The 113,579-nt window shown below is 58.1% G+C and carries 109 protein-coding genes, 17 tRNA genes, 1 rRNA gene and 1 pseudogene (2 of these 128 cut by a window edge); 25 read left to right on the top strand and 103 right to left on the bottom strand.

Annotated elements, in window-relative coordinates; genetic code table 11:
- The 16 genes and pseudogenes from A6764_RS07480 to A6764_RS07405 form a co-directional block, all read right to left on the bottom strand.
- Positions 1–634, bottom strand: partial view of a DEAD/DEAH box helicase family protein gene (locus A6764_RS07480; RefSeq protein ID WP_065066922.1) — the 5' end (the start) only. Its footprint begins 1,820 nt before the window's first position; only the first 634 of its 2,454 coding nucleotides appear in the window; its start codon is at positions 632–634; its stop codon lies off the left edge, out of view.
- The gene (locus A6764_RS07475) at positions 634–957 is read right to left on the bottom strand and encodes a nucleoside triphosphate pyrophosphohydrolase (RefSeq protein ID WP_065066923.1); all 324 of its coding nucleotides are present in this window, start codon (positions 955–957) and stop codon (positions 634–636) included. The genes A6764_RS07480 and A6764_RS07475 overlap by 1 nt, the downstream gene beginning before the upstream one ends.
- 14 nt (positions 958–971) lie before the next feature.
- A complete protein-coding gene (locus tag A6764_RS07470; protein ID WP_255309650.1) occupies positions 972–1,355 on the bottom strand; it encodes an HIT family protein in 384 nt (127 codons plus the stop codon).
- 214 nt (positions 1,356–1,569) lie between these two features.
- A complete protein-coding gene (locus A6764_RS07465; protein ID WP_065066924.1) occupies positions 1,570–2,259 on the bottom strand; it encodes a glycosyltransferase family 2 protein in 690 nt (229 codons plus the stop codon).
- Positions 2,225–3,700 carry an alkaline phosphatase family protein gene (locus A6764_RS07460; RefSeq protein WP_065066925.1) on the bottom strand — a complete coding sequence of 492 codons (1,476 nt, stop codon included), beginning with the start codon at positions 3,698–3,700 and terminating at the stop codon, positions 2,225–2,227. The genes A6764_RS07465 and A6764_RS07460 overlap by 35 nt, the downstream gene beginning before the upstream one ends.
- A complete protein-coding gene (locus A6764_RS07455; protein ID WP_065066926.1) occupies positions 3,697–4,647 on the bottom strand; it encodes an NAD-dependent epimerase/dehydratase family protein in 951 nt (316 codons plus the stop codon). The genes A6764_RS07460 and A6764_RS07455 overlap by 4 nt, the downstream gene beginning before the upstream one ends.
- A complete protein-coding gene (locus A6764_RS07450; protein WP_065066927.1) occupies positions 4,644–5,570 on the bottom strand; it encodes an FTR1 family iron permease in 927 nt (308 codons plus the stop codon). Before A6764_RS07450 ends, A6764_RS07455 begins: the two co-directional genes overlap by 4 nt.
- A 21-nt stretch (positions 5,571–5,591) precedes the next feature.
- Entirely contained in the window at positions 5,592–7,079 is a 1,488-nt protein-coding gene (locus A6764_RS07445) for a glycosyltransferase family 39 protein (RefSeq protein WP_255309651.1), read from the bottom strand.
- Positions 7,080–7,124: 45 nt separating this feature from the next.
- A complete protein-coding gene (locus tag A6764_RS07440) occupies positions 7,125–7,889 on the bottom strand; it encodes a hypothetical protein (RefSeq protein WP_083989779.1) in 765 nt (254 codons plus the stop codon).
- A gap of 41 nt (positions 7,890–7,930) precedes the next feature.
- The gene (locus tag A6764_RS07435) at positions 7,931–9,106 is read right to left on the bottom strand and encodes a hypothetical protein (RefSeq protein ID WP_065066929.1); all 1,176 of its coding nucleotides are present in this window, start codon (positions 9,104–9,106) and stop codon (positions 7,931–7,933) included.
- Positions 9,107–9,210: 104 nt separating this feature from the next.
- Positions 9,211–10,515, bottom strand: coding sequence for a UDP-glucose dehydrogenase family protein (locus tag A6764_RS07430; protein ID WP_065066930.1), 1,305 nt, complete (start codon positions 10,513–10,515; stop codon positions 9,211–9,213).
- Positions 10,508–11,446, bottom strand: a complete 939-nt coding sequence (locus tag A6764_RS07425) for a lysylphosphatidylglycerol synthase transmembrane domain-containing protein (RefSeq protein ID WP_176703253.1) — start codon at positions 11,444–11,446, stop codon at positions 10,508–10,510. Before A6764_RS07425 ends, A6764_RS07430 begins: the two co-directional genes overlap by 8 nt.
- 550 nt (positions 11,447–11,996) lie before the next feature.
- Positions 11,997–13,199 (bottom strand): annotated as a pseudogene (locus A6764_RS07420) (IS256 family transposase); the annotation flags it as partial.
- A 90-nt stretch (positions 13,200–13,289) separates the two neighbouring features.
- Positions 13,290–14,012 carry a M48 family metallopeptidase gene (locus A6764_RS07415; RefSeq protein WP_065066935.1) on the bottom strand — a complete coding sequence of 241 codons (723 nt, stop codon included), beginning with the start codon at positions 14,010–14,012 and terminating at the stop codon, positions 13,290–13,292.
- Positions 14,013–14,026: 14 nt separating this feature from the next.
- Complete coding sequence (locus A6764_RS07410) at positions 14,027–17,131, bottom strand: type I restriction endonuclease subunit R (protein WP_065066936.1); 3,105 nt, start codon at positions 17,129–17,131, stop codon at positions 14,027–14,029.
- 31 nt (positions 17,132–17,162) lie between these two features.
- A complete protein-coding gene (locus A6764_RS07405) occupies positions 17,163–17,726 on the bottom strand; it encodes a restriction endonuclease subunit S (protein ID WP_264622470.1) in 564 nt (187 codons plus the stop codon).
- A 59-nt stretch (positions 17,727–17,785) separates the two neighbouring features.
- Between A6764_RS07405 and A6764_RS07400 the strand changes: the two genes are divergently transcribed.
- Positions 17,786–19,012 carry an IS256 family transposase gene (locus tag A6764_RS07400; RefSeq protein WP_065068428.1) on the top strand — a complete coding sequence of 409 codons (1,227 nt, stop codon included), beginning with the start codon at positions 17,786–17,788 and terminating at the stop codon, positions 19,010–19,012.
- Between the two features lies 1 nt (position 19,013).
- Here the strand turns inward: A6764_RS07400 and A6764_RS07395 are convergent, their stop codons facing one another.
- From A6764_RS07395 to A6764_RS07375, 5 genes are all read right to left on the bottom strand, one after another.
- Positions 19,014–19,907, bottom strand: coding sequence for a restriction endonuclease subunit S (locus A6764_RS07395; RefSeq protein WP_264622469.1), 894 nt, complete (start codon positions 19,905–19,907; stop codon positions 19,014–19,016).
- Positions 19,908–19,912: 5 nt separating this feature from the next.
- Positions 19,913–21,448 (bottom strand): type I restriction-modification system subunit M, encoded by a 1,536-nt coding sequence (locus tag A6764_RS07390; RefSeq protein ID WP_065066937.1) that lies wholly within the window; start codon positions 21,446–21,448, stop codon positions 19,913–19,915.
- Between the two features lie 784 nt (positions 21,449–22,232).
- Positions 22,233–22,308, bottom strand: a tRNA-Val gene (locus A6764_RS07385).
- 32 nt (positions 22,309–22,340) lie between these two features.
- Positions 22,341–22,417: transfer RNA gene (locus tag A6764_RS07380), tRNA-Ile, on the bottom strand.
- Positions 22,418–22,659: 242 nt separating this feature from the next.
- On the bottom strand, positions 22,660–23,220 hold the full coding sequence (locus A6764_RS07375; RefSeq protein WP_029099835.1) for a phosphatidylglycerophosphatase A family protein: 561 nt from the start codon (positions 23,218–23,220) through the stop codon (positions 22,660–22,662).
- 349 nt (positions 23,221–23,569) lie between these two features.
- Between A6764_RS07375 and A6764_RS07370 the strand changes: the two genes are divergently transcribed.
- A complete protein-coding gene (locus tag A6764_RS07370) occupies positions 23,570–24,274 on the top strand; it encodes an alpha/beta hydrolase (RefSeq protein WP_264622468.1) in 705 nt (234 codons plus the stop codon).
- A gap of 2 nt (positions 24,275–24,276) precedes the next feature.
- Here A6764_RS07370 and A6764_RS07365 read toward each other — a convergent pair whose 3' ends face one another.
- On the bottom strand, positions 24,277–24,435 hold the full coding sequence (locus A6764_RS07365) for a hypothetical protein (protein WP_162836718.1): 159 nt from the start codon (positions 24,433–24,435) through the stop codon (positions 24,277–24,279).
- A 150-nt stretch (positions 24,436–24,585) separates the two neighbouring features.
- On the opposite strand from A6764_RS07365, the gene A6764_RS07360 reads away from it, so the two are divergent.
- Both A6764_RS07360 and A6764_RS07355 read left to right on the top strand, forming a co-directional pair.
- Positions 24,586–25,095 (top strand): 2'-5' RNA ligase family protein, encoded by a 510-nt coding sequence (locus A6764_RS07360; RefSeq protein WP_035295422.1) that lies wholly within the window; start codon positions 24,586–24,588, stop codon positions 25,093–25,095.
- Positions 25,096–25,200: 105 nt separating this feature from the next.
- Positions 25,201–25,656: a GNAT family N-acetyltransferase gene (locus A6764_RS07355; protein WP_065066940.1), complete on the top strand. Its 456-nt coding sequence runs from the start codon at positions 25,201–25,203 to the stop codon at positions 25,654–25,656.
- 76 nt (positions 25,657–25,732) lie between these two features.
- Here the strand turns inward: A6764_RS07355 and ltrA are convergent, their stop codons facing one another.
- Together ltrA and A6764_RS07345 are read right to left on the bottom strand one after the other, a co-directional pair.
- Complete coding sequence (ltrA, locus tag A6764_RS07350; protein ID WP_065068426.1) at positions 25,733–26,995, bottom strand: group II intron reverse transcriptase/maturase; 1,263 nt, start codon at positions 26,993–26,995, stop codon at positions 25,733–25,735.
- 932 nt (positions 26,996–27,927) lie between these two features.
- A complete protein-coding gene (locus tag A6764_RS07345; protein WP_065066943.1) occupies positions 27,928–28,770 on the bottom strand; it encodes a PHP domain-containing protein in 843 nt (280 codons plus the stop codon).
- Between the two features lie 108 nt (positions 28,771–28,878).
- Between A6764_RS07345 and A6764_RS07340 the strand changes: the two genes are divergently transcribed.
- Entirely contained in the window at positions 28,879–29,241 is a 363-nt protein-coding gene (locus tag A6764_RS07340) for a YugN family protein (RefSeq protein WP_035295428.1), read from the top strand.
- On the opposite strand, the gene A6764_RS07335 is transcribed toward A6764_RS07340, so the two are convergent.
- Both A6764_RS07335 and A6764_RS07330 read right to left on the bottom strand, forming a co-directional pair.
- The gene (locus A6764_RS07335) at positions 29,232–30,128 is read right to left on the bottom strand and encodes an MBL fold metallo-hydrolase (protein WP_176703256.1); all 897 of its coding nucleotides are present in this window, start codon (positions 30,126–30,128) and stop codon (positions 29,232–29,234) included. The two genes, A6764_RS07340 and A6764_RS07335, sit on opposite strands and share 10 nt — an antisense overlap.
- Before the next feature lie 49 nt (positions 30,129–30,177).
- Positions 30,178–30,813: a YitT family protein gene (locus A6764_RS07330; RefSeq protein WP_065066941.1), complete on the bottom strand. Its 636-nt coding sequence runs from the start codon at positions 30,811–30,813 to the stop codon at positions 30,178–30,180.
- Positions 30,814–31,073: 260 nt separating this feature from the next.
- Here A6764_RS07330 and A6764_RS07325 point away from each other — a divergent pair, with 260 nt between their 5' ends.
- Together A6764_RS07325 and A6764_RS07320 are read left to right on the top strand one after the other, a co-directional pair.
- The gene (locus A6764_RS07325) at positions 31,074–32,441 is read left to right on the top strand and encodes a hemolysin family protein (RefSeq protein WP_065066942.1); all 1,368 of its coding nucleotides are present in this window, start codon (positions 31,074–31,076) and stop codon (positions 32,439–32,441) included.
- A 182-nt stretch (positions 32,442–32,623) separates the two neighbouring features.
- The gene (locus A6764_RS07320; RefSeq protein ID WP_264622467.1) at positions 32,624–34,996 is read left to right on the top strand and encodes a UvrD-helicase domain-containing protein; all 2,373 of its coding nucleotides are present in this window, start codon (positions 32,624–32,626) and stop codon (positions 34,994–34,996) included.
- Positions 34,997–35,212: 216 nt separating this feature from the next.
- Here A6764_RS07320 and A6764_RS07315 read toward each other — a convergent pair whose 3' ends face one another.
- The 4 genes from A6764_RS07315 to A6764_RS07300 form a co-directional block, all read right to left on the bottom strand.
- Complete coding sequence (locus A6764_RS07315) at positions 35,213–36,448, bottom strand: MFS transporter (RefSeq protein ID WP_065066946.1); 1,236 nt, start codon at positions 36,446–36,448, stop codon at positions 35,213–35,215.
- A 136-nt stretch (positions 36,449–36,584) separates the two neighbouring features.
- Positions 36,585–37,358, bottom strand: a complete 774-nt coding sequence (gene fabI / locus A6764_RS07310) for an enoyl-ACP reductase FabI (protein WP_065066947.1) — start codon at positions 37,356–37,358, stop codon at positions 36,585–36,587.
- Between the two features lie 106 nt (positions 37,359–37,464).
- Positions 37,465–37,632 carry a hypothetical protein gene (locus tag A6764_RS07305; RefSeq protein ID WP_156110356.1) on the bottom strand — a complete coding sequence of 56 codons (168 nt, stop codon included), beginning with the start codon at positions 37,630–37,632 and terminating at the stop codon, positions 37,465–37,467.
- A gap of 72 nt (positions 37,633–37,704) precedes the next feature.
- A complete protein-coding gene (locus tag A6764_RS07300; RefSeq protein WP_065066948.1) occupies positions 37,705–38,427 on the bottom strand; it encodes a ZIP family metal transporter in 723 nt (240 codons plus the stop codon).
- A gap of 315 nt (positions 38,428–38,742) precedes the next feature.
- Here A6764_RS07300 and A6764_RS07295 point away from each other — a divergent pair, with 315 nt between their 5' ends.
- Entirely contained in the window at positions 38,743–39,360 is a 618-nt protein-coding gene (locus A6764_RS07295) for a MerR family transcriptional regulator (protein ID WP_029099823.1), read from the top strand.
- Between the two features lie 167 nt (positions 39,361–39,527).
- On the opposite strand, the gene A6764_RS07290 is transcribed toward A6764_RS07295, so the two are convergent.
- Complete coding sequence (locus tag A6764_RS07290) at positions 39,528–40,211, bottom strand: TerC family protein (RefSeq protein ID WP_065066949.1); 684 nt, start codon at positions 40,209–40,211, stop codon at positions 39,528–39,530.
- Between the two features lie 129 nt (positions 40,212–40,340).
- Here A6764_RS07290 and A6764_RS07285 point away from each other — a divergent pair, with 129 nt between their 5' ends.
- From A6764_RS07285 to A6764_RS07265, 5 genes are all read left to right on the top strand, one after another.
- On the top strand, positions 40,341–40,862 hold the full coding sequence (locus tag A6764_RS07285) for an ADP-heptose synthase (RefSeq protein ID WP_065066950.1): 522 nt from the start codon (positions 40,341–40,343) through the stop codon (positions 40,860–40,862).
- Between the two features lie 153 nt (positions 40,863–41,015).
- Entirely contained in the window at positions 41,016–42,443 is a 1,428-nt protein-coding gene (locus A6764_RS07280) for a MocR-like pyridoxine biosynthesis transcription factor PdxR (protein ID WP_065066951.1), read from the top strand.
- Entirely contained in the window at positions 42,440–43,174 is a 735-nt protein-coding gene (locus A6764_RS07275; RefSeq protein WP_065066952.1) for an AzlC family ABC transporter permease, read from the top strand. The genes A6764_RS07280 and A6764_RS07275 overlap by 4 nt, the downstream gene beginning before the upstream one ends.
- Positions 43,171–43,491, top strand: a complete 321-nt coding sequence (locus tag A6764_RS07270) for an AzlD domain-containing protein (protein ID WP_081904137.1) — start codon at positions 43,171–43,173, stop codon at positions 43,489–43,491. The genes A6764_RS07275 and A6764_RS07270 overlap by 4 nt, the downstream gene beginning before the upstream one ends.
- A 90-nt stretch (positions 43,492–43,581) precedes the next feature.
- On the top strand, positions 43,582–44,061 hold the full coding sequence (locus tag A6764_RS07265) for a chemotaxis protein CheW (protein WP_029099817.1): 480 nt from the start codon (positions 43,582–43,584) through the stop codon (positions 44,059–44,061).
- A 173-nt stretch (positions 44,062–44,234) separates the two neighbouring features.
- Here the strand turns inward: A6764_RS07265 and A6764_RS07260 are convergent, their stop codons facing one another.
- The 7 genes from A6764_RS07260 to A6764_RS07230 all read right to left on the bottom strand — a co-directional run bounded on the left by A6764_RS07260 (position 44,235) and on the right by A6764_RS07230 (position 50,816).
- Positions 44,235–44,903: a hypothetical protein gene (locus A6764_RS07260; RefSeq protein WP_065066953.1), complete on the bottom strand. Its 669-nt coding sequence runs from the start codon at positions 44,901–44,903 to the stop codon at positions 44,235–44,237.
- Positions 44,904–44,976: 73 nt separating this feature from the next.
- Positions 44,977–45,573, bottom strand: coding sequence for an RNA 2',3'-cyclic phosphodiesterase (gene thpR, locus A6764_RS07255; RefSeq protein ID WP_065066954.1), 597 nt, complete (start codon positions 45,571–45,573; stop codon positions 44,977–44,979).
- 113 nt (positions 45,574–45,686) lie between these two features.
- Complete coding sequence (locus A6764_RS07250; protein ID WP_255309653.1) at positions 45,687–46,097, bottom strand: hypothetical protein; 411 nt, start codon at positions 46,095–46,097, stop codon at positions 45,687–45,689.
- A gap of 266 nt (positions 46,098–46,363) precedes the next feature.
- Positions 46,364–47,413 carry a hypothetical protein gene (locus A6764_RS07245; protein WP_065066956.1) on the bottom strand — a complete coding sequence of 350 codons (1,050 nt, stop codon included), beginning with the start codon at positions 47,411–47,413 and terminating at the stop codon, positions 46,364–46,366.
- Positions 47,410–48,210 carry a 5'/3'-nucleotidase SurE gene (surE, locus tag A6764_RS07240; protein ID WP_065066957.1) on the bottom strand — a complete coding sequence of 267 codons (801 nt, stop codon included), beginning with the start codon at positions 48,208–48,210 and terminating at the stop codon, positions 47,410–47,412. The genes A6764_RS07245 and surE overlap by 4 nt, the downstream gene beginning before the upstream one ends.
- Positions 48,211–48,473: 263 nt before the next feature.
- Positions 48,474–48,899, bottom strand: a complete 426-nt coding sequence (locus A6764_RS07235; protein ID WP_029099811.1) for a tellurite resistance TerB family protein — start codon at positions 48,897–48,899, stop codon at positions 48,474–48,476.
- Between the two features lie 105 nt (positions 48,900–49,004).
- Positions 49,005–50,816, bottom strand: coding sequence for an SgrR family transcriptional regulator (locus tag A6764_RS07230; protein ID WP_264622466.1), 1,812 nt, complete (start codon positions 50,814–50,816; stop codon positions 49,005–49,007).
- Between the two features lie 125 nt (positions 50,817–50,941).
- Between A6764_RS07230 and A6764_RS07225 the strand changes: the two genes are divergently transcribed.
- On the top strand, positions 50,942–52,177 hold the full coding sequence (locus A6764_RS07225) for an MDR family MFS transporter (protein ID WP_255309654.1): 1,236 nt from the start codon (positions 50,942–50,944) through the stop codon (positions 52,175–52,177).
- 12 nt (positions 52,178–52,189) lie between these two features.
- Here the strand turns inward: A6764_RS07225 and A6764_RS07220 are convergent, their stop codons facing one another.
- From A6764_RS07220 to A6764_RS07200, 5 genes are all read right to left on the bottom strand, one after another.
- On the bottom strand, positions 52,190–52,984 hold the full coding sequence (locus A6764_RS07220; protein ID WP_029099808.1) for an ABC transporter ATP-binding protein: 795 nt from the start codon (positions 52,982–52,984) through the stop codon (positions 52,190–52,192).
- Positions 52,977–53,909 carry an ABC transporter permease gene (locus tag A6764_RS07215; RefSeq protein WP_035295473.1) on the bottom strand — a complete coding sequence of 311 codons (933 nt, stop codon included), beginning with the start codon at positions 53,907–53,909 and terminating at the stop codon, positions 52,977–52,979. The genes A6764_RS07220 and A6764_RS07215 overlap by 8 nt, the downstream gene beginning before the upstream one ends.
- A 21-nt stretch (positions 53,910–53,930) precedes the next feature.
- Entirely contained in the window at positions 53,931–54,968 is a 1,038-nt protein-coding gene (locus tag A6764_RS07210; protein WP_065066960.1) for an ABC transporter substrate-binding protein, read from the bottom strand.
- Between the two features lie 89 nt (positions 54,969–55,057).
- Entirely contained in the window at positions 55,058–56,065 is a 1,008-nt protein-coding gene (locus tag A6764_RS07205) for an ABC transporter substrate-binding protein (RefSeq protein WP_029099805.1), read from the bottom strand.
- Between the two features lie 86 nt (positions 56,066–56,151).
- The gene (locus A6764_RS07200; protein WP_029099804.1) at positions 56,152–57,465 is read right to left on the bottom strand and encodes a hemolysin family protein; all 1,314 of its coding nucleotides are present in this window, start codon (positions 57,463–57,465) and stop codon (positions 56,152–56,154) included.
- 177 nt (positions 57,466–57,642) lie between these two features.
- Here A6764_RS07200 and A6764_RS07195 point away from each other — a divergent pair, with 177 nt between their 5' ends.
- The 3 genes from A6764_RS07195 to A6764_RS07185 are packed head-to-tail and all read left to right on the top strand — an operon-like array spanning position 57,643 to position 61,361.
- Positions 57,643–59,322 carry a DNA repair helicase XPB gene (locus tag A6764_RS07195; protein WP_264622465.1) on the top strand — a complete coding sequence of 560 codons (1,680 nt, stop codon included), beginning with the start codon at positions 57,643–57,645 and terminating at the stop codon, positions 59,320–59,322.
- A gap of 52 nt (positions 59,323–59,374) precedes the next feature.
- Entirely contained in the window at positions 59,375–59,944 is a 570-nt protein-coding gene (locus A6764_RS07190) for an RNA polymerase sigma factor (RefSeq protein ID WP_029099802.1), read from the top strand.
- The gene (locus A6764_RS07185) at positions 59,925–61,361 is read left to right on the top strand and encodes a hypothetical protein (RefSeq protein ID WP_264622464.1); all 1,437 of its coding nucleotides are present in this window, start codon (positions 59,925–59,927) and stop codon (positions 61,359–61,361) included. Before A6764_RS07190 ends, A6764_RS07185 begins: the two co-directional genes overlap by 20 nt.
- A 112-nt stretch (positions 61,362–61,473) precedes the next feature.
- On the opposite strand, the gene A6764_RS07180 is transcribed toward A6764_RS07185, so the two are convergent.
- Both A6764_RS07180 and A6764_RS07175 read right to left on the bottom strand, forming a co-directional pair.
- Positions 61,474–62,469: an ABC transporter permease gene (locus tag A6764_RS07180; protein ID WP_035289901.1), complete on the bottom strand. Its 996-nt coding sequence runs from the start codon at positions 62,467–62,469 to the stop codon at positions 61,474–61,476.
- Positions 62,435–63,409, bottom strand: coding sequence for an ABC transporter ATP-binding protein (locus A6764_RS07175; RefSeq protein WP_176703258.1), 975 nt, complete (start codon positions 63,407–63,409; stop codon positions 62,435–62,437). Before A6764_RS07175 ends, A6764_RS07180 begins: the two co-directional genes overlap by 35 nt.
- A gap of 103 nt (positions 63,410–63,512) precedes the next feature.
- Here A6764_RS07175 and A6764_RS07170 point away from each other — a divergent pair, with 103 nt between their 5' ends.
- Positions 63,513–64,301: a GDSL-type esterase/lipase family protein gene (locus A6764_RS07170; RefSeq protein ID WP_065066962.1), complete on the top strand. Its 789-nt coding sequence runs from the start codon at positions 63,513–63,515 to the stop codon at positions 64,299–64,301.
- Here the strand turns inward: A6764_RS07170 and A6764_RS07165 are convergent.
- The 9 genes from A6764_RS07165 to A6764_RS07125 form a co-directional block, all read right to left on the bottom strand.
- A complete protein-coding gene (locus A6764_RS07165; protein ID WP_065066963.1) occupies positions 64,293–65,528 on the bottom strand; it encodes an MDR family MFS transporter in 1,236 nt (411 codons plus the stop codon). The two genes, A6764_RS07170 and A6764_RS07165, sit on opposite strands and share 9 nt — an antisense overlap.
- A 284-nt stretch (positions 65,529–65,812) precedes the next feature.
- The gene (locus A6764_RS07160) at positions 65,813–66,658 is read right to left on the bottom strand and encodes a YtnP family quorum-quenching lactonase (protein WP_065066964.1); all 846 of its coding nucleotides are present in this window, start codon (positions 66,656–66,658) and stop codon (positions 65,813–65,815) included.
- A 67-nt stretch (positions 66,659–66,725) separates the two neighbouring features.
- Positions 66,726–67,022, bottom strand: a complete 297-nt coding sequence (locus A6764_RS07155; RefSeq protein ID WP_029099795.1) for a hypothetical protein — start codon at positions 67,020–67,022, stop codon at positions 66,726–66,728.
- Positions 67,023–67,162: 140 nt separating this feature from the next.
- Positions 67,163–69,166, bottom strand: a complete 2,004-nt coding sequence (locus tag A6764_RS07150; RefSeq protein ID WP_264622463.1) for an oxidoreductase — start codon at positions 69,164–69,166, stop codon at positions 67,163–67,165.
- Positions 69,167–69,263: 97 nt separating this feature from the next.
- Positions 69,264–69,731 (bottom strand): hypothetical protein, encoded by a 468-nt coding sequence (locus tag A6764_RS07145; RefSeq protein WP_065066967.1) that lies wholly within the window; start codon positions 69,729–69,731, stop codon positions 69,264–69,266.
- 76 nt (positions 69,732–69,807) lie between these two features.
- Positions 69,808–70,122 (bottom strand): hypothetical protein, encoded by a 315-nt coding sequence (locus A6764_RS07140; protein WP_029099792.1) that lies wholly within the window; start codon positions 70,120–70,122, stop codon positions 69,808–69,810.
- 210 nt (positions 70,123–70,332) lie between these two features.
- Positions 70,333–71,760 (bottom strand): LCP family protein, encoded by a 1,428-nt coding sequence (locus tag A6764_RS07135; RefSeq protein WP_065066966.1) that lies wholly within the window; start codon positions 71,758–71,760, stop codon positions 70,333–70,335.
- 229 nt (positions 71,761–71,989) lie between these two features.
- Positions 71,990–72,127, bottom strand: coding sequence for a hypothetical protein (locus tag A6764_RS07130; RefSeq protein ID WP_176703259.1), 138 nt, complete (start codon positions 72,125–72,127; stop codon positions 71,990–71,992).
- A gap of 53 nt (positions 72,128–72,180) precedes the next feature.
- Positions 72,181–73,131 (bottom strand): carbohydrate kinase family protein, encoded by a 951-nt coding sequence (locus A6764_RS07125; RefSeq protein ID WP_029099790.1) that lies wholly within the window; start codon positions 73,129–73,131, stop codon positions 72,181–72,183.
- 203 nt (positions 73,132–73,334) lie between these two features.
- Between A6764_RS07125 and A6764_RS07120 the strand changes: the two genes are divergently transcribed.
- Entirely contained in the window at positions 73,335–74,561 is a 1,227-nt protein-coding gene (locus A6764_RS07120) for an MFS transporter (protein WP_029099789.1), read from the top strand.
- 84 nt (positions 74,562–74,645) lie between these two features.
- Here A6764_RS07120 and A6764_RS07115 read toward each other — a convergent pair whose 3' ends face one another.
- The 6 genes from A6764_RS07115 to A6764_RS07090 all read right to left on the bottom strand — a co-directional run bounded on the left by A6764_RS07115 (position 74,646) and on the right by A6764_RS07090 (position 80,605).
- On the bottom strand, positions 74,646–76,751 hold the full coding sequence (locus A6764_RS07115; protein WP_413541984.1) for an SEC-C metal-binding domain-containing protein: 2,106 nt from the start codon (positions 76,749–76,751) through the stop codon (positions 74,646–74,648).
- 43 nt (positions 76,752–76,794) lie between these two features.
- The gene (locus A6764_RS07110; protein ID WP_044897784.1) at positions 76,795–77,058 is read right to left on the bottom strand and encodes a hypothetical protein; all 264 of its coding nucleotides are present in this window, start codon (positions 77,056–77,058) and stop codon (positions 76,795–76,797) included.
- Entirely contained in the window at positions 77,055–78,131 is a 1,077-nt protein-coding gene (locus tag A6764_RS07105) for a hypothetical protein (protein ID WP_065066969.1), read from the bottom strand. Before A6764_RS07105 ends, A6764_RS07110 begins: the two co-directional genes overlap by 4 nt.
- 351 nt (positions 78,132–78,482) lie before the next feature.
- On the bottom strand, positions 78,483–79,427 hold the full coding sequence (locus A6764_RS07100) for a 3'-5' exoribonuclease YhaM family protein (protein ID WP_143863924.1): 945 nt from the start codon (positions 79,425–79,427) through the stop codon (positions 78,483–78,485).
- A gap of 18 nt (positions 79,428–79,445) precedes the next feature.
- A complete protein-coding gene (locus tag A6764_RS07095) occupies positions 79,446–79,982 on the bottom strand; it encodes a YkvA family protein (protein ID WP_029099785.1) in 537 nt (178 codons plus the stop codon).
- Positions 79,979–80,605: a DedA family protein gene (locus tag A6764_RS07090; protein ID WP_035295510.1), complete on the bottom strand. Its 627-nt coding sequence runs from the start codon at positions 80,603–80,605 to the stop codon at positions 79,979–79,981. Before A6764_RS07090 ends, A6764_RS07095 begins: the two co-directional genes overlap by 4 nt.
- Before the next feature lie 338 nt (positions 80,606–80,943).
- Here A6764_RS07090 and A6764_RS07085 point away from each other — a divergent pair, with 338 nt between their 5' ends.
- Positions 80,944–81,429 carry a DUF2062 domain-containing protein gene (locus A6764_RS07085; RefSeq protein ID WP_029099783.1) on the top strand — a complete coding sequence of 162 codons (486 nt, stop codon included), beginning with the start codon at positions 80,944–80,946 and terminating at the stop codon, positions 81,427–81,429.
- Positions 81,430–81,581: 152 nt separating this feature from the next.
- Here the strand turns inward: A6764_RS07085 and A6764_RS07080 are convergent, their stop codons facing one another.
- Positions 81,582–81,803, bottom strand: a complete 222-nt coding sequence (locus A6764_RS07080) for a hypothetical protein (protein ID WP_029099782.1) — start codon at positions 81,801–81,803, stop codon at positions 81,582–81,584.
- 175 nt (positions 81,804–81,978) lie between these two features.
- Positions 81,979–82,731 carry an NAD(+) synthase gene (gene nadE / locus A6764_RS07075; protein ID WP_029099781.1) on the bottom strand — a complete coding sequence of 251 codons (753 nt, stop codon included), beginning with the start codon at positions 82,729–82,731 and terminating at the stop codon, positions 81,979–81,981.
- 120 nt (positions 82,732–82,851) lie between these two features.
- Between nadE and map the strand changes: the two genes are divergently transcribed.
- The gene (gene map, locus A6764_RS07070) at positions 82,852–83,598 is read left to right on the top strand and encodes a type I methionyl aminopeptidase (protein ID WP_065066970.1); all 747 of its coding nucleotides are present in this window, start codon (positions 82,852–82,854) and stop codon (positions 83,596–83,598) included.
- 85 nt (positions 83,599–83,683) lie between these two features.
- On the opposite strand, the gene A6764_RS07065 is transcribed toward map, so the two are convergent.
- The 7 genes from A6764_RS07065 to A6764_RS07035 form a co-directional block, all read right to left on the bottom strand.
- Positions 83,684–83,854 (bottom strand): hypothetical protein, encoded by a 171-nt coding sequence (locus A6764_RS07065; RefSeq protein WP_162836732.1) that lies wholly within the window; start codon positions 83,852–83,854, stop codon positions 83,684–83,686.
- A gap of 75 nt (positions 83,855–83,929) precedes the next feature.
- A complete protein-coding gene (locus tag A6764_RS07060) occupies positions 83,930–84,280 on the bottom strand; it encodes a PspC domain-containing protein (RefSeq protein ID WP_044898699.1) in 351 nt (116 codons plus the stop codon).
- Positions 84,281–84,616: 336 nt separating this feature from the next.
- Entirely contained in the window at positions 84,617–85,048 is a 432-nt protein-coding gene (locus A6764_RS07055; protein ID WP_044898698.1) for a DUF2935 domain-containing protein, read from the bottom strand.
- A 387-nt stretch (positions 85,049–85,435) separates the two neighbouring features.
- A complete protein-coding gene (locus tag A6764_RS07050) occupies positions 85,436–86,056 on the bottom strand; it encodes a flavin reductase family protein (RefSeq protein ID WP_029099777.1) in 621 nt (206 codons plus the stop codon).
- 18 nt (positions 86,057–86,074) lie between these two features.
- Positions 86,075–87,235 carry a homogentisate 1,2-dioxygenase gene (locus tag A6764_RS07045; RefSeq protein WP_065066971.1) on the bottom strand — a complete coding sequence of 387 codons (1,161 nt, stop codon included), beginning with the start codon at positions 87,233–87,235 and terminating at the stop codon, positions 86,075–86,077.
- Between the two features lie 34 nt (positions 87,236–87,269).
- Positions 87,270–88,199: a fumarylacetoacetate hydrolase family protein gene (locus tag A6764_RS07040; RefSeq protein WP_065066972.1), complete on the bottom strand. Its 930-nt coding sequence runs from the start codon at positions 88,197–88,199 to the stop codon at positions 87,270–87,272.
- Positions 88,200–88,619: 420 nt separating this feature from the next.
- A complete protein-coding gene (locus A6764_RS07035; protein WP_264622462.1) occupies positions 88,620–89,525 on the bottom strand; it encodes an RluA family pseudouridine synthase in 906 nt (301 codons plus the stop codon).
- Between the two features lie 149 nt (positions 89,526–89,674).
- Between A6764_RS07035 and A6764_RS07030 the strand changes: the two genes are divergently transcribed.
- Positions 89,675–91,375: a pyruvate oxidase gene (locus A6764_RS07030; RefSeq protein WP_065066975.1), complete on the top strand. Its 1,701-nt coding sequence runs from the start codon at positions 89,675–89,677 to the stop codon at positions 91,373–91,375.
- 131 nt (positions 91,376–91,506) lie between these two features.
- On the opposite strand, the gene A6764_RS07025 is transcribed toward A6764_RS07030, so the two are convergent.
- From A6764_RS07025 to A6764_RS07010, 4 genes are all read right to left on the bottom strand, one after another.
- Positions 91,507–92,871 (bottom strand): polysaccharide deacetylase family protein, encoded by a 1,365-nt coding sequence (locus A6764_RS07025; RefSeq protein ID WP_065066976.1) that lies wholly within the window; start codon positions 92,869–92,871, stop codon positions 91,507–91,509.
- Between the two features lie 124 nt (positions 92,872–92,995).
- Positions 92,996–93,517: a thiol peroxidase gene (tpx, locus tag A6764_RS07020; RefSeq protein ID WP_029099773.1), complete on the bottom strand. Its 522-nt coding sequence runs from the start codon at positions 93,515–93,517 to the stop codon at positions 92,996–92,998.
- An 88-nt stretch (positions 93,518–93,605) separates the two neighbouring features.
- Positions 93,606–94,139, bottom strand: coding sequence for a hypothetical protein (locus A6764_RS07015; protein WP_029099772.1), 534 nt, complete (start codon positions 94,137–94,139; stop codon positions 93,606–93,608).
- A 49-nt stretch (positions 94,140–94,188) separates the two neighbouring features.
- Positions 94,189–94,623: a gamma-glutamylcyclotransferase family protein gene (locus A6764_RS07010; protein ID WP_065066977.1), complete on the bottom strand. Its 435-nt coding sequence runs from the start codon at positions 94,621–94,623 to the stop codon at positions 94,189–94,191.
- Between the two features lie 175 nt (positions 94,624–94,798).
- On the opposite strand from A6764_RS07010, the gene A6764_RS07005 reads away from it, so the two are divergent.
- Positions 94,799–98,245: a pyruvate carboxylase gene (locus tag A6764_RS07005; RefSeq protein WP_065066978.1), complete on the top strand. Its 3,447-nt coding sequence runs from the start codon at positions 94,799–94,801 to the stop codon at positions 98,243–98,245.
- A 61-nt stretch (positions 98,246–98,306) separates the two neighbouring features.
- Complete coding sequence (locus tag A6764_RS07000; RefSeq protein WP_264622461.1) at positions 98,307–99,014, top strand: hypothetical protein; 708 nt, start codon at positions 98,307–98,309, stop codon at positions 99,012–99,014.
- A 115-nt stretch (positions 99,015–99,129) separates the two neighbouring features.
- On the opposite strand, the gene ytfJ is transcribed toward A6764_RS07000, so the two are convergent.
- From ytfJ to A6764_RS06930, 14 genes are all read right to left on the bottom strand, one after another.
- Positions 99,130–99,588 carry a GerW family sporulation protein gene (ytfJ, locus tag A6764_RS06995; protein ID WP_029099768.1) on the bottom strand — a complete coding sequence of 153 codons (459 nt, stop codon included), beginning with the start codon at positions 99,586–99,588 and terminating at the stop codon, positions 99,130–99,132.
- A 171-nt stretch (positions 99,589–99,759) separates the two neighbouring features.
- Entirely contained in the window at positions 99,760–100,422 is a 663-nt protein-coding gene (locus A6764_RS06990; protein ID WP_065066980.1) for a DUF2953 domain-containing protein, read from the bottom strand.
- Between the two features lie 70 nt (positions 100,423–100,492).
- A complete protein-coding gene (locus A6764_RS06985) occupies positions 100,493–101,464 on the bottom strand; it encodes an S-layer homology domain-containing protein (RefSeq protein WP_029099766.1) in 972 nt (323 codons plus the stop codon).
- Positions 101,465–101,607: 143 nt separating this feature from the next.
- A complete protein-coding gene (locus A6764_RS06980; RefSeq protein WP_065066981.1) occupies positions 101,608–102,273 on the bottom strand; it encodes a L,D-transpeptidase family protein in 666 nt (221 codons plus the stop codon).
- Positions 102,274–102,300: 27 nt separating this feature from the next.
- Positions 102,301–102,906, bottom strand: coding sequence for a spore cortex-lytic enzyme (sleB, locus tag A6764_RS06975; RefSeq protein WP_413541983.1), 606 nt, complete (start codon positions 102,904–102,906; stop codon positions 102,301–102,303).
- 131 nt (positions 102,907–103,037) lie between these two features.
- Positions 103,038–103,388 carry a stage V sporulation protein AE gene (spoVAE, locus tag A6764_RS06970; RefSeq protein ID WP_029099763.1) on the bottom strand — a complete coding sequence of 117 codons (351 nt, stop codon included), beginning with the start codon at positions 103,386–103,388 and terminating at the stop codon, positions 103,038–103,040.
- A gap of 1 nt (position 103,389) precedes the next feature.
- Complete coding sequence (spoVAD, locus tag A6764_RS06965; protein WP_029099762.1) at positions 103,390–104,409, bottom strand: stage V sporulation protein AD; 1,020 nt, start codon at positions 104,407–104,409, stop codon at positions 103,390–103,392.
- 3 nt (positions 104,410–104,412) lie between these two features.
- Positions 104,413–104,886: a stage V sporulation protein AC gene (gene spoVAC, locus A6764_RS06960; protein WP_029099761.1), complete on the bottom strand. Its 474-nt coding sequence runs from the start codon at positions 104,884–104,886 to the stop codon at positions 104,413–104,415.
- 18 nt (positions 104,887–104,904) lie between these two features.
- Positions 104,905–105,765, bottom strand: coding sequence for a DUF421 domain-containing protein (locus A6764_RS06955; protein ID WP_065066983.1), 861 nt, complete (start codon positions 105,763–105,765; stop codon positions 104,905–104,907).
- A 71-nt stretch (positions 105,766–105,836) separates the two neighbouring features.
- Positions 105,837–106,043, bottom strand: coding sequence for a DUF1657 domain-containing protein (locus A6764_RS06950; protein ID WP_029099759.1), 207 nt, complete (start codon positions 106,041–106,043; stop codon positions 105,837–105,839).
- 149 nt (positions 106,044–106,192) lie between these two features.
- Positions 106,193–106,396 carry an alpha/beta-type small acid-soluble spore protein gene (locus A6764_RS06945; protein ID WP_029099758.1) on the bottom strand — a complete coding sequence of 68 codons (204 nt, stop codon included), beginning with the start codon at positions 106,394–106,396 and terminating at the stop codon, positions 106,193–106,195.
- A gap of 96 nt (positions 106,397–106,492) precedes the next feature.
- Positions 106,493–107,623: an MGDG synthase family glycosyltransferase gene (locus tag A6764_RS06940; protein WP_029099757.1), complete on the bottom strand. Its 1,131-nt coding sequence runs from the start codon at positions 107,621–107,623 to the stop codon at positions 106,493–106,495.
- Positions 107,620–108,207: a YkoP family protein gene (locus A6764_RS06935; protein WP_029099756.1), complete on the bottom strand. Its 588-nt coding sequence runs from the start codon at positions 108,205–108,207 to the stop codon at positions 107,620–107,622. The genes A6764_RS06940 and A6764_RS06935 overlap by 4 nt, the downstream gene beginning before the upstream one ends.
- A gap of 103 nt (positions 108,208–108,310) precedes the next feature.
- On the bottom strand, positions 108,311–108,961 hold the full coding sequence (locus A6764_RS06930) for a TerC family protein (RefSeq protein WP_029099755.1): 651 nt from the start codon (positions 108,959–108,961) through the stop codon (positions 108,311–108,313).
- Positions 108,962–109,176: 215 nt separating this feature from the next.
- Here A6764_RS06930 and A6764_RS06925 point away from each other — a divergent pair, with 215 nt between their 5' ends.
- The gene (locus tag A6764_RS06925; RefSeq protein WP_065066985.1) at positions 109,177–110,307 is read left to right on the top strand and encodes a sensor histidine kinase; all 1,131 of its coding nucleotides are present in this window, start codon (positions 109,177–109,179) and stop codon (positions 110,305–110,307) included.
- A gap of 304 nt (positions 110,308–110,611) precedes the next feature.
- Here the strand turns inward: A6764_RS06925 and A6764_RS06920 are convergent.
- The 16 genes from A6764_RS06920 to A6764_RS06845 form a co-directional block, all read right to left on the bottom strand.
- Positions 110,612–110,685 (bottom strand) — tRNA-Gly (locus A6764_RS06920).
- Between the two features lie 11 nt (positions 110,686–110,696).
- A tRNA-Leu gene (locus tag A6764_RS06915) sits at positions 110,697–110,784 on the bottom strand.
- 71 nt (positions 110,785–110,855) lie between these two features.
- A tRNA-Pro gene (locus A6764_RS06910) sits at positions 110,856–110,932 on the bottom strand.
- Positions 110,933–111,019: 87 nt separating this feature from the next.
- Positions 111,020–111,096 (bottom strand) — tRNA-Arg (locus tag A6764_RS06905).
- 21 nt (positions 111,097–111,117) lie between these two features.
- Positions 111,118–111,193: transfer RNA gene (locus A6764_RS06900), tRNA-Gly, on the bottom strand.
- 65 nt (positions 111,194–111,258) lie between these two features.
- Positions 111,259–111,345 (bottom strand) — tRNA-Leu (locus A6764_RS06895).
- 68 nt (positions 111,346–111,413) lie between these two features.
- Positions 111,414–111,489, bottom strand: a tRNA-Lys gene (locus A6764_RS06890).
- Between the two features lie 19 nt (positions 111,490–111,508).
- A tRNA-Tyr gene (locus A6764_RS06885) sits at positions 111,509–111,593 on the bottom strand.
- 13 nt (positions 111,594–111,606) lie between these two features.
- Positions 111,607–111,682: transfer RNA gene (locus A6764_RS06880), tRNA-Thr, on the bottom strand.
- Positions 111,683–111,763: 81 nt separating this feature from the next.
- Positions 111,764–111,840, bottom strand: a tRNA-Asp gene (locus A6764_RS06875).
- 5 nt (positions 111,841–111,845) lie between these two features.
- A tRNA-Met gene (locus tag A6764_RS06870) sits at positions 111,846–111,922 on the bottom strand.
- A gap of 24 nt (positions 111,923–111,946) precedes the next feature.
- Positions 111,947–112,022: transfer RNA gene (locus tag A6764_RS06865), tRNA-Val, on the bottom strand.
- Positions 112,023–112,111: 89 nt separating this feature from the next.
- Positions 112,112–112,188, bottom strand: a tRNA-Glu gene (locus tag A6764_RS06860).
- Between the two features lie 8 nt (positions 112,189–112,196).
- A tRNA-Thr gene (locus A6764_RS06855) sits at positions 112,197–112,272 on the bottom strand.
- A gap of 7 nt (positions 112,273–112,279) precedes the next feature.
- Positions 112,280–112,355 (bottom strand) — tRNA-Asn (locus A6764_RS06850).
- Between the two features lie 58 nt (positions 112,356–112,413).
- Positions 112,414–113,579, bottom strand: a 23S ribosomal RNA gene (locus tag A6764_RS06845); it runs 1,808 nt beyond the window's last position.

Raw genomic sequence — 113,579 nt, 5'->3', positions numbered from 1 at the left:
TAGCTTCTTTCAGCACAAAAGGGTTCTGCTCTTCGGCATACTCGGCCACCGGAATGGTCAGTTCGATTTCATCCGTTTCTGTCCAAGTTTTCACAAGTGAGGGATGCAGACGGTGATACTCATCATACTCCTTTGCATAAGACAAGCAGGTCTCTCTGTTTAGGGAAACAGTCTGCTCATGGTAAAACAGGTGCATGAATTTGGTTTGCGCTTCTTCAAATGTCATGGGTGCCGCCTTGGCCTGCATAGCCAAATTCCACTCGACGCCATAGGTTAATGCGGAACGCGACAGATTGGATGAGCCAACAAATAAAACCCCATCGTTGTCTTCGTATTGAAGGAGATACGCTTTGGGATGAAATGATGTTCCACAGCTTCGCCACAGGCGTACCTCTATACGCGGGTCAATCTCAAGCAGTGCCTGCAGCGCATGTGGCTGCGTCACAAACAGGTAATCTCCTGCAAGCACCTTTACTTCTGCTCCACGCTCGATTGCCTCTTTCACATGCGGCTCCAGCAGACGAACACCGGAGTACATGACAAAAGAGGTGAGTATGTAGATGGAGGAAGCTTTCTTCATCTCCCGCGCCATTTCTGTGAATAGATTTTCCGTAATAAGTCTGACGTTTGCCATTAATCTTCTACCTCATGAAGAAACAGCTTTCGCTCAAAACCTCCCCGCTTCTCCGCTTTGGATCTGCGAATCTCTTCCAGATCCTTCGGGGAAGCTCCGTGAACACGGGCAAGCGCATATACGACTTCCAATAAATCCGCCAGTTCTTCCAGACTCTCCTGATCGGATTGGGCAGTGTTGTACTCGTTCAGCTCTTCCTGGCACTTTTCGCGGAGCTTGACCAGGTATTCATCATCCGATAATATGCTGGTCGTATATCGTTTGCCAGTTGCTGCAATGATTTCCGGTATCCGGTCTCGGATCAATTTGTTGTAGATCGGCATAATACATTCTCCTTTTAAGGATAAGGTACGAGATTGGGGATTGCTTTGCGAATGCCCCCACGCGGGTCGTCAATGTCTCCCTTGTAACGGGGAATCAAGTGTACGTGCAGATGCATCACTGTCTGTCCGCCGTACTCCCCAACATTGACGCCGATGTTGTAGCCGTCGGGGATGTATTCTCGATCAATCAGTTCTTTTCCTTTCTTCATCAGCTCGTGAATAGCCATGATCTCTTCATCAGTAGCGTCGAAGTAAGTGGCCACATGACGTTTGGGTACGATCAGCAAATGGCCTCGTTGAACCGGGTATTTATCATAAAAGGCAATGGCTTTGTCGTTTTCCAGGAGAATTTTTAGAGAACGTGTATCGCAGAAAGGGCATTTCGTCATCGTTGCCATACATCCTCCTCACTCTTTAGATGCTCTGATAACAAGTTTACCTTATCCGGCAGGTGTTTGCTGTCGTGATCATGTTTTTTATGCTTATACCTACTTTTTAGACAGATTGGACGTGATTCGAATGTTTCCCGTTGTGGTTCCCCCTGTTCAGAAAAATTATCGACAAAAGCAAAAAACCCTTGATTTCTCAAGGGTTTGACGAGCGACAAGTTTGCTACTGCCTTCTCCATTCGCGCCAGATCGCAGGGAATACGTTGGTCACATACCCTCTGAAGGTGATAAATGACTCCCCGGTCTGACGGACTTTATAGGGGATATCCACTTCACGCAAGCGGTATCCCTGACGCAAAATATTCATCGTCATCACTTGGGCGTAATTGTAATCGTGAATGATCTCCAGATCCCTAAGGACTGATCGGGAGAAGGCGCGAAAGCCTGTCTGTCCGTCCGTGATCCATTGACGCAAAAGGATGACCTGCAATGCGGTGAAAAAATAGTTTCCCAGCCTCCTGTGCAACTTCATGCCTTTGACCCGTCGCATGAAGCGGGAGGCCAATACATAGTCTGCCTGGCCGTCAAGAATCGGGGCAACCACACGCGGGATATGGTCCGCCGGGTACTCGTCGTCCGCATCGATCATCACAGCCAAATCCGCGCCCAATTCATAGGCTTTCTTCAGACCTGCTCGTACCGCTGCGCCCAATCCCCGATTGGTGGAAAAGCGAAGGATGTGCTCTACTCCTGCTGCCTTGGCCACTTCCTCTGTCCGATCCGTCGAGCCATCGTTTACCACCAACACTTCCACCTGGACATCATGCTGAAAATGTCTGGGTACCTTGCCGATCACACGGGCAATCGATTCTTCCTCGTTAAACGCGGGGATGACGATGATCAGTTTTTTCATGTTGTGTTCCACCATCCTGTACAAACGCTTCGTGTAATACTGGTCCTCTCGCATGGTCTGGAACCGGGACACCCAAGAGCGCGCTGATCGTGGCAGCCACAGATACGATGCTGCGGAACTCGTTCACTCGTTGTCCCTGCTTGATCATGGGGCCATGCATCATGAAAGGAACGAATCGCTCTCCTTCATCGAGATGCCCATGTCCGCCAATCCCGTTTCCTTGTCCGTGGTCAGCCATGACAATAAACGCCGTATCATCCAAAAGCCCGCGCTCTCCCAGCCGGGAGTGGAAGTCTGCGATTAACTTGTCCGCTTCATGAATCTTTTGCAGATATTCGGGGTAATGCACCCCCCGGCTGTGCCCCGTTTGATCGACGGCAATCATCTGGACGATAAACAGATCCGGTTGTTCTCGTTCATAGATCACTTTTGCCTGATTCATAATCTTGTAGTCGACAATATCGTTGTGCGAAACAGCCGTGAAACTCTCCACGTGATCGCCGAACGCGTCAATCAGATGGGCGCAGCCGAACAGAATGCCTTTTTTCCCCTGCTTCTTCAACACGTCGAAAATACTTTCCACCTTCACCCCAAGGCTCCACACCATGTTGGATCGGATGCCGTGCTCCCGTGGATACGTCCCTGTGAACATGGAGGAGAAGCATGTCACGGTCCGGGCAGGATAGATCGTCTCCATCGTCTCATAAACTGTACCTTCCCGCATGAGTTGATGAAGGAATGGCGCATCCGCCTGATACAGCTTGTCTTTTCGGCAACCGTCAATCACCACGATCACCACTCGCTTGGCCAGCGGTTTTCGCGGAAGCTCATTTGGCGTGACGTAATGCGGATACTCCTTGGGCTTCCAGTTAAACAGGAAACGATGAACCAGGTACGCGTAAACGGCCAAGATGATCGTGAAAACGAGTACCTTTCCTCCCGTTCCTCCCCCCGGCTCCGCCTGATAAAGCGCCGTAAACAGGATCAATTGGAGGGGGAATTTCGGTACCTGCTCCAATACATTGCCGCTCGTAGAATCACTGTTGATCAAAAAGAGCTTCCATATCCGCAAAAAGTTCCACCAGGTGGTCCCGATCCGCAGGTGATAATAAAGCGTTCCCCAGAAAAAGACCGTAAAAAACACGTACATACCAAGCGCAAACCAGATGAGATTCCCATCCATTACACCAAACAGGATGCCGCCCGCAAGCAGGGGAACCAGCAAAAACCAGCGCAGATGAAGCGGGAAATCAAACAAATAATACACCACAAAAACAGGCAGCATGTATACAAAGGCATGGAAAAAGGACGCTGCCTGGAGCTGCGTCGCGTGGTACATCAAAAAAACGCCAAGCACAAACACGGGTGTGAATGTCTTGCCTTCATTCAAGACATTCCAGCATCGTGCCATGACAACCTCAATTGCGGAAGCTTTCTTCATCTCTTCACTCCTTCCTCCCAAAACCAGTCAGCAAACAACCGGATTCCCTCTGAAAGCGATACCTGTGCTCGAAATTCCAGCTCTTGCTCGGCACGGGTCGTGTCAGCCCACGTGAGCGGCACATCGCCTGCAGGAAGGTCTCTCCACTCAATCACGGCACGTTTGCCTATTGCCTTCTCCAGTTCTGCCACCAGTTTCTCCAACGGAACCACGCACCCATTCCCCAGGTTATAGGTTCGATTCACAGCTTGGGGACGAAAGCAGGCGCGGACAATGCCGTCGGCAATATCTGACACATAGGTGTAGTCTCGTCCCATTGCGCCCCGGTACAAGGTAATCGGTTCCCCTTTCATCATCTTCATGACAAATTTCCAAAGAGCCATGTCCGGTCGTTGCTCGGGACCGTACACCGTAAACGGACGAACGATCGTCACAGGCAGATGATGCAGCCTCTGATAGGTGTGGCAGTACATCTCGGCGGCTGCCTTCGCCGCGGCATAAGGCGAGACAGGTCGCAGCTCATCATCCTCCCGGCAAGGACGATTGACAGCCGGACCGTAGACGGAGGAAGAGGAAGCGAAGACAAACCGGGATACTCCGAACTGAGCAGCCAAGGAAAGCACATGAACCGTCCCCTTCACATCCACGTCCACGTACTTGGCAGGATGGACAAGCGACGGTTGAACCCCCGGCATGGCAGCGAGGTGAATGACGCGATCAGGCTGAAAACAATGAAATACCTTTTCCAACTCCGAAAAGGTAAGGATATCGACAGGGCGCCATTGTACATGCGGCAACTTCAACAGCTTGTTCAGGCGCTCCTTTTTCCACTTGGGATCATAGTACGGGTCAAGTGAGTCCACGATGAGGACCTGATGATCCGGTTGCAGCTTCTCTACAACATGGGAGCCGATAAAACCGGCTCCCCCTGTAATTAATATCTTCATGCTTCTACTTCCTTTGTCTGTGCAGTCTGTTCAGGTGTCTTCCCTTCTGGCTGTACACGATTTTGCTCTCCGCGACTGCGCAGCAACAAATACAATACCAGGAAATATCCCCAATACAGCAAGAACTCTTCAAGGGAAGGGGTCGATGAGTACCCGAACAACGCCTTCAAGAAAATGCCGATCTGTGCGGAAATGATCGGTTGCTGACCGTGATCCCGGATGTAATGTTCTTCATCGACGGGATGCTCCGGCATAAACCACGTCAGATCATACAATTGCGGCGCCACAGAGCCAATGACATGCATATCCTGAAGGATGGAAAACCCCTGGACGAATAATCCGGCGGCGATCAAAACGATAAATACACCCGTAATCTTGAAGAACGTCTTGAGCTGAATCCGCATCGAACCTTTGAAAAAGAAGTAAGTCACGACAGCGGCCAGAAGGATACCGGCAAATGAGCCCCATGTCTGCATGGCTTTGCCGATGTCTCCGCCCGTAATCGCGGCGAAGAAAAAGACGGTCTCCACACCTTCGCGAAGAACGACGAGAAAAGCGTGAACCACCATGCCGACGATATTGCCAGTCGTAATAAACTGGCTGTATTTTCCCTGCAACTTGCCGGAGACTTCCTTGGATTGCTCCGCCATCCAGAACACCATTTGGGTCAGCAAAACTCCGGAAACGAGCATGATCCCTGCTTTCATATAGTTTTGGGAACCCATTGTGGCGAACCCGTCCAGCACGACCTGGAAGACCAGAGCCATCCCCAATGACGCAACAATCGCGAGAGATGCGCCTAACCAGACGTGTTTGACGTACTCCGGATGATGTACCCGCTTCAGATACGAGGTAATAATTCCGACGATTAACAATGCCTCCAGCGCTTCTCGAAAGGTAATCAAAAATGCTTGCAATTCCACCCCGTTCACCTCCGCATGCTGTCATGAACCTGCTGGCTGCTGCCCGGTCTTGATCAGTCTGATCCACTCTTGTCTTTTATCCTGACGAACTTCGTATAATACGATGTCATGGTACGTGGGATAGAGCCACTCACTTCCCCGAAATCGGGCTACTTCGTCCACGTATTTCTTCAGTTGTTGATTGTGAAATCCGTCCAATACACGATCTGTCAAATAAACATGATCGGGCAGCACGGAATACGCAAGGATGGAAACCTGAAAATCGGACCACTTCCTGAGCCGGACAGTTGTAACAGAAGGATAAAGGTAACGTATGACGCGTTCTTCTTCATACGTATAAATGATACTCGATTCACCACGATCAGCTTGTGCCACATAATGGGCGAGTTGCGCCATTGGTGAATCCGTCACCGGCTGCTCACGGACCTGGATGACACCCACGGCAGCCGTACTTGCGGCCAGCGCTGTCAACAAGATGGGGGAGAACCGTCTCCACTGCTGCAAGCCCCATACAATGCCCCAGATCAATGGAATCATCAATGGCAGAATATGACGGGGCTTCTCGACATTCTGGGCAAAAAAGGCCCAGAGGAGATAGGGAACGATCCACAGGAAAAGCAACACGATGTGTTCTTTGTTCCCTGTTTGTAACCAGCGCGTCTTTCCTGCCGCTATTCCACCCCCCGTGATTCCCGCACAAACAAGAATCAGGATGAGATAGCTGAACCATGAGTTCTGCTCGTTCCACGGCGCACCCAGCCCGGCGGCAAACCACTGTCGCCCAATCCAATAGAGAAGTCGCTCTCCCGCATGGCTTCCTGTGTACGCTCCTCCCCAATCGGAAAAATGACCTTCTGTGAATACTGCTGCCAACTTCCAAAAACCTGTGAGGCTTCCCACATTCTGCACCAATCCGTACAGCCACAACAGATTGACTAATAATGAAGAAACGATCGCACTGCCAACATCGCCGTATCGCCGGGTATCCCTGCCGTACACGTACAATGCCCAGGCAAACACGGCTCCCAATGGCAAGTACGAGATCCTCACGCCGTACAATAAGCCCAGCAGGATTCCCGAGAACACCAGTACCAGTGCCCGCTTTTTCTCCGCCAAACCAGGGTCAACCACAACCAATGAGGCAGCCACGAGCCAGACAGCCAGCAAATTACCGAAGCTGTCCGAAAGCGGTTGGGTTCCCATGACCATGCCAAGCGGGTTTATTGCCCAAAGAACCGCCACCCAAACAGCTGTCCGCTGATGGCTGCACCGTTTGACAATCGAATACAGCGGGAACACTGTGCAGGCGTTCGCAAGAGCAGACAGAAGGGACAGCGCCAAAAACGGATTCGCGATCAAACGCGCGAAGCCAATGGCAACCAACATGTATACCGGATAGCCGGGAAAATGCGGCTGCATCAGCGACAGATCGTAATTGTCCACGCCAAGGGCAAAGTCAACATCATCCCAGCCAGCCGGTCCATGTGCCAGAAATGGCACTCGGATCACAAAGGCCAAGCACGCGATTCCAAACGGAAGCAGGACATTCATCTCTCATGCGCGCCGTTTTTGCATCGTGCGAACAACGATGAACAAGATCACGAGCACGATCAGGACAAGCGGCAGCCAATTCTTTAGATTGTCTGTTATGGTGGAGGTATCATTCCCCACTTCATTTCCCGGACCTTGCCCAGGTGTGAAATGCCCCACTTTCAATTCAGGCATGTTGAAAAATGTCTGAAGGCTTTGCAGGATTTCATCCTTGTGGGTGATGAACGCCTGCTGATCCGGTTCCTTTACGCCAACCCCGAACAACCCGGGATTCCCCAACGCCTGTAGTGTCAGATCAAAACTTTCCCGTACTTTCTGATCCAATGCCGCATCCTTCCCCTTGACGACAGGGGAAAGGGCATCATAGGTTGCCAGCGCTTTGGCAAGCAGCAGTTTGCTCTGCTGATAGTTGGCAAATTCCTTCTCCGCGCTTTCCAGGCGCCTTGCAATGTTTAACACAAGCGTTTTCTGGTACGCACTGATTGCAGCCTGTTTATCCTGCGCCTGCAACGCTTGCGTGATTACCTGACTCGGCTCCGGCCCCATGTGCATGTCCAGTTCCTGTTTGATGCTCTCAAATGCCTGAGAAGCTCCTGCGTAGTCAGCCGGCGTTTGATTCAGTTTTGCCACGACTTGTTTGTAGTTTTCCGCCACAGCCTCTTCGTTTGGATTGCCGTATGAATACGCGAACGCCGCATGCGGCACAAGCGTAAACACCGCCAATAACAAAGCAAAGAGGGAGGACATGAACTTATGTGCATAAGACATTACCCAGCCCCCCTGCAAATCCACTTTCTTATTCTGTTACATTATTTCCCGTATGTTTCAAGCAAGTCGAGCACAGGCTTGATCTGTTTGAAACTCTCATCTGCTTTTGCCTTGTCCTGAGCTTTTACGGCGTCAAGGTACTGTTGCGCAAGTTTCTGGAGGGCATCCGCTTTTTCCGCACTGCCGAGAACCTTCGGCAGATCCGTCTTGATCATATCGATGAACAGAGCTCCTTCGAGCGCGGTGATTGCTGCCTTGTCCTTGCCCCAGTTTTCAACAGACGCTTCATATTCACTCTTGGCTGTCTTCGCAATCGCGCGCACATACGCTTGATTGATTGTGTCGCCCTTGATGTTTTTCACGTCGTTGGAGAGATCGAACTGGCTGTTAATGAAATCGGCATCTTTTTTGTCGTGTTTCTCCAGGTAGGATTGCAGGGATTGGAAGAACGCCCAGCCTTCTGCCTGACCTACTTTCGCGTCATCCGCCTTGCCTTCTTTCACCAGTTTCTCAATCTTGTAGGCGTATCCCTTTTCAGCGCCCGATGCCAGGTAGAATGCTTTCATGATGGATTTGTCGACGAGTTGCTTGCCAAGGTTAAACGCGAGATTGTCGCCTTTTTCAATGGCGCCTTCCATCTCGGCAAAACCGGCGTCAATTGCGCTGACCAGTTGTGTTTCATACGCATTGTCGCGCTTCTCGATCATCGCTTTCAGCACGCCGTCATAATATTCTTTTGCTTCAGCCAATTCCTTTTTCGCTTCGTCTTTGTTGGCGAATTGATCATTTGCTCCCTTGAACTCGTTGCGAATGGAAAGGAACGCCACTTTTTGCAGCAATTTATCGCCGATCTGGGCAACAACTTTTGCCGGCAGCTGACCGTCCTTGCCTGCATTCAAAGCAGCAGTGATTTGTTCGTTCACTTGTGCACTGTTCGCTTCATCCATGGATCGAACATGAGATTTTAATTTTTCGTCGTACAGTTTGATCGCTTTGTCCCAATCCACTTGTTCTGCTTTCAAGACGCCTACCAGTTCTTTGGTTGCGCCGACAAGATCAGCAACCTCAGATTTCTTGGCCTCCTCTTGCGCAGCCGGTTGTTGTGTCGTTTGGGTCTGCGCATTGTCTTGAGGCTGCGCCGCAGGCTTGTCACCGCATCCAGCAAGCAGCAAGCTCATGACCAAAGCAGTCGTGGAAAGAACTTTTACCGGTTTCATGTTACGAGGTCCCCCTAAGGTGCGTTTTATTGATAATCATTATCACTCTCAACAAAACTCATTGTAAAGATAATGAGACTCGTTGTCAATTAGCAAAGAAAAAATTATCGGCCAATCGCTATATAATCGAACCCCATCTGCTCCAGTTTCGCTCGTTGATAAAGAGAGCGAAAATCAAACATAACCTTGCGTGACAAGGCCTGAGCTACTCTTTCCAAATCAAGGTGGCGAAACGATGGCCAATCTGTGACGATTACGATTCCGTCCTGGCCGGCCGCTGCTTCGTACTCGTCTTCGGCGTAGAGACACACATCTCCCCACAACTGCCTGGCCTCATTTAACGCTTGCGGATCATACAGTGTCAGTTCTGCCCCCAACTGCAACAGTTGGTTGATGATGGGAATTGCCGGGGATTGGCGCATGTCGCTGGTTCCCCCTTTGAAGGCTGTTCCCAGCACGCCAAGTTTGATGCCGTCCAGGGTGTTGTAATAATCGCTGATCTTTTGGACAGCGTAGCGATGCTGCATGCGGTTGCTCTCCATCACTGCTTCGATGATCGGCAGGGGCATCCCCCTCTCGCGGAAAAAGTGCGCAAAGGCTGCCGTGTCCTTTGGCAGGCAGGAGCCCCCGTAACCAGGACCCGGTTGAAGGTAAGCCGGACCAATACGAGGGTCCTGGCCAATCGCCCGAGCGATTGTCGAGACATCTGCACCGACCAGATCACACACTCTGGAAATCTCGTTGATAAACGCTACCTTCATCGCCAGAAAGCTGTTTGCGCTGTATTTGATCATCTCTGCTGTCTGAAAGTTGGTATAGATAAACGGTACCTCGCGTTCGATCAACGGCTGATAGATTCGCTGCAACCGTTCGATTGGAAAAGAACGATCCGTCCCGATCACAACGCGATCAGGCCGCATAAAGTCGGCGATGGCCGATCCCTCCCGCAAAAATTCAGGGTTGGTCGCCACCTCAAAAGAACAAATGCCCGCCAGCCGTTCCCCGAGAAATTCCTTCACTCGCTGGGTCGTGCCCGGCGGGACTGTGCTCTTGATCACGATCAGTTTGTCTTCCGTCATGTGTTCGCTGATGGTGGACACGGCTGCGAACAGGTCGGACAGTTCGACGCTGCCATCAGGGAGACTGGGGGTTCCCACCGCGACAAAAATGACATCAGCGGATCGAATCGCCATGGAAGCATCGGGGGTAAACGTCAACAGTCCCTTCTGCATACTCTGGGCCATCCATTCTTCCAGTCCCGGTTCGAAGAAAGGAACCTGCCCTTTGTTCAGCGATTCGATCTTCTCCTTGTCCACATCGGTACAAACGACAGGCCATCCAAAAGCAGAAAGGCCGACCGCTGTTGTCAATCCGACATAACCCGCTCCCAACACGGCAACCTTATCCATTGCTCTCACCTCTGTTCCGATTCTTGCTGATCCAACTTCTCAATTCGCTCCATGGTATGGGGAGAGCGATCCACGCCCACAGCCCTGCCAGATAGGAAAAGGCAAACTTCCATCCGTGAGTCAGCAATGCCACCTCGTATGCTTGCTGCCAGCCCACACCAGCAGTCACCAGCGAAAACGTCATGACACTCTCATACGTGCCCAACCCGCCAGGCGTAAAATGAAACAGCTGCCCTGCGATCGTCATGCTGTTTACCCAGAGACCTTTCAGTACGGAAAGATCGATGGACAAGGCATTCGTCACTCCCAGCACAACAAACGCTTCCAGCCCCCAGCTGGCAGCAATCGCCGCACAGATGAACCATCCTTTGGTGCCTGTAAAGGCTGTTTTGACGATCTGCACATGTTTTTTCAGCAAGGGCTTTTTCATCCCCCAGCGGAGCAAAACAACCAGACCTGCTGCCCCGATACCAGCGACCAGAAACAGAGTCGTCCACGTGTATGCAAGCCCCATCCAGAAGACGCCGATCCCCGCATATGCCGCCAGTACCAACAGATCAAGCGATCGCATCACCACGACAGAATGCAGGGATTCATCCCACTGCACATCCTTTTCTTTCGCCAGCAATCCAATTCGCACGGCGTCCCCTGCCTTGACGGGCAAAACGTGATTGATGAACAAACTGTAGAATTGCGCATACAAAAAGACAGAAAACGCGACATCCTTATTCACATACCATTTCCAGGCAAACGCTCTGAGACAAAAGGCCATCCCATAGAAGAGCGCCATCCCAGCAAGCGTAAACGGATGGTGAAGCAATGTGAGGAGCTGTCTGTTTATCGCCTTCAGATCCAAAAAGAACACGCACAATCCCACAAATGCGGCAAACAACATCAGTTTACACACAAAAAAAAGCAGACGCTTCCCCATACTCATCATGTCCCTCTTCCCGCCTGGAGGTTTACGCACGTCCTTACTTCCATCAGAAAGATTATAAAGATCATAAAGGCAGTTCGCAATGATTCTCAGCTTCTCCCTGATTTTTCCGCCGGACCATAAAAAAACCCCTGCATTCGCAGAGGTTCCCGTCTGTAGACAAAGTCCGCGGTGCCATGTGTGATGGTTCCCGCTCGCTCTCTTGATGACCAGCGAAGGAGTGGGTAGCGTCCGCTCCAAAACGCGGAACGGGCAGGAGGGCCAACATCTGGGTATTTCGAAGAAGTCAGACTTGTGCCCCCTGTTTTCCTCACGTCCTGCGCTTCTCCGCTGAGGAAGTCGTTAGAGGAGCTCGTCTCGGCCCCCATCACTCCATGCCTAGTATTTTTTCTCCGACTTCGCGTAGCACGATAAGGGGAAGGACAGTGCCTTTCCTGATGTCCTATCGATGTAATACACACCATCATCCAATTTGAGTGAGAGGGTCTGTCAATGATTTTGTGTAAACTCCAATAGCCGTTAGGCTCAGCGGAGATATGGTTGAAACTCGCTTCGGAAACTGAACGGACAGTTGTAACAGAATTTGGCCCCAGTTCTGAACTCTCCCCGTCCACTTTCGTAACACATCCATGGTTGCCAGGTAGAGCACTTTGAGCAGGGCTTCGTCTGTAGGGAAAATGGCTTTTCCTTTGGTGACCTTTCTGAGTTGGCGATGGTAGCTCTCAATGACATTGGTTGTGTAGATCAGTTTGCGAATTTCGGGTGAGTACTTGAAGAAGGTGGAGATTTCCGCCCAGTTCGTACGCCAGGAACGGACAATAAGGGGGTACTTTTGTCCCCACGTCTGCTCGAATTGATTCAGTTCTTCCAAGGCGGCCTCTTCCGTGGCCGCTTTATAAATCGGCTGCAGGGCCGACGTGATCTTCTTGATGTCTTTGTAGGAAACGTATTTGATCGAGTTGCGAATCTGGTGGATGATGCACTTCTGGATTTCCGTGATGGGATAGCAAGCGGAAATGGCCTCGGAGAAGCCGCGAAGATTGTCCACACAGGTAATGAGGATGTCTTGCACACCCCGGTTTTTCAACTCGTTTACGACATGAAGCCAGAACTTTGCCGATTCATTTTCCCCGATCCAGATGCCAAGTACATCTTTGTGGCCTTCCAAGTCAATGCCAATGGCCATGTAGGCGGCTTTGTTGACGATGGCACCGTCTTGTTTCACCTTGAAGTGAATGGCATCCAGGAACACGACCGCATATACCGCCTGCAAGGGACGGTTTTGCCATTCTTTGATCAGCGGGACGATCTTGTTGGTCACGTTGGAGATGAGGGTAGGAGAAACCTCGATGCCGTAGAGCTGCTGCAGGTGATCCTGAATGTCGCGGGTAGAAACACCCTTGGCATACATGGCAATGATTTGGTCTTCGATACCCGTCACGTTCGTTTGGTTCTTTTTGACGATGGTCGGCTCAAACTCACCGGCCCGGTCACGCGGAATCTGAATGTCCACATCGCCGTACTCGGAACGCACCTTTTTCTTGCTGTAGCCGTTCCGGCTGTTGGTGGTTTTCTTATTTTTCGTGTCGTGCTTGGCGTAGCCAAGTGACGTCTCCAGTTCGGCTTCCAGCATTTCCTGAAGGGTCTCGGCAAACAACTCCTTCAAGGCCGACTGGACGTCTTCCACCGATTGCATGTTCTTTTCCTTGATCCACTGCTTCAGTTGCTCTTTGGACATCAGGCTCATGGGCTCTCCCAACCTTTCTTAGAATTCATTGTACCCTATTTTGAAGGTTAGGAGTTTACACAAAATAGTTTATAGACTCAAGTTTTCGGACTACAACTCCCGAACAATCTCTTCATCTAATATTGCTTTCCGTTGTTTCCAATCAGGCATCAATGCGGAAAGAAAGCTGTAAAATTGATAATCATGGTTTTTATATAAAAAATGGATGAGCTCATGTAAGACCACATAATCGATACAGTATTTGGGAGCCTTAATCAGCTCGAAATTAAGTAGTATGGCATGAGCATCACTCAAACACGATCCCCATCGTGCCTTCATCGTGCGGATGATCAACTTGGGCTTCCTAACATTATACTTTTGTACCAAAGCATACATCTTATCCAGGGACTCATTGAATACAGTTTCGGCCCTGTTTCGTAACCACTCTCCAAAAAGTTTCTCTTTTCTCTTGAAGTCTAGCTCGTCTTTCACATAAAGGTATATAAATCCTCGATAATACTTAACTCCCTCTGATTCACTTTCTTCAACCCTCAAACGATACTGCTTACCTAAATATTTAAATGACTCTCCGCTAACATATTCCTTTTCGCTTTGTACCTCTGGTTGAACATCTTCAAAAAACTGTATGTTCTTCAAGATCCATGCCGCTTTCTGTTTTACAAAACCGAGAATAAAATCCAGCGGCACTTTCTCGTTTGCCGAAACCATGACTGTCATATCGGGTTTGATGTGAAGATTGACGTGTTTTACTGGTTTCCGTACTAATACAAACGGAATCACCTTTCCTCCGAACTCGACCTGTTGAATCTGCATGTCACCACACCCGTTTAATATCGTCTCAAAGCAACCGTCTTTACACCTTCAATGATTTTGTCAATCTGGTCAAAATCCAGCTTCAAGCCGTGTTTCTTAGCAAAATCGTAAAGTAAATCATCTAGCTCCTGGGCAATGCGATTATGCACTTCCGTATTGTCGTGCCAGTCTACTTTGCTATTGTCCTCAATGATTTTCGTGATTTTAAGTGCTAGGTTACCCATGATGTTTTCGTTAACGACGTACGATGCATTCGCTTCCCTAATTACTTCATTAGCTACTCCGTAAAACGCCTGAGCATTGGGACACTTTCGGATGTTATTGGGATAGGTGACGCCTGACGAACCTGAGCGAAAATCCCGCAAAATCTCCTTCATCCGTTGCAGATATTCCGCCTCGCTGATACGCTTGTCCTTATACGCCTGGAGGGCTTCTTCGATACGTTCGGAGAACTTTTTGTAGTATGCAGGGTTTTCATCCCATTTGGTTTCGATTCGCTTGGACAATCGGGTACGAATCGCGTCTGCCTTAGCCCGTGGGGACTGCAACCGTTGTAACTCTTCCTCAAATCCTTTCTCGTCCATGATATCCACGGGATTCGTGATCCGTATGACCTCTTCCGCTGAAATGTAGTTGTCCATCAGCATCTGCATTTTGGCTTCATATTCTTTGTGGTCAATCGTATCGCTGTACCTCAGCTTCACGCTTTTGCGGAGTTCCTGATAAAACTTCAAATCCTTCTTGTATCGATTGAGTTCCTCCGCTCCCAATGCCCTGTACACATTTTCCGACTCCAGGGCGATCCCCAAATGGCGTCCAAACTGGCTGAGCACGTTGTAAAAATGTTCCCTGAGCTCCTCGTTTTCCAGGAGAACCTCGTATTCTTCGATGTCGCTTTTGTTTTTCACAGGGATGAAAATGTTCATGAGTTCCGTATGATAATGCCTGAGCGTTCCGATAACACTGATCACATCGTACAATGTGCCTTTTAAGTCCTTCGGGTCGAAATTCTCCAGACCCGCCCCCGAATACATCTCCATCGCTTCATCCAGCTTGTCGAGCAATCCTCGATAGTCAATGATGAGACCGTAATCCTTGCCTTCGTACAGGCGGTTCACCCTAGCAATGGCTTGCAAGAGTGTATGTTCTTTCATCGGTTTATCGACATACAAAACCGTCGCTCTTGGGGCGTCAAAACCCGTCAGCAATTTATCGACAACAATGAGAAGGTCGATGTCGTCGCCGTTGATAAATTCATCCTTGATCGCTTCTTCGTAGGCTTCCTCGTTCCCGTATTTGTCCATCATCCGTTTCCAAAACTGCTGAACTTTATCGTCGGTGCTTTCGTCCACCTCATGATGCCCTTCCCGCTGATCAGGGTGAGAAATGACCACGGCACAGTACAAATCGCCCAGTTCTTCGAACGCCTCCAGATAACGGATGGCTTCTTTCTTGCTGTTCGTCGCCAACATGGCCTTGAAATGAGATCCTTGGGTCTTGTAATTGTGCAGAAAATGTTCGTTGATATCGAAAGCGATCATTTTAATCCGCTGATCAGACGAGGCAATGCGTTCAAACTGGCTCCACTTTCGCATCACTTCTTCTTTTTGCTTTTCATTCAGGTGGCGGGTGATCATCTCCAAACGGTGGTCGATGGCTTTGCGGTTTACCGTTTGCTCGACCATCTTGCCTTCGTAGAGAAGTGGGACAATCGCCTTGTCACGAACCCCGTCGGCAATCGTATAGGCATGGATCAGCTTACCGAATTTGACCATCGTATTTTTTTCTTTTTTCATCAGCGGTGTCCCCGTAAAACCAAGGTAGCAGGCATTGGGGAATACCTGTTTCATTTTGTTATGCAGTTCCCCGTACTGCGTCCGATGGGATTCGTCCACAAGGATAAAAATATCTCTGGAGAGAATCGGCTTTTGTTTTACCGCCGCTGTATCAAACTTGTGGACGAGGGTCATCACAATGTCGGCATTGTTGTCGTTGATCAAATCCACCAAATGTTTGCCCGATGTGGCTCGGCTTGCCTTGAGCCTGGTATGATGAAACGTTCGGTGAATTTGCTTATCCAGCTCTTTTCTGTCTGTCACTACAATGACCTTCGGGTTGATGTATTGCATCTCTGTAAGCAGATACTTGGCCAGCATCACCATCGTGAGCGATTTCCCCGAACCTTGGGTATGCCAGATGACCCCGCCTTGGCGATTGCCGTTTTGGTCGGTCTCCTCGACGGTTTTGAGGATTTCTTTGATGGCAAAATATTGCTGGTAACGGGTGATCTTCTTCTCATTTTTGTCAAACAGCACAAAATAGCGTGTCAACTCCAGCAAACGCTTGGGATGGAACAGGGAAATGATGTTTTTATCCTGATTCGTCGGCAGACGGTGACGCACCGTCTTGCTGATTTGTTCCTGCAACCAATCTTCGTCTTCTTCTTTCCATACCGACCAAAACTTCTTGGGTGTGTTGCATGTCGCATACTGAGTTTCGTTCTTGTTGGTTGACATCAAGATCTGAACAAACTTGAATAGTTGAGGGATGTAATCCTTGCCCTGGTTGCGGATCATCTGGCTGATGCCCTGCCCTATGGAAATCGAGGCTTTTTTACATTCGATGACCGCAAAGGGTATCCCGTTAACGTAAAGCACGATGTCAGGACGGGCTGTGTCTTGCCCGTCCATCTTCTCGACCACTACTTCTTCCACCACATGAAAGACATTGTTTTCAATGTTGTCCCAATCGATGTACTGAATCGTGAACGATTTCTTGGAGCCATCGGGCAGATTTTCAGTGTAGCTTCTCCCCAGCATCAACGATTCGTAAATCTTCTCGTTACTTTTCACCAATCCGTCCGTCAGCGGCTCATCTAAATCCCGAATCGCCTGCTGGATATTCCGTTCGCTGAAGCGATGTGTAACCCCTTTGTATTCATAAGTATTCAGCTCCCGAAGCTTTTCCTCTAGCACATTTTTCAAAATCACGTAAAATTGATTACCCCGCATCGCTTCCGCTTCTTTGTGAGTCAGGTAACGATAGCCTAACGCCTTTAACACCTCAATGGCTGGCTGCTGGCTGATATTCCGTTCATCATAATCCTTTGCTTTGGGCATATTTTCACCTCCCCATTTGCAAGGTGAAGCGTTAGCACTTCACTCGAACTTTTCCTGTAAGCAACAATTGCATGAGGCCTTTTTTCTGTTGTTTTAGAGCTTTGAGTTCTTCCTCCAAAACTTTGATTTCTTTTTCAGATGTTAATATAATCTCTGCAATTTTTTGTTGTTCATATAACGGCGGCAATGGTATTTGTATCGTAGAAAAGTCTTTCCATCTTAGACTTCCTCTTCTATCTACTGAAGCAGACATCATTGTTTCAAATATTCGCCTATAGGTTTCTGTTTTTAATAAGAAATACAAGTAATTGTTGTCAACCTCTTTTTTTGCTTTAAATACTGTATACATAGGACTTACTAATCCGTAATCATACAATTTCTGTAATCCAATCGACCCTTCCTCAATATGATTTGTAGCATAGACAAAATGATTCCTTTTAACTACCTTATATTTAGTCAAATTTTCACTGAAAACTTTTTTGCCAAAATATTTTAATGAATCAACTAATCCATCATATTTGGTACACGATAAAACAGTTGAGTCCATATAATTGTGTAAAAACGGAGTCTCTTTAAAATAAGAGAGCCATTTCAAAAAACCCTCGGTTAGAATGAAGTTGTCCAGACAACATTCCAGGAGAGGGGATTTTGAAAATGGCTCATTACCAGATTACTGTAGATTCGCAGCTTTTGCAGCAACTATTTCTCGGAAATTCGCAGGATTCGGGGGTGGCCAAGCTGCTGGAATCGGTATTGAATCAGGTATTGCAGGCCCAGGCTACGGAACAGCTTTCTGCGGAACCGTACGAACGTACAGATGAACGTCAAGGTTATCGAAACGGTACATATCCTCATCAATTGACCACGCGTGTGGGAACGGTCACCCTTCGGGTGCCACGAATTCGAAACGGAAAGTTCTCGACAGAAATGTTTGCCCGCTATCAGCGAAGTGAACAAGCCTTGGTTTTAGCTCTCATGGAAATGGTGGTGAATGGGGTATCAACTCGAAAAGTTGCCCAAATCACGGAGGAACTGTGTGGAACCGAATTCTCTAAGTCTACTGTTTCCGACCTGTGTAAACGCCTGGATCCGATTGTAACGGCTTGGAACAACCGAAATCTACGAGAGAGCTTCTATCCATTTCTCATTGTAGATGCCCTCGTTTTAAAGGTGCGTGAAGAGGGGCGTGTACGCTCTCGTGGCGTGATGTTGGCCTACGGGGTGAATAAGGAAGGCTACCGAGAAGTCCTTGGACTGATGCTTGGAGATAGTGAATCAGAGGCCAGTTGGAGTGAGTTTTTTAGCTGGCTGAAAGATCGAGGCTTGCGAGGCGTAGAACTGATTGTGTCCGATCAACATGGTGGGCTCGTACGAGCCATTCGTACTCATTTTCAAGGGGTGACGTGGCAACGGTGTCAGACTCATTTTATGCGAAATATTCTTGACGCCACCCCCAAGCAGCTGCAGGAGGAGTTGTATCCCCGTGTTCGTGCGATTTTGGATGCCCCTGATCTTGAAACGGCACGGTTGTTGTTGCAACAAACGGTGGAAATATACGAGGCCAAAGCTACAAAGGCGATTTCGGTTTTGGAGAATGGTTTTGATGATGCCACAGCCATTCTTCTGCTGCCCGAAAAGTACCGTAAACGACTTCGGACAACAAATGGCATGGAGCGACTCAACGAAGAAATTCGACGACGAGAACGTGTCATTCGCATTTTTCCTAACCGTGAATCGGTTATTCGCCTAATCGGAGCTTTGCTTATGGAGATAGACGAAAAATGGGCAAGTGGCAAAAAGTATCTCGATATGGCAGAGTATTTGGAATGGCGAGAAACTCAGGCAACAAAAGCGGTGTCTAAAGTGACTCGCATTGGCTAATTTATTTCTCTACCGAGGGGAATTTACACACAAATACGGACTTGATCGATAAAACCGTGTACTCCTTATTGTCTTTATTAGTTATTGATACTTCTTCTGCAATATTTCCTATTTTTTCAAATGACCACTCCCATGGAATACTGAACCACTTTACTTTTTTGTAGCCATCTGGAACTTTACCTTCATTTAACATTTCCAAGCGTTTGTTAATTTCTTTTGAACCTAAGTTACTACCATCATTCCATCGAATTTTCCCTGTCAATAGATTCTGCATCAAGCCTTTTTTCTGCTCTTTTTTCTGCTCAATCAGTTTCTCTTTTAGCTCGATGGCTTTGTCCCAGGTGGAAAGAATATCGGCTATTTTATTTTGTTCAGCAAAATCAGGGACTGGAACTTTTAATTTATTCATGTCACTAGCTAAAATATGTTCAACTGTATTACCCGTTTTTATTTTATAAAAGAGCTTTTTTCCATAATCCGAATTGAATAGATAAGAATAGTAGTAGGAATTCACTTTATCTTTAGGTGTCATTATAATTAATGCATGACAATTGCTATTTATATATTCATCATTTATTACTGCACATTCCCCAACGTGACCAGATTGAACCATTACTATATCGCCTAAACTTAGCCTTGACTTTTGTTGTTTTTCATGGAACTCTTGGCTAACATAAACAATATCTTCTGAAATAATTTTTCCGTTTTTTATATTTTTTCCTTGCAGATACTTCACCCCTTGTTCAACATAAAAAGGGGTGGCTGTTCCGACAAAACCATTTCTGATTTTAGGAAATAGGGAACTTAACTTTTCAATTTTCCATTCAGAGGGGATAACACCTACCGCTGTTCTTTTATATCCTGCGGGGATTTCATCTATATTTGACATGGCCATTAGTTTCATACCCCCTTCAATCCCAACTCTTCCAAATACTTTTCCATCTGCCGCTCTACTTCCTGAAGCTCTCGCTTGATGTTGGCAATGTTCTCCTTCACCGCATCCATATCAACCAGTTCTTCTTCCTCAAACGTATCGACATATCGCGGAATGTTCAGGTTGTAATCGTTCTCTTTAATCTCATCGATGCTTGCGACATAGGAATACTTGTCAACGGTTTCGTACTTCTCATACGTCTCAACAATTTTTTGAATATCCTGCTCCCTAAGCCTGTTCTGGTTTTTTCCTTTTTCGTAGTTTCCTTCTCCCGAGGCATCAATGAACAGAACGTCTTTTCTCGTGCGGTTCTTCTTAAACAACATCACACATGCGGGAATACCTGTACCAAAGAACAAGTTTTCTGGCAATCCGATAACGGCATCGAGCAAATTATGCTTGATGATTTCTTTCCGTATTTTCGCCTCGCTCGCGCCTCTGAACAGCACGCCATGGGGTAGGATCACCGCCGCTCGCCCGTTTTCCGCAAGCGAATAGAGCATATGCAGGACAAAAGCATAGTCTCCTTTGGATGCAGGCGGCACTCCCCATTCAAATCGCCCATGTGGATCCAGGCTTGCTTCCATCTTGAACTTTGCGTCGTTAATGCCTTCCCTCGCGAAGCCCATCGCCCATTTGTCGAGCGAAAATGGAGGATTGGCGACGATTACCTGGAATTTCATCAATTTGCAGTCTTTCAAATGAAGCGGATTGGCCAAGGTGTCTCCCCATTCAATCCTTGCATCGTCAATGCCATGCAGATACATGTTCATCAACGCCAGGGAATGGGTTTGACCGTTCCGTTCCTGTCCATAAACTGCCACTTTTCGGCTTGGCACTTGTCTGACCACCCGAATCAGAAGGGAACCCGAACCGCAAGTGGGGTCGTAAATCCGATCGTTTTCCTGCGGTTTGACCAGTCTCGCCAATAGTTCTGATACTTCTGGCGGCGTAAAAAATTCTCCGCCTTTTTTGCCGGCATCGCTAGCAAACAAACTGATCATGTATTGATAGGCGTTACCGATAATATCCTCGTCCTCAAGCACTGATGGACGCAAATCCAGCTTGGCGAAATCCTCCAATAGCGTTTTTAGCATCGCGTTTCGTTCTTTCGTTTTTCCCAGAATCGCTTCGGAGTTGAAGTCGATATTACGGAACACGCCCCGCAATTTTCCCGTATTTTCATTTTCCATATGTTCCAAAGCTTTGTTGATGATCTCACCAATTTCAGGATCGTTCCGTTTGCTGTAAATGTAATCGAACGTGGAGGATTCATCGAGGATAAACCGCTCCCTGGACATCGCCCGCTTAATCCGTTCCTGATCACCGTTATATCGTTTAACGTACTCTTCAAGCCGTTCTTTGTATGTATCGCTCAAATATTTGACGAACAGCATGACCAAAACATAATCCTTGTAAATGCTGGAATCAATTTTCCCTCTGAATGTGTCACATGCCTGCCAAAGAACCGCATTTATATAGGCTTGCGTTGTTTTTTCCATGTTAGCTCCTCACATTTCGATCATTTTATACGGGATGTGTAACCACCTTTAGAACTTGTGCTTTTCAGCCATTAGTTGCTGATACAGCCGTTATTCTTTAAGATATAATTGCTGTATCTCTGTAATCAACTGTTGTTTCGATAAATCCAGTTCAGGAAACTCAATATTCTCCACTATTTGCTTGTTGGTGCTTGGAATGTTGGTTCCTGTTTGTGATCCTCAACAACAATTCTCCCTTTACTTTGTCCGTGTTCAAATACCATGCAACATAGCCTGGTAGTACATTTCGGTTTCCAGCTCCTATTTAATCAACACCGCTGAGCATTTTTAGTAAACAAATGCACTGGATTCTTGGATGAACTGGCTAACCGAAATAGTGATCCTTGGCAAATTGAATTCCAAAATAGTTGTGGAGCATTTTTAGACGGTGATGCTTGGTTTTGTCTTCAGTGTGGCTAACCTCTACAGGGTTCCCCTCATTGCCAGCACGGTCAGGATTATAACGATCAACCTCATCGCAATATACGCCAAAATTATCTCCGAGCTGCTAGGGCACGCCAATATTTTGACACCCATAAACATTTACTGTCGCACTCTACGAACTGCGACCAAGAATCGGCTAAACAATTTTTGATACGTTATTGGCTACTCAACAAAAGCCAAGGAAACACTCCTGACAGCGGTACTAATTATTTTCATCCCAGATTGCAATACTAGATTGTTAATTAAGTCTATTACAATAGAAAAAAGCCTTGATTACCAAGGCTTTTTTCTATTTCTGTTATGGTGATCCGGACTGGGTTCGAACCAGCGACCCCCACCCTGTCAAGATGGTGCTCTCCCAACTGAGCTACCGGATCATGTCGTATGTACTTCGCAAACACCTGTCTCATGGTGGGCCCTGTAGGACTCGAACCTACGACCAATCGGTTATGAGCCGACCGCTCTGACCAACTGAGCTAAGGGCCCGAATCGTACCGGACGCCGATCACATGATTTAATATACCGGATTTTCTTTTCGATTTCAAGAGGAAAAATCAAAATTCCAGTAAAAAATTTTACCGACATAGAAAGAACCATTCTCTGCCTTACCACACGCGCAAGAGAATGGCCCTGTTCTCGCTTTGTTTCCGGTAATTCTTCTGCTGCATCTCTATCCACATGTAACCGTATTTTGCGAAAGCTGTCCCGGGAGCCGTCCGCTCCCTTTTTCACCCCGCCTGATCCGCCTTCTTCTCCTCAATCCGGATCTCCGCCTGCTCCGCCTGCTGTTCCTGTTCGTCGCGCAGGCGGTGGGCCATGCGGCTGGAGGCGTTGGCGGCGATGCTGGCGACGAGGTCGTCCAGGAAGGTGTGGACGCGTCCGGAGCGCTTGGTGTCCAGGCGTTTGATGACGCCGACTTTATGTTTGTCCAGGTGGCCAAAGGTGGTGACGGCGATGCTCCCGTAGCCGAACACAGAGCCGAGCGCCAGGGTTTCGTCGCAGCCGAACAGGCCTTCGTCCGTCGCGATGAGGGTTTGAAGCGGCTCGGACAGCATGCCTTTTTCCGCCAATGTATCCAATTCCACGCCGACGAGGATGGCGTGCTGCATTTCCCTCTTTTCCAAAACGGCTTTTACGCTCTCAATGCAGGGTTCCATGGTCAGGTCGGGATGGTACGGCGACTGCATCAGATAGACGATTTCGGCGATGTCCTCCACCGTGACGCCGCGTTCCGCCAGACGCGTCAGGGCGGCATTTCTGACTTCGCTGCTGTGTACGTGCTTCTTCATTGAGACAACCCCTTCCACCATTGAGTGAAGTCATTCCCTATCATAGTATCATACGATGGCGGAATTGCGACAATCTTTCGGCTGGCGGGGTGTCCGTCCGAGGGAGGAGCTGCATGGTGGTAAATGTGGCGAGATGGGTCAAGGCTTATGGTAATCGAGGCAAGGGCAAAGACTGAAGCAAGCGTAAAGAAACGAAACAAGGGTAAAGATCGAAGCAGGGACAAAGATCGAACCAGAGACCCCACAATCGCGCCATACGCCCGACTTGCCTGCCAACTAATGACCGGTTTCCCCCCGCCCCCTCCCCTCCGGTATAATGAAACCAGCACACCCAAAGGAGGATATCCCTGTGCCGCTGAATGAAATCACGCTGACGAGCAATTGCCTGGGAACCACGGAACGGCTCCTCATCTACACCCCCGAGCGGTACTCCCCGCTCTACTCCTATCCCGTCCTGTACGTGCAGGACGGCGAGGACTACCTGTCGCTGGGCCGGCTGGCGACGCTTCTGGAACAGCACCACCGGGAGAAAGAGATCCCGGACCTGCTCGCCGTCTTCCTGCCGGTGGACAAGGCCCGACGGTACGCGCGCTACCATCCGGACGGCGACGAGCATCTGGCCTACCGGCGCTTTTTGGCCGTCGAGGCGGTCGGGTACGTGGACCGTCACTACTCCACCCACCCGCTGGGGCAGGCGCGGACGCTGCTGGGCGAGTCGTTGGGCGGCGTCGTGTCGGTGTTTACGGCGCTGGCGTATCCGCACACGTTTGGCCAGGTGGCCTGCCAGTCGGCGGCGATGGATGAGGCGCTGAACCGGCGTGTCGCAGAGACGGATCTACCTGCTTCCCTGCACGTCTACCTGGAAGTGGGGACGGCCGAAACGGCGGTGGAGACGTCGCGCGGGACGCTCAACCTGCTCGCGGCCAACGAACGGCTGCGCGCCATCCTGGAAACAAAAGGGGTCACCCTGGCTTACGAGACCTTTGCGGGTGACCACACGTGGGGATATTGGCAGGCCAACCTGCCGCGCATGCTGCGCACGCTGTTTGGGTAAACTTACCGTGGTCGTTCTTCCTGCGTGCCGTCTTCCTTTCCCGGCGAGACGAGCGCCTCTTCGAATTCCGCTTTGCGGATGACCGTAATGATCGTAAAGGTAAGCAGCGCCAGCAGAAAAAGAACGAGGAACATAAAGGTAATCATCATGGCTGTTTTCACGATGGATTGGACACCTCCCTGCTGTTAACAGTCTGTCCCGTCGCGGGAGGAATATACGGGTTGACGCATAACATTACACAAATGGAGAATTTTCTGTTAAAATAATTGGATATGATGGCATGTTCAAACGTGAAGAAGGAGGGGTTCCATATGAAATACAGTATCGTCGTATTCCCATCCAGCAAGGTGCAAGAAGTGGCCAACTCGTATCGAAAGCGCTACGACCCGACCTACGCTTTGATCCCGCCGTATATCCGACTGAAAGAGGCTTTTGACCTGGAAGACGCCCGTCTGCCCGAACTGGTGAGCCACCTCGAGCAGGTAGCCCAATCGACGGAAAGCTTTACGGCTCATTTCCACCGCATCTCGTCGTTCCACCCGACCAGCAACGTGATCTACATTGCCGTGCAGAACAAGGAGCCGTTTGTGGCCCTGCACGAAAAGATTGTAAACAAGTGCGTCAATACCCCGGAAACGTACGCCTACGTGCCCCATCTGACCATCGGTCGCGATCTGTCCAACGACGAGCTGCGCGACGTGACCAGCCAACTGAGCATGGTCAAGATCGACCTGACCTCGGAAATTGACCGCTTCCACTTGATTTACCAGTTGGAGGACGGCATCTGGAGCGTGTATCAAACCTTCCTGCTGAAAAAGTAACCACGCGGACATACCGCGCGGGCGAATGCAAGCGGACTCCGTTCGAAAACCCCTTCACGGCTAGCGGGGAGGGAACTTCTGTGCAGAGCGAAAGGAAGCGTGACGATGAATCAGGTGTACCAAATCGAGACTGTCCAGTCTGACAAGCAGATGAACGATGCCCTGTCGGTGCGGCGGGTCGTGTTTATCGAGGAACAGCAGGTGCCGGAAGAGCTGGAGATTGACGAACATGACCGGCCGGACACAGGGACCGTTCACTTCGTCGCCTACGCGGGGGAAACGCCCGTCGGGGCAAGCCGTTTGCGTCCGTACGCTCCCGGTGTGGGCAAAGTGGAGCGGGTCGCCGTGTTGAAAAGCGAGCGCGGCACCGGCCTGGGCCGGGAGCTGATGCTGGCCATGGAGGAAACCGCCCGCCGTCTCGGCTACCACAGCCTCAAGCTGAACGCCCAGACCCACGCCCAACGCTTTTATGAGAAGCTCGGCTACCAACCGCACGGTGACGTGTTCGACGAAGCCGGCATTGAGCACATCGCCATGGAAAAGAAACTGGATACAAACTAAGTAATCGAGTAGGAGGGGGCGACTAACCCCCGTCCTCTCACACCACCGTACATACCGTCCGGTATACGGCGGTTCATCAAGCTTGACGAAGTGCGAAATATCGCTGCACCAAACTCATGAGCCCTTGTTGTTGCCAGTAGGTAATACCAAGGGCTTTGTGAATGTGCGGAGATTTGGTTGTTCGCCATGCACCCTTGCGGGTATTTGCAATCTCCAGTGCTTTGCTGTGGGGAAGACCGAGGGAACGAAGTTCGCGGTATCGCGTACGGATTCGTTTCCATTGCGTCCACAGGCAGAGACGGAGCCTTCGGCGAATCCATTCCTCAATCCGCAGGAGGTGGGTTTTCGCCTCAGCCAACGCAAAATATCCGATCCATCCCATGAGGTATTGGTTGAGTTTTTGAATTCGCTCCTGTATAGGGATGCTCCAATGCGGGTTGGTCAGTTGGCGAATTCGTTCTTTTAACCGGATGATCGATTTGGGATGCAGGCGTATCCGTGCCTCTTTTCCCGGAGCAAAGCTAAAGCCGAGGAACTTTCGATTGCACGGCCGATCTACCGCACTTTTCTGTTGGTTTATCTTGAGTTTGAGCACCCTGGTCAAGTATCGCTCCACGCTCGCCTTTACCCGTTCCCCCGCGCGTTTGGTGCGGACATAGATGTTGCAGTCGTCCGCATAGCGGCAGAAACGGTGTCCCCTCCTTTCCAGTTCCTTGTCCAAGTCGTCCAGCAGAATGTTGGCCAACAACGGACTCAGGGGGCCACCTTGCGGTGTACCCTCTTCCGTTGAGACGCACACTCCGTTGACCATAACTCCGGATTGCAGGTAAGCGCGGATTAGTTTAAGGAGACGCTTGTCCTTCACCTTGCGGGCTACCCGGCTCATCAGGATGTCATGGTTGACCCGGTCGAAGAACTTCTCCAGGTCGATGTCGACCACATACCGGAATCCTTCCTTGATGTACTGTTGCGCTCTCTGCACAGCATTGTGAGCGCGGCGACCCGGGCGGAATCCGAGGCTTGAATCGGAGAATTCTGGGTCAAAGATGGGAGTCAATACCTGCAGGATGGCCTGCTGGATGAAGCGATCTACCACGGTAGGGATGCCTAGCAACCGTATTCCCCCGTCAGGTTTCGGGATTTCGACCCTGCGAACAGGAGTCGGTTTGTAGGTTTCCGTCTCGATTTGCGACCGGATGGTCGCCCAGTGCAGGCGAAGGTAGTCGCGCAGTTGTTCAGTTGAAACACCGTCGACTCCCGCAGCGCCTTTGTTGGCTTCCACTCGTTTGAGGGCGGCCGTGAGGTTGTCCCGAGACAGAACCTTCTCCAGCAGATCCATAACGATACTCCTTCCTCCGCGCACATGTCGCCAAGCTTGCCGTACGATGCTCAGCCCTTCTCTGTACCCTCGGGGCTTCACCCCTACTCTCCAGAGGAAGTTCCAGTTCTGAATTCTGCTTCGACACACCGTATCGAAAGAGGTTGGGACATATGCTGACTTGATGTTCGGCCCTTCCCCCTCAGGCGTCCCCGATTGGGGTACTATGGCCTCTGCTGACTTCTGCATGTTCAACGCCCCCTCACGGAGGCGGTTGCCAACGATAGTAGGCGTACCATGCAGACCTCCCCGGGTAAGAGCGGTAGCCTTCGTCCCATGTACCTGCCCAATTTACTGTTGTACCCTTTGGCTGTATGGGGCTTCACCTTGTGCGGCAGGCTCGCCCAAGTACAACAGCCTCAAATCGGGTTCGTGTACCTCAGGTCGGGACTTTGCCGCCGGCTTCCTTCAGATTCCGCCTCGCGGCGGACACCCTTGCCTTAGGCTAACGGTTGGTACAGCCAACCCCCGTTCGGGACTTTCACCCTATAGCTACCGCCCATGCCGGGCGCACCGCCAACAACCCCGCGGCCCTTACTGGACGCGGGGTTGTCCGTTTCCGAAACGTTCCAAAACATCCTCCGTACATACAAGTACGCCGTATGATCCGACGTGAACGAATCAAAAAAGGGGGATGGCCATGAAAACAGTCGTGTGGGCTGCGCTTGCCGTTCTGATCGCCGCCATTGTGGCCTGCTTTGCGCTGGACCGGTTTATGATCGCATACGGATTGATCTTTTTCCTCATGACCGTCCTGACTGCCATCGGGCAGGTGTACGGCATCGACAACCATCTGTATCTGGACAAAAAGGCACGGGAATACGACGAGAAAAAAACGAAGGTAAGGAGGCTGCCCGCGGGCTGCCTGATGGCTCGGGGCCTCTGCCCTCCTTTTACCGCTTCCGCTTCGCCGCAATTTCCCGCAGCCGCTCCACCGCGGACAGCGGTGCCGTGTGCGTGCCCAGCATGGCGTGAAACGGCTCTTCGCCGCGCCAGCCGTGGAAGTCGGAGCCGCCGGTCATGACCAGGCCGTGCTCCTCTGCCCAGGTGCGATACCGCTCCCGGTCGGCGGCGTCGTTGTCCGGGTGCCATACTTCGATGCCATCCAGGCCAAAGGCGATCAGTTCCCGCACCAGTTCATCGTCGTCGTACAGGCCGGGATGGGCGAGCACGGCGGCGCCGCCGGCTTCCTGGATCAGCGTGATCGCCTCCTGAGGCGAGATGCGCGGAGGGTTTACATAGGCCGCTCCTTCGCGGCCCAGGTACTTGGCAAACGCTTCGTCGATGGAGCCGACCACGCCCAGTTCCATCAGCTCTTCGGCGATGTGGGGGCGGCCGATGTTTTTGTCCTCCCCCTTCTTGCGCCGGTAGACGCTCTCCAGGGTGATCGGGATGCCCAGCTCGCGCAGGCGGGCGATCATCAGCTTGTTGCGCTCGTGCCGGGTCTCGCGCAGCCCGCGCAGCTTCTCCTGAAAGGTCTCGTCGTCGTACGGGACGAAATAGCCAAGCACGTGGATATCCTGTCCGTTGGCGGCAGAGCTTATCTCCACGCCGGGGATGACCTCGAGGTTCAGCCCGGCTGCCGCTTCCAGCGCGGCGGGAATCCCCGCGACGGTGTCGTGGTCGGTGATGGCGACGGCGGCCAGTCCGGCTTCCGCGGCCAGACGGACGTTTTCCGCAGGCTCGCAGGTGCCGTCGGATGCGCGTGTATGGGTATGCAGATCGGCTTGTTTCACGGGATGTTCCACTCCTTCATGATTCTCCTGTCTGTAAGTCTGAATCGCCGCCCCTCCACATATGATTAGGCAACACACAATTTTGAGTGGTAGCCAAGGAGGATGTCCATGCGGTTAAAAAGCAAAAACCTGACCGGTGTTGTACAGCCGCTGTCCTACGTCGACAAAATGCTCCGGCAGCAAGGGTTCCACCGCTCCGGCGGCGACAGCCCCCCCACCTACGACGTCGTCATCTACGACTCCGCCACCAGCACTTCGTATTTTCTCCGCATTCCGACCAACTACACCAGCACCACCACCGGCAAGGGAGAATTGACGGTCAAATTGGGCCACCCTTATCTGGAAGCGAAGTTTTACATGCACGCGACGGCCGAAGACCAGTTCGTGATTCCCAAAGAAATCCGCGAAGCCGCCGAGCACAAGCTGGCCGAAATCGCTGACTACCTGTCCCGTCCCGCCGCTCAGCCCTGATTGGTCCCTTTTCGGCTCCACAGCCATTGATTGGCGGCGAAGCGGTAGCTGACGCGCTCTTCCTTCATCAGTCCGATCAGGTAGCCCATCAGCGCGGTCCGGTACAGGACGTAGCTCGTGGCGTTTTGAATGGAAATGTGCAAGCGTTCACACAGCAAGGCCAGCGTCTGTTCCAGCGTTTTCTCCTCTGCCAGGATCTCTTCAATCACGTCGTACAGGCGGCGGTGCCAGTGGATGTTTTTCGTCAGGATCGCTTCCGGGGAGGTGGTGTAGGGACCGTGGCCCGGCAGGTAGCCGCGGCAGCGGGACTCGAGCAGCTTCACCAGGCTGCGCAGGGTTTCATGCGCATCGACGAGAAACGGCAGCTTGTGCTTTTTCAACGTCTCCTCGCCGAAAAAGCTGTCGGCGGCAAAGCAGATGCCGTCGCACACCAGGCCCACCTGCTGCCAGCTATGTCCCGGCAGGGAGATGACCTCAAAGCGGATGCCGTCGATGTCCAGCTCGCCTTCCGCCGGCAGGAGGCGGTCCACCCGGGAGGCTTCCGCCAGCAAAAACTTGTTGCACAGCTCTGCCAGCGGCTGGGCGCCCATCCCGAGGTAAATCGGCTCCAACAGCGGGTAGCGGATGATCGCCTCCTCCAGCGGCGGAGCGTATACGACCGCCTCCGGCCAGCAGGTGAGCAGATAGGCATTGCCGCCGAAATGATCGGCATGGGCATGGGTCTGAACGATGGCAGCCAGCGGCTGGGGCATTGCCTCCAGCCCTTTTTTGATTTTTTTCGCGGTCTGTGCGTCCAATCCGGAATCGATCAGGATGGCGCCGCTTGTTCCCAGGACGAGGCCGATGTTGACGCTGCCGGGAAAGTAGCCGATCCGATCGGTAATCATTTCGGGCATATGCTGTGCCACGCGCGTTCCCTCTTTTCTGGCTTTTTCCTTATTTTCTCCACGCGCGTCCCCCATCCCTGCCGATCGGCCCGATTACCACGTACGGCGCAGGCCGGCGGCGAATGCCGCTGAAGACATGGGTGCAGGACGCGACGGCGAAGATGGTGATCAGGGAAAAGACGGTGCGTTCCCAGCCGATCGCCGGCAGCGAACCGGCGACGATCACTCCGTCGATGCCGAGAATCAGGAGCGCCACAGGCTGTCCGTACCGCCTCGCCGCAAACTGGGCCAACAGGTCGGTGCCCCCCGTGTTGGTCTTGTACGCCAGCATCAGTCCGATGCCGGAGCCGATCAGAGCGCCGCCCCAGACAGCCGAGGCGGGCGTCGACCAGGCATTCCAGGACCGGAGCGGCGAGAAGATGTCAACGAAAAAGGAAGAGATCAGCATGCCGTGAAAGCTGTGGGCAAACAGCCTGCGGTCGAAGGCGAAGACGAGCGCGTAGACGGGCAGGCTGACCAGAATCATCACCAGCCCCGGGGGCACATGCAGGTAGTACGTGGCCAACAGCCCCAGGCCGATCATGCCCCCGTCCATCAGCTTGTGCGGAACGAGAAACAGGTTGACGCCCACGGCGACCAGCACGCTGCCCGCCAGGATTGCCACGCTTTTCTGCAGCCAGTACACACGCTTCTCCTCCCCGGACAGGGTTTCGCTTAACTCTATGTCAGAGCGGGTACGGGTATGTATGGCAATTGTGCCGATGGGCCGGCACAAATCGGATGGTTTTGACTCTTCGCTTTTTCAACTGGTATACTATCCAGTAACAGGATAGGTGCGAATGTTGGCCATGGGGCGTTCGTACATGAAACAACCGACAATAACAAGTGGAGGTGAATTCTCCTGCTGTCGCAGAAGCGCAAGCGGATGCGAGAGGGGAGACGTTCTTGGAGAGTCCGATAGGTCCGATAGGGGAGATTGTGCTGAATCTGCTGCTCGTCGGCTTTCTGGTGTTCCTGAACGGCTTTTTTGTCGCAGCAGAATTCTCGCTGGTGAAAGTGCGCCAAACCCGTCTGGCCCAACTGGCAAGCGAGGGAAACAAGCGCGCCTCCTACGCGCAAAAGGTGACCCGCCAGTTGGACGCTTATCTGTCCGCGTGTCAGCTTGGCATCACGCTGGCATCGCTGGGACTGGGGTGGGTAGGTGAACCGGCCGTCGCCCATTTTGTCGAACCCGTTTTGGTTTCTTTGAACCTGCCACAATCCCTGGCAACGCCCGTATCGCTGGCGATCGCCTTTGGGTTCATTACCTTCCTGCACATTGTCTTCGGGGAGCTGGCTCCCAAGTCGCTGGCGATCCAGAGAGCGGAAACCACGTCCCTCTGGACGGCGGCGCCGCTGATGTACTTTTACAAGCTCAGCTATCCGCTGATCTGGATGCTGAACGGCACGGCCAACTTCTTCATCCGGCGGCTGGGCGTCGAGCCCGCGACGGAAAACGACTCCGCCCACACGGAAGAAGAGATTCGCCTGCTCGTCAACCAAAGCCACAAAAGCGGCCACATCGACCAGACCGAATTGGCGCTGGTGGACAACGTCTTTGCGTTTTCCGAACGTCTGGCCCGGGAAATCATGATTCCGCGGATTGACATGGTCTGCCTCTACGATGACAACACGTTTGAGGAGAACCTGGAAATCATGCGCCAGTCGAGGCACTCCCGGTTTCCGGTGGCCCACGAGGACAAGGACCGGCTGATCGGTTTTGTCCACACCTCGGATTTTTACCTGTCGGCTCTCACCTATGGGAAAGCGGAGCTGAAGGATTTTCTCCGCCCGCTTTTGACCGTGCCGGAGTCCATGGAAATCAGTCACGTGCTGCGGCTGATGCAGAAGCGCCGCTCGCAGATGGCGATCGTCATCGACGAGTACGGCGGCACCGCCGGGCTGATCACCATGGAAGACATTCTGGAAGAGATTGTGGGCGACATTCAGGACGAATTTGACGAACACGAACGTCCCGATATCGAAAGTTCCAACAACAACGAATGGTCCGTCTCGGGAAAGACGCTGCTCACCGAGCTGAACGACTATATCGCCGTGGAGATGCACTCCGATGAGGTAGACACGATTGCCGGCTGGCTCTACAGCCAGTTGAACGAGGAAGTGGCGGAAGGCAAGTCGGTCCGCTTCCAGGACTACCTCTTCACCATCACCGAGCTGGAAAACCACCGCATCACCCGGGTAGGCATCACCTACGTGGGCGAAAACGAACCGGTAGAGAACGAAGAGACCGTTCTTTTGCCCGCACAGTCATGACGTACCGATCCCACAAATGAACAGGCAAGTGTCCCCTGTCCGCAGGGGGCACTTCTTCTTTCCGGCTGCCGGCGGTACAACACCGGCAGCCCCCGTTCCCATCATCCGATGGACTCATTCGCAGGCGTGTCAAGGCGGCGACTCCGCCATTTCGCACGCCGCATTCCGTACGAGGTGTCGCAATGAAATTCGCGCAGCTAGACGACCAGGTCATCCTGCTTACACCCGAGACTTACCCTCGCATACCCGCCTGGCGGATGGCCGCTCGCCAGGGAAAGGTGCGCTGTCCCGCCTGCGGTTCGCCGCTCATCCTGATGGCGGGGATCAGTGCGGAACCCCGCTTTCTCCATCCCGCGGACAGCGATTGTGCCTGGCAGGGGCGGGACGAGCCCCCGCCTGAGTGGCTCGCCGCGCGTCCGGAGCTGGCGGCCGCTGTCGCGGCTGCGGCCGATCCCGCGCCGCGTGACGCCAACCCGTGTCGGACGAACGCCGCCTCTCCAGTGGGAGATGACATCGACGGCGAATCCCTTCGGGTCGGCTCCTTTCGCCTGCCCAAACGGCGGCCGATCGGCGGCGGCAGCGTGACGCCCGGGCCGGAACCGCCGCTGTTTCGCAAACGGCTGATGCCGAAAACGCGCATCCAGCACCTGGCGGAACAGCGGGACGAACCGCTCCATCCCCGCCAGCGGCAGGCCGTCATGACCACGGACGGCCCCCTTCTCATCCTGGCCGGTGCGGGCAGCGGCAAGACGCGGGTGATGACGGCCCGGACCGCCCACCTGATCCGGGACAAAGGCGTCCCTCCCCGGCAGATCATGGTGGTCACTTTTACCACCAAGGCGGCGGACGAGATCCGGCAGCGGCTGGCCCGCCAGCTCCCCCGCGAGCAGGCGCGGGAGCTGATCGCCGGCACGTTCCACAGCATCTTTTACCGCATGCTGCTGTACCACCAGCCGGAACGCTGGGATCAGCGCCGCCTGCTGAAAAAAGACTGGCAAAAGTGGCGGCTGCTCAGGGAAAGCGGCGTGCTCGCCGGCCATCCCGAGCTCCTGGGGCAAAAGGAACACGACGTGCTGGACGCGTTCGGCGTGATCAGCCGCTGGAAAAACGAGTACCTGCTGCCCGGCCAGGCCGTCCGGCGGGAAGCAGCGAGCGACGCGGAACGGCAGGCAGGCGAGCTGTACCCGCTGTACGAGGAGGCCAAGCGAAAGCTCGGCTGGTTTGACTTTGACGACATGCTGATCGGCTGTTACGAGATGCTGCGGGACGAGACGGAGATCCTGCGCCGCTACCAGGAGCGGATCACGCATGTGATGATCGACGAGTTTCAGGACATCAACCGCATCCAGTACGAAACCGTCAAGCTGCTCGCCGCGCCGCAAAACAATCTGTGCGTCATCGGGGACGACGATCAGTCGATCTACGGATTTCGCGGCAGCGATCCGCAGTACATACTTGGCTTTACCCACGATTTTCCCCAGGCTCAAACGATTACGCTGGAAGTGAACTACCGCTCCCGCTCCGCCATCGTCGGGCTGGGCTACTCATTGATCGGCCACAATCGGGCGCGCTGGAAAAAAGACTGCCTTTCGTTTCACAGCGAGGAAGGAGAAACCTACCTGTTCGAGCCGGACGACGAGGAAGAACAGGCCTCGCGGATCGTGGACGAGATCTGCCACCGGATCGAGCAGGGGACCCCGCCCGGCGAGTGCGCCATCCTCTACCGCACCAGCGAGTCGGCCCGGCCGATCCTGGAGCGGCTGAGCGAAGCGGGCATCCCGTTTCACTACACGCAGGAGGAGGACTCCTTTTACCAGCGGCAGGCCGTTCGCTGGACGCTGGGCTATTTGCGGCTTGCGCTGGACCCGGACGATGCCGACGCGCTGAGGGAGATTCTCCCCACCCTCTACATCTCCCAGGAGATGTGGAACGCGGTACGCAGCCAGGCCATTCTGGAGGATCTGCCGGTCCTGCACGTGCTGCCCCACCTGCCGCAGTGGAAAGTCTACCAGCGCAAGCACCTGCAAACCGTGGCCGACATCCTCGCTGCCTGCCGGGAATGTCCGCCCGCCCAGGCGCTGGAGCTGATTTACGAGGACGGCCGGCTGCGGGACTACCTGAAAAAGCGGGCCAAGGACCGGGACGACAGCCGGGAGCGCTGGAGCGACGAACTGCAGCAGCTTTTGGCCGCGGCCAGGCGGCACGCCACCGTCGCCGAGTTTTTGCGCCATGTGGAACGCATGGCGGAACGGGAAAAGGAGTGGCGCCATGAGCGGCCACTCCCGGAGGAAGGTGTTCACGTTCTCAGCATTCACCGGGCCAAAGGACTGGAATTCGACCACGTGTTCCTGCCCGACCTGGTGGAAGGCGCTCTCCCTCACGAGTACGCGCTGGACGCCGTGCGCAAGGGAGAGTCGTCCGCCCTGGAGGAAGAGAGGCGCCTCCTATACGTGGCCATCACGCGGGCCCGCCATTCCCTCGCGGTCGGCATCCCCCGCGAGCGGTTCGGCCGGAAAACCAGGCCCTCCCGGTTCATCGCCGAAATGGGCGGATAGCCGGTCCAGTCCCCCGCCCATGTACATCAGCCATTCTTCCATCGACGCAATGATTGGAAACACAACAAACGGCTCCCTTCCGTACGTTTGGTACTAGCGTGCGGAAATGGGGAGCCTTTTATGCGTGCGGGGATGGGCCGGCGCTTCATGCGGGGACTGCGATCCCCCAGTGGGCATACCCGCGCGGTCCATGGGCCGAGGGAGTGCCGTGCTCCCTTACGCCCCCGCCCGTTCTGCCTGGTCCGGCGCGACCTCGGCGGACGGCTGTCGTTCCTTCACGAACAGGATGATGATTGCCCCCAGCATCGGCCCGACGGCCAAGGCCAGGAAGGCGAAAACATAGCTGTTGGTCGCATCCAGAACGGCCCCCACCGCCAGCGGCGAGATCAGCGACCCGAGCTGCCAGATGGTATTGACGAAGCCGGTGGCCGTTCCCACCATCTCCGGCGGCACCAGCTCGCCGATGAACGTGTTCATGATCGGGCTGTAGACAAAGGCGGCCACGCCCAGGACCGCCGCCGCCGCGTACAGCATCGTGACACTGGTGGTGGTGCCGAACCAGAGCAGCGCCGGGCCGAACAGGGCCAGGACGCTAAAGAGCAGGGTCCTGCGCTGCACCTTCAGCACGTCGGCCAGGATGCCGATGACCGGTTTGCACAGGAGCGCGGTCATGCCGTACAGCGACATGATCACGCCTGCTTCCACCAGCGAGAGGTTCAGCCCTTTGTTCAGGTAGGTGTTGGCCCAGGTAGCTGTTCCCCAGGTGGCCCACATGGCGCAGAAGCCGGAAAAGCCGGTGATCATCAGGTTGCGATTTTGAAACAGGCGCCCCACGTTTTTCCAGAAATCGGAAGAGGATGGCGCCTGCGCACGCCGGGCGGCTGCCGGCGTGTTTTCCCGCAGGATCACATACCCCGCCGCCAGTCCGAACAGCGGCAGCAGCCCCGCCACCAGAAACGACGTCTGCCAGCCGTAGGCATTGGCCACAGCCGGGACAAACATGTTGACGACGGAGACCCCCAGCGAAGAGGCGGTCATGAAAAAGCCCATCGCCGTTCCCCGCCCTTTCGCCGGAAACCAGTCAAAAATCGCCCGGACACAGGCGGAAAAGACGGCGCCTGATCCCAGACCGGCCAGCACGCGCAGCGCGAAACCCGCCGCAAAATCGTGAATCAGGCCCATCGACGCAGTAAACACGCCCATGACGAAAAACGAGCTGAGCAGCACTTTCCGGTAGCCGAACCGGTCGGTCAAGAGTCCGCCCGGCAGTTGGGTGATCACGTACCCGATGTAAAAGGCGGTCATGTAGCTGCCCGCCTCCGCCTTGCTCAGCCCCAGCTCCTTGGATGCGAGCGGTATGATCGGCGGCCAGGAAAGCCTGTCCACAAAGGAAAACAAAAACGCCATCCAGACGATGACGAGAACGCCCATCCGCCATCTTCGTTCGTTCACGCTGCTTCACTCCTCCAGGAAATTTGCTTCTTAATTTGTATACAAAACATTCTGCCGCAGCCGTTCGGGCTGAGGAAAACGGGAAAACCCCTGCGTCCGGTCGAAAAAACCGGAGCAGGGGCTGTGTGTCTGCCGTTTATCGTGCCATGATGTTGTAGCCGGCATCGACGTGGATGATTTCGCCCGTGATGCCGCGGGAGAGATGGCTGAACAGGAAGAGCGCCGTGTCGCCCACCTCGGATTGGTCCACGGTGCGGCGGAGCGGTGCTTTTTCCTCGATTTCCTTCAGAATGCTGTTGAAGTTGCGCACTCCTTTTGCCGCCAGGGTGCGGATCGGTCCGGCGGAGATGGCGTTGACGCGGATGTTGTCTTTGCCGAGGTCGCTCGCCAGATAACGGACGCAGGCATCCAGCGCCGCTTTGGCGACACCCATGACGTTGTAGTTGGGAACGACGCGCTCGCCGCCCAGATAGGTCAGCGTGACGATGCTTCCGCCTTCGGTCATCAGCGGACGAGCGGCACGCGCCACCGCCACCAGCGAGTAGGCGCTGATGTCCTGAGCCAGCGCGTAGCCGTCGCGGGACGTGTTGACAAACTCGCCTTCCAGCTCTTCCGTCTTGGCAAAGGCGATGCAGTGGGCCACGCCGTGAATGACGCCCACTTTTTCCTTGATTTGGGCGAACGCGGCTTCCACTTCCTCATCCTTGGTCACGTCGCAGTTGATCAAAATCGGTTCGCCGCCGAGGCTTTGGGCCAGTTCCGCCACGTTTTCCCGCAGCCGCTCCCCCTGATAGGTAAAGGTCAGGTTGGCCCCGGCCTTGTGCAGGGACTGGGCAATTCCCCAGGCAATACTGCGGTGGTTGGCCACGCCCATGATGACGATGTTCTTGCCTTGCATCCATGTATTCATTATGTATCGGCCCCTTTTCAACGTTTTTTCCCTGACATTATAACCGATCTTGTCCGCGGTTACGAGAGGCTGCCGGAAAAACGCGAAACGGGACCGCTGCAGCCGGTTATTCTCCCTGCTGCATCGCTTTCGCCAAATCGTCCGCCGGAGCGGCCGCCCTGTCGGAAAAGACCCAGGATTCTTCCACCGGATTGAGCGGCGTTCCGTTTGCCGGGAATTCCGCTTGCAGCTGCGCAGGTTCGTCGGCCGGCGTCAAGCCTTCCCTGTTCTCCATGGATGATCGCTCCCTTCCGTCCAGGCTTTGCTGCCCGCAATCATTACTTAGGCTGGCTTGCGAAGCGGCCATTTATGCATGGACGTGACCGCCCGGAAGCCAGACGGTCGTGACGAGCAGGTACGCGAGCATCCCGGCAAAAAAGTACACCCCCAGGACCCGTCGTCCGTTCTGAATCAGCGGCACCAAATGGCTGGCCGAGACGTACAGGAAGACGCCGGTGGTGACGGCCACCACCACGGAAGACCATCCGTTTGGGAAAACCCGTTCCACGGCCCCTACGCTGAAAGCTCCCGCCAGCGTGGCCGCTCCCAGCGCGGCCGTACCCCAAAACGCTTTCCGCTGCGAGCGTGTCGCCGCCAGCACCAGCGAAGCGACCGTCACTCCATCCGGCACCTTGTGCAGCACCATCGCCAGCAGGACGGAGAACCCGACGCCGCTGTCCAGGTGAAAGCTGGCGATAAGCGAGACGCCCTCCACGTACGCGTGCAGCAGAAATCCGGAGAGCAGGCCGATCAGGCTGGGGGAGCCCGCTTTCCGCTCCGACCGGCCGATCAGCTCCAGCGCGAACAGCAGGGCAAACCCGAGCATCACAAACGGCATGGCCCGCTCGCTTCCCCCTTCCAATGTATGGGGAAGCAGGTCCAGCAGCGTTATCGCCAATAGCAGCCCGCCGCCGACGCTGACCATGGCGTACAGCGTCTCTTCCGACCAGGCGCGCAGGCACAAGAGAAGCCCGCCGATGCTGCTTGCGGCGGCTGCCGCCGCCAGTATCACGATCAGATCCGGTTCCATGGCACGTCCCCTTTCCATCCGGGTGTCGGACGTGTGTCCCTTCCATTCTACGCGCCTGTCCCGGTCATTATGATCGTCCGTCGTCCCGCAGGCAAAACCGGCCGCTGCGGGTTCCCGGGGCAAAGCGGGGAGCCGTTCCGCACGGCCCCGCCCCTGCTTCCATGTCCGACGAACGCATGACAAAAACCGCCAACCTGTCCGAAAAGGCCGAAACGCGACTAGTTTTCAGAACCTTTGTCGATTCCCTTTTACCGGGAAAAATTGGTGCTATAATGAGGCCACGGGAATACCTGATGGGAAAAGGAGTGATTCGGGATGGATGTACAAGTGTGGATGGCTTCCAAGGAAGTGGCGGATCGGTTGGATGTTCACGTCCGGACGTTGCGAAACTGGCTGGAGATGTTCGTGCCGGCGCAGGAGCGGCAGAAAAATCCGCAGGGTCACTACCTGATCAGTGAGACAGGGTTTTCCTTGCTGAAAGAAGTCAAGCACCGCAAGGACGAAGGCAGCTACTCCCTGCGCGACATACAGCGGCAGTTGATTGAAGAAGGCAGAATCCCGGCGGACATGCTGGTCGATGAGGAAACGGCCGCCGCTCAGGAGCAGTTGGTCTCCGTGACCGGGCCAAAGGCAGCCGGCCTCCGCGAGATGGAGCTGACCGTGCAGGAGATGATGCTTCAGTTTCAGCATGAGCTGGCCCAACTGTCGTCATTGAACCAACTGCAGTCCACCATTTTGCAAAAAATCGCGGACATCGAGGAGATGCAGGAATCGCTGCGTCTGGAGATGCGCCGCGTCACGTTTGAAATGGATCTCATGCAGCAGCGTCTGACCCGGCGAAAAGAGCGGTTCGAGCGGCATCAGCCCCGCTGGTCGCTCAATCCGTTCCGCTGGTTTACGCGTTCCGACCGGGGCGCCACCGCCGGGAACTAGCCGCATGCCCCTGATTCCGTGCCGCGTCGTTTCCGAAATGACGGTCAGGCCGGACGGAGCGAATCCCCCACACCGGACAAGCCTGCCGCCAACTGCGCGGGCGGATGAGGCCGATTTCCGGGAAAGCCAAAAAAGCTGAGACCCTCGTCTCAGCTTTTTGGTTTGGCTTACGGCTGTTTCGCCGCTTTTTCCCCCTGGCTTCGCTTCTGCTGCAGCAGGCCGGCCAGGATCACCCCTGCCACGATGACCCCCTTGACCGCCTCATCCAGCCAGGTGTAGGCCTGCGCCAGTTCGGCGACCACCTCTTCCTGCAAAATCATCTTGGCCGCCGCCAAGGCGAGCACCCCCGCTCCTATGTAGACCAACCAGGAAAAGCGCTCCATCGCTTTCAGAATCAGTTGGCTGCCGAAAATCATGATCGGGATGCTGATCAACAGGCCCAGAATGATCAGGGTCACATTGCCGTTGGCTGCGCCGGCGATCGCCAGCACGTTGTCCAGCCCCATCATCAGATCGGCGACCACAATCGTCCGGATCGCCTGGATCAGGCTCTCGCTGGAGTCGATGTGGGCTTCCCCGTCATCGTCCACCAGCAGCTTGTAGCTGATCCAGACCAGCAGGATGCCGCCCATCAGGTAGAGATACGGAATCTGCAGCAGGTAAACGGCCAGCAGCGTGGCGACGATCCGGACGATGATGGCGAGCAGCGTCCCCCAGAGGATCGCTTTTTTGCGGTGTTCCCGCGAGAGCTTGCGGCAGGCGATCGCGATCACCACCGCGTTGTCGCCGCTCAGAACGATATTGATGGTAATAATAAGCAAGAGTGCGGAAAAAAACGCCGGATCCCACAAGGCCGACAACCCCCTGTCGAAATAAGTATGGTCTTCCACGCCGTATCGAAATCACCTTCATGCTATGCCTGTCCAGGGTTGTTGTCAACTTCCGATTTCAGTATGATGGTTACGAGGAGGGTTGTCGAAATGCCGAAACAATTCGTTATCGAAGCGATCATGCTGGCCATCTACGGGGAATTGATGGCACCGTCGCAACCGGTAGAGTATTTCATACCCGCGTCGACAATCTACGAATTGGACGAGTTTTACCATAGCCCGGAACCGATCATGCCGATCCCGGCCGACGATCAGCACGTACGCAAGGTCATGCAGGAAATGATCCAGTTTTTCTCCGACCCGTTTAACCGCAAGCGCATGGAAAAGGGCCTGATCGCTCCCTGGTCCATCGTGCCGTTTTCGTTTCCGAACGGCGTGACGCTCAACGTGGTCAAGGTGGACGACAACGCCATGTGGGGAGAACTGTTCGATCCGGTGGAAACCCAACTGCTGCTCACATCGATGCGCTTTGAGATACCGCTGATCACCGACCAGACGGATTACCAGGATCGGATTTTGGAATATGTCATTCCCGTTCAGTTTTACGATGTAGACGACTTTGAATTTGCCTTGGAACAAGGCATCTCGTTGGACGAGCTGCGGGAGCCGTAAAACGGCTTCCCCCTTCTTTCTTCACGGACAGATCGGCAGGCTCTGGCCCAGCCCGTCTGTTGGTTTTTTATTGCCGGAAAATTGGCTCTTTTATTTTTTGCCGGGAGCCGGTATAGTGGAGAGCAAAGCACAGACAGAAAAAGAGGCAGCATCATGGGGCGAAAACCGATTTACACGCGCGTGTACAATCACCTGCGCTATCAAATTTTAAGCGGCGAATTGGCAATTGGCTCCCCTTTGCCGCCGGAGCGGAAGCTGGCCGAGCAGTTGGGCGTGAGCCGCAATACGGTGGTTCGGGCCTATGGCGAATTGGAAGCGGAAGGATTCATCGCCAGCCGGATGGGCAGCGGCCGGTACGTGGAAGCCCTCCCGCCCGCTCCGGGGATCAGGCGGATTGACTGGAACAGCCGGCACGGTTACGAATCGCTGGCCGCCTCCCCGTCGCACATGGCGGACCTGCTGGGGGTCACCGACCGCTATCCGGATACCATCAACTTTGCCCACGGCGACGGGGGCAAGCACACCTTGGCCTCCTCCCACTTTTCCGACTACGTGAAGGCGACGGCGGAAGAGCTGCCTTCGTATTACTTTACCTCGGTGCAGGGACTGCCCCACCTGCGGGAGCTGCTTGTGGAGTGGATGGGGATGGAACAGGTCTCTTCACCGGAGCAGGTGACGATTACCAGCGGCTCCCAGGAAGGCTTGTACCTGATCACCACGCTTCTGGCCCGGCCCGGCGACTGCATCGTCACGGAAATGCCCACCTATTTCGGCTCGCTGCAGCTCTTCCAGTCGCTCGGCCTGCAGATCGTGCCGGTACCGCTGGATGCGGACGGCATGCGCATCGACGTCCTGGAAGGCGTGCTGGCCCGCTGCCGGCCGCGCTTTCTCTACACGGTGCCGACGTATCACAACCCGACCGGCCGGACGCTGTCGCTTGAACGGCGCAAGCGGCTCCTGGCGCTGAGCGAACGATACGGCGTCCCGATCGTCGAGGACGACGCCTACCGGCACCTGCATCTCGCGGAGGAACCGCCGCCGCCGTTGAAGGCGCTGGATGAGACCGGCAGCGTCATCTACCTGAACACGTTTTCCAAACTGCTGTTCCCCGGCCTGCGCATCGGCTGGGTGGCGGCCAGCCGGCCGTTTGTCCGCCTGCTGACCCGGCTGAAGGAACTGTCGATCACGACCAATACGCTGGGACAGTTGGCGGTGGCAGCCTTTCTCCGGGACGGCGCCCTGCTCCCTCACCTGGCGGACGCACGCCGCCAATACGCCGAGCAGGCGGCGATCATGGAACGCCACCTGGAACGGCTGCGGCCTCTCGGCATCCGCTGGGAGCGGCCGGCCGGCGGGTTTTATTTTTGGCTGTCCCTGCCCGAAGAGATCAACCCCCGCCGGCTGATGACGCTCTGCCGGGAACAGGGGGTTCTGCTCGCCTGCGGCGACATGTTTTTGCTGCGGGAGGCGGAACAGCCGTATATCCGGCTTTGCTTTACGCACGAACGGCCGGAGCAGATCGACAGGGGCATGGCCATCATCGCCCGTCTGCTGCACGACCGAAAGGAGCTGATGACATGAACACGAGTGAGACCGCCGCGTGGAAGCAGGGTGTGCTGGACGCCCTGCCGATCACGGCCAGCTACGTCTTGTTCGGCGCCATATTCGGCATGCTCTCCGGTCAGGCCGGCCTGGCCGCCTGGGAAAGCATGGCCATGTCGCTTTTCGTCTATTCGGGGGCGGCGCAGTTTGCGGCCAGCTCGATGATCGCCGAACACGCAGGCTTTTGGGCGATCATTCTGACCACCTGCCTGTTAAACGTGCGCCACTTTTTGATGGGCTTTTCGCTGTCTCCCTATTATCAGCGCTTTTCGCCCGCCCAGGTGAATGCGCTGGCTTTTCTGCTGACCGACGAGCAGTACGCCATTACCCTGAACCGTTTTCGCCGCTATCCGAGCGACACGTCGTACATCCTCGGGGTGGGCCTCTCGCTGTACATCGCCTGGGGCGCCGGCACCTGGCTGGGAACGGCGGCCGGCCAGTGGATACCGGACCCGGCCTCTCTGGGCCTTGGCTTCAGCTTTACCGCGATGTTTGTGGCGCTCGCGTACTACCAGTTGTCGTCCGTTGTCCGCATCCTGACGTTTTTGCTCTGCGGAGCGGCCGCCGTCGGGCTGACGTTCGTGCTCCCCAACGGGCTGCCCGTGCTGGCCGCGGGCCTGCTCGCCTTTGCCGTCGGCTATTTCCTGCCCGCGCCGGAACCGGCCGAAACAACCCAACCGCCGAACGCCAAGGAGGTGGAGTCGACGTGAGCACCCATCCGCTCCTGCTCTATCTCGTGATGGCGGCGGCCACCTACCTGTCGCGCCGGGCGTTTCTCCGTTTGCCCAGCCGCCACTTTTCCGCCCGGCTGAAGAACGGTCTCAGCTTTATTCCGCTTGGCATCTTTGCCTCGCTCATCTTTCCCTCCCTGTTCGTGGCCGAGGGACAACTGGCGGTGCAGCCGCTGTTTCTGATCGCCAGCGCGGTCTGTTTGGCCGTGATGGCGGTCAGCCGCAACGTCTTTATCAGCTTTGGCGTCAGCCTGGGGCTGGTCGTCCTCGTGTCGCTCGGCGTGATCCCGCTCTGAGAAAACCGGGAAAAAATGCCTACCCTCAGCGTTTGTCCATGGTACAATACGGGTAAAGAATGGTAAAGCGTTGTGGGAGGGACATGGAAGATGGAAACGGTACAACTACGGGACGGTACAGACTGGAAAGCGGAAGGCGATTCCGTCCAATCCATTTTGTTTCGCATGGGGGACGAAACCTACGGCCTGCCGATCTCGCTGGTGCGGGAGATTATCAAGCCGCTGCCGGTGACCCGCTTCCCCAAGTCACCGCCGTACGTGGAAGGCGTGATCGATCTGAGGGGACGGATTCTGCCGATCATCAACCTGCGGACGATGTTCGGTCTGGAGCCGCTGCCGCTGACGGAAGAGAGCCGGTTTATCGACCTGCAGCTGGAGGGGCTGAATGTGGGCATCGTCGTGGACGCCGTGTCGGAAGTGATCTACCTGTCCAGGCAGTTGATCGAACCGGCCCCCCCGATCGTGGCCGGAGTCGAGGGCAAATACTTGAGCGGCATCGCCCGGCTGGAGGACAAGCTGATCATGCTGCTGGACGCGGACGAAATTTTTGCGCAGTGGAAAAAGGATTGAAACCGAACAACGCCCCTGGTACCTGGAACGGGTACAGGGGCGTTTTCACTTTTGTCCGGATTGTTCGCTGAAAACAGCACGCATGCAAAACGCGGCGAGACAGACTTGGCCGTCTTCCCATGGACATGTTGATCCCTTCCTGGAACGAACGGTGATCGGCGCGCGCTTCTCTGTTACTCCCGGCCGCCGCTGGCCAGGTACGAGTAATTGACCCAGACCATCTCCTCAATCCCGAGAATTTCCTTGAACAGATCGACCGAGTCGTACAGCATCGAAGACCCGGTCTCCTCGTCCACTTCGGTCAGGAGCTGCAGGTCAAACAGCGAACGGATCTGCTGCACCTGCTTGTGGCCGACCAACCGGCTGAAACATTGGGGACGCACCCGGGTAATGCCTTTGCCCACTTCCCGTCGATACCGGTCGGATCGCACCACGCGATCCAGGATCTCCTCGTACTTCTGCCGGACGTCGTCGCTTTCGTCGATGCCTTCCTCAAGATCCACGTGCGGAAACAGACGCCCAAACTCCGCTTCCGCCAGCTCCACGTCCAGCGAATAGCTGATCGTGGCCGAGGATACCTCGTACCCGCCGTCGAACAGCCGAAAGCCCCACCCATTCTCTTCGGAGTCGTGAAACCAGAGCAGCGGCACACAATGGCGGGACAACTGCAGGAGAAACTGCACGGTTTGATGCGTTTCCAGCCATTCGTCCCGCAGGAAAAAGGCGTTCCAGTCGTGATTGACGTTTCTGTGGAAGTAAGGCTGCCGCGATTTAGGCAGGGCGGTCAGCACTTTCGGTTCGTATTTGCGCGGATACAAAATCCCGGTCGTGAACTCACCCATCCGATTTCCACCGCTTTCTGGCAGGCTCCCCCTTCTTGGCGCAACGGTGCGAGCCATGGTTCTCCCTACCAGTTTATTCATCAGGCGCTTGTTTTTTGCCGTGATCTTTGCCAAACGTGCTGGTGTGGAGAACGGTGTGGACGGCGCCGCCTGGCCGCAGTTCCGACCGGAAGAGGTGCATCGAGGTGACCTGCCAGCGGGGCGGATGTTGAGCGAGAACATCCTGATTCCATTCGGACAGCGGCAGCCCGCCATCCGCCGCGTGCGGGCCGCGCGCCAGCGTAATGTGGGGCCGGTACGGTTTGCGGTCGAACGAAACGCCGGGATGCAGCTCAAAGCGCTTGCCCAGGAGCAGGTGAAGCTGTTTCAGCCGGTCAGTCTGGCCGCCAAGCCCCAGCCACAGAACGCGCGGCCGCTCCGCGTCAGGAAAGGCGCCCAACCGGCCCGTCTGCAGCGAAAACGGCGGGATGATCGCGCTCACGATGTCCAGATCCTCGCGCAGGGCGGGCAGCCATTTCTCGTCCACGTCCCCGAGAAAGTGGAGGGTGAGGTGCAGGTTCGAAAGCGGCTGCCAGCGGTCGGCGGCAAGCTGCGAGCGCAGCCGCTGCTGGACGCCGGCGATGTACTGAACGGCGTTTTCCGGTAGATCCAATGCAACAAACAGACGCATGAACCAGTCGTGCCTCCTCGTTGTGTTGCGCCCGGCCGGCTGCGGTTGTCCGATCCGGGCGCCGTCAAAAAATGGCTCCCCCAAGCCGGGGAGCCGCGGTGCGCAGGTTTTGGTCAGGCTGCCATCACCTTTCCGGTTACAATGCCCAGGACCGTGCGGGCGTATTCGCCCACCAGGCCGGAACCGGGCTTGCTTTCAAAGCGAAGCGTCAGCTCCACATGGCCGACGTGTCCTGCCGGCGGGACGATCCAGAACAGCTCCGCTTCACCGGCGAGGATTTCCTCGATCCGCTGCTTCTTGCCTTCGATGTCCAGATGCGGGTAGTGCGACAGTGAAAATTTCATCGTCACGGCGATCGGCTCACACGGCGGCGTCTCGTTCTGCGTGCTGACCCTGCCGCGGATAACCACCACGCCGGCCTCTCCCCACAAGGTGTACTCCAGGATCGCCTGAAAATGCGGATGGACCTGCAGCTCCAGCGCGGGGAATCCGCCGTCGATGCGCAGCGCGAACCGCTCGGCCAACTGCGCGACCTCCTCCTGAAAACGGCGGGCGCAGTCCGAAACCGCCTCAAACACGCAAGGTTGAACAGAGTACATCCTTCTCACCCTTCCCAGCAGAATATCTGTCCTTCCTAACTTCGCAGCACCGCTTGTCGTTTCCTTTGTGGAAACCTGACTACTTTACCCATATTTTCGCGAAACGACAAACATTCCACCGGAAAACGTGTCGAACGATCGGATTGGCCCCGCGTATCAGGCAGTCGCGACGGACAGGCTTTTTGCTTCCCCTATCGCGGCCCGTACGGATTGGACGCTGCGGGCCAGCGGGACGCGAACAAGCGCTGCAGCCGTTCCTGCACGGCTTCGTCCAGTTCCAGGTGAAACAGGCGGCCGTCTTCCATGCGGATCAGCGGAAAGGCGCCCCACGCAAGGGGAGCAGCCTCCTCGGTACGGACAAACTCCGGCAGCGCGAGGAGAAACCGGGCAAACGGGTTGGCCTCGTCGGCGGACATGTGCACCACTTCAAACACCTGCGACAAGGAAGGCGTGACGATCAGCCGAAGCTGCTCTCCCTGCTCGGCCGCCCACACCGTAAAGGCGGTCTCGCGCACCTCGCTGCGGGCGTGGCGGCGCATGACCCAGACCGCTTGCTGGACGGCGCTCATCAAGAGGTGCTGGGCCCCTTCCTCCCCGTGCTTCTTTCGCATGCGGGCGTAGTCGATCAGGTAGGCGACGCCCGTCTCCGCCAGCACCTGATCGGGAAGCGCCAGAGCGGAAATGGTCTCTGCCTCTTCTTCCCGCACGGCTGCTTCGCGCGGCACCTCTTCCATCCGCCCTTCGTACAGGGAGCGGATCATTGCTTCCGCACGGGATGCCTCCAGCGGCGAAAAGGTGATCGCTTCCGTGTAGATATGGGTGAGCAGGCCTGCTTCGTAGGAGAGGTAGTGCAGGAGCGTCTTTTCCTGTTCCAGCATGCGCAGGGCCATGTGACGCTCCTGCGGCCGCTTGATGTCAAACGCGAGCGGGAAGCCGAGCGGATGGATCGGATCGGAGAGGGTCCAGACCACCGCGAGCAGCTTGTCGCGGTAGGTCTTGAACTCCACCGAGACGGCGTCCCGGGTCGCTTCGCTGAACGCGTCGACGCTCTCGAACACGAGGAACAGCTCCACGTCACCGGCCGCGTTGAGACGGGCAAAGTAGGGCAGCCCTTCTTCGCCGGCCAGGCGGTACAAATCGGCAAAGACGGCGGCGTCCAGCACATCCCCCTGCGTGGCCGCTGTCGGCGACGTCAGCGTCGGATCGGGCGCCACCTCCGGACGAAACGGCTGTCCTGTCATGTTGTGCCCTGTCCCCGCTGCTTCACCAACGGCCACTCGGCCATTTCGGCCAAAAGCGAGCGGTCGGTTGCGTCGATATGTACCGGCGTGACCGTTATGTAGCCGTTTTTGACCAGGTGGTAGTCGTCCGCATCCGACTGCTGCTGACCGTCCGGGTATTCCCGCGTCAGCCAGTACCCCCCGTCTTCCCGATCGTACCTGTCTTCGTAGTGGTGCAGGGCGAGCGCGGCCGGCGCGATTCCTTTCACCTGTTCGGGAGGCAGGTGGGGGATGTTGACGTTCCAGAAAACGTCGGCGGGCAGTTTCTTGCCGGCCGCCTGCTCGCAGAACATCTGCAGCAGCGGACGAATCAGCTCGCCCACCCGGCCGAAGTCGTCCTGGGCGTACCAGTTGTCGTAGGAGAGGGCGACGCCGGGAACGCCGAGAATGACCGCTTCCCTGGCCCCGCTGCAGGTGCCCGAGTAATAGATGTCACGGCCCAGGTTGGTGCCGACATTGATGCCGGAAAAGACGATGTCCGGCCTGCGCCGGTCTTCAAACAGCAGATGGCAGGCCGCCTTGACGCAGTCGGCCGGGTTGCCGTTGATCGCCCATGCTTTTACCGGCAAGCCGTAAAACGCGTGAGAGACAGGGGCCAGCGCGCTGCGGTAGGTGAGGCCGTGCCCTACCCCGCTCCGCTCTTCCGCCGGGGCCACGACGTAAATCTCCGCTTCCTTTAGATCGAGGAGCGCTTCCGCCAGCCGCCTGATGCCCTGCGCTTCAATCCCGTCATCGTTGGTCAACAAAATCCGCAACATGTTGTGTCCTCCTTCTTAGTGGCGCTGCCACCTCGATTATACTTCTTCGTCAATCCACATCAGAGTGCCCGCAGGGTGCTTCTTAGTGGCGCTGCCACCTCGAGTATTCTTCCTCGTCAAGCCACATCAGGGTGCCCGCAGGGTACTTTAATGGCGCTGCCCGCTTTTCTCCTTATTGTACCAAAAATGAAAAACGGACCCCAATCCTGTTTGAGGTCCGCACGAAGTTTTGGGCTGCACGCGTTTCGCCTCCGGATCGCCGCCTATTCGTCGACGATCTGCTTCCAACGATCCCGCCACCGGATGCCCTCTTCGATCCACTCCTCCACCTGGACGACCTTTTCCTCCGGAATCCCCAGCAGGCGGGCGATGCGGCGAATCTCGTTCGTTTCGGCCGGCGACAGCTTGTGGTCGATCAGCGCGATCCGGTACAACTGGCGCAGCAGCATCAGCTTCTCCGTCCGCGTCAGGTCCACCATGTCGGCCACGATCGTCTCCGGACGCTTGGGATAATCCATGTCATCCATGAGAATCTGCCGCTCTTTCAGCGTGAAGTGCTCCGAATTGACCATCTCCTGAATCCGGGTCACTTCTTTGTTGCCTATATATCCGTCGGCATGGCCGACGCAGATCATCAAGCGAATGGACGCAAACAAAATCTGTTTGTCCTTTTCCGTTTTGGTATGCAATTCGTATTTCCTCCCCCGAAACTCACTGCAATGTGAGATGCCGTGTTTGCCTAATTATACGACGAAAGGGGAAAGCGGTTTCAGACAAAAATGTGACATTTTTTATCACGACCGGACAAACATGCGGGAAAAATCAGGCCACCCGTGCGCATTGAGCGAAAGGCCGGACCATCGGGGGTGGGCGAGCAGCTCGATGCGATTCCGGTACAGCGGCAAAAACACCCGCTGACGGCGCAGCCAGGACACGATCGCCCGCACCTGCCGGCGCCGCTCTTTTTCATCGAAGGTGCGCGTGAGAACCGCTGATCGTGCCATCACTTCCCTGACGGCCTCCCGCGGAAGGTGGTGACAGGGGCTGAATGCCTGGTCGTGCAAAAATTCCAGGAGCGACAGTTCTTCCCGCTCGTCGATGTTGGCGCTGTCCAGCACGAGATCGGCTCCCCTGAATGTCTCGGGCCGGGCCAATTCTTCCGGCTCTACGTACACAATCCGAACGTCGATGCCATAACGGGCGCAGCGCTGCCGAATCCACTCCGCGTCCTCGGCGTGATCCTCGTCGGGATAGCTGACGAGCCGGAGGGGTTCTTCCCTGTAGCCGATCGCCTTCAAACGCCGCAGGATCTCCGAGTCGCTCATCGGGGGGAAACTGCTGACCTCCCGTCTCTCCGTCTCCGGCTCTCCCCAGATGACCGCCGGCTCCCGGCTTCCTCCCAGTTCCTCCAGCAGCAGCCGGCGATCCAGGATGCGGTCAAGGATGGCGCGGAAGGCAGCAGACCGAACCGGCCCGGGCTTGATCATGTTGCACCCGAGGTACTGAAAGCACCGCTCGCTGCGGGACAGCTCCGTCCAGGTTGACCGCGAACCATCCTGCTTCTCCCTCCCCGGGACGTTGGCGTACACGATTTCGGGCCATCCGGCTTCCGTTTCGGCCGCGATGTCCGGGACGCACCAGATTTCGATCCGATCCACAAACGGACGGCCGCCAAAATACGGTTCGAACGCTTCCAGCACCAGCATGGAGTCGTCATTGCGGACCACGCGAAACGGCCCGGTTCCCGACGGCATGCGGCCAAATTGCCCGCCCATCCGCTCCGTGTAGTCGAACGGGACGATGGAAGCGAACTCCTTGCTCAAGGCGTGCAGAAACAGGGAGTCCGGATGGTGCAGCCTGATCCGCAGCGTGTACGCATCGACCACGTCCACCGCACGGATCGACCGGACAAGCCACCGGTGCAGGGGAGACTGGTCTCGCAGGCGAAGCAGGGCATACCGCACATCTTCCGCCTCCAGCATTCTGCCGTGATGAAACCAGACCCCTTTCCGCAGAATGAACGTCCACTCGGTTCCCTGGGGATCGGCCTCCCAGTACAAGGCAAGCCGGGGTTGGAAACGGCCCCGCTCCGGATCAAAGTGAACAAGACCGTCAAACACCTGCTTGGCCAGATGGGCTTCCGAACGAAGCAGCACGCGGGAGGGATCCAGCACGGGAAACGGCCTGCCCTGGGACAGGCGCAGCACATCCTTCCGGCTTCCCGGGCTCCTGCTGACATGCAGGCCAAACTGGCTGCTCATCCAGCGTTGAAAGGTTTCCTCAAGCTCGGCCCACTCCTCCCGATACCGGGAAACAAACGCGCGCGCCCCGCGAATCTCTCCCTGCCGAACCAGTTCCCTGGCAACAGAGAGCGCGGCGTCGGCAGGATGGATGCGAAACGTCAGCACGGACTGATTTCCCCTGCCCTTTCCCGGCTGCCAGAGAATCCATCCCCGCTGCTGCAGCTTTTTTACCGTACCGGCCGCATTGCGCGGGGTGCAGCACAAGATGGAGGCCGCACGGGCCAGCGAGAGGGTGATGGGCTTGTCGAGCGTAGCCTGCGGGCAGCCGGCGAACAGCCGATGATAGTGTTCAAACAGGATCATGACCACGTCACCGCCTCAAAACATGAAAAAACGACCTGTCGTTTTGTACGCTTTTTCTTTCGTTCCCCCCGGCGTACAATCGGGGACAACCCCAATCCCGATACAGAAAGGATACCAGGATGAACATGAAACGAACACCATTTTTCTCCCGCTATCCGACCACGGTCTGGGTCCGTCTCTTCGGCGAACTGGTGACGGAGCTCTCCCTCAGCATGATTGCCCCTTTTCTGATTTTGTACCTGAACGAGCAGGTGGGCAGCTCCGTTCCCCTTACCATGCTGGTGATCGGGCTGCAGCCCGCCAGCGAAATCGCGCTGACGCTCGCGGCCGGGGGCGTGACGGACCGGTACGGGCGCAAATCCGTCATGCTGGTCGCCCTGGGCCTGCAGGCGCTGGCCATGCTGGGAATGGCTTTTGCCCACTCGCTTGCGGCCTTTGCCATCCTGTACATGGTGAACGGTGCGGGCCGCTCCCTCTTCATCCCGGCGGCACGCGCCCTCCTGGCCGATACCGTCCCCCACAGGCTCCAGTCGGAAGCGTTCGCCCTGTTGAATACGGCCAGCTATATCGGCGCGGCGGCCGGTCCGCTTGTGGGCGTGCTGGTCTATCAAAGCGCCCCCGGCCTCGCCTTTCTGCTGACGGCCTTCTCGCTCGCTCTCTACGCCGCGTGCGTCTGGTGGAAGATACCGGCGTCTGCGCCAGAAGCGTCGTCTTTGGCACGCACACCGTCATCGGCCTCAGATGGGGACTTGCGTGCTCCCGGCGCCCCGCACGCGTTCCGTCCCGCGCTCCGACTGATGCTCTTGGCCATGCCGATCAGCCTGTTCTACGCGCAAACGGAAACCAACCTGCAGCTTCATCTGAAGAACACATTCGCCGACTATGTGGAACTGCTGGCCATGCTGGCCGCCACAAAAGCGGCCGCATCCATCCTCCTGGAATTCTGGCTGGTCAAATGGACGCAGCACGTGTCTCCCCGGATTCTCATCACCGGTTCCTACGTCTGCTTCGCCGTCGTCTCGGTTGCCTACGCCCATTCCGACAGTGCAGCCGTGCTGCTTGCCATGCAGCTCGTGTTCATCCTCGGCGAAAGCGTCGGCCTTAATCACCTGCTGACGCTGGTGGCCCGGATCGCGCCGCCCTCCATGCGGGGCCGCTACTTTGCCATCACCGGGCTGCACTGGGACATCTCCCGCGCGGTGGGTCCTTATCTGGGCAGTCTGGTCCTTCTACATTTCGGCGGCGCGTTTTTGTTCGGCGCCACGGCCGTTCTCCTGCTCGTCGGGGCCCTGGCCCAGCACCTTTTCCTGCAGCGAATGGAAAAAGCCTCCCCGTCGCTTCGGGAAGGCTCAAGCATGTAAACGGGGCGCGCGCTACGACAGCAGGTAACGGTCTTCGCTGAACGATTCGCCGCGCGCCGCTTCAAACGCCTGCAGCAGATCCTGCGGCTTCATCGTCCGCTTTTTCTCTTCCGGAATGTCCAGAATGATGCTGCCCTCGTGCATCATCAAGAGGCGGTTGCCCATGTTCAGCGCCTGCTCCATGTTGTGCGTGACCATGATCGTCGTCAGCTTGTGCCGCTCCACGATCTTGCGGGTCAGCTCGACGATGAGCTGCGCCCGTTTCGGGTCCAGGGCCGCCGTGTGTTCGTCCAGCAGCAGGATCTTCGGCTCCGTAAACGTCGCCATTAACAGGCTGAGCGCCTGGCGCTGGCCGCCGGAGAGGAAGCCCACCTTGGTCTTCAAGCGGTTCTCCAGCCCCTGGTCGAGCTGTTTCAAGTGCTCGCGGAACAGCTCCCGCTTGCGGTTGGTGACGCCAAACGACAATGTCCGCCGCCGGCCGCGGCCGTAGGCGATAGCCAGGTTTTCCTCGATGGTCATGTTGGGCGCCGTGCCCGCCATCGGGTCTTGGAACACGCGGCCGACAAAGGTGGCCCGCTGGTGCTCGCCCAGCCGGGTGACGTCCTTGCCGTCAATCGTCACGGTGCCCTTGTCGGGGATCAGTCCGCCGGAGATGATGTTCATCAGCGTCGATTTGCCGGCCCCGTTGCTGCCGATCACGGTGACAAAATCGCCGGGGGCGACGTGCAGGTTGATTTCCCTCAACGCCACCTTCTCGTTGACGGTTCCCTCGTTGAATACTTTGCGGACGCCGGAAATTTTAAGCATCGCCGTTCCCTCCTTTCGCCGTGCGGATCCCCTGTCTTTTCCACACGCCTTTGGCGACGGTCGGCACCGTCAGGGCGATGATCACGATCAGGGCGGTAATCAGCTTCATGTCGGACGGGTTGAGCCCCCTGTCCAGCGCCAGGGCGATCACCAGCCGGTAGACGATCGAGCCGCCGATAACGGCGATGGTGGCCCGGACGATGGAGGAACTGCCAAACAACACTTCCCCGACAATGACGGAGGCCAGACCAATCACGATCATCCCGATCCCCATGCCCACGTCGGCAAAGCCCTGGTACTGCGCCACCCAGGCGCCGGAGACGGCCACCAGCGCGTTGGACAAGGCCAGGCCGATGATCGTGGTCGTGTCGGTGTTGATGCCGAAACTGCGGATCATCTTCGGGTTGTCGCCGGTGGCCCGCAGATCGAGGCCAAGATCGGTGTGCAGGAACCAATCGATCAGGGCTTTCAGCAGCAGAATGCCAATCAGGAACACAACCGCCACACCGGTCAGCAGCACGGACCCGCCCACGGCCACATTGGGGACGCCGAGGTCTTTGACAAACGTGTAAAGCGTCTCCTCCCGCAGAAGCGGCAGGTTGGCTTTCTCCATGATGCGCAGGTTGATCGAGTACAGCGCGATCATCGTCAAAATCCCGGCCAAGAGTCCATTGATTTTCCCCTTGGTGTGCAGGAGGCCGGTAAACGCGCCCGCCGCCCCGCCGGCCACAAAGGCCGCCAGGGTGGCGAGAAGCGGATTCGTGCCGTCAATGATCAGCTTGGCTGCCAACGCCCCGCCCAGCGCGAAGCTGCCGTCCACGGTCAGGTCAGGAAAGTTCAAGATGCGAAAGGTCAGATACACGCCCAGGGCCATGATCGCAAACAGCAAGCCCTGTTCGATTGCTCCGTGATATGCCAGGTTCATAGCGTCCTCCTGTTGCTGCGATTATTGCTCGACCACTTCGGCTGCCCGGTCGAGCAGGGATTGCGGAAGGGTTACGCCCATTTTTTCCGCCGCTTTTTTGTTCAGCACCAGCTTCATCTCGGCCTGCTTCTCTACAGGCATGTCAGCCGGTTTGGCTTCCCCTTTGAGGATTTTCGCCGCCATGTCGGCGGTCTGTTCACCCAGTTTGCCGTAGTCGATGCCGTAGGTGGCGATCGCGCCGCTCTTCACGGAGTTTTCCTCGCCGGCCACCACCGGGATTTTTTGCGATTCCGCCACCCCCAGCACGGCGGAGATGGACGAGACCACCATGTTGTCGGTCGGGATGTAGAACGCGTCCACTTTGCCAACCATCGACTCGGCCGCCTGCTTCACTTCCGTCGGGCTGGTGATGGCCGCTTCCCGGATGGTCAGGCCCAGTTTATCCGCTGCGGCTTTGGCCGCGTCCACCTGCACCTTGGAGTTTACCTCGCCGGAGTTGTAGATGATGCCGACCGTCTTGGCGTCCGCCTTCAGTTCCTGTACCAGTTTCAACTGCTCTTCCACCGGGTTCATGTCCGTCGTGCCGGTCACATTGCCGCCCGGTTTTTCCATCGACTGCACCAGCGAAGCCGCCACCGGATCGGTCACGGCGGTGAAGAGAATCGGAATATCCTTGGTCACCTGGGCGGCTGCCTGAGCGGCCGGTGTGGCGATCGCCAGGATCAGATCGACGTTGTCCGCCTGAAACTTCTGCGCGATCTGCACGGCCTGGTCCATGTTTCCTTGGGCCGACTTGACGTCGTACACCACCTGTTTGTCCTTCTCGTAGCCGTTTTTCCCGAGCTTCGCGATGAACCCGTCCCGCGCCGCATCAAGTGCCGGATGCTCCACGATCTGGACGATGCCCACCTTCAACTGCTTTGTCTCCTGGGCAGGAGCCGGCGAGTTGGCCGGCTGACTGTCCGCCGGAGCGCTTTGCTGCCCACAAGCTGCAACGGATAAAAGCAGCAAAGGACACAGAATTTTCTGGACGACACGCCAAGATTTTTGCTTTCTCATGTGAAAATCCCCCTAGGCATGAAATTTTTTTCATTTTACCATGATGGAAACACATTTCAAACAGAAAAAGAGAGCAAGGCTCTCTTTTTCTACTTAAAGATCTCTTTCGCCTGCTGTTTCAGTTCATCGGGGATGGCAAGGCCAAACTTCGCGGCTGCCGTCTCGTTGATGTACAGCTCGGTCTGTTTGGACACTTCCACCGGCGTGTCGGCCACTTTCTGCCCCTTCAGAATGCGGGCGGCCATCTCCCCGGTCTGCTTGCCGATCTGGTAGTAGTCAATGCCGTAGGTGGCCACGGCTCCCCGTTTCACCGTATCCGTGTCGGAAGCGAAGACCGGAACCTTGTGCTGTTCCGCCGCGCCCAGCACCGCTTCGAACGAAGAGACCACGGTGTTGTCAATCGGGATGAACATGGCCTCCGTCTTGCTGGCCAGCCCCTGGGCCGCGAGCTGCACCTCGGAGAGTTGGGAGATGCCCGCCTTGACGACCTCAATCCCTTGTTTTTTCGCCGCTTCTTCCAGTTCCTTGACCTGCACCTCGGAATTCACTTCCGACGTGGTGTAGATGACGCCCAGTTTCTTCAGGTGCGGCAGAAAGCGTTTGACCAGCTCCAACTGCTGCTCCATCGAGACCTTGTCGGAGGTGCCGGTCACGTTTTTGTCCGGCTTCTCCAGGCTGCTGACCAGTTGGGCGGACAGCGGGTCGGTCACGGAACTGAAGATCACGGGCTTGTCCGCAATCGCCTTGGCTGCTGCCTGGGCGGACGGCGTGGCGATGGCCACGACCAGGTCCTTTCCATCGCCGGCGAATTTTTGCGCGATCGAGACCGTGTTGTTCATGTCACCGTGGGCGTTTTGATAATCCAGCTCCACGTTTTTGCCTTCTTCAAATCCGGATGCTTTCAATCCGTCCACAATTCCCTGGCGGATCGCATCCAGCGCCGGGTGTTCCACGAATTGGGTCAGCCCCAGCTTCACCGTTTGCTGGCCGTTCGCAGCGGTCGCGGTTGCGTCCGTCGTCTGGCCGGATTGGGTGCCACACGCCGTCAGCGCAATCGACAGACATGCGGCCAGTACAGCATGCACAGCTCGTCTCATCTGTTCTTCCTCCTCTAAGCTCTCGCTCTGCAATAACAGAAACTTGTGTTTCATTATAACACACTTTCCGGCGATGAAAAGATGTTTTATCCCTGTTGCGCCGCTTCCTTCGTTCCTCTTTTTACCCATACGCGGGTGATCCGGTAGTGGTCCACCTCGCCGACGATGAACTCGTAGCCGCCGTCTTTGACCGCGTCCCCCACGCGCGGCGGATGGTCGATCTGCGTGTAGATCCAGCCGGCCAGCGTGTCCACCTCGCTGTCGTCCAGATCAAGCCCGAGGTAGTCGTTTACCTCCTCCAGCAGCATGCGGCCGTCCAGCGACAAAAGGCCGTCTTTCCGCTCGATTTCCGGCCGCTCGTCGTCAAATTCGTCCTGAATGTCACCGACAATTTCTTCCATTATATCTTCCACCGTCACCAGGCCCGCCGTGCCGCCGTACTCGTCGATGATAATCGCCATCTGGCTGCGCTGTTTCTGCAGCATGGTCAGCAGCCGGCTGATGGATATCGTCTCCGGAACGGTCAGCACCGGGCGGCTCAACTGCTCCAGGCTCTTTTGCTCCCCCTCCAGCAGGCTGGTCAGCAAATCCTTGATATGCAAACTGCCGACCACGTGGTCCTTGTCCCCGTCCACCACCGGGTAGCGGGTAAACCGGCCGTTTTGCACGGTCTTGACGTTTTCCTCAAACGGGTCGCGCAGGTTGAGCACCACCATGTCCGTGCGCGGCACCATGATCTCCCGGGCCATCGTCTCCGAAAAATCAAAGATATTGTCCACCAGCATCAGCTCGGTCTGGTCGATCAGGCCGCTTTTGTGGCTCTCGTTGACGAGGATGCGGATTTCTTCTTCCGTGTGCGCTTCCTGATGCGGTTCCATGCCAATGCCGAGCAGCCCGAGAATCCTGGCCGCCGCCCAGTTGAGAAAGGCGATAAACGGGTACATCAGCTTGTAAAACAGCCGGATGGGACGGGCCACGTACAGCGAGACCTGCTCGGAGCGCTGGATGGCCAGCGATTTGGGTGCCAGTTCGCCCAGCACGATGTGCAAAAAGGTGATGATGGAGAACGCGATGATGAAGGAAATGCTGCCGACCAGCGTCTCGTTCAGCCCGAAGTAGCGGAAGACGGGGTGGAGCAGATGGGCGACGGCCGGTTCCCCCAGCCATCCCAATCCGAGCGACGCCAGCGTAATGCCGAGCTGGGTGGCGGACAGGTACGCATCCAGGTTGTCCAGCACCTGTTCGACGTCGCCCGCCCGCCTGTTTCCTTCCGCCACCAGTTGGGCGATGCGCGATTCCCGCACCTTCACGATGGCAAACTCGGTCGCCACGAAAAAGCCGTTGAGGAAGACGAGAAATGCGACCAGGACCAGATTGAAAAGGGTACTCCATATCGCCATGCCGTCCCTACTCCTTTTGCCCGTTTTCTTGCGTTAGTGTAACCCACCGGCGGCCAAATGTTGCCCGCTCCTGTCAAAAGCGCGCGACGGCGGGAAACCCGTTTTTCATTCTTTTCCCGATTGTGATACGATTGACTGTATGAACATGGAGACCACAAAGCCGCAGAGGTGAAGACCGTGTCGTACCGTCCCGAGTTGCCGCTGATCGTGCAGAGCGATCGCACCATCCTGCTGGAAGCGCAGCATCCGCTGTTTGCGGAAGTCCGGCAGGCGCTGTCCGGCTTTGCCGAACTGATCAAAAGCCCGGAGTACATACACACCTACCGGATTACCCCGCTCTCCCTGTGGAACGCCGCGGCAGGGGGCCTTACGGCGGAGCAGGTAACCGGCGTCTTGAGCACGTATAGTAAATACGGGGTTCCGCCGTCCATTGTCCGGGAAATCGACGAAACGATGGGACGGTACGGCCTGATCCGATTGGAAAAAGACGGCGATCACCTGCTGTTGACCGGCGACGATCCGCTCCTGCTGGCCGAGCTCACCGGTTACAAGGCGGTGGACGCCCTGCTGGAAGAACAGACCGGTCCGGCCGTCTGGCGGGTGAAACCCTACGCCCGCGGGTTGATCAAACAGGAGCTGATCCGGCTCGGCTACCCTGTCCAGGACGTGGCCGGCTACACGTCCGGGGAAGCCTGTCCCGTCGCGCTGCGGGAGGTGACCGCCGGCGGCCGGCCGTTTGCGCTGCGGCCGTACCAGCAGGAGGCGGTGGACGCCTTCCACGCGGCCGGCGCGGCCACCGGCGGCAGCGGCGTGCTGGTGCTGCCGTGCGGCGCGGGGAAAACGGTCATCGGCCTGGGAGCGATCTGCCAGCTCCAGACGGCCACGCTGATCCTGACGACCAACACCACATCCGTCCGGCAGTGGATCGCCGAGCTGCTGGACAAGACCGACCTCGATCCCTCGCAGATCGGAGAGTACACAGGCGAACGGAAAGAGGTCAAACCGATTACCGTGGCCACCTATCAGATCCTGACGTACCGTTCGAAAGCGGACGAATCGTTTCCCCACATGAGCCTGTTCTCGGAACGGGAATGGGGATTGATTGTCTACGACGAGGTGCACCTGCTGCCCGCTCCCGTCTTCCGCGTCACCTCCGGGATTCAGGCGACGCGCCGGCTCGGGCTGACCGCCACGCTGGTTCGGGAGGACGGCCGGGAAGAAGACGTGTTTACCCTGATCGGGCCGAAAAAGTACGAAATGCCGTGGAAGGCCCTGGAGGAACAGGGCTGGATCGCGGAAGCGCACTGCCGGGAAATTCGGCTGCCGTTTGAAGCGAACGGACGGGAGGCCTACGCCCGTGCCGGCGCGCGGCAAAAATACCGGATCGCGGCGGAAAACCCGCGCAAACTGGAGGTCGTGCGCCGCCTGCTGGAGCGTCACGCCGACGACCGCGTCCTGATCATCGGCCAGTACGTGGGACAGCTCCAGCAGCTTGCCGCAGCGCTGAATCTCCCGCTGATTACCGGCAAGGTGCCGGAAAAGGAACGGGAGGCGCTGTACCGGCAGTTCAAGCGCGGCGAGATTACCCGGCTCGCCGTCTCCAAGGTGGCCAACTTTGCCGTCGACCTGCCGGATGCCAATGTAGCCATCCAGATATCCGGCACGTTCGGCTCGCGCCAGGAAGAAGCGCAGCGGCTCGGCCGCATTCTGCGCCCCAAAGAGCGCGACAACGCCGCCCATTTTTATACGCTGGTCACCCGGGACACGCGCGAGCAGGAGTTTGCGCTTCACCGCCAGTTGTTTCTGGTGGAACAGGGATACCACTACGACGTGATAGAAATGGAATCGCTGGATTGAAACGTTCGTTTCGATACCAGCGTCTCATAGAGGAAGGGAGGCCGGAGATTCAATGCAATCCGACGCCGAAATCATTCAGCGGATTCTCCAAGGCGACATCGAAGCGTACCGCGAGCTGATCCAGCGGTATCAGCACATGATCTACGTGTTTATCTACAAGATGGTAAACAACCGCTCCGATGCGGAAGATTTGACCCAGGAAGTCTTCGTCAAAGCGTATGAAAAACTCTCCAGCTTTCGCGGGGACAGCCAGTTTTCCTCCTGGCTGTATACGCTGGCGCGAAACAAGACCATCGACTTCCTGCGCCGGCGCAAGTTTCACGAATCCGACGAACAACTGGCGTACGTCCCCTCCCAGGCGAGCGACGAATCGCCGCAGGACTCCCTCATGAACAAGGAGCGCCGCCGGGAGATTGAGAAAGCCTTTTCGATGCTGTCCGAATCGTATCGGGAAGTCATCGTGCTGCGCTGCACGCACGAATATCCGTTTGAAAAAATCGCGTCGCTGCTCGGCATCGCCGAGTCAACGGCCCGTGTCCGCTATCTGCGCGCTCGCCAGGAACTGGCCAAACTGCTTACTCGCAAGGAAGGGGGGCTCGTGCATGAACTGCCAGGAATTTAGAAAAGCATGGACAGACGAGACGGACATCGAAACGCTTTCCCATATCGAGACGTGCGAGGAGTGCATCGCCTGGATGGAAGCCCAATTGACTAGCGGCGAGGAGGTGCAGTTCTTGAAAGAGGTTCCTCAACCGACGGCCGATCTGGAAGAGAAAATCATGAAGGCGATCTATCAAACCGCCGGACAAGGCGTCCCTCCTCACGCCGCGTCGGCATCCGTCACGACGTCACCCAAACAGGCGGAATTCCGCCGCTGGACGTTCCTCCTCCCTTCACTGACGTGGGTCGGCGCAGCCGCCATCCTTCTCGCTGTCGGGGTGGCCGGCTACCAGCAGTTCCATCAGGCCGGGCAAGGCGCCGCCTCGGAAAGCGCCATGCAGAGCGGCAGCACGGCCAAAGACGAGCAGAAAGCCGGTCAACCTGCCGACGCTCCGTCCATCCGGCTTTCGCCTGACACGTCCGTGTCCAGCCCGGCCGCCGGGTCCGGTCAGTCAGCCCCCGCCGCGAAACAACCGGACGGGCAGACGTCTCCGGACGCGTCCATGGATCAGCCGGGCGCGCTGGCGCTCAACGGAAACGGAACCGAACAGCCCGGAGCAGATGCAAGCCAGGCGCAGGAACCGCAGGCCGGGCCGGGAGAGGCGGCCGCCGAGAAGGCCCAAGCCCCCCAGACGCCGCAGCAGCCGGCTGCAGAAACGGTCAACGAATCGGTGCCGTCCCCGCACAAGCGGACGATCATCGCCGCCCGCAACGCCAACGGAAAAGCGGCGGCCGACCAGAGCCACCCAGAGGACGCACAGTCCGGGCAGACGGATGCGAGCAATCCGACAGGCGGGGTGACTGCTTTTCGCGCAGCGGAGAACGAATCGGGCGTCCAAACGTTCAGCGCTGCGCTCGCGGCCGATCCGTCAACCGAAAGCGTGCCGCCCGTAGCCGGTCCGCCCGCGACCGCTCTGGCCAAACAGGAAATTACGCTCTCCACCTTCACTGATCTGGAGACAGCCGTCCGGTCATCCGACCTGCCTGTGCCCGTGCTGAACCAACCGCCTGACGGCATGGCCCTGCAGGCGGTCACCGTACAGTACGAATCGCCGACCAGCCAAAAGGTGGTCCGCCTCTCCGCCCAATACCGACACAGCAAGGAGTGGATCAAGGTGGACGTGGTGCCCAACGCAAAGGGGAAGCGCAGCTTGTCCATCCCCGGCACCTTTACGGCTACCCAGTTGTTCACGGTCAACGGCGAACAGGCCATCGCCGTCTCGTTTGACCAGCAGGCCTCGTCTGGCGAAGCGGCCGCCCAGCACGCCGTCCACTTCAACGCCCAGACGGGAAACCGCTCGCTCTACGTCGTGCTGACCGCCCGGGGCATCCGTCTCGACCAACTGGTCGAAGTGTCCAAGCAGTTGACGTGGCGCTGATGCTTCCTGCCGACACAAACAGCCGGGCGCGGAAAAAAGGGACACTGCCTTAGGCATTTTGCCAAAAGCAGTGTCCCTGTTCGTTTTCCCGCCCACTCCGGTCAGGAGAAGGTCACGACGCGACATCCCTGCGGATAAACACGGCGTAGGCGACAATCAGCGCCGCCACCGCCCAGACGCTCAGCACGGCGAGCGAGAAGGGCAGCGTCATGCCCTTGATCGGCGGCAGCGTGCCGGCCAGGTAGTCCGTCAACTGCAAATTGACGACGAAGAGGTATTTGGACGACTCCCAGGTCGACGCCATCTGGGTCAGAATCGTTCCGCTGATCAGGGCCGCCATCATGATGCCCATGCCGGCTGCCGCGCTGCGCACCAGCACGGAGACCATGAACGTGATCGTGCCGACCACGATGCACACAAACCAGCCTAGTCCGTACTGCATGAGCAGGTATTTCCACTGCGGCAGCATGAACACCGCGGACGTGACCAGTTCGCCGCCGGTCACGTCGAAGCCGGTCAGCACCGGCAGGTCCCAGCCCGCATAGCCAAACACCACACCGGATATCAGGTAGGCCAACAGCAAGGTCATCAGCACCGTGAGCGAGGTAAACAGCAGCAGGGTGATGTACTTGCTGGTCAGCACCTTCCAGCGCCGCACGGGCCGTGTCAGCAGCAGCTTGATCGTCCCCTCGCTGTATTCGGCGGAGACGAGATCGACCGCCAGCACGACGATGATCATCGGCAGGAACAGCGACACGGCCTGATCCATGAAGCCGCGCGCAAACGTGGGCGCCCCCGGCGCCATCGGATTGATGTCATGGTCCAGATAGTACTGCTGCTGCTGGACGCGAATTTTTAAAAACTCCCGCCACTCCTCCGGCAGTCTGCTGGAGGCAAGCCGGTTTTGCGTGTCCACAATCTGCTGCTGCAAAAGCGTCCGCCAGTCGGTCGTGCCCATCCGCTCCTGGGCCGTCACCACGGAGCGGTACTGCGCGTAGGTAAAGATCGGGATGAGGACGGCCAGGATCAGCAGCACGACGAGAAAGCGGCGGCGGCGAAGCAGCTTGATCGTCTCATTTTGTACCAGTGCGAGCATGCTCGGCCCCATCTTCTCCACCTCCCCCCGTCAGCGCCAGGAACAGATCTTCCAGAGTCACCGTCTTGGCGGCGATGCCGAGGACGGGGACGCCGGCCCGCACCAGCGCTGCGTTTGCCTCGCCGATCCGCTCCGTATCCATGCGGCAGTACAGCCGCCCCTCTCCGTCCGGCCACACCCGTTCCACAAAGGACAGGCCGCTCAGCACGTCGTGTCCCCTCCGCTCGGCCTCCGGCGGAAAGGTCCACGCCACCCGGTCGGCAAACTGTTCCATCAGGTCCTGCACCGGTCCGACGGAGATCACCCGTCCCTTGTTGATGATGGCGACGCGGTCGCACATCATCTCGATCTCGCTGAGCAGGTGGCTGGAGACGAACACGGCCAGCCCCTCTTCTTCCGCCAGCCTGCGGATGAACTGGCGCAGTTCGCGAATGCCCGCCGGGTCCAGGCCGTTGGTCGGCTCGTCGAGGATGAGCAGCTTCGGCCGGTGCAGGAGGGCCTGCGCGATGCCCAGCCGCTGCCGCATGCCGAGCGAATAGGTTTTCACCTTGTCGTCGATGGCCCGCTCCAGATCGACAAAGCGGACGATTTCCTCGATCCGCTCAGGGGGAATGCCCCCGCTCATGCGGGCAAAATGCTCCAGGTTTTCCCGGCCGGTCATGAATTTGTACAGCTCCGGGTTTTCCACGATGCAGCCCACCTGGGCGATCGCCTGCGGAAACGAGCGGCGCAGGGAAATGCCGCCGATGTCAATCTCTCCCCCGTCGGCGGAGGCCAGCCCGACCAGCATGCGGATCGTCGTCGTCTTGCCCGCGCCGTTGGGCCCGAGAAAGCCGAAGACCTCTCCGGCGTAAACGTCAAACGTCATATCGTGAATGATCGGCCTGCCGCCGATCGTTTTGCGCAATCCTTTTACGGAAAGGACCGTCTCGGCCACTGCTCGCCCTCCCATCCTGACTCCGTTCGCTGACGCGAAAACGGCGTTTGTGATACACTGACAGTACATGTCACATTATACCATGCATGACCATCCAACAACGAATGGGAGGTACCCGATGCGCACATCCGGTCAACTCATGTGGCGTACGGTCGGCCTGCTCTCCGTTCTCTCCTTTCTGCTGTTTGCCGCAGGGTTTGTGTTCGCGCTGGAGCCCCGCCAGCTCGCATCCGGCCCGGTCGCGGAACCGGCCGAGCATGCCAATCCGGCCCCGCCGGCGCCGGGGGAAGGCATCCGTCACGTGGTGGCGCTGGGGGATTCGCTGACGCGCGGAACCGGCGACGCCAACGGGCTCGGTTACGTGGGGCACGTCCGTCAGGCGCTGGAAAAACAGACTGGCCACCCGGTCACGCTGACCAATCTGGCCATCAACGGCCAGGAATCGTCCGGCCTCGTCGGGCAGTTGTCCCAGCCCCAGGTGCAGAAGCTGCTGACGCAGGCCGATCTCATCCTGTTTACCATCGGCGGAAACGATTTGTTCAAGCAGTCCGGGGGCGTCTACCGCGTCGACAACGACAAATTGGCCGCTGCCGTCAAAGGGCTTGCGGCCAACTACGAGCAGATTCTCCGGCACATCCGGGAGCTGAACGACAGCGCGCCGATCGTCTACGCCGCCTTGTACAATCCGTTCGGGGACACCGATGCGGCTGCCGACACCGTCAAGCCCGTGCTGGACTGGAACAGCGACGCTGCCGCCATCGCGGCCCGCTATCCGCGCGTCATCGTCGTCCCCACCTACGACCTGTTCGTCCACAAGGAAAAAACCTATCTCTACACGGACCACTTCCACCCCAACGAGGCCGGCTACGCCCGCATCGCCGAGCGGATCATGCAGGCGCTACAGTGACGCGTTCCGGGCGATGTTGATCGACTTGCCGTTGCGCTGCTGGTAGGCGCGCTGCCCGGCCCATTGAAACAAGCTGCTCATCATGGAGAGGACGGCGACCACTCCGAACAGCACGGGACCGCCGTACGAAGCCAGCAGGATGCCGCCCATCCACGGTCCGATGAACTGGCCGAGGTTGCTGAAGCTTTTCGCCCCGTAATACGTGCCGCGCATGTTTTCCGGCGCCATCCGGTCGATCAGGACATCGGACGCGGTGAAGGTGAGAATCTCCCCGATGGTAAAGACGACCATCGCCACGATAAACATCACCCACGAGTGGGCGAAGGCGTAGCCCAGGTCCCCGAGCGCGTACATGGCGTTCCCCACCACGATGCTGGTGAGGGGCGTCTTGTTTTCCGCCCAGCGGGTCAGCGGCATCTGCATCAGCACCACAACGATGGCGTTGACGCTCATCAGGATGGCAAACAGCTTCGCCCCGTCGGGAACGGCCATCTCCGTAAACTTGGCCAGCGTCGTCGACATTTGCGAGTAGCCGATCGCCCCCAGCGTCCCCGCCACCATGTAGAGTCGGAACGCTTTGTCGCGCACCACCACTTCCAGTGCGCGCTGAAAGCTGACCGGCTCTTTTTTCTGTCCCTCGATCTGCTTGATGCCAAACACGTTCAGCATCACCTGCAAGCTGATGACGTACACCAGGTAGATGACGGCGGTCATCAGAAACGGCAGCGCCGCCGAGGTCATCGCCAGCATCGCCCCGACGATCGGCCCCACGGCCACGCCCACGTTGATCGCGGTATAGCGCAGGCCGAAGACGCGGTACCGCTTCTCCGGCGGCGTCACGTCCGCCATCAGCGCCTGCGACACCGGCTCGTAAAAGGAACGACAGAGTCCGCCGACGACGTTTACCAGCAAGAAGAACAGCGGACTTTTGCCGAATGCGAACCCTACAAACACCAGGGTCCAGACGTACAGCGCCCCGAGCATGACGCGGCGTCGGCCGAACATGTCGGACAGCGTCCCGCCGATGAAGCCCCCCACCGTCCCGGCCAGCGCCCCCGCGCCGATCGTCAGGCCGATGGTCCCCAGATCCATGCCGGTGTGATTGGACAGATACAAAAACAAGAACGGCATGCTCATCGAACTGGCCGCGCGGACAAACACCGTGCCGACCACAAGCGACCAGACGATCGGGTGAAATTCGCGCAACAACCCCTTGACCCTATCCATTGTTTCTCTCTCCTCCAACTGTTCTGCCCGACAATCGAAACAGAACAGTCATTGCAAGTTTTTTCTAATTGTAGTGAGCGGTCATGTGTTCGTCAATCGCTGTTCAAACTTTTTGGATTATGAAAATTTTCTAGAGCGAATATCGAAAAATCGATAAGACCGGACAGAAAAACGGAGGGCCGAACGGGAGGAGACGCTGTCAAACCGGCACAAAAAAGCCCCCCGCTCGGGAACATGCTTACGCTGTACCGAAAGGAGGCTTGTAGCGCCGGCGACGGCCGATCTTATTCCACTTCAATGCTATCTGTTATGTCCGCCTGCTCGTTCCATTTCACCGCCCGGTACTTGACGTCGTGGTAAAACGTGAACCAGGCGCCTTGCCGGATCCCTTCCTTGATCCATGTTTCCTTGGCGAAAATGGAGGTCATCGGGTAGTCGTCGTAAGCCATCACCCACAGGGAGTTCTGGTGTGCGTGCGTCGGCAGGAGGTCGGCCAGATGCAGCACCAGTTGACCGCCGCTTTCGATGCGGACGATCGCATGTCCCTGGCTGTGTCCGCCGGTGTGGTGCAGCGAAATGCCGGGCAGCACCTCCAGCGTGTCGCCGTACGTCTGCACCTGATCCTGAATGGGCTTCCAGTTGTCCTCCCAATAGGTGTTGCGGGAGCGGATGTTGGGCTCGCGCATCTCCGCCCATTCCTGTTCCTGGACGTAAATGACCGCCCGCGGAAACGTCGAGGCCAGCCGGCCGTCCTGCCAGGAAACAAGCCCGTTGGCATGGTCGTAATGCATGTGGGTCATCAGTACGATGTCGATGTCTGCCGGCGTCAATCCCTTGGCCGCCAGCGATTCCGTCACCTGCGACTCCTCCAGCAGGCCAAAGTTGCGCTTCTGCTTGTCCGTCAGCCGGCCGTTGCCCAGGCCTGACTCGATCAGGATGATTTTGCCGCCGCCTTCCACCAGAATCGGATCCGCCCGCAGCGGTATCTGGTTGAGATCGTTGGGCGGATAGCGCTTGCTCCAGAGCGGTTTGGGAACCACGCCAAACATCGCGCCTCCGTCAAGCTGCGTCAGCCCTCCCCGCAGCCACGTCAGGGAAAATGCGCCTGCCTGCATGTTCGTCAATTGCATGGTACCAGCCTCCTCGTTTTTTTGCGCAAATGCGGGAAGCGTGAAAGAGCACCCCGTACAGGGTGCCCTACTGTTTTTCTGCTACGCTGACCGTGCGTGTGGCCGGAGACATTTCCAACAGAACGTCACTAGACACCGCCTGGACCGCCAAATCCGAGTCGTGGCGTTTATGGCTGAGCACAAGCTGCGCGACCTTCTCACTTCCGCGGTATATGCTGATCAACGTTTGCAGCGGGTTGGCGCTTCCGCCGGCAATCACCTTAAACCCCGGGGCAATCGTGAACGTCCAGCCCTCCACTTCCACCACCCGCTCGGATGAGTAGAGAAAGTGCCGTTTTCCCAGCAGAATGCCATTGTGATTCATCAAGGCGAGTGCCCCCATTCAACTGAATTTGAACAGCGTACTTTCATTTTGCAAAAATTCATGTCCAAATGAAAGTCTTTCGACAAAAGATCCCATAACCCGACATCAGGCCCCTTCCATGCGAAAGCAGGGCGCCTCCCTCAAATCGATCTGCCGATGAGCGCTCCCTCGTAAATCGCCCGCTTGGCGTCAAGCTCTCCCGCCTCTTTGGCGCCCCCGATGAGGTGCACCGGCAGCCGTCCTTTCAGCGCTTCGTACAAGCGGTTGTCCGGGATGCCGCCCGCCGCGACCACCACCGTGTCTGCGGGCAGGAGCCGCTCTTCGCCGGCGTGGACGATGCGCACGCCCTCCGGCGTAATCTCCTTGTACTCCACCTGGGTCAGCATCTCGACGCCGTGCCGCTTGAGATTGGCCAGCACCGCCCAGCGCGTCGTCCTGCCCAATCCGGTGCCCACGTGCCGACCGCGGCGGAGCATCCGCACCTGTCTGCCGCTCTGCTGCAGGCGATGCACCTCCTCGGCGTTGAGAATGCCGTACTCCAGCAGGTAGCGGGCGGTCTGCGGCGAGACGCTGTCGTCCTGGACCAGCAGGTGGGAAAGGTCGCAGGCGATGCCCCCCGCCCCGATGATCACCACGCGCCTCCCGACATCGGCCTGCTTTTCAAACACGTGGGCGTAGCTGACCACGTGCGGCAGATCAATGCCGGGAATCTCCGGCCGCCGCGGGATGACGCCGGTGGCCACCACCACCTCGTCAAATCCTTCGGCGAGCAGCGCTTCCGCCTGTGCTTCCACGCCCAGCCGGATCTCCACTCCGAGCAGGCCGAGCTGCGTCCGGTAATAGCGGAGCGTTTCGTTAAATTCCGATTTGCCCGGCACCTGCCGCGCGTAATTGAGCTGGCCGCCGATCTGCGGCCGTTTTTCCATCAGGACCACCTGGTGACCGCGCTCCGCCAGCACGCGGGCCGCTTCCAGTCCGGCCGGTCCCGCTCCCACGACGGCCACCCTTTTCGCGACGGGGGCGGGGGACAGCGTCCATTCCTCTTCCCGGCCGGCCGCCGGATTGACCAGACAGGACGCCGTTTTTCCCTCGAACACGTGATCGAGGCAGGCCTGGTTGCAGGCGATGCAGGTGTTGACTTCGTCAAAGCGCCCTTCCCGGCTCTTGCGGATGATATCCGGGTCGGCCAAAAGGGGGCGGGCCATGGAAACCATGTCGCAGCAGCCGTCTCGCAGGATCGCTTCGGCGTGGCGCACGTCGTTGATGCGGTTGCTGGCGATGACGGGAATCGTCACCGCTTCCTTCACGAGGCGGGCCACCCACACATACGCGCCGCGCGGCACCATCATCCCGATCGTCGGCACCCGCGATTCGTGCCACCCGATCCCGATGTTGAGGGCGTCGGCCCCTGCCTCCTGCAGCATGCGGGCAAACCGCAGCGTCTCGTCCATCGTCGTGCTGTCCGGGATCAAGTCCAGCCCGGACATGCGAAAGATGACCGGATAATCGGGGCCGACCGCCTCCCGGACGCGTCTCATCACCTCCACGCCGAAGCGGGCCCGCCGTTCAAAGTCGCCGCCCCACTCATCGTCGCGCACGTTGGTGACTGGTGAAAGAAATTGATTGATCAAGTATCCTTCGGAGCCCATGATTTCCACCGCGTCAAAGCCGGCTTTCCGCGCCCGCACGGCGCCGTCGGCAAACGCCTGCACCGTTATCTCGATCTCTTCGCCGGTCAGCGCACGCGGCCTCGTCCGATTGATCGGCGCCTGCAGCGGTGATGGCGCGACCGGATCCAGGCCGGTGGCTTCCCGATAAGCGTAACGCCCGGCGTGAAAGAGCTGCAGGGCGATTTTGCCTCCCGCCTGATGCACGGCTTCGGTGATCACCCTCAACGGCTCGATGTGCTCATCCCGGTAAACGCTGCAATACTGTTCGCCCATACCGCCTTCCGGCCGGACGGCGGCCCCTCCGGTGACGATCAGGCCTGCCTCTCCGCGGGCCCGGGCAGCGTAAAACGCGGCCAACCGCCGCACGCCGCCCTCCAGCTTTTCCAGCCCAACGTGCATGGAGCCCATCATGATGCGGTTGGGCAGGGTGATCCCCCCGATGCGAATCGGTTCCCAGACGCGTTTTGTTTCCATTTGTGCCCCCTCCTGACAAATCGAATGAATGCTCATTCATTTTGGTTTCCCATCATTTCGGCGGGCACGACCGGTTTTCCTGCTCGCTCCGGCCTGTTTACAGCCGGAGCAATCTGCCCAGGTCGGCCGCGAAGCGATCCAGGGCCTGCCGACACCGTACGTTTGCTTCATCCGTTTCCGGCCCTTCCACCACGAAGTGAAAATCGAGCGTCACGCCGCGCTCGGCGGGAACGCCCGGCTTGAGACAGCGCCGCTTTTCCGTCAGGGAGACCTCCGGCACGATCGCCCGCGCCCGCTCCCACAGAAGAGCGGCCGCCTCTGCCTCACCCGCTCCGGGATAGGCGATCTCCGCCTCCACTTCGCAGGCGGCACCGTCGGGCAGCGGAAACAGATGCACGGTCGCGAGCGGCTGTTCGGACTCCTCCGCCGTAGCTGTCACGTACACCGTGATCTCCCGCGTCTCCTCGTCCTCCAGCAGGGAATGCTCCGTCCGCAGAATCACGTCGCGGATCACCCCGTGGCCCGAGAGTGCTTGATCCAATGCTTCCATCATGCGCTGCAACACGAACATGCTCCTCCTGTCTTGCTGTGGCTCTTTCCTCTGCAGTATATCACGCCCGCCCGGGCAGCGGAAAACCCCTTCACGAGGAAGGGGTCGGGGTATTCTTGACGTTTTTTTGGTTCACGAACTCCGTCAGCCAGGCGCGCCGGACTTCTTTATTGGGACAAAAGGCGAGGACGTAGCTCTCACCGCGCATGTACTTTTCCTTGATCCACTCTTTATGCTTCCGGAAAAACGCCTGCTGAAAGTCGATCGGCATTTGTTGATACTCTTCCAAGGCTGAGGGGTTCTGGAGAAAAAAATCTTCATCGTAAATGATTTCTTCGTTTTGTTGGCGGCTGATCAGGTATACGAACGCGATCACCAGAAACAGGTTGACTAAAAAAATCGTCATCCAAATCCCTCCCGTCAGCATATTGTCTGAATGATCTGTCTTATCAGTATATTATTATTCTACCATGGTTTTGGTGTTTTTAAACCACCTTGTGCGTTTATTTTGCAAAAAAACTTTTTGTGTGCCGAAAATGGCATCGTCTTCCGCCAGCAAAAAACACCCGGTCTCCCGGGTGTTTTTCTGCTTGGTATTGACATGGTATTGTGGTGACTACGAACTGCTGATCGGCTTGCCGGACGGATCGACAGTTGTCGCTTCCTGCTGCTGGCTGCTTCCCGGCGGCGCGATGTCCGGCGGCGGAGTGGTTCCCGTCGCCGGCGCAGGCACGGGATTGGACGACGGCGTGCCTTCCTGTCCCGTCGCCGGCGGAATAATGTCCGGCGGCGGCGCTGCGCCTGTTTCCGGCTGCGGCTCGGTTTCGACCGGTGCCGGCTTGGATGGCGTTTCCGCGCTCGGCTTCGGCTTGGCTGGCGGGGTCGCCGGCGCAGCCGTCTCCACCGTCGCGGTTGTGCTCTTTTTGCGCGGTTTGCTGCTGACGGTCACCGTCTCTTCGTCGCTTTCCAGTACGGGGGAGTCGTTCAACTGGGCGACGACACTTCCCGACAGGCCCATTTCCGTCTGCAGGGCGGTTCGGATGGCGTTCAGGTTTTCCCTGGGCAGGTAGGTGTACCCACCTTTCCAGTACGCCCCGTTATCCAGCGTGACCAGGGAAGAGGAGTTGAACCCCTTGAAATCGTAGGCGAGCCCCTTGATCTGCTCTTTGGACAGATCGGTATGGATGTGCTTCGCGCCTACGTCCATGATTTTGAAGATTTTCGTCAAGCCGTCCAGCGAAGTGGTCTTGTCCACGACAGCGCGGATGACCTCCTGCTGGCGCCGGTTGCGGTCAAAGTCGGTGGAAAAGTATTTGGTGCCGCGGTTGTCGTGCCGATGGCGGACGTAGCCCAGCGCCTGCTCGCCGTTCAGGAGCTGCAGGCCGGGCTCCAGGTTGATGTGGGTGCCGTCCGTCGGATCGTCGTACACCAGCTTGCGGTCGACGTTGACCTCAATGCCGCCCAGCTCGTCGATGACCGCCTTGAAGCCTTCAAAGTCGACTGCGACGTAGTGCTGGATCGGAATGCCCAGCAGTTCCGTCAGCGTCTTTTTCGTCAGCGAAATGCCGTCTTCCGTCGGCGTTTGGTTGTTCCGCTCCGCCTGCCGGCGCTCCGCCTCCCCGTTGGCGTAGATCGCGTTGATTTTATGGTAGTCCCGGTACCCCGGAATCTTTACCCGCGTATCCCGCGGGAGCGACACCATGGTCACTTTTTTCGTCTCCGGGTTGGCGACGGCGACGATCATCACGTCCGTATTCATCGTCCCTGTCTCCGGGCGCGTATCCCGGCCGAGAATGATAAACGACAGCGGCTTGTCGGCATGGTAGGTAGGGTCCGTGTTTGAAGCCAGCGGCGCAAAGTCGTCCTGCGGTTGTGTCACGGTATCCAGCGTCTGATCGATCTTCCAGTAAACCGCGCCGGCCGCGCCGCCGATCATCAGCAGCATGAACAAGCCGAACAAAAACAGCCGCCTGCGCAGTCTGCGTCGGCGCGCCGGCTTTTTCTTCTGCGCGGAAGCGCGCGTTCTTGCGACAGTTTCAGGCATATGTATCGAACTCCTTGTTTGCTTGGGCAAAAGTTGTGAAAAGATTGAAAAAAACAAGAAAAGTGCTTTTCGACAATAAGCACCGCATATTTCTTCCTAATAGTAATACTCTGACTTCGGTATTATACCACATCTCTGTCCGTTTTTGTAGAAAAATGTTACCATAACGTGAAACTCCCCCGATCGGCTGTCGATGGGGGAGCGGTTCCTTTTGAACAATTGGATGGATTTATTGACGCCCCTGCGGCGCCTGGCTGAACCCCTGGACGGGGCCTTCGGGCTGCTTCTGCGTCGAGCGGTGCGCGTCTCCGCCGTGCCGCACGCGGCTTTCCTGCTTGCCGTTCAGATCGTTGGACTTCTTTTCCATGTACACTCCTCCTCACTGAAGCTACCGGATAGTGTACGTCACACCGCCGCGTCTCATTCCCGGCCGACGGCATCCCGCGCTTGTGCCGCGTAGGCTGCCGTCCGCTGCCGCAGCGCTTCGTGATCGAGCGGCAGCGAGGCCGCCGCCCGTTCCGCCACGGCCACGCCAAAAGCCGCCTGCTCGGCGAGCGATTCGGTTTTTCCCAGGACAGCGAGCACGCCCGCCGCAAACGCATCCTTGGCGGTTTCGCGCAGTGAGCAATCGGGCTGCGGCAGCCAGAGCGACTCCGTCTGCCGGCACAGATACAGGCCGTTTTCGCCGCACAGCACCATCACCTGCTCGACTCCCTCGTTGAGCAGCAGGCGGGCTGCCGCTTCCGCGCCATCGGCCGAGGCCGCGGGCTTCCCCGTCAGCACTTCCAGCTCGTCCGTGCCGATGACGATCAGCTTGACGCCGTTCAAAAGCCCCCGCCACCGCTCCGCTTTTTTCACGGAGACGGGATCGGCCGCGACAGGTTTGCCCAGGCGCTTCCCTTCCTCCACAAAACGGCGGATGACCGGCTGCGGCAGGTTGGCGTCCAGAAACAGGCCGGATGCCTGCTGCAGCCGCTTCACGCCGTCCTCCACCATCTGCTCCGTCCACGCCTCGTTCACCGCCATGTCGGAGATGGCCGCGAGCAGTTCGCCGTCGGCGGCGCGGATGGCCAGATAGCGCCCCGTCCTGCCGCCGGGAACGCGGACCATCCCGTTGGTCGCCACGCCGCTCTGCGCCGTTGTCTGGCGCAGCCATTCCCCTTCCGCATCTTCGCCGACCAGCGCGAACAGCAGCACTTCTTCTCCCAGCCGCGCCAGGTGGTCAGCCACGTTGCGCGCCACTCCGCCCGCCGTCTGGCGTACGGTGCCCGGATTGCTCGTTCCCGGCAGCAGTCCGGCGGATGTGATCCCCTGCACGTCCACGTTGGCTCCCCCTGCGCACACCCAGTATTCCTTCATGCTTCCCAGCATTTCAGCAGCCCTCCCTCGTCGCCATTCCCTGTCTGAATGAGTTCCCTTACTCATTCGACACCATCCTGTTTTTCCCTACCGGAGATGGAATGGGCGTCCGCGTGCACGTGTATGCCGAGTCGGCATATGATCGGTGTTCAGTAGTGACGGCCGCCGCAAACAGTGCTACATTTAAGAGCAAAAACGATCACGGAGATGACCCTATGAGTGCCCATACCGGCAGTGTTAACGCTTCTGTGGCGGTACATGCCGCTCCCACGGTGTACCGCATGTTGTTTGCGATCAGCCTCGTCCACCTGCTGAACGACAGCCTGCAGGCGGTCATTCCCGCCCTGCTGCCTGTTCTCGAAGCCAACCTGGCCCTGACGTATACCCAGGTGGGCATGATCCTGCTGGTAATGAACCTGACGTCCTCCGTTCTCCAGCCGGTCGTCGGGTACATTTCTGACCGCAAGTCGCGGCCGTACATGCCGCCGGTCGCCCTCTTGGTCTCCGGGCTCGGCATGCTGGCGCTGGCCCTCGCCAGCAATTACTACGTCGTGCTGCTCGCCGTCGCCTGCGTCGGCATCGGTTCGGCCGTCTTTCATCCGGAAGCCTCGCGGGTCGCCCACCACGCCTCCGGCTCCCGCCGGGGATTGGGACAGTCCATTTTTCAGGTGGGGGGCAATGCCGGCCAGGCGCTCGCGCCGCTGATGACCATTTTGATCTTCAAACAGTTGGGCCAGCCGGGCGCAATGTGGTTTCTGGTCCCGGCGGCTGCCGCCAGTGCGGTGCTGGTGTACGTCGCTCTCTGGTACCAGGGACAGCAGCGCGCCAAAAAAGCGGTCGCCGCGGCCATCGCCTACACCCACCGCAACAAGCGCCTGGTCGCCCTGGGCCTCTTGGTCCTGATCGTCAGCATCCGTTCCTGGATGAATGCGGGCTACCAGAGCTTCTACCAGTTTTACCTGATGGACACCCGGCACATGAGCTATGACAGCGCGCAGTTCTGCGTGTTCGGCTTCCTGCTCGCGGGCGCGATCGGCACCTTTTTGGGCGGCCCGATTGCCGACCGGTTCGGCAAACGCAACCTGCTGATCGTCTCCACGCTCGGCGCTCTGCCGCTGACGCTCCTGACACCGTACGTGTCCGGTTTCTGGATTTATCCTGCCTTGTTCCTCAGCGGTCTGGTCATGCTGTCCAGCTTTTCCGTCACCGTCGTCTACGCCCAGGAACTGCTGCCGGGACGCATCGGCACCGTCTCCGGCCTGATCATCGGCCTGGCCTTTGGCATGGGCGGCATGGGCGCGCTGGTGCTTGGGTACCTGGCCGACCTGTACGGCATTGCGTCCGTCATCACGCTCTGCTCGCTCATGCCGCTGATCGGCGCCCTCGGCCTGCTTCTGCCCAAGGATCAGACCCTGCGTGCCTGGGCGCGCGGCGAACAGTGAGCGCGGGACACGAAAGCGGCGCCGCAAAAGCGAAATCCCCCGGGGCGTTCTGCCCTCGGGGGATTTTTTCTGCTGTGATGCGGGTTACACGGGAACGCTGGTAGTGACACCCAGCAGTTGGGATACAGCCGGCGGATACAGCTCGGGTGTCCCGTACAGACACCAGGTGCCGTCCTTGGTTTGGCCGATCAGCCCGGCGATCGTCCAATGGGGCGCCAGCGCGTCGGCCGCCTCTGCGGCAAGCGACAGCCGGATCGTTTCGCCGCCCGGCCGTTTCACCAGCCAACCGTCTGTTTCCCGGCCGATCAGCACGAGGTGTTCTTCCGCCACCTGCTTGGGCCCGTCAGCGCCAAACAGATGCTGGTGCGCCTCTTTTTCCAGGAGGCCGCGCAGGCGGTACGCCTCCGGCAGCGCCTCTTTCAACTCGCCGAACAGCGGCTGCATGGCGGCGGCAATCGCCGTGCCGTACTGCTTGTCCAGCCACTTGAAAAAGGCCATCAGCACCGACAAGAGGTTGCCGGCCAGCGTCTTGGTCGCCGCGTCCACGCGGGTAAAGATGTCGTGGACGAGGAAGTACGCCACGTCTTCCTGCCGAAGCTGCTCCCAGGAAAAGGACGGGCCAAACGCGCTGCGGACAAAGGTGCGGAAGTTGCTCATCGCTTCGTCGTACTTCTTGACCGTCGCTTCCGACTTGCCCTCGGTCATTTCCACCACAAAGCGGTTGATGTCGGCCAGCCGCTCCGGCTGCACCGTATAGACGCTCTCCGGCAGTCCTTCGATCAGGGGACGGCTGAGCAGGTTGGCCACGTGCAGGGTGTCGTTCGGCAGCGCCAGCCGCGGCTTGAGCGTATCCAGGTGGATGAGCCGGGCCAGACCCTGGCCGGACTGGCCGTCCCGCTCCAGGTGATCGATCAGTTCCCGGAGCTTGTTTTGCAGCGGCTCGCTTGCGGAGGCGGCTGCCAGCGTGGGAGCCAGACCGTCCAAGGCTTCATGCGGGGTCACGAGCCACTTTTCCGTAAAATAGGCGCGCATCGCCCACTGCAGAACGTTGGACGGCAGCATCGGCTCGCTGGTGACAAACAGCGTGCCTTTCGCCAGCTTGGAACCGGTGGACGTCAGCACGCGAATCTCTTCCTCGGCGGCTTCGCCGGGAAGCTGCAACAGCGACGCCACTTCGTCAAGCTGCGCCGGATAGCCTTCCACCCATGCCGTTTTGTCCTGCAGGATCACTTCGGCCTGCACTTCGTACAGCTCCAAGAGCGCATCCTTGAGCGCCGAAAAGAGATGCTCTTCCTTGCGCGGGGCGTACACCCAGATTTCCCGGCTGCCTTCCCGCTTTTTCAACTCAAACGCCCGCTGCGAATCGATCGCCTGACGAAGCCGGTCCATGTCCGGAATCGCGTAGATGCGCCGGGTCAGGCCGGCGCTGCGGCTGCCGCCCTCCGACTCGCCAAAGGCGACGATGAATCGGTACAGCGAGGTGGTGTAGGTGCGCTTTCCGGAGTCGGCCGCCGCTTCCGCCACTTCCGGATGTTCGCCCAACCACTCCACCAACGCGGGCTTTACATGCGGCTGCAGGATGATGCTGCCCGAGAACAAAAGATCACGGAGCCCCAGATTGAGCAAACGGCCCACAATGATCTGGCCAGGCTGCATGTTCAGGGGGCTGGTTCTCAGCACATAGCGCGTCTCGCCGCTGAGCGGATGGCGGACCGTCAGCACGTCCCGTTCCACCTGCACGATCTCGTAGGCGTTCAGATGCAGGCGGGTGAAGGAGCGGCGCAGATCCGGGTCCATCCGGCGGCCGTGCTGCTTCAGGTAGCTTTCCAGCACGGTTTCGCCGTTGGTCTTGACGTCAAGGACGAACCAGTTGAAAAAGTGGGCCGCCCACTCCGGCTGCATGACGCTCTCATCCGACAGCCCGACGTCCGCGGCAAAGCGCTCCCGTGCCTTTTGAACCGTTTCGCTGGTGACCTGGCCGGCGACGAAGTGGTTCAGCCGTTCCACCCAGGCTGCGTACTCCTTCTGCAGCTTTTGTTCGTGTCGGCTGCGCAGCTCCGTGATCGGCGTCACGATCCCACAGCATTTTTTGTATTTTTTCCCGCTTCCACAGGGGCAAAGATCATTTCTTCCTACAGACATAAGGGGTTTGGATCTCCTTTCATTCCCGCCGCGGCATGCGCGGGGAATCTAGCGCAATCCCCCTATATATACCGCATTTCTTATCAGGTGTTCAAGTGTTCTCGTTTCGGTCATGAGCGATGCCCGCCTCTGCGGACGACTCCCACTGGGCGATAAACTGCTCCAGCCGGTTTATCAGCGCGACGATGCGCTGCTTTTCGCTCATGCAGTCGGCGATGGCGGAAAGCTGATTCGCGGCGAACAGTTCCACCACTTCCCGTTCCATTTCCTGTAGGCGAATCCGATAACGCGCGATAATCTTGCGCAGCAAGGAAAACCTCTGCTCAAACCGGATCATGGCCTCCAGATCGCTCATTGCTGTTCCGCAGCCGCCAGCACTTGCTGAATGCCAAGTGCGATCTGCTCGTTTTTATGTTTCTCTTTCATCAGCACTTCTATCGCCTGCATGTTGCTTTGCTGAAAATGGGCCACCACTTCCTGGGCCATCTCCGCACTGCGCGCCTCCAGACGTCCCAGCGCCTGGCGAAGCAGTTGCTGCACTTCTTCAAGAACCGATTGGTTTTGTACGGTATTCATGGACAGTTCCTCCTCAAAGTGAAGTTGCTCGTGTACTTCGTGATGGTGGTGTGTTTCGTTTCGTTCGCGCTGCTCCTCGCGTCCCTGCTGCGCGTCCGTGGGCTGCGGCCGGGAATCGTCGGACAGCCCTGCGTCTATCGTACCGGCGGCTGTTTGGCCTGCTTCTGCCGGATCTGCCTCCGGCTCCGCTTCTTCCGCTGTCTCCACGGCTGCGGCCGCTTCCAGACCGGCATGCTTTTCCTCTTCGTCGCCGTCGCGGGCGATTATGTACAAGGTTTCGCCGTCCAGACGAAACCGGTCGTCCAGCGCCGGCAAAAACATCGCGTCGACCGCCACGCCCGCTTCCTGCTCCAGAAAATGGTGAACGGAACGGGCCGCCACCTGGGTGATGCCGTTGGCGCGGCAGAACGCGTACACCTGGTCGTTGGCCAGCGTCCACTCCGCCAGAAACCAGCGGGCATCGCCCTGGTACTGGACGAAGCGGGGATCCCGCTCCAACTGCAGCATGCGCATGATCTGATTCCAGCCGAACTGGGTCTGGCGGCGAAGCTCTGCCGCTATTTGTTCCAACGTTTTGGGCGTATGGGTATCACGCACAAAACGGTACGCCAGATCAAACAGTTGATGGGGCTGGTAGGTCAATTCGATGATCGCCTCGGAACGCCCAACCCGCACCGGTGACTGATCCATCCGCAGCACCTTGGCGAGCAGGGCGCTGCCGTCCATGCCGAAGCCGGTTATCAGCCCGCTCGCTTCCAGACGGGAACAGATCTCCTCGCGGGGAAGGGAGCGTTCGCCAGACCGAAACACCTTTTTGATGATACTCGACAGGGTATAGGTTGGCCGTTTCATAAACTTACTCCTTCTACGCTATTGGCAATGGTCTGCCAAGCAAATGGGAATCAAGATGGGTATTCGACACCTGCGGGAAAAATCCTACTGCGGCCAAAAGTGATTGTCTATTCGGTCTGTTTCAAAAATGAAAAAAACGAGCAGATCCGATCCGCTCGTCAGTGTGTAGACAAAGTAACTGCTGAGGGGAGAAGCACGTTTCCGGCATCCGCTCCGTGCTTTCCCCACCGAACACAAGCTAACGCTCGCGTTCGGCGGGGCCCAGTTTACGCCCAGCAAGGAAGCACAGACTGCACGCTCCGCACCTCCGGCTTGCGCAAGCGGCAGTCGCTTTTGCCTGACTCGTCGATTTTAATAGCCCCGCCACACCTTTCGCCTCAAGGCGCCGGCGTAGGCCCACTCCTCGTCCCCCATCTCGGCCAGCGCCTGGCCCAGGGCGTTCATCTTGCTGTCGATCTGGTCGAGATAGTGGAACAGCACGGCTGTGGGCGTCTTGCCGGAGACGGCGCTGCCCCACCCGTTTTCCACATCGCCGTGATGGCTCAGGATGCAGTGCTTCAGATGCAGCACTTCGGGATCTCCGAGGGGAATTCCCCGCTTGCGGCAGATGCCGCTGACGATCTCCGCTCCCATCACCAAATGGCCGATCAACTGCCCGGGGGTGGTGTAGTCGGGCGCGATCGGGTCAGACAGCTCGTACAGCTTGCCGATGTCGTGCAGAATGCACGTGGCGTACAGCACGTCCCGGTCCACCTGGGGGTAGAGCGGCAGCAGCCGCTCGGCCGCGGCCAGGAGCGAGACGATGTGCTCCAGCAAGCCGTGGTAGTAGTTGTGGTGCATGCGCACACCGGCCGGATAGCAGCGCAGGCGGCCGCCGATCTCTTCGTCGGCGAGCGCCTCCGTCACGATCGCGCGCAGCGTCTCGCTTTTGATCCCGCGAACCGCCTGCTGCAGCTTCTCCCAAAGCTCGTCGGCGGGGATCGGCGAGACCGGCACCAGCGACTCCATCAGCACTTCGTCGGACGGGGACGCGAGCCGCACCCGCTGGATGACCAACTGCTTTTTCCCCCGGTAGACCTGCACCGTCGCGTCGATTTTGATGACGGATTTCACCTGGATGGCTTCCTTCAGTTCCGGGGTGACATCCCACAGTTTGGCGGCAATCGTGCCGGAGCGGTCCCCCAGCTCCAGGTTGAGGTATTCGCTCTGGTTGCTGGCGACGCCCACCTCTTTGCTCTTTACCAGACAAAACGTGACAACCCGTTCTCCCTCTTGATAATCAAGCAGATATCTCATCTGTTTGTCCTTCCTCGTCTATTTTTTGCGAAACAGGGTTTCTTCGATCTTGCGCACCAGTTTTTTGCCGACCAGCTCGTCAGCCGATTTGACCACCTTGGTAATCACTTGCAGCAGATCTTCTTCCCCGTTCCAGTGTTCGCGCACGATCGCCTCGTCCACGTCGACGAGGATGCGCCGCAGCGCGTACACCGCCAGCACGACGTCATCGAGCAGTCCGAAGGTGCCCGTCAAGGCTTCCGGAATGAAGTCGATCGGCGTGATGAAATAGGCCACGGCAATCCCGGCCACCGCTTTCGCCTGAACGCCGACGCGTTTGTCCAGCAACAGCCGTGCCAGCAGCACGAACAAATCGGGTGCCAGCAGGATGTACGCGGCTGCCTTTTCGCTGCCTCCCTTTTCGCGAATGAAGGCCTCGATCTTCGCCCGCAGCTTGTCGTAAAAGCGCTGGTGCTGCTCCGGCAGTTTCACCGGCACCGGCTCGGATGGCCGCCGGACGGCGGGCATCCGCTCGTCGCGCAGCCGTTCGTCTTGATGGCGCTGCTCTTCGTTCATGGCAATTCCTCCCGTTTCGTTTTTGCGGCCGCCTTGCGCTTGCGCCAGTAGGACCAGAAGGCGATGACGGCAAGCAGGGTCAGGAAGAAGACTGCCAGGTTGCGCGCGATCAGCGCGAACAGTTCCTCCCAGCGCTCTCCCAACTGCCAGCCGACAGTGACGAACAGGGCGCTCCAGAACAAGCCCCCCGTGTAGGTATACAGCATGAACGTCGGAAACGGAAGCCGGGTGATGCCGGCAAAATAGGCGGTAAACTGGCGGACGCCGGGAATGAAGTAGCCGAGCGGCAGCGCCCACTTGCCCACGCGGTTAAACCAGTCTTCCGTCTTGCGGTAAAGCGCGTAGCCCAGGCCGAGTCGCTTCCCGTACCGCTCGACAAAGGCGAATCCCAGCGTCCTGCCGATCCAGTACGCCGTGGTCATCGCCGTTATGGACCCCAGAAAACAGACGAGAAACGTGGGGACGTACTTCAACTGGCCGGTGGAGACGAGAAACCCGGAAAAGACCAGGAGCGTTTCCTCCGGCAGGGGCATTCCGAGAATTCCCAGAAAAAACAGGCCAAACAAGGCGCCGTACCCGTATTGCGAGATGTATCCGCCAAAAACTGTTACGATTTCATTCAAGATGTTTTCACCACATTTCGAGCTTGTCCCCTCTTTCCATTCATTATGCCAAAAGAAAAGGCGGGGGACAAATGGCTGTGATTCATTTCCAAGGAGGGCGGGAGCAGCTTCTCGGACAGTGGTTGGCCGCGCCCGGCACGCGCGCCGTTTTGCTGGAAAGATTTTTCGGTATGCGGCAGGCAGAGCGCCCGCCCGCGCTACGACAAGGGTTTGACGCCTTTTTTTGGCCCGTTGTCAAAAAATGACGAATTTTAAGGGTTCGCGCCGTGGCTTTCCCACTCTCTTTTCGCTATAATGAGTGGGAGTATGGAAATGGGATAAATGAGGGACAAGCCAGCATGTGGAAAAAAATCTACCGCAAGTTGAAATACGAGTACTACAAGCTGATCCGGATGAAAGGGGCGCCCTCTTTTGTCGCCCGGGGATTCTCCGTCGGCATTTTTGTTGAGTTCATCACCCTGCCTACCTTTGGTCTGGCGTTTCTCCTGCTGTTTCCGCTGGTAAAGCTGTTTCGCTGCAGTTTGCCCGCCGGATTGATCGGCTTCGTGATCGGAAAAATGATCCTGCCAATCTTCATGGTGCTGAATTTCAAACTGGGCTACTCCATCATCGGCAGACCGCTGCATGAACATCTGAAGCACAACAACGAGCCGTGGGCGAACTGGATCGCCTGGATGAAGGAAAAAGGGCTCGCCTATTTTACCGGCAGCGCGATCATGGGTTTCGTCGTTGCCATCGGCAGCTATTTCCTCGTCTACTCCGCCCTGCAGTGGTACCGGCGAAAGCGGGCCCGCCGCTCGCTTGCCAAACGGCAGACGCCGTAAGCCGGAGAGCGGGGCGCGTCCCCCCAAAGCGGGATGGATCCGAAAAAAACAAGACCGGTTCCGACAGTTTTGTCGACCCGGTCTCTTTTTTTGACGTTGACGGCAGCCGGCTGGCGCAAGCGGGCCGTCAATCGAAGCGCTTTGTCACAGGGTTACGCGAAAAAGCCCTTTTCCCGCAGTTGTTCCATGATTTCGGCAACGGTCAGGTTTTGCTGCAGCAGATTCATGGTAACGTCCACCTGCTCGTGAGACAGGCCGTTAGCCCACAGGCTTTCGCGGATCAACACGTCGTTGGGACGGCGGAAGTAAGCCTGCAGGGTCCGCAACACGCGTCCTTCCAGAGACGTTTTCAGCATCAGTTCTGTTGTCGACATCTGTTCCACCTCTTTCCTAAAGAGATCCGTGCATACCTTCTATTATCGTACAAACAGGGCGAAGAATCAACGACTTCCCCTTTTCTTCTGCCTTTTCTGGCCGATGCGCGGCCGCGAACAGACAGCCGCCGAACGGAGAGGCACCGACGTCCGCGGTGATTCCACTGCCCCCTGTCTAAATTTCCGGCATCGGACGCCGCTTGTGTTCGGAGATCCGGTGCAGGTAATCGATCCGCTTTTTGGCCTCCGGGTCCGTCTCGCCCGTGATCAGCAGGCGGTCCAGATCTTCGTACGAAAAGCCCATCTCCTTCTCGTCCGTCTGCCCTTCCCACAGATCGGCGGACGGCGCTTTGGTCAGGATGGACTCCGGCACGCCCAGTTCGCGCGCCAAAATGCGCATCTCGTGCTTGGTCAGGCTGGCCACCGGATTGATGTCGGCCAATCCGTCACCGCCCTTGGTCATGTAGCCGACGTGGATTTCGCTGCGGTTGCAGGTATCCACCACCAGATAGCCCTTTTGGTTGGCAATCGCGTACAGCGTGGTCATGCGCAGCCGCGCCTTGGTGTTTCCTTTGGTTTTGTCGTCAAGGGGAAGCACTTTTTCGATCGCCGGCACGATCGCGTCGTACGCCGGTCCGAGGTCGACGGTCACCAACCGAAGACCGATGGCGTCCGCCAGCTTTTGGGCGTCCTCCGCGTGAACGGCCTGAGAGTACGCCGGCATCCACACTCCGATCACCCGCTCCCTGCCCAGCGCCCGTACGCAGAGAGCGGCGGTTACCGCGCTGTCAATGCCGCCGGAGATGCCCACGACAGCGCCGCCCAGCCCGGGTCCGTCAATCTGCTCGCGGATAAAGGCCACGCGCTTTTCCAGATCTTCCTTCACATGAGCCTGGTAGTGAGCCAGGTGCTCTTGAAACTTGTCCATGCCCAGTACCCCCATCTTCACTGTCTCTTCCCCATCCTACCACGCGGAAATGACTGTGGCAATCGACGGCAAAGAGGTCTACACTAATAACGAGAACAACGGAACACAAGGAGAGAACCGATGATTATCCTCAAGACACCCGAAGAAATCGAACGGATGAGGGCGGCCGGCAAAATTCTCGCCGCCTGCCACCGCGCTCTGGCCAAACGGATTCGCCCGGGGGTCACTCCCTGGGAGATCGACCAATTTGTCGAGCAATTTCTCGCGGAACACGGAGCCACTCCCGAGCAGAAAGGGTACCAGGGCTACCCCTATGCCACCTGCGCCTCCGTCAACGACGTCATCTGCCACGGGTTTCCCACAAAGGAACCGCTGAAAGACGGCGACATCGTGACGATCGACATGGTGGTAAACCTGAACGGGTGGCTGGCCGACTCCGCCTGGTCGTACGCCGTAGGGAACATCTCCCCCGAAGCGAAGCGGCTGCTGCAGGTGACGGAAAAAGCGCTCTATCTGGGCATTGAACAGGCTGTCCCGGGCAACCGCGTCGGCGACATTTCCCACGCGATTCAAAGCTATGCCCAGGCGCAGGGCTATTCCGTCGTGCGCGACTTCACCGGTCACGGAATCGGCCAACAGATGCATGAAGAGCCGTACATTCCCCACTTCGGACCGCCGGGACGCGGCCCCCGTCTGAAAGAAGGCATGGTGATTACGATCGAGCCGATGCTGAATGCGGGCAGCTACCACGTCAAGATCGACGAGGACGGCTGGACGGCCCGGACCCGCGACGGCAAGCTGTCCGCCCAGTACGAGCACACGATCGCGATTACCGCCGACGGTCCCGTGATTCTGACCCGGCAGTGACGGTGACCCGGCAGTGACGGCTGCGAAAAAAGCGGCAGCTCCCTGAGCAAGGGGGCTGCCGCTTTTTGGCCTATGGGTTTTGCGTTTAGCGCTGCGCGCTGTTCGCGTAGCGGTTCATAAGCGCTTCCAATTCCTGCACGTCTTTTTCCAGTTCGCGGATGTCCTCTTCAATCAACCGCTTCACATGCTGTTTTTCCCGCAGAATCTTGCGGGTCTGTTCCAGCCTCTGCTTCATGTCGAACACGCCGAGATACACTGCTTTCCCCTCCCCATCCTATGTAAAGGTTCCACCTTACATGATATGAGGAAGTACGCAAATGTTGCCGGATTCTTATACCCCTTTCCATTTCGCCAATTCGGCGCGAAGGCGGTGCACTTCCTGCATCAGGGCCCGTTTTTCCAGGCGCTCAATCTCGCTGTCCAGGTCGGACCCGTATCCCCGGCCGGCAACCAGCGGATCGTACGGATCGTAGGCGTCGTGTCCGTACGGCCAGGCCGGCTCTTTCGGCATGATAAACGCGAGCAGCGCGTAAATCAACAGCGGCACGCCAGTGAACACGGTGAGAATCACCACCCCGACACGCACGAGTGTGGGGTCCACCCGCAGGAATTGGGCGATGCCTCCGCACACGCCAAACAGGCGTTTATCGCTGCGGGATCGGTATAAACGTCTTTCCATCATGACATTCCTTCCTCTCTGTATCCGTTTCTGCTGGTACTTCCAAGATACCCGAAAGAAAGGACGCCCAAAACTGGCCCCAGGGGGATTTGTCCTCCGTCCCCGGACGGAGGCCGGCTCCGTCCCGTGAGGCCCCTGTGCTTTTCCGGCTGATGGTGCCGCCGGTTTCCTCCGGTCCCTGCCGCATGAAACGGCCTCGTCAGGTCCGCGCTGCGGATGAGGGTCTGGAACCGAACGCCACCCCCTACGGGACGCCCGCCAACACCGGAACAGCCGGCGAGTACGATCGACCGCTCCGGCCGGATGCCGTCTTCCTCTGCCCCGGCTGGGAGCAGCGGGCTAGATCAGCGCCTTGGCCGTCAGCGCTTCGGAAATGCCGATGAAGTATTCCGATTCGCGGCGGATGTGGTTTAACACCGCCAGCGCCGTGGGATTGCTGCGAAACGCCGGACTGGCGGAGCCCATCTGATTCAACAGGCCGATAAACTGCTGGCTCTGCTCCATGGAAAACGTGACCAGCTCCCTGATTTGCCGCATGAGCGGATCGCTCACCCGGTCGCCGGAACGGATGACCGCCTCGATGTAGCGGACATACAGTCCCTGCGTCTGGGAAAACGCCTGCTCCCACTCGGCGAGCGCCTGGACGAACTCCTCCTCCAGATTGGGCACCAGCTCGCGCAGCACGATGGTGTGTTCACTCTCCTGCAGTTTCCAAAAGTCTCCTTCGTCCAAGATCCTTAGCGGCATCTTTTCGTCGTAATGAAATTGCACGCGTACTCCTCCTTTACCACTTTGCCCGGAAGGGTCCACCACAGTCTATGTGACAATGGCGGAAGCGTGCCTTTGCCTCAAAGTGAATCAGACCGTCGGAGTCCGATGGTGTCAATGTGCAGACAAAGTACTGCTGGGGGGAGAAGCACGTTTCCGGCTTCCGTTCCGTGCTCGCCCAGCAGGGAAGCACAGACTGTACGCTCCGCAGTGATTTGCGGGGGATCGCCAAAGTCGCATCGCTACGCAGCCCATTCAAAGGTGGCGATCCCGTTCCCCGCAAATCGCTGCTCCGCTCGGTAGGGCTCACAAGTCACTCCGCCTGGAAACATGCTTCTCCTTCGATGCGATCGGTTTGTCTTCAGTCTGAGACCATCGGAGTCCGATGGTCTATTCCCTTTTCGGTTGATAAATCGGCCGCGGCCGTTCAAACAACTCGCCCAGCGTGGCGTACCAGTGGCCGGCCAGGCGGCTGACGGGGGAGAAGGCGCCGATGTCGATCCTGCCGTCCTGGTAGAGGGAATCGTCGATGTGGACGTGCACCACCTCGCCGATGATCAGGTCGGCCGCAGCCGGCTCGCCCAGCGTCACGATGCGGTGCAGCCGGCACTCAAAATGAATGCGCGACTCGCCCAGGCGCGGCGGGCGGACGGCGGCGGACGGCTGTTCGGTCAGCCCCAGCTCCGCCACCTCGCTCACCTCCGGCGGGTAGTCGGCGGAGGTCTGATTGACCGCGTCCACGTTGAACACGTCCGCCATGTTGACGACAAATTCCTTCGTCTCTGCGATGTTGCGGGCCGTGTCTTTCATCACGCTGCCCGGCCTGCGCATGACCGCGACGGAAACCAACATCGGATCGATGCTGGCCACGTTGAAGTAGCTGAACGGCGCGGCGTTGACCACGCCGTCTGCGCTGAGGGACGTGACCCAGGCGATCGGCCTCGGCACGACCCCGCCGATCAAGAGCTTGTATTTGTCCTGGCGCCCGATGGCGCTGATGTCGATTTCCATGCGAAACCCCTTTCCTGTTTACTCCCGGGGCGGAAGCCAGCTCGCCATGTAGTCCGGGTCCTCGATGCCAAGCGCCTGGCGCGTCACCCTGAGCGGCTTGAACGTGTCCAGCATGACCGCCAGTTCCCTGGTTTCCGTTTTGCCGATGCTCGCTTCGATCTTGCCGGGATGGGGACCGTGTGGGATACCCATCGGATGCAGTGTGAGGGAGCCTTCAAAGATCCCTTTGCGGCTCATGAATTGGCCGTCCACGTAGTAGAGCACCTCGTCGCTTTCCACGTTGCTGTGGAAGTACGGCGCCGGAATCGCCTGCGGGTGGTAGTCGTACAGCCGCGGCACAAAGGAGCAGACGACGAAGTTCTGTCCGGCAAACGTCTGGTGGACCGGCGGCGGCTGGTGAATCCGTCCCGTGATCGGTTCAAAGTCGTGAATGCTGAGCGCGTACGGATAGAGGTAGCCGTCCCAGCCGACCACGTCAAAGGGATGAAAGTCAAACAGGTAGCTGTACAGGACGGACTGCCGCTTGACGCGCACCTCGAATTCGCCTTCTTCCACGTGCGTCTCCAGCCGCTCAGGAACGCGGATGTCCCGCTCGCAATACGGCGAGTGTTCGAGAAGCTGCCCGTGCTCGTTGCGGTAGCGCTTGGGCGGCACGATGTCGCTTTGCGATTCGATCACCAGAAAACGGCTGGCGGCGGACGGCACGACCCGGTACGTGGTGCCGACCGGGATCACCAGATAGTCGCCCTGCCGGTAGGAGATGGTGCCGAAGATGGTCTCCAGCTCCCCTTCCCCCTGGTGGACAAACAGCAGTTCGTCCCCGTCCGCGTTGCGGTAAAAATAGGTCATCGGCTCGGTCGGAGCGCAGACGCCCAGCACCACGTCACTGTTGCCCAGGAGGTACTGCCGGCCTGTAACCGGATCGCCCCCGGCCTTCAGGTCAAAGGTTTTGAAATGCTGGTGCCGGAGGTCCGCCTGCTCCACGTACTCCGGCTTCATCTCGCCGCATCGGCGCGTCGCGCGCACCTGCGTCGGCGGATGATGGTGGTACAGGATCGACTGAATGCCGGAGAAGCCTTTGGTGCCCATCACTTGCTCGCGGTACAGTTCGCCGTTCGGCTTGTAAAAGGTGGTGTGCCGCTTTTTCGGCACGTCCCCCATGCGATGGTAAAAGGGCATCCATCCTTCCTCCTTTTCGTGTTTTGCTGAACCTTTATTCGGTGACGACGTTGCGCAGAACGCCCAGCCGCTCCACCTCCAGCTCCACCACGTCCCCCGGCTCAAGCCACGGACAGCGTTCCGGCCCCAGTTCCAGGATGCAGCCGGTGCCCACCGTGCCCGAGCCGATCACATCGCCGGGATAGAGCGGACAATCGGCGGAAGCCCGGGCGATCATCTCGGCGAAGGTGTAGTGGATGTCGGCCAAACGGCCGCGCGAGTACTCCACGCCGTTTACCCTGGCGACCATGGCGAGATCGTACCGGCTCCCGCTCCCGCCGGGGATGCGGACGTCTTCCAGCTCGTCGGGAGTGACCAGCCAGGGCCCCATCGACGTCGCGAAGTCCTTTCCTTTCGCCGGCCCCAGCCCCACCTTTACTTCATCACGCTGCACGTCGCGGGCGCTCCAGTCGTTCAGGATGCAGTAGCCGGCGATGTGCTCCTCCGCCCGCTCGACGGGAATGTCCACGCCCCCTTTGCCGATGACGCAGGCCACCTCCAGCTCGTAGTCCAGCCAGCGCGCCGCCTTGGGCCGCTTCACCGCCGCTTCGGGGCCGACGAAGGCGGCGGCGTTGGAAAAGTAAAAGACGGGAAAGCGGTACCACTCCGGGATCATGTCCAGCCCGCGGCGGCCGCGCGCCGTCCTGACATGCGCCTCAAACGCGTAAAAGTCGCGAAAGCTGCGGGGACGGGGCAGGGGAGAACCCAGTACGGCCTGCTCCGCCGGCACCGCGCAGGCAGCCGCGTCCGCCTCGTGGTCCAGACGCTCCAGCCGCTCCCGCCAGCGCTCCCACTCGTCCAGCAGGTCCAGCACGGAAGCGGGGGCCTCCGGAATCGCCTGCGCGATGTCGATCACGAAACCGCTCCGAAACAAACCCGCCCGCCAGTCTCCCTGCCCGCCGCGACGGTACGACACCAGTTTCACGCACATCCCTCCTCGCCACACCATTGTTCATATGCCTGCGCTTCCGCTTTTTTTGGCAGCGCCGCCCCTCGCCGGCGCCCCTGTCGGGCTAGGGACGGCACACAAAAAGCCCAGCTTACCCCCAAGCCGTCCCGACTGCATACGAAAACAAGGCAATCCGCTGTTGCCAATGCAAGTCAGGACAGGTGTCGGGCGCAAGCTGGGCTCTGTCCGCTACCGAAGAAAACCTTGCGGGCATTCCCCCGCAGACAGCCAGCCATCGTAAAGTGCTGCCGCTCTTCTCTTGTCTGTCTCTATCCCCATCATAACGGAAACGCTTTCCTTTCGCCAGAGGGAATTGACGGAATCTTGACACTTCTCTGCCGACGCGTACGCTCCCCTCGCCCCTGTGCGCCTCAGGGGAGCCGTACGTCTGTCCGTTTAGTCCCGGTGTCCGAAAACACGAGCCGCCAGCTCCCGCATGTCAGCCGGAAGCGGTTCGCTCCACTCCATCGCCTGCCCGCTGCGCGGATGGACAAACGACAGTCTGGCCGCGTGCAGCGCCTGACGGCCGATGCAGGTCCGGCTGCCGCCGTACAGGTCGTCTCCCGCCAGCGGATGGCCGAGATGGCTCATGTGGACGCGGATCTGGTGCGTGCGACCCGTCTCCAGCTTCAGCTCCAGCCAGCTCATTCCGCCGCCCCTGGCCAGCACCCGGTAGCGGGTGACCGCCGGCTGGCCGTCCGGCCGCACCTCGCGCACGATGATCGAATCGTCGCGCAGGCCAATCGGAGCGTCGACCGTTCCTTCCTCCTCGGCCACCTCCCCCTCGACGATCGCCTGGTACCAGCGGTGCAGCGTCCGCTCTTTCTGCATGCGGCTGAACTGCTCGTGGGCCCATTGGTTTTTGGCGACGATCAACAGGCCGGACGTGTCCTTGTCCAGCCGGTTGACAGGGCGAAACTTGCGCCGCTCGCCCCGCTCCCGCCAGTAGGCGACCACGCCGTTGGCCAGGGTGCCGCCCGTGTGCCCGCCGGTAGGATGGACGACGAGTCCCGCCGGCTTGGCGATGACCATGATGTCCTCGTCTTCGTGACGGATCGCCAGCTCCATCGGCTCCGGCAGCACCGTCTCTTCCTCTTCGCCAGGCACCAGGATGGCCACTTCATCCCCCGGCCGCAGCCGCTCCGTGACGAAAACAGGCGTCCCGTTGCGGGTGACGGCTCCCTGGTACTTGGCCCGGACCAGCAGCCGGCGGGACACCCCGAACCGTTTTTGCAGCGCGTCGCGAATGGTCATATCCGCTTCCCGCTCCGTAGCCGTAAACCGAATCAGCTCTTCCAGCATGTCGTCTCTCCTTTGTCGGAAACCCTTCCTGGTCAGTATAGCACAAACGGACGGACAGGACGGTTCAGCCGCCGTCCTGCGGCCCGCACCGTTTTTCTCGCGGGAGAATTGCACACACTAACGTGAACCTATGTGAAAGGAGCGTTCGGATGTTGGGAAAAACGGCGGGAGAAGTGCTGATCGAACTCCTGATCGAGTGGGGAGTGGACCATATTTACGGAATGCCGGGAGACTCCATCAACTCGATCATGGAACCTCTGCGCAAGGCCAAAGACAAGATCCGGTTCATTCAGGTGCGGCACGAAGAGGCGGGGGCGCTGGCGGCGGCGGCTTACGCCAAGCTGACCGGAAAACTGGGCGTATGCATGGCGATTGCAGGCCCGGGGGCCATCCATTTGTTAAACGGCTTGTACGACGCCAAGCTGGACAGGGCGCCCGTCCTGGCCATCACCGGTCAGGTGGAGACCGATCTGCTCGGTACCGACTACTTTCAGGAAGTGAACCTGGAACGCATGTTTGACGACGTGGCCGTCTACAACCAGCGCATCATGTCGGCCGAGCAGCTGCCGGCTGTGGTCAATCAGGCGATCCGGTCCGCCTACGCGAAAAAAGGCGTGGCGGTCCTCACCATACCGGACGACATCCCCCGGTTTGAGGTGAAGCGGGAAGCCAGGCGGACCAGTTCGCTGTTCGCCAGGCCGCAGATTCTGCCGCAGGCGGCCGATCTGCTGCAGGCGGTCCGGATTCTCGAGCAGGCGCGAAAGCCGGTGATCCTGGCCGGCCGCGGCGCCAGGGAGGCGAGCCAGCCCCTGATCGAGTTCGCGGAAAAAATCGCCGCGCCCATCGTGCTGACGCTGCCCGGCAAAGGGACAATCCCGGACGAGCATCCGCTCTGCCTGGGCGGTTTGGGGCTGATCGGCACCAAGCCGGCCTACGATGCCATGCGGGAAGCCGACACCCTGGTCATGGTGGGCACGTCCTTCCCGTTCACCGGATTTTTGCCGGAGGGGGCGCGGACCATTCACATCGATACGGACCCCGCCCAGATCGGCAAGCGCTATCCGGTCGATGCCGGTTTGGCCGGAGATGCCCGCCATACCTTGAACTGGCTGGCCAGGGAGCTGCCTGTCAGGACCGACCGGAGCTTCCTTGCGCGCTGTCAGCGGGAAATGAAGCAGTGGTGGGAAAAGATGGACAGGGAAGAGGCACAGTCCGACGTTCCGATCAAACCGCAGCGCGTCATCCGCGCGCTGCAGCAGGTTGTCCAGGACGACGCCGTCTTGTCGGTGGACGTGGGCAACGTCACCGTCTGGATGGCCCGCCACTTCCGCATGAGCCGGCAGCAGTTGGTCATCTCCAGTTGGCTGGCCACGCTCGGCTGCGGCCTGCCCGGCGCCATCGCGGGAAAAATCGCCTATCCCGGCAAACAGGTAATCGCCGTGTGCGGTGACGGCGGTTTCGCCATGCTGATGAGCGATTTCGTCACGGCCGTCAAATACCAACTGCCCATCGTGGTCGTCGTCCTCAACAACCACAAGATCGCCATGATCAAGTTTGAACAGGAAGTCATGGGAAATGTGGAATTCGCGACAGACCTGCACAACCCCAACTTCGCCCGGTTTGCCGACATCTGCGGCGGCGTCGGCTTCCGCGTGGAAAAGCCGGAGGAGCTGCTCCCCGCCCTGCAGCAGGCCGTGTCAGAGAAAAAGCCGTGCATCGTCGATGTGCTGGTCGACGCCCGGGAAGCCCCGATGCCGGCAAAAGTCACCTTTGCTCAGGCAGCCGGCTACGCCAAACACCTGTTGAAAGAGCTGTTTGAGGAAGGCAGGCCGGAAGTGCCCGTACCCTGACCGGAGTGCGAACCATCCCCTCCGCGCGGACAAAAACAGGACATCTGTGGGAACAGCGGGAGAAGCTGAACGTCATCCATCCCTGGCTGGCGGACGCCTATCGGGAATTGGCCGCGAAAGGGTACTAATGTTCACGGTTTCGCGGCCGTGCGGTACCGTTCGGCGTCGATCACCTGCCTGCTGTCGAACATGTGGGCAAGCCGCTCACCCTGTTGTTCCAGCGCAATCCCGTCGATGTGGCGCCGATCCATCATCACCGCCTCGCCCGTGAATTTCAGATACGGGGCCGGCCCCACGCCGCACAGGACGGCAAAGCCCGATCGGACGAGAAAGGCGTACTTGTCGCTGTTCGTCTCCACGCGGCTGCCGTACGGGTAGACGTAAACCGGCGTGGGACCGGTCAGCGGCTCCACTTCCCGTTTCCAGCGCAGCGTGTCCTCCACCAGACTGTTGTAGCTGATCCGCTGCGCGTCGCGGTGCCCGTATCCGTGGGAGGCAAACGACCAGCCGGTTTCCTTCAGCCGTGCGATCACCTTGAGCGCCTCCCGCTTTTCGCTCTCGTAATGCGGCGAGGCTGCGTCCTGGGTGCGGTAGCCGAGCACACCCTCGTAGCCCGTCAGCGCGATCATCCCTTTTGCGCCGCGAAACGAAAAATCGGGATGCGCGCGGACGAACGCGTCCAGAATCGGGACAATCTCGTTGTTATAAGCGATCGACTCGTTTCCCTCCGGGGTGCGCGAATAGGCGGCCACGTTGCCGTCACCATCCAGCACCAGTTTGTGCACGTTGCCGTTTTTCCGCATGTAGTCGTAGTAGTTCATGTCGTCGATCGAGATGATCAGCGGCTTTTTGTTCTTCGGCAGCCTCAGCTCTTTTTTCACCAGGTGGCGCCGTCCGTTCTCCACGCGTTCCTCGTACAGGTCGCGGATGTCGATCAGGATGTACTGGTTTCGGTACAGCGACTCCACGATCCGCTCAAACTCTGGCACGGTGACAAACCAGTCGCGGTAGCCTTTGTCCATCGCATCCCCGTCGAAGGCCAACGTCGGGTAGGCGATCAGCGGATGAAAAAAGATGTGTTCGACCGGCCCGCGGTAGACGGCCAGTTCCTGCGTGTCCGCCGCGGCCGAACCAGGCCGATCCGATGCCGGTCCGGTCTCACCGGGCTGTCGGGATTCCGTGCCCGGCTGGTCGGTGGTCGGCGATCCCGCATGCGGCTGATCCGCCTGCGGCCCACCCTCGTCCGGCTTCCTCGCCCCCGTTTCCGTTGGATGAGCATCGGGCTGTTTTGAGTCTGGCTGTTTTGCGTCCGGCTGTTTTGCGTCCGGCTGTCTTTCCTGGCTGTCCCCCGCCTGCGGCGTCTTGCCGCCCGGGCTGACGTTCGCTGCGGGCAGGGGGATGTCGTCCCGGCCCTTCAGGTTTGGGCCGGCACATCCCGGGAGCAGCAGGGCCGGTACGAGGGCGCAGGCAAGCAGTGTTTGTCTTCCCTTTGACATGTGGGATTCCTCTCCATTCATCCAAATCATACCTGCCATGTAGACGAATGGTGGAAGTTTTTGTTTCCTTTTGGAAAAAGAAAAACCCCCCTCGTCCGACGAAGGGGGCACCTCGAAACATCCGTTATTTCGCTGCTTTGGCCGCCGCGATTGCCGCCTCGTAGTTCGGGTGTTCACCCACGGCCGGCACGTATTCGGCGTATACCACCTTGTCGTTGGAATCGACGACGAAGACGGCGCGGGAGAGCAGACGCAGCTCCTTGATCACGACGCCGTACGCGAGACCAAACGACAGGTCGCGGTGGTCGGACAGGGTTTGCACCTTGTCGATGCCGGCGGCGCCGCACCAGCGGGCTTGGGCGAACGGCAGGTCGACGGAGATGGTCAGGACGGTCACGCCGTCCAGTTTGGCCGCTTCCTCGTTAAAACGGCGGGTTTGCGCATCGCACACGCCCGTGTCCAGGGACGGCACGACGGAGATGATGCGCACGGTGCCTTTGGAGTCGTCCAGGGTAACCGGCGTCAGGTTGTTGGCCAGCACGGTAAAGTTGGGAGCGGTGTCGCCCACTTTGATTTCCGGGCCCAGCAGGGTGACCGGGTTGCCTTTGAACGTGACCACGCCTTGGCGTTCTACAGTTGCAGTCATGAAATTTTCCTCCTCACCAGAGAATCATATGTACCTCTTTCATGATACCCTATTTTTCTACCTTTTTCACTATGCCAACAGTAGAATTTTACACCTGGAAGCGGACGTGTTCCTCCGTGCGCTGTTCCACTTTGTCAATGCGTTTCACTTCGTGTTCGTACTCCCAGTTGCTCCTGCGGTTCAGCTCGTGGCAGCGCATCAGCGCGTGATAGAGGGCAAAGTCGAAGCTCACCCGTTTCAGTTCGTACTGCGTGCTCATCGACTGGGGAAGGATCGTGTTGACGATCTCGATCCGGTAGGCGGCCTTTTCCCGCGAGCGGCGGGTCGGCGCGATGTAGCCCATCTGTTTCAGCACAAACCCGTAGTCAAACTCTCCGTTGTCGTCAAAGTCGACCGTCTCGTCCGAGGTGGCCAATAGCTGCAAACACTCGCTTGCGTCCATCCGCTCAAAGCTGGCGGGCTTGGGCAGGGCGAGAACGGAACCGTCGCCGTTGACGAAGTAGATGTGGTCGCGGTAGTGAAACATCAGTTCGTCCTCCGGCATGTCGTCGGCAAACATCCAGTTCGCCGCCGGAATCAACAGCCGCCAGATGTCGGCGGGCGCGGCATGCAGCAATTCCATGGCAGGGCTCCCTCCTTTTCCCTACCATTTTGGGCAAAAAGGCCCGCCCCTATTCTCCCCGGCGGCGCATGAAGGCCCGCCAATCGCCGTCGTCCAGGAAAATGCCTGTCCGTTTCGCATACGCTTCGTCCACGTAGCGATACACGTAGACGTACCGTTCTTCTCCCGTTGCCGCCAGCCGCGCCGTCACGATTTCGCGTTCGTATTCGTTGCGCGGATCGCCCGGTCCGACATACGTCTCCAGTTCGTCCAGTCCGCGCAGCGCTTCGTCGTACACCTCCGGCGAAAAAAGGAGCACGTCTCCCTTGACCGTCCCCTCCCCTTCTCTCAGCAGCCCGGGATAGCCGGTGGGCAAATGGTAGAGCCGCCCTTTCACTTCCGCCGGCAGGGCGTGATGGGGATACGGCTTGACGTACAGCTCCCAATTGCGGAAACCCTCCAGGAGCGAGCCGTAGACGAAAACGGGCAAACGGTTTGGATTCATTTGGTTTCCCCTCCCATTTTGGAATATGTTCCAGTGAAACATCGTCTGCCATTCGGGAAACTTCCACTCTCTGATAATGGTAAAAAAAACTGATGTTTCCGCACCCGCAATTTTGTATATTTACACTATATATAATTTTCACTCACGATTGCGAGAGAAGAAGGGGGAGAGCACCATGCACAAGCGCAAGATCAACCGGCTGCTGGTCGCCAACCGCGGGGAAATCGCCATCCGCATCTTCCGCGCCGCCACCGAGCTGGGGATTCGCACCATCGCCATCTACTCGGAGCAAGACAACGTCTCCATTCACCGCTTCAAGGCGGACGAGTCCTATCTGGTAGGCGCGGGCAAAGGGCCGATCGAAGCCTATCTGGACATCGACAGCATCATTGAAATCGCCAAGCGCAACGACGTCGACGCCATCCACCCGGGCTACGGTTTTCTCGCCGAAAACGCCGAATTTGCCCGCCGCTGCGAGCAGGAAGGGATCATTTTCATCGGTCCGTCGCCCGACCTGATCGAGGCGTTCGGCGACAAGGTGGAAGCGCGCCGGATGGCGATCGACGCGGGCATTCCGGTGATTCCGGGGACGCCGGAACCGATCGAGACGCTGCAGGACGCGATGCTGTTTGCCAAAGAGCACGGCTACCCGATCATCATCAAGGGGGTGTCAGGCGGCGGCGGTCGGGGCATGCGCATCGTGCGCAGCCAGGACGAGCTGCAGGAAGCGCTGGATCGGGCCCGTTCCGAAGCCCGGTCGTCGTTTGGCAACGCCAAGGTCTACCTGGAGCGCTATCTGGAACAGCCGAAACACATCGAGGTGCAGATCCTCGGCGATTCGCACGGCAACATCGTCCACCTGTACGAACGGGACTGCTCGGTGCAGCGCCGCCACCAGAAAGTGGTGGAAGTGGCCCCCAGCCTGGCGCTGGACGACGAACTGCGCGAGGCCATCTGCCAGTCCGCGCTGAAGCTGATGAAACAGGCGGGCTACAGCAACGCCGGCACCGTCGAGTTCCTGCTGACGCCGGATCGTCGGTTTTACTTTATCGAAGTGAATCCCCGCATTCAAGTGGAGCACACGATTACCGAACTGATCACCGGCATTGACATCGTGCAGGCGCAGATTCGCATCGCCGAAGGGCACGCGCTGTCCGATCCGGAAATCGGCATCCCGTCCCAGGAGGCGGTGCAGATGAGCGGCTACGCCATCCAGTGCCGCGTCACCACGGAAGACCCGGAAAACAACTTCCTGCCCGATGCGGGACGGCTGCTGGCCTGGCGCTCCGGCGGCGGCTTCGGCGTGCGGCTGGACGGCGGCAACGGCTACCCCGGCGCGATCATTACGCCCTACTACGACTCGCTGCTGGTGAAAATCTCCACCTACGCGACCACCTTTGACCAGGCCGCCCGCAAAATGCTGCGCACGCTGCGCGAATTCCGCATCCGCGGGGTAAAAACCAACCTGCCGTTTTTGGAGAACGTCGTCACCCATCCCGATTTCCTGAGCGGCCAATACGACACCTCGTTCATCGACACCAAACCGGAGCTGTTCATTTTCCCGGGCCGCCAAGACCGCGGCACCAAGCTGCTCTCCTACATCGGCAACACGATCGTCAACGGCTACCCGGGCCTGCCGAAGCAGGAGAAAAAACCGCACTTTGACACGCCGCGCATTCCCCGGACCTCGTTTGCCCAGCCGTACCCGGACGGCACCAAACAGATTCTGGACCGCGAAGGCGTGGACGGGCTGATTCGCTGGATCCGCGAACAGAATCGGGTGCTGATTACCGACACCACCTTCCGCGACGCCCACCAGTCGCTGTTTGCCACCCGCGTCCGCACCTACGATCTGGCGGCGGTGGCGGAAGCGACCGGCAAGCTGGGCGCCGGCCTGTTCTCGCTGGAAATGTGGGGCGGCGCCACGTTTGACACGGCGATGCGCTTTTTGCGGGAATCCCCCTGGGAGCGGCTGCAGATCCTGCGCCAGCGCATCCCCAACATCCTGTTCCAGATGCTGCTGCGCGGAGCCAACGCCGTCGGATACACCAACTACCCGGACAACGTCATCCAGGCGTTCGTCAAGGCCTCGGCGGAAAACGGCATCGACGTCTTCCGCATCTTTGACAGCCTCAACTGGCTGCCGGGCATGCAGACGGCCATCGACGCGGTGCGCCAGAGCGGCAAAGTGGCGGAAGCGGCCATCTGCTACACTGGCGACATCCTGGACCCAAGCAAGACCAAGTACACCCTGCGCTATTACGTCGACCTGGCCAAGCAGTTGGAAAAGGCGGGGGCGCACATCCTGGCGATCAAGGACATGGCCGGCCTGCTGAAGCCGTACGCCGCCTACGAACTGGTCCGCGCCCTGAAACAGGAGATCGGCATCCCGATCCACCTGCACACGCACGACACGTCCGGCAACGGCGTGGCGATGCTGCTGAAGGCGATCGAAGCGGGCGTAGACATCGTCGACGCCTGCGTCAGCTCCATGTCGGGGCTCACTTCCCAGCCCAGCCTCAACGCGCTGATCGCCGCCCTCGCCCACACGGAACGGGACACGGGCCTCTCCCTCGACTCGTTCAACAAGCTGTCCGACTACTGGGAGGACGTCCGGCCGCTGTACCAGGGCTTCGAGAGCGGCATGAAGGCGAGCAATACGGAAGTGTATGTGCACGAAATGCCGGGCGGCCAGTACACCAATCTGGAGCAGCAGGCCAAGGCGGTCGGCCTCGAGGGACGGTGGGACGAGGTCAAACAGATGTACGCCACGGTGAACCGGATGTTCGGCGACATCGTCAAGGTCACCCCCTCCTCCAAAGTGGTGGGCGACATGGCGCTGTTCATGGTGCAAAACGGCCTGACCGAAGAAAACATCTGGGAAAAGGGGCAGCGGCTCGACTTTCCCGACTCCGTCATCCAGTTCTTCCAGGGCTACCTCGGACAGCCGCCGGGCGGATTCCCGAAAAAGCTGCAGGAACTGGTGCTGAAAGGGCGGGACGCCTTCACGGCCCGGCCGGGCGAACTGCTCCCCCCTGTCGACTTTGCCAAGGTGGCGGCCGAACTGGAGGAAAAAATCGGCCGGGAGCCGAGCGAGCTGGACGTGCTGGCGTACATCATGTATCCGCAGGTCTTCCTGCAGTACGACCAGAGCGTCAAAGAGTACGGCGACCTGTCCGTCCTGGACACCGCCACCTTCTTCTACGGGCTGCGTCCGGGCGAAGAGACGGCGATCACAATCGAGCGCGGCAAGACCTTGATCATCAAGCTGGTGGCGGTCGGCGATCTGCATCCGGACGGGCGGCGCATTATCTACTTTGAGCTGAACGGACAGCCGCGGGAAATCTTCATCCGCGATCAGTCCGCCCAGGTGACGGAACAGACCCGCCGCAAGGCCGACCCGCAAAACCCCGCCCACCTCGGCGCCTCCATGCCGGGCAAGGTGCTGAAGGTGCTGGTGGCGGAAGGGGACAAGGTGCGCAAGGGCGAACATTTGCTGGTGAGCGAAGCGATGAAGATGGAGACGACCATTCAGGCGCCGCTTGACGGCAAGGTAAAAGCAGTCTACGTCAAGGCGGGCGACGCCATTGAGACGGGTGATCTGCTCGTGGAAATGGAATAATGCGGCAGATCGTTCTATAATAGAAAGAGAAACAATCCGACGGTGAAGGGAGGAGATCGTCATGAGACCGGCTTCGATCAGCCTGGTGCCGTACCGGTACAGGGTGGACAGCTACCGCGCCCACATGGCCCAGGCCAAGCTGAGCGCCCCCGTCGAGCCCATTCGCGGCTACAGTCTGCACCCGTTTTACGCCAAACAGCGGCAGTGGACGGCGGAGGTGGCCGATGTCTTGTCCCGCCTCTACCGGTACACGACGGAACTGGAACGGGCGGCGCGGCAGTTTGCGCCATCCCGCCGGGGGAGTCTCGGGAACGCGGCGGCGGACGGCACCGCCCCCGACGTGGAAGTGCTGCTCCGCCGGACGCGTCAACTGGCGGAACGGTACAATCGGCTGCAGCGATTTTGGCGGGAGCGTCCCGACTCGTTCGCTCCCGGTCTGGACGATACCTTCTCCCGCATTACCCGGGCCGCACAGAGCGTGCTGCCCGCGTACGGCATCCGGCTGCAGCAGGACGGCAGCCTGGATGTGGACGACGACGCCTTCCGCCAGGGTGTCGCCCAGGATTTCTCCGGCTTTGAACAAGCGATGCAGGACCTGTCGCAGTCGTTCCGGCAGGTGGCGGATCGCCTGCAGGCCGCGCCCCCGGGGGTCTTTTCCCGCCGCGGCGCGCCGTCAAAGGGGGGCAATCCGTACGAATCGTCCCTGCTGCCGAACCTGTTTTTCCGGCACGCGGCCAGCACCGGCCTGTTCCTTAATCAATTGTGGTGATCAAATAATGGCAGGTCGGAATCGCGGCATGAATCCGACTCCCGCCTACAACAAACAACAGGTATGCCTTCCAATCGCGGCATACCTGTTGTTTGTTTGCATGTGGTGGTTCCGCCTAGCTGCGCTCGATCAGTTCTTCCAGATCGTGTTCGTCCGCGCTGGTGACAAACGTGGTGGACGTCACGGACGCCTGCTCTTTTTTGCCCACCATGCTCTGCAGTTTGTCCACAACCTGCGGAATGGAGTCCAAAATCCGATCGTACAGATGGGTCGTATTTTCCAGCGGAATCGAGCGAATCCCCTGCTTGCCCACGACCAGAAACGCTACCGGCGTGATCGACACCCCGCCGCCGCTTCCCCCGCCGAACGGATGGCCGATGACTCCGGCGTGATCCTTTTCGTACTGGAATTCGCTGCCTCCCGCCGCGAAACCAAACCCAACCTTGGAGATCGGCAGAATCACGCTGCCGTCCGGCGTCTCCACCGGATCGCCGATGATGGTATTCACATCGACCATTTGTTTTATGTTTTCCATTGCTGTTCTCATCAAACCCTGAATGGGATGGTCTGCCATGCCGTTTCCTCCTTGTCGAGATGAAATCCCCGTCTGAGCGAGTCTTTTCCGCATTTGCTAGCATGCCCAAAAGAAGAACGGGGCATGTACCGGGGGCTGATTTCATCCGCTTGGGGGGAACAGGCTCCGTCCGCTTCCGGACGTCCATTATATGCAGCTTCATATGCAGCTTCATGCCTCGGACGGCGCCGTTTTCCACTCCCGTCGGCGCCCTATTTGCCATCGGAGCAAAAGGCGCACGCCGGCCAGCATCGCGTGTCCCAGCCAAACATGCAGGATGCAGCGAAACTGCGTCCGGATCACTTCCTGGTTCCAGACCGGCTGCACGCTGAGGCGAGGCATGCTGCGCAGCGAGACAGCGCCGGAAAAGACGCTCACCAGCATGCTTTTGACACCCCAGACGAGCCCCAGCAGCGTGCCTGTTTCCGCCGCTCCTCCCGTTCCCAACACGGTGTGCCACTCCAGGCGGGAACAGCGGATCTTCCGGAAAAAGGCCCGGGCCACCGGCTGCAGGTCGTGCACCCGTTTCAGCAGGTCCTGGTACTTTTTCATCCACTGCTTCACCTGCTTGAAGTTGACGTCCTGAATCGAATCGTCCATCTCCGACCGCTTGTGCACCTTTTCCACCTTTACTTTCAATTCCGGGCCCTGCCGCGTCGGCTTTTGCAGCAGGACCGGCAGTTCGTACTTTCGCCTGAACAGACGAAACCAGGCGGAGAACTCCACCACGAGATGGTCGTTTTCCCCGACCCGACCGTACTCGATCGCGATCCGTACCGGCGTCACGGCCGCCAACGCCACCAGGGCAAGGATGCCCACTACCAGCCAGCCCATCAAAAAAATCCCACCCTTTCCCCGTTAGTATGAATGGAAAGAGTGGGAATTATGTTCCATGTATTGTATGTCAATCCAGAATGTAGACGCGCACGTCCTTTTGCAGTCCGTGGTTGGCCGCTTCCCGCAGGGTCGGCAGGAACAAATCCACGTGACGCTGTTTGACCGCCCCTCCGATGTCGGCCGCCACCGCGTAGCCGTACCCGTCAATGTACAGGTGGCTGCCCAGCGGAATGACGTTGGGGTCGACCGCCACGACTCCCTTGCGCAGCGGGTAGCCCAGATAGGAGAACACATCGTCGGTCGGGTAGCTGTACGCCGTCGTCTGCACCGTCAGCATCCTGACGTACGGCGTACCGATCTTGGCCAGCCTCTGCTGCGCCGCGTTCGCCTTGTCCGGCAGCAGGTGGAGGGCCGCATACGTGGCCGCTTCCGCTCGGGTCATCGGCTTGTTCGGCTGCAGGGTGCCGTCTGGATAGGCACCGACCAGACCGTTCTGCAGCGCGTACACAAACGGCCGCTGGAACATTTCCTCCACCGCTTCCCCGTCCGGATAGCGCTGAAGCGTCTTGACGGAAGCGGTCCAGCCGAGCTGGTTCACCTTTCCGCTGTCTCCGGTCGCCCGCGTCAGGATGGAGACCAGTTCTTCCCGCTGCACGGGTTTGTCGGGATGCAGGTACACCCGTCCGCCTTCCTTCCGGCCGTGGATGATCCCCAGCCGGTATGCGGTTTCGGCGTAGGGGGCCAGCCAACTGTCACGCGGCACGTCTGCAAACGGCGAGGCATCGTCCGCCACTGGCTCAATCCCTTTTGCTTTGAGAAACATTGCGATCAATTCGCCGCGGGTGACCGGCTCGTCCGGACGGAAGCGGTCCGCCCTTTCAACGCCCCCCGCTATGTACAGGTTTTCGATTTCGTTTTCAGCCCAATGTCCGCCAACGTCAACAAACGGTGTGGTTGCAGGTGTTGTCTCCGCCTCTGCCGCCGGCGCGCCCATCCCGAAGATGGCTGCCAGAGAGGCCAGGATCAGCATCTTTCTCATCATCAACCTCCTGAAACAAACATGCTGGTTTTCTCTCGTTTCATTCTATCGAAATATTGTCAGAAAACAACCTACAATGTTTGCCAGCGATTTCCCGCTTTCCCACCAAAGAGGAAACCCCTTTCCTGCGAACAGGAAAGGGGTTACTCGACAATGCCCAAATAGACCAAATCCTCAAATCGGATCTGCCCTGTCACGGGAAGACCTTCTCCTTTCTGGAACCGAAAGACGGCCCGTTCCGTCGGCTGGTCAAAACGGCCGTGAACCTTGCCCTCGTAGTAACCGGCGGCCTTTAGGCGATTTTGCACCAGTTTGACCAGCGCTCCGCGGCTCCCCGGAACCAGAATGCGATAGGTCAGCCGCTCGTGCCCCATGATCGGTCCGTCGATGATGACCGGCGTCCGGATGCGGACATGCGGATAGAGCTTTTCGATGTCCCGGTTTCGCATCCGAAAGCAGCCGTGGCTGACAAAACGTCCGATCTGCTCCGGCCTGTTGGTGCCGTGTATGCCGTACGTGCCCCACTCCACATCAATGCCCAGCCATCTGGACCCAAATCCTCCGCCCCAGTTCTTCGATTTCTGAATGACGGAATAGACCCCGATCGGCGAAGGCGTATCGACGGCGCCGGGAGCGATCGGGAAAGACGCCAGCACTTCTCCCGTTGACGTGCGAAGGTAGAGCCGCTTCTTCCACAGATTCACGTACAGATGGACAGACGCCTTCTCTTCCGGCTGCTTGGCCGAAACCGGCGAGACGGGGGCGTACAATGCAAACAACAGGGTGAGAACCGTGAGAATTGGTCGCATGACAACTCCATCGCTCCGTTGGGGGTATTATCGTGCGAAAATGTGTTGACCGATCTGTTTGATCTGCGGGCGGGACCAGATCCAGCGGGACGTCGCCGTAGCCGGGTTGAAGTAGTACAGGGCACCGCCCGACGGGTCCCAGCCGCGAACCGCGTCGTACGCTGCGCGATACGCCGTTTGATCCGGAGCGAGCCAGAACTGGCCGTCGTCAACCGCGGTAAAGGCGTACGGTTCAAAGATGATGCCCTTTACCGTATGAGGGAATTGGGGCGACTGCAAACGGTTCATTACGACAGCGGCCACAGCCACCTGCCCGACATACGGTTCACCGCGCGCTTCCGCGTGCACCAGTCGGGCCAGCAGTACCATTTCCTCGCGGTTGACCGATACTTGTTTCAACATCCGCCAGGTTTGCCGGCCGGCGATCCCGTCGACGGCCAACCCGTAGTTGCGCTGAAACTGCATGACGGCTTGTCGGGTGTGCGGTCCGAATATTCCATCCAGCGGCTGCTGGTAGTACCCGAGCACCTGCAGCCGGTACTGCAGGTCCCAAACGTCTCCGCCCTGGCTCCCCTGTTTCAGCAAGGGGGCCGCCGAAGCAGGCGCAGCCGTCAAAATCAGCGCGACAAGCAGTGTCAACAGCAGGGTGGTTCCCGTTTTTCGCTTGAACACTGATCATCCCTCCTCAAGCCACCATTCTAGCTTTTGGATGAATGCGGTTCAATTCGAGGTTTCTGGCACTTCTGGAAAACAGTTCTGTCCCGCTACCCTTTGGGACGAAAGACCAATGCTGCAAAAAAGCCAAACACGATCGCGGCGGAGATGCCGGCGCTGGTCACCTCGAAAATGCCGGTGATGACGCCCACCAATCCATGTCTTTCCGCCTCGGCCATCGCCCCGTGCACCAGCGCGTTGCCAAAACTGGTGATGGGGACGGTTGCCCCGGCACCGGCAAACCTGATCAGCGGATCGTACAGGCCGACGCCGTCAAGCACGGCGCCGGCCACCACCAGCGAGGACATGGTGTGGGCTGGCGTCAGCTTCACGACATCGAGCAAAAATTGGCCGATGAGACAAATGGTCCCTCCCACCAAGAACGCCCAGAGAAACGTCATCTTATCCCTCCTCGTTCGGCTCCGCCTCGATGGCCACGGCGTGGGCGATGCACGGAATGCTCTCCCCCTGCTGGTAGGAAATGGGGGAAAGCAGCGCCCCCGTCGCCACCACCAGCATCCGTTTCCACGCGCCCGCCCTCATCCGGTTGAGCAGATGGCCGTACGTGACGGTGGCGACACACCCGCATCCGCTGCCGCCCGACCAGACGGTGGGATTGTCCCCGTAGATCATCCGGCCGCAGTCCTGGTAGCGATCCAGCGGAATGTGGAGGTTGTGCTTGGGCAGCAGTTCCGACAGAATCGAATGGCCCACTTTTCCCAGGTCTCCGGTCACCACCAGGTCGTAATGATCGTGGGGCAGCCCCAGGTCGCGAAAATGGGCTTCCAGCGTGGCCAGGGCGGCCGGCGCCATGGCGGCTCCCATGTTGAACGGATCGGACAAGCCCATGTCCACCACCCGCCCAATCGTGGCGGCGACGACCTGCGGGCCTTTTCCCTGGCGAGCGACGACCGCCGCTCCCGCCCCCGTGACCGTCCATTGGGCCGTGGGCGGTTTCTGCGAACCGTACTCGGTCGGGTAGCGGTACTGCTTTTCCGCCGATCCGTTGTGGCTGGCGGTTGCGGCCAGCACGTAATCGGCCGACTGGCTGTCCACCAGCAGGGCCCCCAGCGCCAGACTTTCCATCGCGGTGGAGCAGGCGCCGAACAGTCCCAGGTAGGGAATCCCCAGCGTCCGGGCGGAAAAGCTGGCGGTGATGAGCTGGTTCGTCAGATCGCCGGCCAGCAGGAAATGGATGTCGTCCTTTCGCAGCGTGGCTTTTTCCACCGCCTTGTCGCAGGCTTCCTCCAGCAGGACCTTCTCGGCCTTTTCCCAACTGTCCTGGCCCATCATCAAATCGCCGTGCAGCGTGTCAAAATCGTCGGCCAGCGGCCCCTTGGCTTCAAACGGGCCGCCGATCGCCGCCGAACCGACGATCACCGGCCTGGAAGGAAAGACCCACGACTGATGACCCTGTCTCATGCGCTACCCTCCCATTCTGATCAGCGTTTTAATCAACCCGATGACAAACGCGGACGTCACGCCGAACACGATGACCGATCCGGCCAGTCTGAACATGTTGCCGCCCACTCCGAGCACAAACCCTTCGCTGCGATGTTCGATCGCCGCCGACGCGATGGAGTTGGCAAAGCCGGTGACCGGCACGCTGGTTCCGGCCCCCGCCCACTGGGCGATGCGATCGTACACCCCGAGTCCCGTCAACAGGGCGGAGAGAAAAATCAGTACGGCCACGGTGGGGTTGCCTGCCGTCTTTTCGGTAAAGTGAAAGTAATGGATGAAACCTTCTTGAATTGCCTGCCCCAGCAGACAGATCAGGCCGCCGACGAGAAACGCCCGGACGAAGTTTTTCAGCAAGGGGCGCGGCGGCTCGTGCCGTTTGGCCAACTGCTGATACTGCTGCTGGGTGGGCGTCAGCTTTTTCTTTTTCTGGTCCGCCATTCGGGTTCCCTCCTTTCCTTATTGGGTCAACAGCGGCTTCATCCGGTCGATCACGCGCTGCAGATGCTCCGCGTCCTTTTCGTAAACCTGTTTGGTCTGCTTGTTTTTCGTCGACAAGGCGAACATCTCCAGATCCGCCTGGCACTTCTTCAAGAGCGCGTAGGTCAGCTTCAATTCTTGAGAGGGCGCCACCTTGATCTTGTCGTCGTACAAATCCAGGTAGAGCTGCCCGGCCCGGTCCACCTGGCCGAGAAACACGTTCTCCAGAGCCACGCCCGCTTTTTGCAGTTCCATGCGCACCCAGTTGCGGTTCAGTCCCAGATTGGCCAGCGATTCGTCCATGATGTTGCCGTCCATGATCACCGCCTGCGGTTCTTCCGCCTGTGCGACGGGCAGGTCCAGATCCTGCGGGGTGACCGGTCGATGCTGCGATTTCAGCAGCACGCTTACCTCGCCGCTCGTCTCCATCAGCGCAAATTCCACGTCCGCCACGCGGAACACGTTTTTCATACGCAGTTGCTCCATCAGGTCTTCCGTCGTCAGCCGCTCTTTTTTCAGGTTGTCTTCCAAAATCTTGCCGTCCTTGATCAGGATGGTGGCCTGTCCTTCCACCACGTTGCGGATCGCCTTGCTTTTCAGCGAAAGCCACTCCATTAATACCGGAAAGAGGGCAAAGATCGTCATGGCGATGAGGCTGTGAAACATCGGACCGTCCATGTCGGTCGCCATGAATGCCGCGATGGACCCGATCGAAATACCCACGATGTACTCGATGTATGTAAGCTGTCTGATCTGCCGCTTGCCGATCAGCTTCGTCAAAATGAACAGGTACACCAGTGCCACTACGGAGCGGATGACGATGTTGATCCACTCAGGCATTGTGCTCACCTCCCGGCTTGGCGTGGAGAGGAGAGAGCGAGTCCCTCTCCCCGTCCTGCGAATGAACCAGTTTAAAATCCTTTGTATTGAGGCTCTTCGTTCTCCAGTTCCGTTACCCGCTGCTCCAGATTGGTGACGATCGACTGCGTTTGCTGGGCCGCCTGGGTGTACAATTGCTTTGCCTGTTGATTTTGCGTGCTGAGCGCGAACTGCTCCAGGTTGGCCTGCGCCCCTTTCAGGCTGGCCAGCGTTTGTTTGACTTGCGATGCGACGGTCATTTGTTTTCACCTCCTAGCACCTATAGATTCAACAAAGGGAAGCAAAATATTCTTCCCCGAACGATCCAGTTTTTTCTATTTTTTTACAGACAACAAATCAAAAAGGAAAGACACCCGGTCAGGTGCCTTTCCACATCCAACCTATTTGGTTATGCACGGCCAGCGAGCTGTTGTTCAGCGAAGGACACCAGACGCTTGGTGATTTCTCCTCCGACGGAACCGTTTTGACGGGAAGTGGTGTCTGCGCCCAGCTGTACACCAAACTCGGCAGCGATTTCATACTTCAGTTGGTCCAGAGCTTGGTTGGCTTGCGGCACCAGCAGGTTGTTGCTGGATCGGTTGTTGTTCGGCATTTGTATTCACCTCCTCGTTGTTTGTAGCTTTAATATGTGTGATGGCCGATTGCTTCATTCATTGTCACAGCGGGATTTCACTGGCAATTTATAGCGTTATAGCGTGAGCAGATAGTCCGCGATGCGCCGGGCCGCATCGGGTTGGCGAAGTGCATCCATGCGGCGGACCATCTCCTCCCGCTCTTCCGGTCGGCGCCGCCAGCGAACGATCATGGCGGCGATCTCCTCGGGCTTTTCCGCCCACACGGCGGCCTGCTGCCCGAGCAAAAACGACAGGTTGTGGCGCTCCTGCCCCGGCAGCGGCCGATACAGGATCAGCGGCGTCCGGAGCGCCAGCGCTTCCGCACAACTGATGCCGCCCGGCTTGGTGACATAGGCGTCGGCAGCGCCGATCCACTCCCAGATGGACGGCTCGTACCCTTTTACCACGAGGCGGTGAAGCGGATGGGGCCGTTCGGCGACCAGCGACAGCCGCTGCCTGATCGGCTCGTTTTTTCCCACGATCACCACGATGTGCAGCGGTTCCGTCACGTCCAACAAGGACCGGACCACTTCCTCCATGCCGCCGTGGCCGCCCTCTCCCCCGCTCACCAGCACGGTAAACCGGTCGGGCGACAATCCCGTCCGCTCTTTCCAGGACGCTTTCTCTTCCCGCGCCGCCGCGGCAAACGCCGGACGCACCGGAATGCCGTACACGCGAATCTTTTCCCGTGCCACGCCGTGACGCCGCTCCAGAAGCTCCGCCAGCCGCTCGTGCGCCACGACGTAGGCGTCAATCTCGGGATGCACCCAAAACCGGTTGACATGGAAGTCGGTCGGAATGCTGACCAACCGGAACCGCTTGCCGGCTTTTTGCTTGGCGTGCGCCAGGGCGGACAAGCAGTAGGCGTGAGTGGCGGCGACCACGTCCGGCTGTTCCCGCTCCAGCAGTTCGCGGAGCAGACGGCGCGCCAGAAAGGCCCCCATCGGCTTGGCCAGGGCGGTTCCCCACATCTGTTCGCGGTCGTACAGACGCTGCCAGAGCATCGGACTATAGCGCAGCATCTGCCCATAAAAAAAACGGGACAGCTCCCGCAGTGCCGGGCTGGCCGACTGCAATCCGCCCTCCACGCGGGCGTACACGCCGGGACAGCGTTCCACCGCCGCCTCGCGCAGCGCTTCCGCCGCCATCCGGTGTCCGCTGCCGGCCCACTCCTCGGTGACAACCAACAGGCGCTTCCCGTTCACTGCCGATCACCTGCCGGTTCCGGCTGCCGGGGCAGATAACGGCGAAGCAGCTCCTCTTTGGACATGTACACCCGCTTCAGCGGCATCTCGCGGTCCCATCGCTCGATGCGCCGCTTTCCGTCAGGATGGATCAGGCGCACCATCAGTCTGAGATACCAGCGCTTGTAGCGAAAAAACCAGGTCATCGGCACGTCGGAGATGGAAAACCCGAGCGGTTTCACTCCCTTGTGAAGCATCGTGGTGCCGACGACGCCCTTGATGCGGTCCCGCTCCTCATGCCCGTCCAGATACGCCGCCAACTGCGGCAGGGAGCGCATGATGTGGTGACGGAGCAGCAAAGTCACCCGCAGGTCGTCCTTTACGCCCTTGCATAGAGTGGCAAAATAATAATTGTGGATATGCAGTTTCAAGATCAGATCCCCGTGGCAAATGACGCGTTGATCGCTTGTGACGAGCGGCTCTCCCCGGTAGCGCAAAAGAACGATGCGAAAAATGTTGTTGCCTTTGTCAATGTATCTGAGCCGGGTGCATCGTTGGTAGATCGTGTCCCAAACGCCCCACAACATCAAGATGCCCGTATTCATCTGCGATCGGATCCTTTCTCCGTCTGGGTTTCTTCTTAGGTAGTATGCCCCGAACCCTCTCGCGAAAACACCGGGAAATCCGCCTTGCCCGCCCGCCGGCTCCTCACGTTTTCCCAAAGCGGCCCAGCGCCATCACCGCCGCCGCCACCAAAATCGGCAGCCAGGCGTGATTCAGGAGAAGCGGATTGAGTACTTTCCAGACGTACGGATCCTCCAGACACATGTCCGCCGCCGTGTAGGCCAGAACGCCTCCGCCGGCGATCACCAAGCCGTGGAAGCGGTTCATCAGCCGCGAAATCCAGGCGCTCCCCCACATCAAGAGGGGAATGCTCATGCCCAGCCCCAGGATCACCAGCACGATATCCCCATGCGCGGCTCCGCCCACCGCCAGCACATTGTCCAAGCTCATGACAAAATCGGCCAACAGGATCGTCTTGACAGCCTGGCCGACATTGCCGCCGTACTTGACCTCGATCGTCTCCTCCTGGCCGCCGAGGATCAGCTTGCAGGCAATCCACAGGAGCAGAAGCCCCCCCACCGCCTTGACCAGCGGAATGTCCAGCATCCAGGTGGTCATGCCGGTCAACGCGACGCGCAGCACGATGGCCCCGAGCGTTCCGTAGAGGACGGCCCGCCGGCGTTCCCGCTCCGGCAGTCTCCGGCAGGCCATGCCGATGACGACGGCGTTATCGCTGCTGAGCACGACGTCTATCAGAAAAATGTGCACGAATCCCAGCCAAAATTGCCCGTCCATCTCCGCCTCCCCTGCCCGTCTGAAGTTTGTCCTTCTTACTCTATGCGCCCGTTTGCGGACTGATGAGCGCTTTTCTTTCCGAAAAAAGGCGAGAAAACACGGTTTTTGTAGAAAAATACTTCCATAAAAAAACATTTTAATGCGAAAATTAGGATAAACATACCTTGTTTTTCTGGGCGTCCTTCCGTACGATTAAAGTTGGGGTGGGAAAAGCTATGGCGGAAACTGTGTCTCTAAACCTTCACGATGTTTCACAGAAAATTCTTGATATGGCGCCTACGATCACGACGCTGTGGCTGCAGGAAATCGTGATCAGCATGGAAACCCCGTTGACGATTCCCCGCAATTTTGCCGAGAAGCGGACGGTGCTCTTGGCTCGCTATCTGGTGGAAGATGTCGACGGTGACATGCAGGCCTGGTCGCTGGACATGGGCGAATGGCTGCGCTCCCAGGAGTTCCCGTTTTCATCCATCTTGCGTACCTATCAGTTGTACCGGAACGTATTCTGGCGGGTCCTCCGTCCGGAGCTGCAGCAGTGGTCGTTGGCGCCGGAAGAGATGCTGTACCTGGAAACACAGTTGGGAAAAGCCATGGATGAGAGCGTCTTCTGGGCCGTGTACCACTTCGAGCAAATGATCAATCAGGAGCTCGTCCAAAAGGAAGAAACCATCTCCTATTTGCACAACGACAAATTGACCATGCTGGGCAAAATCGCCGCCAACATGGCTCATGAACTGCGCAACCCTTTGTGTGCGATCGAGGGCTTCTTGAAGCTGATCGCCGAATCGACCCAGGGGCAGGACAAGCTGCAGTCCTACATCCAGGTGGTCATGCACGAATTTGAAAACCTGCACCGGCAGATTACCGGCTTCCTCAGCTTTTCGAAAAAGCCGATTCTGGACGAGGTTTACAAGACGGTCGAAATCGGACAAGTCCTCTACGACGTGGAGCTGCTGATTACGCCGCGGCTGGTCGGGGAAAACATTCGCTTTGAAAAGCACATTGAGCCATGCACCCTGCACTGCTACGAAGAAGGACTCAAGCAGGTGCTGGTCAATCTGCTCAACAACGCCATCGATGCCGTCCAAACCCGCACGAACAAGTCGATCCGTGTCATCTCGCACTGCGAGGGCGGATGGCTGCGGTTGATTGTGGAAAACAACGGGGAAATGATCCCGGCGGAGATCGTGGAAAATCTGTTTCAGCCGTTTTTTACCACCAAGCAGAACGGCACGGGGATCGGTCTGTCCATCTGCAAAAACATCATTGAAAAGCACAACGGCACCATCTCCTGCGAATCCACGGAGGAGTCCACCCGCTTTATCGTGAGGCTGCCGTTTTCTTGAGACCGTCTTCCTGCGTTCGGCTGAACGGCCATCACCGAAAAAAAACCTCCTGCTCGGTGCAGGAGGCGAGGCAAGAGATCCGTTACCTATCGGGTAAGCGATCTTAGCCTTACTCTACACGAAAACATATGTTTCTACCACCCTCAACCTTATGACACTTTTCGACATTTTCAGCCAGACGGCATGCAGGAGCGGCTCACTCTCTGCTCGAGGGAGGGCCGCTCCTGCTGTTGGCGGCCGAGCGCTCTCGGACACATACAAAAGCAGACGGACACGTGCAGTCCGTCTGCTTCTTTATCGCGTATGGAGCGGGTGATGGGAATCGAACCCACGCGACCAGCTTGGAAGGCTGGGGTTCTACCATTGAACTACACCCGCACGGCATGTGTTGGTGCCGAGGACCGGACTTGAACCGGTACGGGAGAAACTCCCGACAGATTTTAAGTCTGTTGCGTCTGCCTATTCCGCCACCCCGGCGCTGTTTTGGGCCTCCCCGAAAAACGTCCGCATACTCCTTGGGAGCATCCGTCCCTTTTTTGGAAAAAACATGGTCGGGAAGACAGGATTCGAACCTGCGACCCCTTGGTCCCAAGCCAAGTACTCTACCAAGCTGAGCTACTTCCCGTTGGATGCGGAGATGCGGGAGGGTGGAGGAGAGACAAAACGGCGCGGCCGGTTCGCTTCCCCCAGCAACCCCTTCACCTCTGAACGATGGCGTGCCCTGAGAGATTCGAACTCCCGACCTTTTGATTCGTAGTCAAACGCTCTATCCGGCTGAGCTAAGGGCACATGTTTGGGTAGAAATAAAAATGGAGCGGACGACGGGTCTCGAACCCGCGACCTTCGCCTTGGCAAGGCGACGCTCTACCAATTGAGCTACGTCCGCATTCACAACACCCCGACAAAAGCCGGTTGGGCTTGAAAAGCTTTCGCCATCTGGGGCAACGTATATGGTGCGGTCGAGAGGACTTGAACCTCCACGGTGTTGCCACCACTAGAACCTGAATCTAGCGCGTCTGCCAATTCCGCCACGACCGCACGGTATGATGTTTTCGCGATTCGCTATGTAGCTGTCTTCCCGCAGCCACTGTGTGTGGGAAAAAAACTGGTGAGCCATGAAGGACTCGAACCTTCGACCCTCTGATTAAAAGTCAGATGCTCTACCAACTGAGCTAATGGCTCATATCGTGGTAAGGAGAAGTGGTGGGGAGAGACGGATTCGAACCGCCGAACCCAGAGGGAGCAGATTTACAGTCTGCCGCGTTTAGCCACTTCGCTATCTCCCCATGGTCGTTCTCCTGGTGCCGGCGATAGGAATCGAACCCACAACCCCCTGATTACAAGTCAGGTGCTCTACCAATTGAGCTACACCGGCGTACCTGGCTTATTATAGCACACCCATTGTCGATGTCAACTGCGTGCCATCGCAAGTAGGTTGCGCACATCTTCGAAAAGATGGCGGAGCTGACGGGACTCGAACCCGCGACCTCCGGTGTGACAGACCGGCGTGAACTCCAGCTTCACCACAGCTCCATATTTGGTTGCGGGAGCAGGATTTGAACCTGCGACCTTCGGGTTATGAGCCCGACGAGCTACCGGACTGCTCCATCCCGCGACGATGATAATCATTCTGCAGTAATGGTGGAGGCTGACGGGATCGAACCGCCGACCCTCTGCTTGTAAGGCAGATGCTCTCCCAGCTGAGCTAAGCCTCCACGCCGCCCCGCAAAGGGAACCAGTGCTTCCAAACAAGCTCCGATTCCTTTGCGGAGCCCGGATCCCATGATCCAGGGACATTTTGCTATGGTGACCCGTAGGGGATTCGAACCCCTGTATGACAGCGTGAAAGGCTGCTGTGTTAAACCACTTCACCAACGGGCCAAGTGTTATGGTGCTCCCGACAGGAATCGAACCTGCGACCTCTTCCTTACCATGGAAGCGCTCTACCGACTGAGCTACAGGAGCAGATGAATGGCTCCTCGGGAGGGACTCGAACCCCCGACCGATCGGTTAACAGCCGATTGCTCTACCGACTGAGCTACCGAGGAACGTTGAAGACTTCACGCCTTCAAAACTGGATACGCATGGGTGGCAGTGGATTATGGAGTGGATAAGTCCTCGACCGATTAGTATTCGTCAGCTCCACGCGTTGCCGCGCTTCCACACCGAACCTATCAACCTCATCGTCTTTGAGGGGTCTTACCAGCTTGACGCTGTGGGAAGTCTCATCTTGGAGGGGGCTTCACGCTTAGATGCTTTCAGCGCTTATCCCGTCCGCACATAGCTACCCAGCTGTGCTCCTGGCGGAACAACTGGTGCACCAGCGGTGCGTCCATCCCGGTCCTCTCGTACTAAGGACAGCTCTCCTCAAACTTCCTGCGCCCGCGACAGATAGGGACCGAACTGTCTCACGACGTTCTGAACCCAGCTCGCGTACCGCTTTAATGGGCGAACAGCCCAACCCTTGGGACCTACTTCAGCCCCAGGATGCGATGAGCCGACATCGAGGTGCCAAACCTCCCCGTCGATGTGGACTCTTGGGGGAGATAAGCCTGTTATCCCCAGGGTAGCTTTTATCCGTTGAGCGATGGCCCTTCCATGCGGAACCACCGGATCACTAAGCCCGACTTTCGTCCCTGCTCGACTTGTAGGTCTCGCAGTCAAGCTCCCTTCTGCCTTTACACTCTACGAATGATTTCCGACCATTCTGAGGGAACCTTTGGGCGCCTCCGTTACCTTTTAGGAGGCGACCGCCCCAGTCAAACTGCCCACCTGACACTGTTCCCCGACCCGATCAGGGCCGCGGGTTAGAACTCCGATACGATCAGGGTGGTATCCCAACGGCGCCTCCACCGATGCTGGCGCACCGGCTTCTCAGGCTCCCACCTATTCTGTACAGATCGTACCAAAGTCCAATATCAGGCTACAGTAAAGCTCCATGGGGTCTTTCCGTCTTGTCGCGGGTAACCTGCATCTTCACAGGTATTATGATTTCACCGGGTCTCTTGCCGAGACAGCGCCCAAGTCGTTACGCCTTTCGTGCGGGTCGGAACTTACCCGACAAGGAATTTCGCTACCTTAGGACCGTTATAGTTACGGCCGCCGTTTACTGGGGCTTCGGTTCAAAGCTTCGCTTGCGCTAACTCATCCCCTTAACCTTCCAGCACCGGGCAGGCGTCAGCCCCTATACTTCGCCTTGCGGCTTCGCAGAGACCTGTGTTTTTGCTAAACAGTCGCTTGGGCCTTTTCACTGCGGCCCCCTCGGGCTGTTA

It is taken from the genome of Brevibacillus sp. WF146, from assembly GCF_001673705.2.
In the GTDB taxonomy this organism is placed as follows: Bacteria; Bacillota; Bacilli; order Brevibacillales; family Brevibacillaceae; genus Brevibacillus; species Brevibacillus thermoruber.
Note: the sequence above shows the minus strand (reverse complement) of the source record. Positions and strands in the feature narration are given on the sequence as shown.

Excerpts from the sequence above, each read along its gene's own strand:
- A6764_RS07475 (WP_065066923.1), bottom strand. The coding sequence starts at position 957 with ATGCCGATCTACAACAAATTGATCCGAGACCGGATACCGGAAATCATT.
- A6764_RS07470 (WP_255309650.1), bottom strand. The coding sequence starts at position 1,355 with ATGGCAACGATGACGAAATGCCCTTTCTGCGATACACGTTCTCTAAAA.
- A6764_RS07465 (WP_065066924.1), bottom strand. The coding sequence starts at position 2,259 with ATGAAAAAACTGATCATCGTCATCCCCGCGTTTAACGAGGAAGAATCG.
- A6764_RS07460 (WP_065066925.1), bottom strand. The coding sequence starts at position 3,700 with ATGAAGAAAGCTTCCGCAATTGAGGTTGTCATGGCACGATGCTGGAAT.
- A6764_RS07455 (WP_065066926.1), bottom strand. The coding sequence starts at position 4,647 with ATGAAGATATTAATTACAGGGGGAGCCGGTTTTATCGGCTCCCATGTT.
- A6764_RS07440 (WP_083989779.1), bottom strand. The coding sequence starts at position 7,889 with ATGTCTTATGCACATAAGTTCATGTCCTCCCTCTTTGCTTTGTTATTG.
- A6764_RS07435 (WP_065066929.1), bottom strand. The coding sequence starts at position 9,106 with ATGAAACCGGTAAAAGTTCTTTCCACGACTGCTTTGGTCATGAGCTTG.
- A6764_RS07430 (WP_065066930.1), bottom strand. The coding sequence starts at position 10,515 with ATGGATAAGGTTGCCGTGTTGGGAGCGGGTTATGTCGGATTGACAACA.
- A6764_RS07425 (WP_176703253.1), bottom strand. The coding sequence starts at position 11,446 with ATGGGGAAGCGTCTGCTTTTTTTTGTGTGTAAACTGATGTTGTTTGCC.
- A6764_RS07415 (WP_065066935.1), bottom strand. The coding sequence starts at position 14,012 with ATGCAGATTCAACAGGTCGAGTTCGGAGGAAAGGTGATTCCGTTTGTA.
- A6764_RS07410 (WP_065066936.1), bottom strand. The coding sequence starts at position 17,131 with ATGCCCAAAGCAAAGGATTATGATGAACGGAATATCAGCCAGCAGCCA.
- A6764_RS07400 (WP_065068428.1), top strand. The coding sequence starts at position 17,786 with ATGGCTCATTACCAGATTACTGTAGATTCGCAGCTTTTGCAGCAACTA.
- A6764_RS07395 (WP_264622469.1), bottom strand. The coding sequence starts at position 19,907 with ATGGCCATGTCAAATATAGATGAAATCCCCGCAGGATATAAAAGAACA.
- A6764_RS07390 (WP_065066937.1), bottom strand. The coding sequence starts at position 21,448 with ATGGAAAAAACAACGCAAGCCTATATAAATGCGGTTCTTTGGCAGGCA.
- A6764_RS07375 (WP_029099835.1), bottom strand. The coding sequence starts at position 23,220 with ATGAAGAAGCACGTACACAGCAGCGAAGTCAGAAATGCCGCCCTGACG.
- A6764_RS07360 (WP_035295422.1), top strand. The coding sequence starts at position 24,586 with ATGAAATACAGTATCGTCGTATTCCCATCCAGCAAGGTGCAAGAAGTG.
- A6764_RS07355 (WP_065066940.1), top strand. The coding sequence starts at position 25,201 with ATGAATCAGGTGTACCAAATCGAGACTGTCCAGTCTGACAAGCAGATG.
- ltrA (WP_065068426.1), bottom strand. The coding sequence starts at position 26,995 with ATGGATCTGCTGGAGAAGGTTCTGTCTCGGGACAACCTCACGGCCGCC.
- A6764_RS07340 (WP_035295428.1), top strand. The coding sequence starts at position 28,879 with ATGCGGTTAAAAAGCAAAAACCTGACCGGTGTTGTACAGCCGCTGTCC.
- A6764_RS07335 (WP_176703256.1), bottom strand. The coding sequence starts at position 30,128 with ATGATTACCGATCGGATCGGCTACTTTCCCGGCAGCGTCAACATCGGC.
- A6764_RS07320 (WP_264622467.1), top strand. The coding sequence starts at position 32,624 with ATGAAATTCGCGCAGCTAGACGACCAGGTCATCCTGCTTACACCCGAG.
- fabI (WP_065066947.1), bottom strand. The coding sequence starts at position 37,358 with ATGAATACATGGATGCAAGGCAAGAACATCGTCATCATGGGCGTGGCC.
- A6764_RS07305 (WP_156110356.1), bottom strand. The coding sequence starts at position 37,632 with ATGGAGAACAGGGAAGGCTTGACGCCGGCCGACGAACCTGCGCAGCTG.
- A6764_RS07300 (WP_065066948.1), bottom strand. The coding sequence starts at position 38,427 with ATGGAACCGGATCTGATCGTGATACTGGCGGCGGCAGCCGCCGCAAGC.
- A6764_RS07295 (WP_029099823.1), top strand. The coding sequence starts at position 38,743 with ATGGATGTACAAGTGTGGATGGCTTCCAAGGAAGTGGCGGATCGGTTG.
- A6764_RS07285 (WP_065066950.1), top strand. The coding sequence starts at position 40,341 with ATGCCGAAACAATTCGTTATCGAAGCGATCATGCTGGCCATCTACGGG.
- A6764_RS07280 (WP_065066951.1), top strand. The coding sequence starts at position 41,016 with ATGGGGCGAAAACCGATTTACACGCGCGTGTACAATCACCTGCGCTAT.
- A6764_RS07275 (WP_065066952.1), top strand. The coding sequence starts at position 42,440 with ATGAACACGAGTGAGACCGCCGCGTGGAAGCAGGGTGTGCTGGACGCC.
- A6764_RS07265 (WP_029099817.1), top strand. The coding sequence starts at position 43,582 with ATGGAAACGGTACAACTACGGGACGGTACAGACTGGAAAGCGGAAGGC.
- A6764_RS07260 (WP_065066953.1), bottom strand. The coding sequence starts at position 44,903 with ATGGGTGAGTTCACGACCGGGATTTTGTATCCGCGCAAATACGAACCG.
- thpR (WP_065066954.1), bottom strand. The coding sequence starts at position 45,573 with ATGCGTCTGTTTGTTGCATTGGATCTACCGGAAAACGCCGTTCAGTAC.
- A6764_RS07245 (WP_065066956.1), bottom strand. The coding sequence starts at position 47,413 with ATGACAGGACAGCCGTTTCGTCCGGAGGTGGCGCCCGATCCGACGCTG.
- surE (WP_065066957.1), bottom strand. The coding sequence starts at position 48,210 with ATGTTGCGGATTTTGTTGACCAACGATGACGGGATTGAAGCGCAGGGC.
- A6764_RS07230 (WP_264622466.1), bottom strand. The coding sequence starts at position 50,816 with ATGATCCTGTTTGAACACTATCATCGGCTGTTCGCCGGCTGCCCGCAG.
- A6764_RS07225 (WP_255309654.1), top strand. The coding sequence starts at position 50,942 with ATGAAACGAACACCATTTTTCTCCCGCTATCCGACCACGGTCTGGGTC.
- A6764_RS07220 (WP_029099808.1), bottom strand. The coding sequence starts at position 52,984 with ATGCTTAAAATTTCCGGCGTCCGCAAAGTATTCAACGAGGGAACCGTC.
- A6764_RS07215 (WP_035295473.1), bottom strand. The coding sequence starts at position 53,909 with ATGAACCTGGCATATCACGGAGCAATCGAACAGGGCTTGCTGTTTGCG.
- A6764_RS07210 (WP_065066960.1), bottom strand. The coding sequence starts at position 54,968 with ATGAGAAAGCAAAAATCTTGGCGTGTCGTCCAGAAAATTCTGTGTCCT.
- A6764_RS07205 (WP_029099805.1), bottom strand. The coding sequence starts at position 56,065 with ATGAGACGAGCTGTGCATGCTGTACTGGCCGCATGTCTGTCGATTGCG.
- A6764_RS07200 (WP_029099804.1), bottom strand. The coding sequence starts at position 57,465 with ATGGCGATATGGAGTACCCTTTTCAATCTGGTCCTGGTCGCATTTCTC.
- A6764_RS07190 (WP_029099802.1), top strand. The coding sequence starts at position 59,375 with ATGCAATCCGACGCCGAAATCATTCAGCGGATTCTCCAAGGCGACATC.
- A6764_RS07185 (WP_264622464.1), top strand. The coding sequence starts at position 59,925 with ATGAACTGCCAGGAATTTAGAAAAGCATGGACAGACGAGACGGACATC.
- A6764_RS07180 (WP_035289901.1), bottom strand. The coding sequence starts at position 62,469 with ATGGGGCCGAGCATGCTCGCACTGGTACAAAATGAGACGATCAAGCTG.
- A6764_RS07175 (WP_176703258.1), bottom strand. The coding sequence starts at position 63,409 with ATGGGAGGGCGAGCAGTGGCCGAGACGGTCCTTTCCGTAAAAGGATTG.
- A6764_RS07170 (WP_065066962.1), top strand. The coding sequence starts at position 63,513 with ATGCGCACATCCGGTCAACTCATGTGGCGTACGGTCGGCCTGCTCTCC.
- A6764_RS07165 (WP_065066963.1), bottom strand. The coding sequence starts at position 65,528 with ATGGATAGGGTCAAGGGGTTGTTGCGCGAATTTCACCCGATCGTCTGG.
- A6764_RS07160 (WP_065066964.1), bottom strand. The coding sequence starts at position 66,658 with ATGCAATTGACGAACATGCAGGCAGGCGCATTTTCCCTGACGTGGCTG.
- A6764_RS07155 (WP_029099795.1), bottom strand. The coding sequence starts at position 67,022 with ATGAATCACAATGGCATTCTGCTGGGAAAACGGCACTTTCTCTACTCA.
- A6764_RS07150 (WP_264622463.1), bottom strand. The coding sequence starts at position 69,166 with ATGGAAACAAAACGCGTCTGGGAACCGATTCGCATCGGGGGGATCACC.
- A6764_RS07140 (WP_029099792.1), bottom strand. The coding sequence starts at position 70,122 with ATGACGATTTTTTTAGTCAACCTGTTTCTGGTGATCGCGTTCGTATAC.
- A6764_RS07135 (WP_065066966.1), bottom strand. The coding sequence starts at position 71,760 with ATGCCTGAAACTGTCGCAAGAACGCGCGCTTCCGCGCAGAAGAAAAAG.
- A6764_RS07130 (WP_176703259.1), bottom strand. The coding sequence starts at position 72,127 with ATGGAAAAGAAGTCCAACGATCTGAACGGCAAGCAGGAAAGCCGCGTG.
- A6764_RS07125 (WP_029099790.1), bottom strand. The coding sequence starts at position 73,131 with ATGCTGGGAAGCATGAAGGAATACTGGGTGTGCGCAGGGGGAGCCAAC.
- A6764_RS07120 (WP_029099789.1), top strand. The coding sequence starts at position 73,335 with ATGAGTGCCCATACCGGCAGTGTTAACGCTTCTGTGGCGGTACATGCC.
- A6764_RS07110 (WP_044897784.1), bottom strand. The coding sequence starts at position 77,058 with ATGAGCGATCTGGAGGCCATGATCCGGTTTGAGCAGAGGTTTTCCTTG.
- A6764_RS07105 (WP_065066969.1), bottom strand. The coding sequence starts at position 78,131 with ATGAAACGGCCAACCTATACCCTGTCGAGTATCATCAAAAAGGTGTTT.
- A6764_RS07100 (WP_143863924.1), bottom strand. The coding sequence starts at position 79,427 with ATGAGATATCTGCTTGATTATCAAGAGGGAGAACGGGTTGTCACGTTT.
- A6764_RS07095 (WP_029099785.1), bottom strand. The coding sequence starts at position 79,982 with ATGAACGAAGAGCAGCGCCATCAAGACGAACGGCTGCGCGACGAGCGG.
- A6764_RS07085 (WP_029099783.1), top strand. The coding sequence starts at position 80,944 with ATGTGGAAAAAAATCTACCGCAAGTTGAAATACGAGTACTACAAGCTG.
- A6764_RS07080 (WP_029099782.1), bottom strand. The coding sequence starts at position 81,803 with ATGTCGACAACAGAACTGATGCTGAAAACGTCTCTGGAAGGACGCGTG.
- nadE (WP_029099781.1), bottom strand. The coding sequence starts at position 82,731 with ATGGACAAGTTTCAAGAGCACCTGGCTCACTACCAGGCTCATGTGAAG.
- map (WP_065066970.1), top strand. The coding sequence starts at position 82,852 with ATGATTATCCTCAAGACACCCGAAGAAATCGAACGGATGAGGGCGGCC.
- A6764_RS07060 (WP_044898699.1), bottom strand. The coding sequence starts at position 84,280 with ATGATGGAAAGACGTTTATACCGATCCCGCAGCGATAAACGCCTGTTT.
- A6764_RS07050 (WP_029099777.1), bottom strand. The coding sequence starts at position 86,056 with ATGGAAATCGACATCAGCGCCATCGGGCGCCAGGACAAATACAAGCTC.
- A6764_RS07045 (WP_065066971.1), bottom strand. The coding sequence starts at position 87,235 with ATGCCCTTTTACCATCGCATGGGGGACGTGCCGAAAAAGCGGCACACC.
- A6764_RS07035 (WP_264622462.1), bottom strand. The coding sequence starts at position 89,525 with ATGCTGGAAGAGCTGATTCGGTTTACGGCTACGGAGCGGGAAGCGGAT.
- A6764_RS07030 (WP_065066975.1), top strand. The coding sequence starts at position 89,675 with ATGTTGGGAAAAACGGCGGGAGAAGTGCTGATCGAACTCCTGATCGAG.
- A6764_RS07025 (WP_065066976.1), bottom strand. The coding sequence starts at position 92,871 with ATGTCAAAGGGAAGACAAACACTGCTTGCCTGCGCCCTCGTACCGGCC.
- tpx (WP_029099773.1), bottom strand. The coding sequence starts at position 93,517 with ATGACTGCAACTGTAGAACGCCAAGGCGTGGTCACGTTCAAAGGCAAC.
- A6764_RS07015 (WP_029099772.1), bottom strand. The coding sequence starts at position 94,139 with ATGGAATTGCTGCATGCCGCGCCCGCCGACATCTGGCGGCTGTTGATT.
- A6764_RS07010 (WP_065066977.1), bottom strand. The coding sequence starts at position 94,623 with ATGAATCCAAACCGTTTGCCCGTTTTCGTCTACGGCTCGCTCCTGGAG.
- A6764_RS07005 (WP_065066978.1), top strand. The coding sequence starts at position 94,799 with ATGCACAAGCGCAAGATCAACCGGCTGCTGGTCGCCAACCGCGGGGAA.
- A6764_RS07000 (WP_264622461.1), top strand. The coding sequence starts at position 98,307 with ATGAGACCGGCTTCGATCAGCCTGGTGCCGTACCGGTACAGGGTGGAC.
- ytfJ (WP_029099768.1), bottom strand. The coding sequence starts at position 99,588 with ATGGCAGACCATCCCATTCAGGGTTTGATGAGAACAGCAATGGAAAAC.
- A6764_RS06990 (WP_065066980.1), bottom strand. The coding sequence starts at position 100,422 with ATGGGCTGGCTGGTAGTGGGCATCCTTGCCCTGGTGGCGTTGGCGGCC.
- A6764_RS06985 (WP_029099766.1), bottom strand. The coding sequence starts at position 101,464 with ATGAGAAAGATGCTGATCCTGGCCTCTCTGGCAGCCATCTTCGGGATG.
- A6764_RS06980 (WP_065066981.1), bottom strand. The coding sequence starts at position 102,273 with ATGCGACCAATTCTCACGGTTCTCACCCTGTTGTTTGCATTGTACGCC.
- spoVAE (WP_029099763.1), bottom strand. The coding sequence starts at position 103,388 with ATGACGTTTCTCTGGGCGTTCTTGGTGGGAGGGACCATTTGTCTCATC.
- spoVAD (WP_029099762.1), bottom strand. The coding sequence starts at position 104,409 with ATGAGACAGGGTCATCAGTCGTGGGTCTTTCCTTCCAGGCCGGTGATC.
- spoVAC (WP_029099761.1), bottom strand. The coding sequence starts at position 104,886 with ATGGCGGACCAGAAAAAGAAAAAGCTGACGCCCACCCAGCAGCAGTAT.
- A6764_RS06955 (WP_065066983.1), bottom strand. The coding sequence starts at position 105,765 with ATGCCTGAGTGGATCAACATCGTCATCCGCTCCGTAGTGGCACTGGTG.
- A6764_RS06950 (WP_029099759.1), bottom strand. The coding sequence starts at position 106,043 with ATGACCGTCGCATCGCAAGTCAAACAAACGCTGGCCAGCCTGAAAGGG.
- A6764_RS06945 (WP_029099758.1), bottom strand. The coding sequence starts at position 106,396 with ATGCCGAACAACAACCGATCCAGCAACAACCTGCTGGTGCCGCAAGCC.
- A6764_RS06935 (WP_029099756.1), bottom strand. The coding sequence starts at position 108,207 with ATGAATACGGGCATCTTGATGTTGTGGGGCGTTTGGGACACGATCTAC.
- A6764_RS06930 (WP_029099755.1), bottom strand. The coding sequence starts at position 108,961 with ATGGACGGGCAATTTTGGCTGGGATTCGTGCACATTTTTCTGATAGAC.
- A6764_RS06925 (WP_065066985.1), top strand. The coding sequence starts at position 109,177 with ATGGCGGAAACTGTGTCTCTAAACCTTCACGATGTTTCACAGAAAATT.